103 protein-coding genes, 1 tRNA gene and 1 pseudogene (2 of these 105 cut by a window edge) are annotated in these 111,914 nt (G+C 62.9%); 53 read left to right on the top strand and 52 right to left on the bottom strand.

Going from position 1 to position 111,914, the window contains the following annotated elements; translation table 11 throughout:
* Positions 1-78: the end of a YajG family lipoprotein gene (locus WMW70_RS15375; protein WP_341438336.1), read on the top strand. It extends 504 nt beyond the left edge of the window; only the last 78 of its 582 coding nucleotides appear in the window; its start codon lies beyond the left edge, outside the window; the stop codon is at positions 76-78.
* A 77-nt stretch (positions 79-155) separates the two neighbouring features.
* On the opposite strand, the gene WMW70_RS15380 is transcribed toward WMW70_RS15375, so the two are convergent.
* Complete coding sequence (locus tag WMW70_RS15380) at positions 156-362, bottom strand: hypothetical protein (RefSeq protein ID WP_325503181.1); 207 nt, start codon at positions 360-362, stop codon at positions 156-158.
* A 259-nt stretch (positions 363-621) separates the two neighbouring features.
* On the opposite strand from WMW70_RS15380, the gene WMW70_RS15385 reads away from it, so the two are divergent.
* Positions 622-909 (top strand): hypothetical protein, encoded by a 288-nt coding sequence (locus WMW70_RS15385; RefSeq protein WP_341438337.1) that lies wholly within the window; start codon positions 622-624, stop codon positions 907-909.
* A gap of 45 nt (positions 910-954) precedes the next feature.
* On the opposite strand, the gene WMW70_RS15390 is transcribed toward WMW70_RS15385, so the two are convergent.
* The gene (locus WMW70_RS15390) at positions 955-2,118 is read right to left on the bottom strand and encodes a 1-acyl-sn-glycerol-3-phosphate acyltransferase (RefSeq protein WP_341438338.1); all 1,164 of its coding nucleotides are present in this window, start codon (positions 2,116-2,118) and stop codon (positions 955-957) included.
* A gap of 142 nt (positions 2,119-2,260) precedes the next feature.
* Between WMW70_RS15390 and WMW70_RS15395 the strand changes: the two genes are divergently transcribed.
* From WMW70_RS15395 to WMW70_RS15405, 3 genes are all read left to right on the top strand, one after another.
* Positions 2,261-2,443, top strand: coding sequence for a CPXCG motif-containing cysteine-rich protein (locus WMW70_RS15395; protein ID WP_341438339.1), 183 nt, complete (start codon positions 2,261-2,263; stop codon positions 2,441-2,443).
* Positions 2,443-2,703: a putative signal transducing protein gene (locus WMW70_RS15400; RefSeq protein WP_341438340.1), complete on the top strand. Its 261-nt coding sequence runs from the start codon at positions 2,443-2,445 to the stop codon at positions 2,701-2,703. Before WMW70_RS15395 ends, WMW70_RS15400 begins: the two co-directional genes overlap by 1 nt.
* A gap of 67 nt (positions 2,704-2,770) precedes the next feature.
* Positions 2,771-3,388 (top strand): SOS response-associated peptidase, encoded by a 618-nt coding sequence (locus tag WMW70_RS15405; protein WP_341438341.1) that lies wholly within the window; start codon positions 2,771-2,773, stop codon positions 3,386-3,388.
* A gap of 17 nt (positions 3,389-3,405) precedes the next feature.
* Here the strand turns inward: WMW70_RS15405 and WMW70_RS22145 are convergent, their stop codons facing one another.
* Both WMW70_RS22145 and WMW70_RS22150 read right to left on the bottom strand, forming a co-directional pair.
* Complete coding sequence (locus WMW70_RS22145) at positions 3,406-4,248, bottom strand: methyl-accepting chemotaxis protein (protein ID WP_445942154.1); 843 nt, start codon at positions 4,246-4,248, stop codon at positions 3,406-3,408.
* A gap of 15 nt (positions 4,249-4,263) precedes the next feature.
* A pseudogene (locus WMW70_RS22150) lies at positions 4,264-5,556 on the bottom strand (HAMP domain-containing protein); the annotation flags it as partial.
* A gap of 220 nt (positions 5,557-5,776) precedes the next feature.
* Between WMW70_RS22150 and WMW70_RS15415 the strand changes: the two are divergent.
* Positions 5,777-6,589 (top strand): M48 family metallopeptidase, encoded by an 813-nt coding sequence (locus WMW70_RS15415; protein WP_341438343.1) that lies wholly within the window; start codon positions 5,777-5,779, stop codon positions 6,587-6,589.
* A gap of 62 nt (positions 6,590-6,651) precedes the next feature.
* Here WMW70_RS15415 and WMW70_RS15420 read toward each other — a convergent pair whose 3' ends face one another.
* The 4 genes from WMW70_RS15420 to WMW70_RS15435 form a co-directional block, all read right to left on the bottom strand.
* Positions 6,652-7,095: an ester cyclase gene (locus WMW70_RS15420; protein ID WP_341438344.1), complete on the bottom strand. Its 444-nt coding sequence runs from the start codon at positions 7,093-7,095 to the stop codon at positions 6,652-6,654.
* 109 nt (positions 7,096-7,204) lie between these two features.
* Complete coding sequence (locus tag WMW70_RS15425; RefSeq protein WP_341438345.1) at positions 7,205-7,789, bottom strand: TMEM165/GDT1 family protein; 585 nt, start codon at positions 7,787-7,789, stop codon at positions 7,205-7,207.
* 238 nt (positions 7,790-8,027) lie between these two features.
* Positions 8,028-9,026, bottom strand: a complete 999-nt coding sequence (locus WMW70_RS15430; RefSeq protein WP_341438346.1) for a class I SAM-dependent methyltransferase — start codon at positions 9,024-9,026, stop codon at positions 8,028-8,030.
* A gap of 79 nt (positions 9,027-9,105) precedes the next feature.
* Complete coding sequence (locus WMW70_RS15435; RefSeq protein WP_341438347.1) at positions 9,106-10,071, bottom strand: 2-hydroxyacid dehydrogenase; 966 nt, start codon at positions 10,069-10,071, stop codon at positions 9,106-9,108.
* 82 nt (positions 10,072-10,153) lie between these two features.
* Between WMW70_RS15435 and WMW70_RS15440 the strand changes: the two genes are divergently transcribed.
* Positions 10,154-10,783 (top strand): LysE family translocator, encoded by a 630-nt coding sequence (locus tag WMW70_RS15440; protein WP_341438348.1) that lies wholly within the window; start codon positions 10,154-10,156, stop codon positions 10,781-10,783.
* Between the two features lie 62 nt (positions 10,784-10,845).
* On the opposite strand, the gene smpB is transcribed toward WMW70_RS15440, so the two are convergent.
* The gene (gene smpB, locus WMW70_RS15445) at positions 10,846-11,328 is read right to left on the bottom strand and encodes an SsrA-binding protein SmpB (protein WP_341438349.1); all 483 of its coding nucleotides are present in this window, start codon (positions 11,326-11,328) and stop codon (positions 10,846-10,848) included.
* A gap of 166 nt (positions 11,329-11,494) precedes the next feature.
* Between smpB and WMW70_RS15450 the strand changes: the two genes are divergently transcribed.
* The 3 genes from WMW70_RS15450 to WMW70_RS15460 are packed head-to-tail and all read left to right on the top strand — an operon-like array spanning position 11,495 to position 13,677.
* Entirely contained in the window at positions 11,495-12,898 is a 1,404-nt protein-coding gene (locus WMW70_RS15450) for a sodium-dependent transporter (protein ID WP_341438350.1), read from the top strand.
* 31 nt (positions 12,899-12,929) lie between these two features.
* The gene (locus WMW70_RS15455; protein ID WP_341438351.1) at positions 12,930-13,364 is read left to right on the top strand and encodes a type II toxin-antitoxin system RatA family toxin; all 435 of its coding nucleotides are present in this window, start codon (positions 12,930-12,932) and stop codon (positions 13,362-13,364) included.
* On the top strand, positions 13,357-13,677 hold the full coding sequence (locus WMW70_RS15460) for an RnfH family protein (RefSeq protein ID WP_341438352.1): 321 nt from the start codon (positions 13,357-13,359) through the stop codon (positions 13,675-13,677). Before WMW70_RS15455 ends, WMW70_RS15460 begins: the two co-directional genes overlap by 8 nt.
* Positions 13,678-13,737: 60 nt before the next feature.
* On the opposite strand, the gene WMW70_RS15465 is transcribed toward WMW70_RS15460, so the two are convergent.
* Entirely contained in the window at positions 13,738-14,256 is a 519-nt protein-coding gene (locus WMW70_RS15465) for an outer membrane protein assembly factor BamE (RefSeq protein WP_341438353.1), read from the bottom strand.
* A 97-nt stretch (positions 14,257-14,353) separates the two neighbouring features.
* Here WMW70_RS15465 and fur point away from each other — a divergent pair, with 97 nt between their 5' ends.
* Positions 14,354-14,758: a ferric iron uptake transcriptional regulator gene (gene fur, locus WMW70_RS15470; protein ID WP_325503147.1), complete on the top strand. Its 405-nt coding sequence runs from the start codon at positions 14,354-14,356 to the stop codon at positions 14,756-14,758.
* 62 nt (positions 14,759-14,820) lie between these two features.
* On the opposite strand, the gene recN is transcribed toward fur, so the two are convergent.
* Positions 14,821-16,494: a DNA repair protein RecN gene (recN, locus tag WMW70_RS15475; RefSeq protein WP_341438354.1), complete on the bottom strand. Its 1,674-nt coding sequence runs from the start codon at positions 16,492-16,494 to the stop codon at positions 14,821-14,823.
* 155 nt (positions 16,495-16,649) lie between these two features.
* Here recN and grpE point away from each other — a divergent pair, with 155 nt between their 5' ends.
* From grpE to WMW70_RS15515, 8 genes are all read left to right on the top strand, one after another.
* A complete protein-coding gene (gene grpE / locus WMW70_RS15480; protein WP_341438355.1) occupies positions 16,650-17,219 on the top strand; it encodes a nucleotide exchange factor GrpE in 570 nt (189 codons plus the stop codon).
* 99 nt (positions 17,220-17,318) lie between these two features.
* Entirely contained in the window at positions 17,319-19,235 is a 1,917-nt protein-coding gene (dnaK, locus tag WMW70_RS15485) for a molecular chaperone DnaK (protein WP_341438356.1), read from the top strand.
* Positions 19,236-19,357: 122 nt separating this feature from the next.
* Positions 19,358-20,485, top strand: coding sequence for a molecular chaperone DnaJ (gene dnaJ / locus WMW70_RS15490; protein WP_325503139.1), 1,128 nt, complete (start codon positions 19,358-19,360; stop codon positions 20,483-20,485).
* A 71-nt stretch (positions 20,486-20,556) separates the two neighbouring features.
* Positions 20,557-21,360, top strand: coding sequence for a 4-hydroxy-tetrahydrodipicolinate reductase (dapB, locus tag WMW70_RS15495; protein ID WP_341438357.1), 804 nt, complete (start codon positions 20,557-20,559; stop codon positions 21,358-21,360).
* Positions 21,361-21,583: 223 nt separating this feature from the next.
* Positions 21,584-22,732 carry a glutamine-hydrolyzing carbamoyl-phosphate synthase small subunit gene (gene carA, locus WMW70_RS15500; protein ID WP_341438358.1) on the top strand — a complete coding sequence of 383 codons (1,149 nt, stop codon included), beginning with the start codon at positions 21,584-21,586 and terminating at the stop codon, positions 22,730-22,732.
* Between the two features lie 36 nt (positions 22,733-22,768).
* Positions 22,769-25,990, top strand: coding sequence for a carbamoyl-phosphate synthase large subunit (gene carB / locus WMW70_RS15505; RefSeq protein WP_341438359.1), 3,222 nt, complete (start codon positions 22,769-22,771; stop codon positions 25,988-25,990).
* Positions 25,987-26,463: a transcription elongation factor GreA gene (greA, locus tag WMW70_RS15510; RefSeq protein WP_341438360.1), complete on the top strand. Its 477-nt coding sequence runs from the start codon at positions 25,987-25,989 to the stop codon at positions 26,461-26,463. Before carB ends, greA begins: the two co-directional genes overlap by 4 nt.
* Positions 26,435-26,917, top strand: a complete 483-nt coding sequence (locus WMW70_RS15515) for a DUF4149 domain-containing protein (RefSeq protein ID WP_341438361.1) — start codon at positions 26,435-26,437, stop codon at positions 26,915-26,917. Before greA ends, WMW70_RS15515 begins: the two co-directional genes overlap by 29 nt.
* A gap of 5 nt (positions 26,918-26,922) precedes the next feature.
* On the opposite strand, the gene WMW70_RS15520 is transcribed toward WMW70_RS15515, so the two are convergent.
* A complete protein-coding gene (locus tag WMW70_RS15520; protein ID WP_341438362.1) occupies positions 26,923-27,234 on the bottom strand; it encodes a YhbY family RNA-binding protein in 312 nt (103 codons plus the stop codon).
* A 103-nt stretch (positions 27,235-27,337) separates the two neighbouring features.
* Between WMW70_RS15520 and rlmE the strand changes: the two genes are divergently transcribed.
* The 16 genes from rlmE (at position 27,338) to WMW70_RS15600 (ending at position 43,620) form a co-directional block, all read left to right on the top strand.
* Positions 27,338-27,961: a 23S rRNA (uridine(2552)-2'-O)-methyltransferase RlmE gene (gene rlmE / locus WMW70_RS15525; protein WP_325503126.1), complete on the top strand. Its 624-nt coding sequence runs from the start codon at positions 27,338-27,340 to the stop codon at positions 27,959-27,961.
* 198 nt (positions 27,962-28,159) lie between these two features.
* Positions 28,160-30,076, top strand: a complete 1,917-nt coding sequence (ftsH, locus tag WMW70_RS15530) for an ATP-dependent zinc metalloprotease FtsH (protein ID WP_341438363.1) — start codon at positions 28,160-28,162, stop codon at positions 30,074-30,076.
* Between the two features lie 8 nt (positions 30,077-30,084).
* The gene (gene folP / locus WMW70_RS15535; RefSeq protein WP_341438364.1) at positions 30,085-30,936 is read left to right on the top strand and encodes a dihydropteroate synthase; all 852 of its coding nucleotides are present in this window, start codon (positions 30,085-30,087) and stop codon (positions 30,934-30,936) included.
* A gap of 20 nt (positions 30,937-30,956) precedes the next feature.
* A complete protein-coding gene (gene glmM / locus WMW70_RS15540; RefSeq protein ID WP_341438365.1) occupies positions 30,957-32,294 on the top strand; it encodes a phosphoglucosamine mutase in 1,338 nt (445 codons plus the stop codon).
* 65 nt (positions 32,295-32,359) lie between these two features.
* On the top strand, positions 32,360-33,115 hold the full coding sequence (gene tpiA, locus WMW70_RS15545) for a triose-phosphate isomerase (protein ID WP_341438366.1): 756 nt from the start codon (positions 32,360-32,362) through the stop codon (positions 33,113-33,115).
* 4 nt (positions 33,116-33,119) lie between these two features.
* Positions 33,120-33,503 (top strand): preprotein translocase subunit SecG, encoded by a 384-nt coding sequence (gene secG / locus WMW70_RS15550; RefSeq protein ID WP_341438367.1) that lies wholly within the window; start codon positions 33,120-33,122, stop codon positions 33,501-33,503.
* A 22-nt stretch (positions 33,504-33,525) separates the two neighbouring features.
* Positions 33,526-33,611: transfer RNA gene (locus WMW70_RS15555), tRNA-Leu, on the top strand.
* A 302-nt stretch (positions 33,612-33,913) separates the two neighbouring features.
* Positions 33,914-34,375 (top strand): ribosome maturation factor RimP, encoded by a 462-nt coding sequence (rimP, locus tag WMW70_RS15560; RefSeq protein WP_339461820.1) that lies wholly within the window; start codon positions 33,914-33,916, stop codon positions 34,373-34,375.
* A gap of 67 nt (positions 34,376-34,442) precedes the next feature.
* The gene (gene nusA / locus WMW70_RS15565; protein ID WP_339461636.1) at positions 34,443-35,924 is read left to right on the top strand and encodes a transcription termination factor NusA; all 1,482 of its coding nucleotides are present in this window, start codon (positions 34,443-34,445) and stop codon (positions 35,922-35,924) included.
* Between the two features lie 27 nt (positions 35,925-35,951).
* The gene (infB, locus tag WMW70_RS15570) at positions 35,952-38,453 is read left to right on the top strand and encodes a translation initiation factor IF-2 (RefSeq protein ID WP_341438368.1); all 2,502 of its coding nucleotides are present in this window, start codon (positions 35,952-35,954) and stop codon (positions 38,451-38,453) included.
* A gap of 119 nt (positions 38,454-38,572) precedes the next feature.
* A complete protein-coding gene (gene rbfA, locus WMW70_RS15575) occupies positions 38,573-38,977 on the top strand; it encodes a 30S ribosome-binding factor RbfA (protein ID WP_341438370.1) in 405 nt (134 codons plus the stop codon).
* Positions 38,978-38,981: 4 nt separating this feature from the next.
* The gene (gene truB, locus WMW70_RS15580) at positions 38,982-39,902 is read left to right on the top strand and encodes a tRNA pseudouridine(55) synthase TruB (RefSeq protein WP_341438371.1); all 921 of its coding nucleotides are present in this window, start codon (positions 38,982-38,984) and stop codon (positions 39,900-39,902) included.
* A gap of 182 nt (positions 39,903-40,084) precedes the next feature.
* Positions 40,085-40,354 (top strand): 30S ribosomal protein S15, encoded by a 270-nt coding sequence (gene rpsO / locus WMW70_RS15585; RefSeq protein ID WP_275961681.1) that lies wholly within the window; start codon positions 40,085-40,087, stop codon positions 40,352-40,354.
* 208 nt (positions 40,355-40,562) lie between these two features.
* Complete coding sequence (gene pnp, locus WMW70_RS15590; protein ID WP_341438372.1) at positions 40,563-42,668, top strand: polyribonucleotide nucleotidyltransferase; 2,106 nt, start codon at positions 40,563-40,565, stop codon at positions 42,666-42,668.
* Between the two features lie 326 nt (positions 42,669-42,994).
* Positions 42,995-43,363 (top strand): BON domain-containing protein, encoded by a 369-nt coding sequence (locus tag WMW70_RS15595; protein ID WP_341438373.1) that lies wholly within the window; start codon positions 42,995-42,997, stop codon positions 43,361-43,363.
* A gap of 59 nt (positions 43,364-43,422) precedes the next feature.
* Positions 43,423-43,620: a CsbD family protein gene (locus WMW70_RS15600; RefSeq protein ID WP_341438374.1), complete on the top strand. Its 198-nt coding sequence runs from the start codon at positions 43,423-43,425 to the stop codon at positions 43,618-43,620.
* Positions 43,621-43,693: 73 nt separating this feature from the next.
* Here the strand turns inward: WMW70_RS15600 and WMW70_RS15605 are convergent, their stop codons facing one another.
* From WMW70_RS15605 to WMW70_RS15630, 6 genes are all read right to left on the bottom strand, one after another.
* Positions 43,694-43,993, bottom strand: coding sequence for a DUF2845 domain-containing protein (locus tag WMW70_RS15605; protein WP_341438375.1), 300 nt, complete (start codon positions 43,991-43,993; stop codon positions 43,694-43,696).
* 35 nt (positions 43,994-44,028) lie between these two features.
* Positions 44,029-44,325, bottom strand: a complete 297-nt coding sequence (locus tag WMW70_RS15610) for a DUF2845 domain-containing protein (protein ID WP_341438376.1) — start codon at positions 44,323-44,325, stop codon at positions 44,029-44,031.
* Positions 44,326-44,336: 11 nt separating this feature from the next.
* A complete protein-coding gene (locus tag WMW70_RS15615) occupies positions 44,337-47,321 on the bottom strand; it encodes a DUF748 domain-containing protein (RefSeq protein WP_341438377.1) in 2,985 nt (994 codons plus the stop codon).
* A 102-nt stretch (positions 47,322-47,423) separates the two neighbouring features.
* On the bottom strand, positions 47,424-48,440 hold the full coding sequence (locus WMW70_RS15620; RefSeq protein WP_341438378.1) for a class I SAM-dependent rRNA methyltransferase: 1,017 nt from the start codon (positions 48,438-48,440) through the stop codon (positions 47,424-47,426).
* Positions 48,441-48,510: 70 nt separating this feature from the next.
* Positions 48,511-48,990 carry a GNAT family N-acetyltransferase gene (locus tag WMW70_RS15625; RefSeq protein WP_341438379.1) on the bottom strand — a complete coding sequence of 160 codons (480 nt, stop codon included), beginning with the start codon at positions 48,988-48,990 and terminating at the stop codon, positions 48,511-48,513.
* A 69-nt stretch (positions 48,991-49,059) separates the two neighbouring features.
* A complete protein-coding gene (locus WMW70_RS15630; RefSeq protein WP_341438380.1) occupies positions 49,060-49,713 on the bottom strand; it encodes a TetR/AcrR family transcriptional regulator in 654 nt (217 codons plus the stop codon).
* An 80-nt stretch (positions 49,714-49,793) separates the two neighbouring features.
* On the opposite strand from WMW70_RS15630, the gene WMW70_RS15635 reads away from it, so the two are divergent.
* A complete protein-coding gene (locus WMW70_RS15635) occupies positions 49,794-50,648 on the top strand; it encodes an oxygenase MpaB family protein (protein ID WP_341438381.1) in 855 nt (284 codons plus the stop codon).
* Between the two features lie 104 nt (positions 50,649-50,752).
* On the opposite strand, the gene WMW70_RS15640 is transcribed toward WMW70_RS15635, so the two are convergent.
* Entirely contained in the window at positions 50,753-51,844 is a 1,092-nt protein-coding gene (locus WMW70_RS15640; RefSeq protein ID WP_341438382.1) for a substrate-binding domain-containing protein, read from the bottom strand.
* A 183-nt stretch (positions 51,845-52,027) separates the two neighbouring features.
* On the opposite strand from WMW70_RS15640, the gene WMW70_RS15645 reads away from it, so the two are divergent.
* The 5 genes from WMW70_RS15645 to fdhD all read left to right on the top strand — a co-directional run bounded on the left by WMW70_RS15645 (position 52,028) and on the right by fdhD (position 58,260).
* Positions 52,028-52,522: a formate dehydrogenase subunit gamma gene (locus WMW70_RS15645; protein WP_341438383.1), complete on the top strand. Its 495-nt coding sequence runs from the start codon at positions 52,028-52,030 to the stop codon at positions 52,520-52,522.
* Entirely contained in the window at positions 52,519-54,090 is a 1,572-nt protein-coding gene (locus WMW70_RS15650; RefSeq protein WP_341438384.1) for a formate dehydrogenase beta subunit, read from the top strand. The genes WMW70_RS15645 and WMW70_RS15650 overlap by 4 nt, the downstream gene beginning before the upstream one ends.
* 15 nt (positions 54,091-54,105) lie before the next feature.
* A complete protein-coding gene (fdhF, locus tag WMW70_RS15655; protein ID WP_341438386.1) occupies positions 54,106-56,949 on the top strand; it encodes a formate dehydrogenase subunit alpha in 2,844 nt (947 codons plus the stop codon).
* Between the two features lie 207 nt (positions 56,950-57,156).
* On the top strand, positions 57,157-57,405 hold the full coding sequence (locus WMW70_RS15660; protein ID WP_341438387.1) for a formate dehydrogenase subunit delta: 249 nt from the start codon (positions 57,157-57,159) through the stop codon (positions 57,403-57,405).
* 30 nt (positions 57,406-57,435) lie between these two features.
* On the top strand, positions 57,436-58,260 hold the full coding sequence (fdhD, locus tag WMW70_RS15665; RefSeq protein ID WP_341438388.1) for a formate dehydrogenase accessory sulfurtransferase FdhD: 825 nt from the start codon (positions 57,436-57,438) through the stop codon (positions 58,258-58,260).
* Between the two features lie 134 nt (positions 58,261-58,394).
* On the opposite strand, the gene WMW70_RS15670 is transcribed toward fdhD, so the two are convergent.
* Positions 58,395-58,820, bottom strand: a complete 426-nt coding sequence (locus WMW70_RS15670) for a group II truncated hemoglobin (protein WP_341438389.1) — start codon at positions 58,818-58,820, stop codon at positions 58,395-58,397.
* Between the two features lie 369 nt (positions 58,821-59,189).
* On the opposite strand from WMW70_RS15670, the gene WMW70_RS15675 reads away from it, so the two are divergent.
* From WMW70_RS15675 to WMW70_RS15700, 6 genes are all read left to right on the top strand, one after another.
* Complete coding sequence (locus tag WMW70_RS15675; RefSeq protein WP_341438390.1) at positions 59,190-59,981, top strand: ABC transporter substrate-binding protein; 792 nt, start codon at positions 59,190-59,192, stop codon at positions 59,979-59,981.
* Between the two features lie 40 nt (positions 59,982-60,021).
* Positions 60,022-60,747, top strand: coding sequence for an ABC transporter permease (locus WMW70_RS15680; RefSeq protein ID WP_341438391.1), 726 nt, complete (start codon positions 60,022-60,024; stop codon positions 60,745-60,747).
* Entirely contained in the window at positions 60,744-61,487 is a 744-nt protein-coding gene (locus tag WMW70_RS15685) for an ABC transporter permease (RefSeq protein ID WP_341438392.1), read from the top strand. Before WMW70_RS15680 ends, WMW70_RS15685 begins: the two co-directional genes overlap by 4 nt.
* A complete protein-coding gene (locus WMW70_RS15690; RefSeq protein WP_341438393.1) occupies positions 61,484-62,263 on the top strand; it encodes an ATP-binding cassette domain-containing protein in 780 nt (259 codons plus the stop codon). The genes WMW70_RS15685 and WMW70_RS15690 overlap by 4 nt, the downstream gene beginning before the upstream one ends.
* An 81-nt stretch (positions 62,264-62,344) precedes the next feature.
* Positions 62,345-63,796, top strand: a complete 1,452-nt coding sequence (gene lysA, locus WMW70_RS15695) for a diaminopimelate decarboxylase (protein ID WP_341438394.1) — start codon at positions 62,345-62,347, stop codon at positions 63,794-63,796.
* Between the two features lie 159 nt (positions 63,797-63,955).
* Positions 63,956-64,906, top strand: a complete 951-nt coding sequence (locus WMW70_RS15700; RefSeq protein WP_341438395.1) for a LysR family transcriptional regulator — start codon at positions 63,956-63,958, stop codon at positions 64,904-64,906.
* 78 nt (positions 64,907-64,984) lie between these two features.
* Here WMW70_RS15700 and WMW70_RS15705 read toward each other — a convergent pair whose 3' ends face one another.
* From WMW70_RS15705 to yaaA, 17 genes are all read right to left on the bottom strand, one after another.
* Positions 64,985-65,845, bottom strand: coding sequence for a DMT family transporter (locus WMW70_RS15705; RefSeq protein WP_341438396.1), 861 nt, complete (start codon positions 65,843-65,845; stop codon positions 64,985-64,987).
* Between the two features lie 60 nt (positions 65,846-65,905).
* Positions 65,906-66,298, bottom strand: coding sequence for a hypothetical protein (locus tag WMW70_RS15710; RefSeq protein WP_341438397.1), 393 nt, complete (start codon positions 66,296-66,298; stop codon positions 65,906-65,908).
* 10 nt (positions 66,299-66,308) lie between these two features.
* A complete protein-coding gene (locus tag WMW70_RS15715; RefSeq protein WP_341438398.1) occupies positions 66,309-67,139 on the bottom strand; it encodes an SDR family oxidoreductase in 831 nt (276 codons plus the stop codon).
* A 34-nt stretch (positions 67,140-67,173) separates the two neighbouring features.
* Positions 67,174-67,638, bottom strand: coding sequence for a multidrug transporter (locus WMW70_RS15720; RefSeq protein WP_341438474.1), 465 nt, complete (start codon positions 67,636-67,638; stop codon positions 67,174-67,176).
* Positions 67,639-67,772: 134 nt separating this feature from the next.
* Positions 67,773-69,212, bottom strand: a complete 1,440-nt coding sequence (locus tag WMW70_RS15725; protein WP_341438399.1) for a mannose-1-phosphate guanylyltransferase/mannose-6-phosphate isomerase — start codon at positions 69,210-69,212, stop codon at positions 67,773-67,775.
* A gap of 175 nt (positions 69,213-69,387) precedes the next feature.
* Positions 69,388-70,035, bottom strand: a complete 648-nt coding sequence (locus tag WMW70_RS15730) for an alginate O-acetyltransferase AlgF (RefSeq protein WP_341438400.1) — start codon at positions 70,033-70,035, stop codon at positions 69,388-69,390.
* A gap of 76 nt (positions 70,036-70,111) precedes the next feature.
* Positions 70,112-71,251 carry an alginate O-acetyltransferase gene (locus WMW70_RS15735; protein WP_341438401.1) on the bottom strand — a complete coding sequence of 380 codons (1,140 nt, stop codon included), beginning with the start codon at positions 71,249-71,251 and terminating at the stop codon, positions 70,112-70,114.
* A 12-nt stretch (positions 71,252-71,263) separates the two neighbouring features.
* Positions 71,264-72,808, bottom strand: coding sequence for an MBOAT family O-acyltransferase (locus WMW70_RS15740; RefSeq protein WP_341438402.1), 1,545 nt, complete (start codon positions 72,806-72,808; stop codon positions 71,264-71,266).
* Positions 72,809-72,946: 138 nt separating this feature from the next.
* On the bottom strand, positions 72,947-74,041 hold the full coding sequence (locus WMW70_RS15745; protein WP_341438403.1) for a mannuronate-specific alginate lyase: 1,095 nt from the start codon (positions 74,039-74,041) through the stop codon (positions 72,947-72,949).
* Between the two features lie 7 nt (positions 74,042-74,048).
* Positions 74,049-75,497, bottom strand: coding sequence for an alginate O-acetyltransferase (locus WMW70_RS15750; protein WP_341438404.1), 1,449 nt, complete (start codon positions 75,495-75,497; stop codon positions 74,049-74,051).
* A gap of 15 nt (positions 75,498-75,512) precedes the next feature.
* Positions 75,513-77,114 (bottom strand): mannuronan 5-epimerase AlgG, encoded by a 1,602-nt coding sequence (algG, locus tag WMW70_RS15755; RefSeq protein WP_341438405.1) that lies wholly within the window; start codon positions 77,112-77,114, stop codon positions 75,513-75,515.
* A gap of 10 nt (positions 77,115-77,124) precedes the next feature.
* Positions 77,125-78,624: an alginate export family protein gene (locus WMW70_RS15760; RefSeq protein WP_341438475.1), complete on the bottom strand. Its 1,500-nt coding sequence runs from the start codon at positions 78,622-78,624 to the stop codon at positions 77,125-77,127.
* 14 nt (positions 78,625-78,638) lie between these two features.
* Positions 78,639-80,015, bottom strand: coding sequence for an alginate biosynthesis TPR repeat lipoprotein AlgK (algK, locus tag WMW70_RS15765; protein ID WP_341438406.1), 1,377 nt, complete (start codon positions 80,013-80,015; stop codon positions 78,639-78,641).
* Between the two features lie 13 nt (positions 80,016-80,028).
* The gene (locus tag WMW70_RS15770) at positions 80,029-81,195 is read right to left on the bottom strand and encodes a PilZ domain-containing protein (protein WP_341438407.1); all 1,167 of its coding nucleotides are present in this window, start codon (positions 81,193-81,195) and stop codon (positions 80,029-80,031) included.
* A gap of 43 nt (positions 81,196-81,238) precedes the next feature.
* The gene (gene alg8 / locus WMW70_RS15775; protein ID WP_341438408.1) at positions 81,239-82,729 is read right to left on the bottom strand and encodes a mannuronan synthase; all 1,491 of its coding nucleotides are present in this window, start codon (positions 82,727-82,729) and stop codon (positions 81,239-81,241) included.
* 114 nt (positions 82,730-82,843) lie between these two features.
* A complete protein-coding gene (gene algD, locus WMW70_RS15780) occupies positions 82,844-84,154 on the bottom strand; it encodes a GDP-mannose 6-dehydrogenase (RefSeq protein WP_341438409.1) in 1,311 nt (436 codons plus the stop codon).
* Positions 84,155-84,788: 634 nt separating this feature from the next.
* Positions 84,789-85,568, bottom strand: coding sequence for a peroxide stress protein YaaA (gene yaaA, locus WMW70_RS15785; protein WP_341438411.1), 780 nt, complete (start codon positions 85,566-85,568; stop codon positions 84,789-84,791).
* Positions 85,569-85,820: 252 nt separating this feature from the next.
* Between yaaA and dmeF the strand changes: the two genes are divergently transcribed.
* From dmeF to moaE, 5 genes are all read left to right on the top strand, one after another.
* Positions 85,821-86,786: a CDF family Co(II)/Ni(II) efflux transporter DmeF gene (dmeF, locus tag WMW70_RS15790; protein ID WP_341438412.1), complete on the top strand. Its 966-nt coding sequence runs from the start codon at positions 85,821-85,823 to the stop codon at positions 86,784-86,786.
* A 301-nt stretch (positions 86,787-87,087) separates the two neighbouring features.
* Entirely contained in the window at positions 87,088-88,479 is a 1,392-nt protein-coding gene (locus WMW70_RS15795) for a PhoH family protein (RefSeq protein ID WP_341438413.1), read from the top strand.
* Between the two features lie 137 nt (positions 88,480-88,616).
* On the top strand, positions 88,617-89,093 hold the full coding sequence (gene moaC, locus WMW70_RS15800) for a cyclic pyranopterin monophosphate synthase MoaC (protein WP_341438414.1): 477 nt from the start codon (positions 88,617-88,619) through the stop codon (positions 89,091-89,093).
* Positions 89,090-89,332 carry a MoaD/ThiS family protein gene (locus tag WMW70_RS15805; protein ID WP_341438415.1) on the top strand — a complete coding sequence of 81 codons (243 nt, stop codon included), beginning with the start codon at positions 89,090-89,092 and terminating at the stop codon, positions 89,330-89,332. Before moaC ends, WMW70_RS15805 begins: the two co-directional genes overlap by 4 nt.
* Positions 89,333-89,437: 105 nt before the next feature.
* A complete protein-coding gene (gene moaE / locus WMW70_RS15810; RefSeq protein ID WP_341438416.1) occupies positions 89,438-89,896 on the top strand; it encodes a molybdopterin synthase catalytic subunit MoaE in 459 nt (152 codons plus the stop codon).
* Here the strand turns inward: moaE and WMW70_RS15815 are convergent.
* From WMW70_RS15815 to WMW70_RS15840, 6 genes are all read right to left on the bottom strand, one after another.
* A complete protein-coding gene (locus WMW70_RS15815) occupies positions 89,888-93,127 on the bottom strand; it encodes an EAL domain-containing protein (RefSeq protein WP_341438417.1) in 3,240 nt (1,079 codons plus the stop codon). The two genes, moaE and WMW70_RS15815, sit on opposite strands and share 9 nt — an antisense overlap.
* Positions 93,120-93,581, bottom strand: coding sequence for a response regulator (locus WMW70_RS15820; protein ID WP_341438418.1), 462 nt, complete (start codon positions 93,579-93,581; stop codon positions 93,120-93,122). The genes WMW70_RS15815 and WMW70_RS15820 overlap by 8 nt, the downstream gene beginning before the upstream one ends.
* On the bottom strand, positions 93,578-97,348 hold the full coding sequence (locus WMW70_RS15825) for a PAS domain S-box protein (RefSeq protein WP_341438419.1): 3,771 nt from the start codon (positions 97,346-97,348) through the stop codon (positions 93,578-93,580). The genes WMW70_RS15820 and WMW70_RS15825 overlap by 4 nt, the downstream gene beginning before the upstream one ends.
* A 79-nt stretch (positions 97,349-97,427) precedes the next feature.
* Positions 97,428-97,979, bottom strand: a complete 552-nt coding sequence (locus WMW70_RS15830; RefSeq protein WP_341438420.1) for a response regulator — start codon at positions 97,977-97,979, stop codon at positions 97,428-97,430.
* Positions 97,979-99,328: an HD domain-containing phosphohydrolase gene (locus WMW70_RS15835; protein ID WP_341438421.1), complete on the bottom strand. Its 1,350-nt coding sequence runs from the start codon at positions 99,326-99,328 to the stop codon at positions 97,979-97,981. Before WMW70_RS15835 ends, WMW70_RS15830 begins: the two co-directional genes overlap by 1 nt.
* Entirely contained in the window at positions 99,325-100,608 is a 1,284-nt protein-coding gene (locus WMW70_RS15840) for an ATP-binding protein (protein WP_341438422.1), read from the bottom strand. The genes WMW70_RS15835 and WMW70_RS15840 overlap by 4 nt, the downstream gene beginning before the upstream one ends.
* 151 nt (positions 100,609-100,759) lie before the next feature.
* Between WMW70_RS15840 and WMW70_RS15845 the strand changes: the two genes are divergently transcribed.
* Entirely contained in the window at positions 100,760-101,464 is a 705-nt protein-coding gene (locus tag WMW70_RS15845; protein WP_341438423.1) for a DUF6901 family protein, read from the top strand.
* 105 nt (positions 101,465-101,569) lie between these two features.
* On the opposite strand, the gene WMW70_RS15850 is transcribed toward WMW70_RS15845, so the two are convergent.
* From WMW70_RS15850 to WMW70_RS15890, 9 genes are all read right to left on the bottom strand, one after another.
* Positions 101,570-102,739, bottom strand: a complete 1,170-nt coding sequence (locus tag WMW70_RS15850) for a GGDEF domain-containing protein (RefSeq protein WP_341438424.1) — start codon at positions 102,737-102,739, stop codon at positions 101,570-101,572.
* 354 nt (positions 102,740-103,093) lie between these two features.
* Positions 103,094-104,272 carry an acetyl-CoA C-acetyltransferase gene (locus WMW70_RS15855; RefSeq protein WP_341438425.1) on the bottom strand — a complete coding sequence of 393 codons (1,179 nt, stop codon included), beginning with the start codon at positions 104,270-104,272 and terminating at the stop codon, positions 103,094-103,096.
* Between the two features lie 103 nt (positions 104,273-104,375).
* On the bottom strand, positions 104,376-105,254 hold the full coding sequence (locus tag WMW70_RS15860; protein WP_341438426.1) for an oxygenase MpaB family protein: 879 nt from the start codon (positions 105,252-105,254) through the stop codon (positions 104,376-104,378).
* A gap of 134 nt (positions 105,255-105,388) precedes the next feature.
* Complete coding sequence (gene acs / locus WMW70_RS15865; RefSeq protein WP_341438427.1) at positions 105,389-107,326, bottom strand: acetate--CoA ligase; 1,938 nt, start codon at positions 107,324-107,326, stop codon at positions 105,389-105,391.
* 112 nt (positions 107,327-107,438) lie between these two features.
* Positions 107,439-109,103, bottom strand: coding sequence for a glucose-6-phosphate isomerase (gene pgi, locus WMW70_RS15870; protein WP_341438428.1), 1,665 nt, complete (start codon positions 109,101-109,103; stop codon positions 107,439-107,441).
* A 125-nt stretch (positions 109,104-109,228) separates the two neighbouring features.
* Positions 109,229-110,089, bottom strand: a complete 861-nt coding sequence (gene panC / locus WMW70_RS15875; RefSeq protein WP_341438429.1) for a pantoate--beta-alanine ligase — start codon at positions 110,087-110,089, stop codon at positions 109,229-109,231.
* Positions 110,086-110,886 carry a 3-methyl-2-oxobutanoate hydroxymethyltransferase gene (gene panB, locus WMW70_RS15880; protein WP_341438430.1) on the bottom strand — a complete coding sequence of 267 codons (801 nt, stop codon included), beginning with the start codon at positions 110,884-110,886 and terminating at the stop codon, positions 110,086-110,088. Before panB ends, panC begins: the two co-directional genes overlap by 4 nt.
* Before the next feature lie 300 nt (positions 110,887-111,186).
* The gene (gene folK, locus WMW70_RS15885) at positions 111,187-111,678 is read right to left on the bottom strand and encodes a 2-amino-4-hydroxy-6-hydroxymethyldihydropteridine diphosphokinase (protein WP_341438431.1); all 492 of its coding nucleotides are present in this window, start codon (positions 111,676-111,678) and stop codon (positions 111,187-111,189) included.
* A gap of 72 nt (positions 111,679-111,750) precedes the next feature.
* On the bottom strand, positions 111,751-111,914 hold the 3' end of the coding sequence (locus WMW70_RS15890) for a polynucleotide adenylyltransferase PcnB (RefSeq protein ID WP_341438432.1). 1,243 nt of this gene lie beyond the right edge of the window; only the last 164 of its 1,407 coding nucleotides appear in the window; its start codon lies off the right edge, out of view — the gene reads right to left on this strand; it ends in the stop codon at positions 111,751-111,753.

Below are 111,914 nucleotides of genomic sequence, written 5' to 3' on the forward strand. Positions count from 1 at the left end.
CTGATCAGCGACGTGCTCAGTGATGCCCTGACCCGCGCCTTCAAGGACCCGACCATCGGGCAAATGCTTCAGCAGTAAAGGCGGCGATTACGCCCATAAAAAACGCCCGGACTCGTCCGGGCGTTTTTTATGGGGCTGGGGCAACCCAGGCAGGCTCAGGCGGCCTGGCTGAAAAGCTCTGGCAGGCTGATGCCGGTCTGCTCGTCGATTTCCGGCAGGGCATAGTGCTCATGCCCGCCGAGGGCGCAATAAACCAGCCAGTTGTGGTCTTGCACATTAAAGGACAGTTCGTCGATGACGGCGTCCACTTCGTCCAGCGAGTCAATCAGGTAATCACGATCTTGGGGTTGAGCGTGCAGCATGGGCCTGTTCCTCCGTGGCGGGTTCTGTTCCGGCTCGGTGTAAGGTGCGCACAGAGCAAGTGTTAGACCATAGACCAGGCTTGTGACAATGTTTAGACCGGTTAGTCATGTTTCTTGCTGTTCGTCGGAAAGCAACCCTGGTGCAAGGCCCCTTAGGTAGACTCCGCGCCGTGTTTTGGCGGCCCGAGAACCTATTCGGGCGTGATGAATGTTCAGCTGCGGCCGATCGCCGCATCGCTGCAGGAAATTGAGGTCGATCATGTCTATGCAGACACTCTGGTCGTTATTTCTTGGTCAACCGGGGCAGATGCTCAATGGTCTGGCCCTGTTCTTCGGCCTGGCCGGTGCCTGGCTGCTGCTGGCGACCCGCATACGCGAGCAGCGGGCGATGGCGCGCCTGATCGCCGGCAGCGAGATGGATGATGTGGCCGGGCAGGCCTGCGTTTTCGATGAGCCGACGCTGCGTCTGAACCGCTTCTTCAACGGCTTCGGCTACGCGACCCTGGCCCTGGCGCTGCTGCTGTCCTGGGTCAGTACCGGTCTTTAACCCGCTAGCGCCAGCGCCCGGTGCAGGCGCTGGCTGTATGGCCTGCTAGAGCGGCAGGCCGGCCTTGATCCGATACTGGTTCCGCACCGGGTTGGCATATTGCAGGATCAGGAAGGGTTGCTGCTCGCTCGGGCAGTTACTCAGGCGCTTGTGCCATTCAGCCTGGGCCGCCGCCAGTTCGGCGGCTGAAAACAGTTGCGCGGCGTCGGGCACGTTCAGCTCGGGATCACGCTCGGCCCACATGGCGTAGGCCAGGTAGTGCACGGGAAACAGCCGGTAGCCGCTGAGGATCTGACGGTCCATCTCGGCGGCCAGTTGCTTGCTGTCTTCCAGTCCCTGGCTGACCACGCTGCCGAAGTGCACATGCACGCGCCCCTTGTAGCCAGTGATGCCGAGGGCGATGCTCTGGTCGTCTTCGCCCGCGGCCTTGCTGTAACTGCCGCTGCTGGCGCGGATAAACAGCTCACGGGCCTTGGCCTGGTCACAGGGATCGTATTCGTAGCTGATCGATACCGGGGTCAGGCGCAGGGAGCCGATTACCTCGGCGAAGGCTTCGCCCTTGCGGCTCATATGGAACATCTTGAGGATCGCCGAATCGGTACGGTCGTCGCCGTCCTTGGCTCGACCTTCGGCCTGGGCAATCCAGATGGATTCGTTGTCCGTGCGGATCGAGTGGTTGATATAGGCCGAGAGCAGTTGATAGGCCGCCAGCTTTTCCCGCCGGCCGCTGATCGAGCGGTGCACGATAAAGCTCTTGTTCAGGCGCATCAGGTCGCTGACGAAGGGCTTCTGCAGCAGGTTGTCGCCAATTGCGATGCGCGGAGTCGGCAGCCCGGCGTGGTACACCGCATAGTTGACGAACGCCGGGTCCATGACGATATCGCGGTGGTTGGCGAGGAACAGGTAGGCGCAGCCGGCCTGCAGGTGTTCGATGCCGGAGTAGGTCACGCCGTCGGTTGCGCGCTCGATGGTGCGGTCGACATAGGTTTCGATTCGGGCCTGCAGCGCGGCGACCGAATCGACATCGCGGAACTCAAGACGCAGGCGATAGGCTATAAGTGGTTTAAGCAGCCAGCCCAATGGAGCCGCCAGGCGCGGGAAGCGGAACTGGGTAAGGATGTCGAGAAACACATCGTCCGCCAGCAGGCGCGCCAGAACGGCGGGGACTTCGGCGTCGGCGTAAGGTCGGATGGCATCGAATTCGCCCATCATGCTCTCTTGTCGTGGTTGGCTGTGGAGGAGCCCAGGCAGCGCGCAGTTAAGTCGCGCATGGCTGCAAGCAATGCTGTTCGCCCGCTGTCGGGCCAGCTATAGACCGGCGATTATACGCCCAAGTCACACGGAGGCTGTGATGCTGGAAAGCCAGGATTATCAATGCCCTTACTGCGGTGAGCAGGTCGAGGCCATGCTGGATCTGTCGGCCGGGGATCAGGAGTACATCGAGGACTGCCCGGTGTGCTGCCGGCCCATCGTTTTTTCGCTGCACACCGATGGCGAAGACTGGACGCTGGATGTGCGCGGGGAGAATGACTGATGCAGCGCGTCTATGAACCGCAGGACCTGATGGAGGGCGAACTGCTGCTGAGCATGCTCGCCAGCGAGGGTATCGAGGCCTATCTGACGGGGCAGCATCTGGCCGGCGCGGTGGGCGAGCTGCCGGCGTGCGGCCTGCTCGGGGTGCTGGTCGAGGATGAGCAGGCGCAGAGCGCACAAGCCCTGATCGCCGCGTACAATGCCGCGCAACCCCTCCCCGGCGAAGAGCCGGAGAGTTTTCAGGGCACGCTGCTCTGCTGAGCGGCCGCTGCCGGTACGTTGCGCCGGCGCACCCAGCCCCTATCCTGACTTCCCCTAGAGTTGCCCCATGTGTGGACGCTTTGCCCTGTTCCGTTGGACGCCTGCCTTCGCGGCCATTCCCGGTTTCCCCGCTGACCAGTTACCGCACTGGAGCATTTCGCCCAATGCTCAGGTGTTGCTGCTGCGCAACGTCGACGGCGCGCGGCAGCTGGCGCGGGTGCGCTGGGGGCTGACGCCGCCCTGGCTGACCGATCTGAGCAAGACCCCGGCCCAGGCCCGGGCGGAAACCCTGGCGGATCAGCCGATGTTTCGCGAGGCCTTTCGCCTGCGTCGCGGCCTGTTGCCGGCCAACGGCTTCTACGAATGGCGTGGTTCGGCGCGCAAGCGCCCCTACTGGCTGACGGGGGAGGCGAGTCCGCTGTATTTCGCGGCCCTGTGGGAAGCCTATCCGGTGGACGGCTGCGTGTATCTGAGCGCGGCGGTGGTGACCCAGGCGGCGGCCAGTCAGCGCCGGCCGTTGATTCTGGATGAGGCGGACCAGGCAGCCTGGCTGGCCGCCGATACGCCGCACAGCGACCTGCTGGCGCTGCTGGCGCGGCCTCAGCCGCAACTGCGCGAGCGGGTGCTGGCCAATCTGGTCAATGATCCCAAACTCGATGGGCCGGAGTGCCTGACCCCGGCCTGATTCGCCTGCAGTGGCCCTTAAACCTTGAACTGGTTGATCAGGCGGCGCTGCTGCTCGGCCAGCTTGGTCAGTTCGGCGCTGGCCTGGCTGGCCTCATCTGCACCGCTGGCCACTTCGTTGGCCACCTGGCCGATATTGCTGACGTTGCGGTTGATGTCTTCGGCCACCGCGCTCTGCTCCTCGGCCGCGCTGGCGATCTGGGTGTTCATGTCGTTGATCACCGACACGGCCTGGGTAATTGATTGCAGCGCCGTGGCCGCCTGGTTGGCCTGCTGCACGCTGATCTCGGTCTTGCTTTGGCTGTCCTCCATCACCTTCACCACCTCACGGGTGCCGTGCTGCAGCTGCTGGATCATGCTCTGGATTTCTTCGGTGGCCTGCTGGGTTTTTTGCGCCAGGTTGCGCACCTCGTCGGCCACCACGGCAAAGCCACGGCCCTGTTCGCCGGCACGCGCGGCCTCGATGGCGGCGTTGAGTGCGAGCAGGTTGGTCTGCTCGGCGATACCGCGAATCGCCACCAGAATGGCGTTGATGTTTTCGCTGTCCTTGGCCAGGGTCTGCACCACGGTCACCGCGCGGCCGATTTCCTCGGCCAGGGCGGCAATCGCATCGGCGGTGTGCTGTACGGTCTGTCTGCCCTGATTGGCCGCCTGGTCCGCGTGATTGGCTGCTTCGGCCGCATGGGTGGCGTTGCGCGCCACATCCTGGGCGGTGGCGGTCATCTGGTGCACGGCGGTGGCGACCATCTCGATCTCCGAGAGCTGCTTCTGTACCCCCTGGTTGGTGCGGATGGCGATGTCTGCGGTGTGTTCGGATGAGTCGCTGACCTTCTGCACCGAGCCGACCACCTGGGTGATCATGCTTTGCAGCTTGCCCAGGAAGGTGTTGAAGCCCTTGGCGATATCGCCCAGTTCGTCCGCGCGGTCGACCTGCAGGCGTCGGGTGAGGTCGCCGTCGCCCTGGGCGATATCGTCGAGCATGGCCACCATGCGCTTCAGCGGCTGGGCAATGCCGCGACTGACCAGCCAGATCAGCAGCAGGCCAAGCGCGGCAATCAGCAGACCGACCAGGGTCATGTTCAGAGTGTCGGCCTGGCGCTGGGCACTCAGGTCGTTGTGCAACAGTTGCAGTTCGGCCATCACCGTATCGAGCGGCAGCACCAGCATCAGGGTCCAGCGCGCCGAGGTGTTGCCGACGGCGAAGGACAGAAACAGTTCGATATGGCTGTCGGCGGAATCGGTTGCATGGTCGGTGTCATAGATGATCTGCCCGGGAACCAGGCTCTTGAGGTTGTCCAGTTCGTTGGCGTCGAGCAGCTCGGTGGCCGGGCTGCCGAGTTTGTCGGGTGCCTGGGTCGAGGCGATCAGGCGGCCGTTGTTGGAGATCAGCGAGATCTCGCCGGCACCGTCATAGAGCTGGCGGTCGGCATTGACCAACAGCTCCTGGATAAAGTTGACCGCCAGATCGGCTCCGACCATGCCCATAAACTGCTCATCGACCAGGATCGGGCTGACGAAGGAGGCCAGCATCACTGTCTTGCCGCCCATTTCGTAAGGCGCAGGATCGGTCACGCAGGCCTGTTTATTGTCCCTCGGGCACAGGTAGTACTCGCCGGCGCGCACGCCGGTGGGCAGCAGTTTTTCATCTTCCAGATCATTCAGGCGGTCCAGGGCCAGGCTGCCATCGTCGTTGCGGTACCACCAGGGCACGAAACGCCCGGCGTCGGACATGCCCGGCTGCTGGCTGCCGGCATAGATGTCGTCGCTGTTGTCAAAGGCGTTGGGTTCCCAGCCGATGTAGGTGCTCAGCAGTTTGGGGTGCTGGACCAGGGTTTCGCGGGCCAGGTTGAGCATTTCCTCGCGGCTGACCGAGAGCAGGGCGCTTCCGTCGGCTCCGGTAACGCCCAGCAGGCGGTTGCTATTGGCCAGCTCGGCGGTAATCGCCAGCGGGTATTCCAGCTCGCGCTGGATCTGCAGGACCTGGGTCTGGGCCAGGGCGCTCAGGCGCTGCTCGATAAGCTGTTCGAGCAATCCCTGGGTGCGTGCCTGGGTCAGAGCCTGGGTGCGGTCGCTGGCATACAGGGCGTAGAAGATCAGGGCGGCGACTATGGCGAGGATGCAGGCTCCGGCCAGGGTGGCAATGGTGGTCTGGATCGAACGAAAGTTCATGGATACTCCACGCGTGAAAGCAAGGCCGGTAATGGCTTATCGGCCGGGGCGGAGATAATCCTTAATCGCCGTATGTATTTAGGTTTTATTGCCGTCTTATCTGCCCCGCGATAAGGGCCAGATAGATCCTATAGTTCGCTTGCCGGCATAGAGCAAGTTAGTGGTTGTTCGCCCGGGGGCGGCGGCCTAGGATGTAGCGGTTCTCTCAAGGAGTTTTACCATGGCCAAATTGTTATCCATTAGCGCTCTGAGCGCGGCCCTGTTGCTGGCAGGATGCCAGGCGGTGAATACCACCAGCGGTGGCGCTGTGGGGGTCGAACGCAAGCAGTACATGTTCAGCATGCTGTCGTCCCAGGAAGTTAATCAGATGTATGCCCAGTCCTATAAGCAGACGCTGGGTGAGGCATCGAGCAAGGGGGTGCTGGACAAGACCAGCCCGAATGCCAAGCGTCTTCAGGCGATCGCCAGTCGGCTGATCAAGCAGGCTCCGCGTTTCCGCCCCGATGCCGCGCAGTGGCAGTGGGAAGTCAATCTGATCAAGAGCCCCGAACTGAATGCCAACTGCGGGCCGGGCGGCAAGATCATCTTCTACAGCGGGATCATCGAGAAGCTGCAGCTCAGCGACGATGAAATCGCCGCGATCATGGGCCATGAAATGGCCCATGCCCTGCGCGAGCACAGCCGCGAGGCGATGTCCCGGGCCTATGGCGTGGCGCTGGCCAAGCAGGGCGCGGGTGCCTTGCTCGGCCTGGGCGAGGGCGGTATGGCCATGGCCGATACCGTGGCGCAGTACAGCCTGACCTTGCCCAACAGCCGGGGTAACGAGAACGAGGCCGATCTGCTGGGCTTGGAACTGGCGGCGCGTGCCGGCTACAACCCCAATGCGGCCGTCAGCCTGTGGCAGAAGATGGCGCGGGCTGGTGGCGGCGCACCGCCTGAGTTTATGAGTACTCACCCTTCGTCGGACCACCGGATCACGGCCTTGCAGGCCGCTATCCCCAAGGTGATGCCGCTCTACGAACAGGCGCGTTAAACCGACCGCAGTCGTAATAAAGCCCTCTGATGAGGGCTTTATTTTTTGTGCTTTACGTAGGCTTAGGGCAGGGCCTTGGCGGCAAAAGGCTGCGTGGCCAGACCGAGCTGCGAGCGGAAGCTCTCCATGTCGAACATGGTGCAGATTTCCTGGATTTCGTTGGCCGGGTTGAGGGTCCAGAAGGCCATGGCCGAGATGCTCAGGATCTTGTCGCTCGGTGGGTAACCCAGGGCGGGCTTCTGGATGGTGCCGATCAGGGTGCTCCAGGTGACCACCTTGTAGTCTTCGGCAATGCATTCCTCGATCACCACCTGCAGGTCGGGCATGGCGTGGCGGATGTCGAGCACCATCTCGATGAAGGCCGGGCTGCTGAGCGGGCGGCCGATAAAGGAGCTTTTGTAGAGAAAATCCCTGCTGTGCAGCTGTTCCGCCAAGGCCAGGCGGCCTTTGTTCCACGACAGATCGATATGGTGGCGTACCACCTTTTTCCGGTCATCCAGCGACATGTTTGTCTCCCTGACTGCTGGCTATGGTGAGCAACATTCGGCGCACTTTAGCAGCGTCAGGGGATATTCCGATTGGCCGAAACGCCAGTGAGGTGGCGTCAGGCTATTGTCATGCCAGGCCGCTAAAGACGAGTGCCTGATAGCCGGCATACAGGGCCAGGGCTGCAAAGGCTGCTGCGGCCAGGCGGCGAATCAGGGTCAGGGGTAGGCGTTCGGCGGCGAAGTTGCCGGCCAGTACCACTGGCACGTTGGCGACCAGCATGCCCAGGGTGGTGCCGAGTACCACCAGCAGGAAGTGCGGGTATTGCGCCGCCAGCATCACCGTGGCGACCTGGGTCTTGTCGCCCATCTCCGCAAGGAAGAAGGCAATCAGGGTGGTCAGGAACGGGCCGTAGCGCTTGAAGCTGGAGCTTTCGTCGTCATCCAGTTTGTCGGGAATCAGGGTCCACAGAGCCACCGCAACAAAGCTGGCGGCGAGCACCCAGCTCAGCGTGGCGGGGGAGAAGAAACCGGCGACCCAGTTGCCCATCGCACCGGCGAGGAAGTGGTTGGCCAGGGTGGCGACCACGATGCCGCTGATGATCGGCCAGGGTTTGCGAAAGCGCGCGGCCAAAAGCAGGGCGAGCAGTTGCGTCTTGTCGCCAATTTCGGCCAGGGCAACGATAAAGGTTGGAACAAACAGGGATTCGAGCATCAGGCTTTCCTAAAGGGGCGGGTTGACATGGCTATGACACGTACAGCCTTCCCGCCCCGGGTAAGGTGTGCGTGTCATAGGTCTGGTCAAACCGCAGGCCCCTCTGAGTGGGCCTTGGGTCGCACGCGCCATGCTCTGCGGAGCAAGTATGTTGACGGGTGCCGGGCGAGCTGGCGCTCGCGGGAGACTACTCCCCTAGGACGGGCGCATTCTGCCCGCTAGTTGGGTATTGGGCAAGTCAGTTTTTTACCGCGCGGTAGATGCGAAAGCCCTTGGCATCGGCCAGGGTCTGGCAGGGGCCGAGGTATTGCTCGATCAGCGGCGGGTATTTGAGGAAGCTGTTGGCCACCAGGCGCAGTTCGCCCTTGGCCTGCAGGTGCCGGCTGGCCTGGCGCAGCAGGTGTTCGGTGGCCTGGTAGTGGGTATGCACGCCCTGATGGAAGGGCGGGTTGCTGAGGATGGCGCTCAGACCCGTGGGGGCGGCATCGATGCCGTCGCCGCTGATCACCTCGGCCTGCAGGCCATTGGCGGCCAGGGTCAGGCGGCTGCTCTCGACGGCAAAGGCGTCGACATCCAGCAGGGTGATCTGGCTGTCCGGGTAGCGCCGTTTCAGGGTCGCGCCGAGCACCCCGGCTCCGCAGCCGAAGTCCAGCAGATGCCCGCTTGGCAGGTTGTCCAGATGCTCCAGCAGCAGGGCGCTGCCGACATCCAGGCGGCCGTGGCTGAAAACCCCGGGCAGGCTGATCACCGTCAGCGGCCCGTCGCTAAGCGGCAGTTGATAGCGTTGCGCCAGGCTGTGCAGATCGGGCACTGCCGGGGGCTGGGTCACCCGTACCTGCCAGAGCTGGCAATGGCGGGCGCTGTCGAGCTTGCGCGCCTGGCCGAAGGCGCTCAGGTGTTTGGCGGCGCGCTCGATACCGCCGCGTTTTTCGCCGACCAGAAACAGCTCGCGCCCGTCCAGGCGCGCCGCCAGGGCATTGAGCAGGTATTCGCTCAGTTCGCGGGATTTCGGCAGAAACAGCACGGCTGCCTGGAAGTCGCGCTCGCCAGGCTGGGTGCCGAAGTGGCAGCGCCCGGCAAAGCGCGTTTCCAGCAGGCTTTGTTCGCCGGCGTGCCAGCTCCAGCCATGGGCCTCGGGCAGCTGGCCGAGCAGGTCGTCGGCCGGCAGGCCGGCAAGCAATAGCGGGCCCTTGAACAGTTCAGCCTGGCGCAGCAGTACTTCGCTTCGCGGGTCCATGGGTGCTCCTCGAAAAAAGTCGCGTAGCTTAGGGTCTGTTGCCGTTTCAGCGCAAACCGCGTTGAAACGGCAACAGACCCTAGTTGACTACACGTATGGCTGCGCCGTTGAAGAATGCTAAAGCGTTTTCGCTTATCTGCGCGACGATGCGCTGGCGGGCCTCGCGGCTGCCCCAGGCGCTGTGCGGGGTGATGATCAGGCGCGGGATATCGGCGGCGAGCAGCGGGTTGTCGTCCTGCGGCGGCTCCTGGGTCAGCACGTCAGTGGCGGCACCTCCCAGATGGCCGGCGCGCAGGGCGTCGGCCAGGGCCTGTTCGTTGATCAGGCCGCCGCGGGCGGTATTGATGACAAACGCCGTGGCTTTCATCAGGCTGAGTTCGCGGGCACCGATCAGATTCAGGGTGTCGCGGTTTAGCGGGCAGTGCAGGGTCAGGGCATCGACCTGCGGCAGCAACTCATCCAGCGGCAAACGGTCTGCCCGTGGTGGGCGGCCCGGCAACTGACCGAGCAGCACGCGCATGCCGAAGGCTTCGGCCAGTCTGGCCACCGCGCTGCCCAGTTCGCCGTGGCCGAGCAGGCCGAGGGTCTTGCCATGCAGCTCGATGATCGGGTGGTCGAGCAGGCAGAACTGCGACGACTGCTGCCAGCGGCCGGCGCGCACATCCTGCTGGTAGTCGGGCAGGCGGGTGGCCAGGGCGAGCAACAGCATCAGGGTATGTTGCGCCACCGAAGGCGTGCCGTAGCCCTGGCAGTTGCACACGGCCACGCCGTGGGCGCGGGCGGCAGCCAGGTCGAAGGGGTTGGTGCCGGTGGCGGCGACCAGTACCAGCCTGAGGTCGGGGCAGGCGGCAAATACCTCGGCGTCGAGGGGCACCTTGTTGCTGATGGCCACCTGAGCGCCCTGCAGGCGTTCGATGGCCTCGGCCTTGCTGCTCTGTGGGTACAGCTGCAGCTCGGCAAAGCATTGTTCCAGGGCTGAAAGATCGAGGTCGCCCAAGTCGAGGGAGCTGTGGTCGAGAAATACCGCGCGGGGACTGTTGCTCATCAGCTGTATCTATCCTGCAGGTCGGGGCTGGGGGTAATGTGGCGAGCCTAGCAGAATCATTTCGACACGCGGAGTCGCCCCCATGTACTGGACTGAGTTTTTAGCTGTGGCCCTGATCCACCTGCTGGCGGTGGCCAGTCCAGGGCCGGATTTCGCCATTGTGGTGCGCGAAAGTGTCGCCCATGGGCGGCGTGCCGGCATCTTCAGTGCGATAGGCGTGGGCTGCGGGATCTTTATCCATGTGGCCTATTCACTGCTGGGCATCGGCCTGATCGTGTCGCAGTCGATCGTGCTGTTCAATGCCCTGAAGTGGCTGGCCGCTGCTTATCTGCTGTATATCGGCATCAAGGCGCTGCGCGCCAAGCCGGCCCGTCCAGATGAGGCCGAGCTGAGCCTGGGTGCGGGCGTGCGTTCGCCTCGCGCCGCCTTTGTCGCCGGCTTTGTGACCAATGGTCTGAACCCCAAGGCCACGCTGTTCTTCCTCTCGCTGTTTACCGTGGTGATCAACCCGCATACGCCGCTGCCGGTGCAGGCGGGCTACGGGGTTTATCTGGCCGTGGCGACCGCGCTGTGGTTCTGCATGGTCGCGCAACTGTTCAGTCACCAGCGAGTACGCGCCGGTTTCGCACGCATGGGGCACTGGTTCGACCGTTTGATGGGCACCGTGCTGGTGGGGCTGGGCGTCAAACTGGCTTTTACTGAGTTGCGCTAAGCGAGCCGCTGAAACAAAAACGCCCCGCATTTGCGGGGCGTTTTTTGTAGTACACAACCTGTTCAGTCGTCTTTGCCTTTGCTGCGCATAGCCCGCTGCACTTCGCGGTCGGCGTCGCGTTCCTTCTCGGTGTGGCGCTTGTCGAAGTCCTTCTTGCCCTTGGCCAGGGCGATCTCGCACTTGATCAAGTGCGCTTTCCAGTAAATCGACAACGCCACGCAGGCATAGCCCTTCTGCTGTACGGCACTGAACAGCTTGTCCAGTTCGCGTTTGTTCAGCAGCAGTTTGCGGGTGCGCGTCGGGTCGGCGATCACGTGGGTGCTGGCCGTCTTCAGGGGGGTGATGTGGCAGCCCATCAGCCAGGCTTCGCCGTCTTTAAGCAGCACGTAGCTGTCGACCAGCTGGGCCTTGCCGGCGCGCAGACTTTTCACTTCCCAGCCGGCCAGGACCAAGCCTGCCTCGAACCTGGATTCGACGAAGTAGTCGTGCATCGCCTTCTTGTTCTGGGCGATGGTGCCTTGCGGATGTTTCTTTTGTTTAGCCATAGGGCGCGCATTATAGGGAGTCAGTGGCGCGGGCGCCATGTGCTGAGCAGGGCAAAACGCGGGATTGCGCTCGTCATGGCTACTGGCTATTTCGGCTGCGCTTGAGCCATTCCGGGTAATCCCCGACAATGCGCGACCTTTTGCAAGCAGAGCGGGCTAGCCGAACATGGCGAACGACAAGGTCTCGATACACGGTGCCTGGGCCAGCCGGTGGGTTTTCATTCTTGCCGCGACCGGCTCGGCCGTCGGCCTGGGCAATATCTGGAAATTCCCCTACATGACCGGGATGTACGGCGGCGGTGCCTTCGTGGCCATGTACCTGCTGTGCATCGTGCTGGTCGGGGTGCCGATCATGCTGGCGGAAACCCTGATCGGTCGCCGTGGCCGGCAGAGCCCGGTCAACGCCATGAAGAGTCTGGCACTCGAAGCGGGTGCATCGAAGCACTGGTCGCTGGCGGCGCTGGTCGGGCTGGTGGCGGCCTTGCTGATTCTGTCCTTTTACAGTGTGGTGGCCGGCTGGTCGCTGGATTACATCTTCGGCATGGGCCGTGGTGATTTCCGCGGGATCAGCGCCGAGGGGGCGGGAGCCGCCTTCGGTGGTCTGACCAACGATCCCTGGCGGCTGACCCTGTGGCACAGCCTGTTTATGCTGGTGACCGCCATCGTTATCGGCAAGGGTGTGGTGGCCGGTCTGGAGCGCAGCCTGCGAATCATGATGCCGCTGCTGTTCGTGCTGTTGCTGGTGCTGCTCGGCTATAGCCTGACCACCGGGCATTTTATGCAGGGCTTTGATTTCCTCTTCCACTTCGACCCGAGCAAGGTGCAGGACGGTATTCTCGCGGCCATGGGCCATGCCTTCTTCACCCTCAGCGTCGGTGTGGGCTCGATCATGGTCTATGGCTCCTATATGCCGAAGAACGCCTCGATCGGCAGCACGGTCATCGCCGTTGGTCTGCTCGATACCCTGGTGGCCCTGACGGCCGGTCTGGCGCTGTTCCCCATCGTTTTTGCCGCAGGTCTGGAGCCGGGTGGCGGTCCTGGGTTGATGTTCGTGACCCTGCCCATCGCCTTCGGCACTATCGCCTTCGGTCAGATCATGGGCCTGGTGTTCTTCGTTCTGGTGGCGATAGCGGCCTGGAGTTCGTCGATCTCCATGCTCGAGCCGGCGGTGGCTTACTTTGTCGAGCGCAGCGGGCGCAGCCGGGCGCTGGTAACCAGTGTGCTGGCGCTGTTCTGCTGGGTAGTCGGTATGGGCACTGTGCTGTCGTTCAATATCGGTGCAGAGGCCAAGTTCTTCGTCTTTGCCGAGGACGGTTTCCACCTCTACCAGTGGGGTGTCGAAGGCGGGCGCAACTTCTTCGATAGCATCGATTACCTGACTAGCCGCATCCTGTTGCCCCTGGGCGGCCTGGCTTTTGCTCTGTTCGCCGGCTGGGCGATGAACCGCGAGGCGGTACGCGACGAGCTGGCGATCAAGAGTCCCCTGTTGTTCAATCTGCTCTACTGGCTGGTGCGCGTTGTCGCCCCTGTTGGCGTATTGATCGTCTTTATTGCGGAGTTGAGCAAGTGACAGCCTGCTACCTGAGTGAAACCATAGCGTTATGAGCACCCATATTCAGCGTTCGGCTTTACTGCCTTATCCGGCCCAGGCGCTTTTCGACCTGGTCAACGATGTCGCCAGCTATCCGCAGTTTCTGCCCTGGTGTTCGGCCAGCGAGGTGCTGGAGGTCAGCGAGACCCACATGCGCGCCAGCCTGGCGGTGGCCAAGGGCGGCCTGAGCCAGCGCTTTGTGACCGCCAACACGCTGGTGTCTGGCGAGCTGATCAGGCTGACCCTGGTCGAGGGACCGTTCACCCAGTTGCATGGGCATTGGGAATTCAAGGCCCTGGGTGACAAGGCCTGCAAGATCAGCCTGGATCTGACCTTCGATTATGCCGGCCCGCTGGTACGTGCGACCCTCGGACCGTTGTTCAATCAGGCGACCAACACCCTGGTCGATGCCTTCTGTCAAAGGGCCAAGCAGCTGTATGGATAAGCAGAGCATTGTGGTCGAAGTGGTCTATGCCCTGGCCGACAAGCAGAAGTTGCTGCGCCTGAGCCTGCCGCACGGCACCACGGTGCGCCAGGCAGCGCTGCAGTCGGGAATGCAGGCCCACTTCCCGGATCTGGATTTGCAGAACAGTCCGCTGGGTATCTTCGGCAAGGCGGTCGCCAAGCCCGATGAGCGTGTGCTGGAGGACGGCGAGCGGGTGGAGATCTATCGTCCGCTGATCGCCGATCCGAAAGAGGTGCGCAAACAACGCGCGGCCAAGGCGGCCAAAGCCAAGGCCGGCGACGAAGAGGCGTAGCGAGCGGTTTGCCGCGCACAAAAAAGCCCGGAAGTGTCCGGGCTTTTTTCTGTGTTGCCGTTACTGCGGGCTGGTTTCCAGCGGTTCCGGGGTCGGTACCGGGACGCTCTGCACGCTGTCGACTTCACGCTGGATCTGTTCCAGCAACGAACCGGGGGCCGGCTTGTCTTCGACTGCCGGACGCGGCGTGGCGGGTGCTGTGGTCACGCCGCTGTCTTCGCCGAGGATGGCCTGATCGCGGCTGACGCCGGGCATAAAGTCACCGGACAGGCCCACCAGCTGGTCATCGGCGCTGAAGTTGACGCTGATGCGTTCCTGCAGGCGCTGTCCGCCACCAGGCTGGATGCTGTACAGGTAGTCCCAGCGATTGGTGTGGAAGGTGTCGGTGAGCAGTGGGTTACCCATGATAAACCGCACTTGCCGGCGGGTCATTCCCGGGCGCAACTGGTCTATCATGTCTTGCGTTACGACATTGCCCTGTTGGATGTCGATTTTATAAACCCCGGGGAATGAACAACCGGCGAGTGCGAGTAGCCCTGTAAGGGTAAGGCTGGTCAGCAGGAGTTTGGTTTTTTGCATCGGTGGGCGACTTCCACTATCTTGGCTGGGCAATATAACCCCGGATCATACCCGCAATAAAGGAAGCTGCGAAGCCGCTTCCGTGAGAAAGCAGACCATGGTTGAAAATAGCGAACTACGCAAGGCTGGCCTGAAAGTGACCCTGCCACGGGTCAAGATTCTGCAAATGCTCGACTCCGCCGGTCAGCGTCACATGAGTGCAGAGGATGTTTACAAGGCACTGATGGAGGCGGGCGATGACGTGGGGCTGGCCACCGTCTATCGCGTGTTGACCCAGTTCGAGGCCGCGGGTCTGGTGGTGCGACACAACTTTGATGGCGGCCACGCCGTGTTCGAATTGGCCGACGGTGGTCATCACGATCATATGGTCTGTGTCGATTCGGGCGAGGTGATCGAGTTTTTCGATGTCGAGATCGAAAAACGTCAGAAAGAAATCGTCAAAGAGCACGGTTTCGAGCTGGTCGATCACAACCTTGTGCTCTATGTGCGCAAGAAAACCTGATTGACTGCTGCATGACAAAGGCGACCCTAGGGTCGCCTTTGTGCTTTCTGCGGTCTGTTCGATCAGGCCTGGACGCTACCAACCATCTGCCGCGCATGGGCCAGGGATTCTTCGGTGAGGTCGACGCCGCCGAGCATGCGGGCGATTTCCTCGACCCGCTGCGTGGCGCTTAGCTTGCTCACGGCGGTGCGGGTGGCGTCGCTGTCACGCGCCTTGTGTACGAACAGGTGCTGGTGTCCTTGCGCGGCGACTTGCGGCAAGTGGGTGACGGTCAGTACCTGGCCACGCTCGCCGAGGCGGCGCAGCAGCTGGCCGACCACTTCGGCGGTGGGGCCGCCGATGCCCACATCCACTTCGTCGAAGACCAGGGTGGGTACCCGCGAGGTTTGCGCGGTGATCACCTGAATCGCCAGGCTGATGCGCGACAGTTCACCGCCCGAGGCGACCTTGGCCAGGGCCTTCAACGGCTGGCCTGGGTTGGCGCTGACCAGGAATTCCAGCTGCTCCAGGCCGTTGGGGTGCGGCTCGTTGCTGGGGTTGGCGCTCAGCTTGATACTGAAACGCCCGCCGGGCATGCCCAGGTTCTGCATTTCCAGTTCCACCGCTGCGGCCAGTGCGCTGGCGGCCTTGTTGCGCAGTGCGCTGAGTTCCGTGGCCTTTTCCTGGTAATGACGCTCGAAGGCACCGAGCTCTTCGCTCAGGCGTTCGGCGGCCTGGTCGTCGGCGTTGAGGCTTTCCAGCTCTTCGAACAGTTGCTGCTGCATGGCGATCAGCTCACCGGGCTGAATACGGTGCTTGCGCGCCAGGGTGTAGATCGCGTCCAGGCGCTCTTCCATCTGTTGCAGGCGCTCGGGGTCGGCGTCGAAGTGGTCGAGAAAGCGGTTCAGCTCGCCGACCGCTTCTTCTACCTGGATCTGCGCGCTGGCCAGCAGGTTGGTGGCTTCGCTCAAGGCTCCGGGCTGGCCCTGGAAGGCACCGAGGCGATTAAGGCTGCTGGTTAGCGCCGAGAGTACGTTGCCGGCGTCATTCTCGCTGCATTGCTCAATCACCAGGCGACAGGCGCTGAGCAGGCTTTCGGCGTTGGTCAGGTTCTTGTGTTCCTGCTCCAGGTTGTCCAGCTCGTTCTCGCCGAGGGCCAGATTGTCGAGCTCTTCAAGCTGATAGCTGAGTAGTTGGTGGCGTGCGCGCTGCTCGTCGCCGATGCTGGAGATGCGTTGCAGTTCGCTCTTGGTCTGTTTCCAGCGTTGGGCGGCCAGTTGCACCTGGCGCGCCAGTTCCTGGCAGCCGGCGTATTCGTCGAGCAGACGGCGGTGGGTGTCGGCCTTGAGCAGCGACTGGTGTTCGTGCTGGTTGTGGATATCGATCAAGCGCTCGCCCAGGGCCTTGAGGTCACCCTGAGGGCAGGGCGCGCCATTGATATAGCCGCGCGAGCGGCCTTCGGCGGTGATCACGCGACGCAGGATGCACGGGCCGTCGTTGTCCAGATCGCGCTCGGCCAGCCAGGCGCGCGCTTCGGGAATGTCGCTCAGGTCGAAGCTGGCGAGAATATCCGCCTTGTCTGCGCCGGGGCGCACCACGCCGCTGTCGGCGCGGTCACCCAGACACAGGCCTAGGGCGTCGAGCATGATCGACTTGCCGGCACCGGTTTCGCCGCTGATCACGCTCATGCCGGCGTCCAGTTCCAGATCAAGATGTTCAACGATGGCGTAGTTGTGTACGGACAGGTGCACCAGCATGGTGAGGCCTCCCAGGTAATAGGTGTGGATATTTATACAGTGTTTGTCGGCCGACTGACAATCCGCCTTTGATCCTTGAAAGCCTGAAATTTGTCCCCATATAGCGGTCAGACACGTGGGTTTAGGTCCGCGTCGAATTTTTTGAGGAGAAACGCATGGCTGACGAACAGAACCAAGATATCCCGCTTCCTGACCCTGTTGTGGGTGCCGAAACGGCCTCTGGCGACGAGTTGGATGCGCGCATCCAGGTGCTGGAGGAAGAGCTGGCGCTCGCTCAGGACAAGGCCTTGCGCATGGCCGCCGATCTACAGAATGTGCGTCGTCGCGCCGAGCAGGATGTAGAAAAAGCGCACAAGTTCGCTCTGGAGAAATTTGCCAACGACCTGCTGCCGGTGATTGATAGCCTGGAGCGTGGTCTTGAACTGTCCAGTCCGGATGATGAGGCGATCAAGGCCGTACGTGAGGGCATGGAACTGACCCTCAAGCTGTTCAGTGACACCCTCAAGCGCCACCAGTTGGAAGCCATTGACCCGCACGGCGCGCCGTTCAACGCCGAACACCATCAGGCGATGGCGATGCAGGAAAGCACCAACGTCGAGCCTAACAGTGTGCTCAAGGTGTTCCAGAAGGGCTACATGCTCAATGGTCGCCTGTTGCGCCCGGCCATGGTGGTGGTCAGCAAGGCACCGGTACAAGCGCCACCATCGATTGATGAGCAGGCTTGAAATTCGCCGCGCTGCCCCCATTAAAGAGTCAAGCGTTTTAGTGCTACCGCTGCTGACAACGATCAGCGGCGGGATTATCAAAGCTTCGGGAGAGTGAAGATGGGCAAAATTATCGGTATCGACCTGGGGACCACCAACTCGTGCGTCTCGGTTCTGGAAAACGGCAAGGCCAAAGTTATTGAAAACGCTGAAGGCGCGCGCACCACGCCGTCGATCATCGCCTACGCCAACGATGGCGAGATCCTGGTCGGCCAGTCGGCCAAGCGTCAGGCAGTGACCAATCCGCACAACACCCTGTACGCGGTGAAGCGTCTGATCGGTCGTCGTTTTGACGAAGAAGTTGTGCAGAAAGACATCCAGATGGTCCCGTACAAGATCGTCAAAGCTGACAACAACGACGCCTGGGTTGAAGTGAACGGCCAGAAAATGGCACCGCCACAAATCTCGGCTGAAATCCTCAAGAAGATGAAGAAGACCGCCGAAGACTACCTCGGCGAGCCAGTGACCGAAGCGGTGATCACCGTGCCGGCCTACTTCAACGACAGCCAGCGTCAGGCCACCAAAGATGCCGGCCGTATCGCCGGTCTGGACGTCAAGCGCATCATCAACGAGCCCACCGCAGCCGCTCTGGCTTACGGTATGGACAAGGCCAAGGGCGATCACACCGTGATCGTGTATGACCTGGGTGGCGGTACCTTCGACGTTTCGGTAATTGAAATCGCCGAAGTCGATGGCGAGCACCAGTTCGAAGTGTTGGCCACCAACGGTGACACCTTCCTCGGCGGTGAAGACTTCGATATTCGTCTGATCGACTACCTCGTTGACGAATTCAAGAAAGAAAGCGGCATGAACCTCAAGGGTGACCCGCTGGCCATGCAGCGCCTGAAAGAAGCCGCTGAGAAGGCCAAGATCGAGCTGTCCTCGAGCCAGTCGACCGATGTCAACCTGCCGTATATCACTGCAGATGCCACCGGTCCTAAGCACCTGAACGTGAAGATTTCCCGCGCCAAGCTGGAATCGCTGGTTGAAGACCTGGTGCAGCGCACCATCGAGCCTTGCCGCATCGCCCTGAAAGATGCTGGTATCGACATCAGCAAGATCAACGACGTGATCCTGGTTGGTGGTCAGACCCGCATGCCGCTGGTACAGAAGCTGGTGACCGATTTCTTCGGCAAGGAAGCGCGTAAAGACGTCAACCCGGACGAAGCCGTGGCCATGGGTGCTGCCATTCAGGGCGCGGTGCTGGCTGGCGACGTCAAAGACGTGCTGCTGCTCGACGTTTCCCCGCTGACCCTGGGTATCGAAACCATGGGCGGCGTGATGACCGCGCTGATCGAGAAGAACACCACCATCCCGACCAAGAAGTCTCAGGTGTTCTCCACCGCCGACGACAACCAGGGTGCCGTGACCATTCACGTGCTGCAGGGCGAGCGCAAGCAGGCCGCGCAGAACAAATCCCTGGGCAAGTTCGACCTGGCCGAGATTCCGCCGGCACCGCGCGGCGTACCGCAGATCGAAGTGACCTTCGACATCGACGCCAACGGCATCCTGCATGTCGGTGCGAAAGACAAGGCCACCGGCAAGACTCAGTCCATCGTGATCAAGGCCAACTCGGGTCTGTCCGAGGAAGAGATCCAGCAGATGGTGCGCGATGCCGAGGTCAACGCCGAGGAAGACCGCAAGTTCGAAGAGCTGGCCACTGCGCGTAACCAGGGCGATCAGCTGGTGCACGCCAGCCGCAAGATGATCACCGAGGCTGGCGACAAGGTCACTGCTGACGAGAAGGCTGCCATCGAAACCGCATTGAGTGCGCTGGAAGTGGCGATCAAGGGCGACGACAAGGCCGAAATCGACGCCAAGATGGCCGCTCTGTCCGAAGCCACCACGCCGCTGGCGCAGAAGATGTACGCCGAACAGCCGCAGCCGGGTGCGCAAGCCCAGGGCGGTGAAGAAGCCAAGGACGCTGGGGACGACGTAGTCGACGCCGAGTTCGAAGAGGTCAAAGAAAACAAGTAAGCGCGAGCTTATGCCGCTCTGGCCGGGCGCGACGCGAGTCGCACCCGGCATGTTCCGCCGCGCGGGAGCTTGCTCCCGCGTTGGCGTGTCTGGAGCAGACGATTTGAAGGTATTGAAGACTTATGGCTAAACGTGACTATTACGAGGTGCTCGGTGTCGAGCGCGGTGCCAGTGAAGCGGAGCTGAAAAAGGCCTACCGCCGCCTGGCCATGAAGCATCACCCGGACCGTAATCCCGACGATAAAGCCTCGGAAGAGAAGTTCAAGGAAGCCAACGAGGCCTACGAAGTGCTCTCCGATGCCGGCAAGCGCTCGGCCTACGATCAGTACGGTCATGCGGGCGTCGATCCGCAGATGGGTGGCGGCGGTGGTGGTCCGGGTGGGGCGAACTTCTCGGATATCTTCGGCGATGTATTCAGCGATTTCTTCGGTGGCGGCGGTCGCGGTGGTCAGCGCGGTGGCGCGCAGCGCGGCAGCGACCTGCGCTACACCCTGGAGCTGGACCTGGAAGAAGCGGTGCGCGGCACTACTGTGACCATTCGCGTGCCGACCCTGGTGGGTTGCAAGACCTGCGACGGTTCCGGAGCGAAGAAGGGCACCAGTCCGGTGACCTGTACCACCTGTGGCGGTATCGGCCAGGTGCGTATGCAGCAGGGTTTCTTCTCGGTACAGCAGACCTGTCCGCGTTGCCATGGCAGTGGCCGGATGATTACCGACCCGTGCGGTTCCTGCCATGGTCATGGCCGGGTGGAAGAGCACAAGACCCTGTCGGTGAAGGTGCCTGCGGGCGTCGATACCGGTGATCGCATTCGCCTGTCAGGCGAAGGCGAGGCGGGTGCCATGGGTGGTCCGGCGGGCGATCTGTACGTGGTGGTGAATGTGCGCGAGCACGCGATCTTCCAGCGTGACGGCAAGCACCTGTACTGCGAAGTGCCGATCAGCTTCGCCGATGCGGCCCTGGGTGGCGAGCTGGAAGTGCCGACCCTGGATGGCCGGGTCAAGTTGAAGATTCCCGAAGGCACCCAGACCGGCAAGATGTTCCGTCTGCGCGGCAAGGGCGTAGCCCCGGTGCGCGGCGGCGGTGCCGGCGACCTGATGTGCAAGGTGGTGGTGGAAACCCCGGTGCACCTGGACAAGCGTCAGCGTGAACTGCTGGACGAGTTCCGCAAGTCCCTGGAGGGTGACAGCTCGCACTCGCCGAAGGCCAATGGCTGGTTCGAGGGCGTGAAGCGCTTCTTTGGCGACCTGTAAATTCCGCTGACAGGCTGCGCGGTCGCTGGGCGGCGGCTGCAGCCTGTGGCGACAGCTTGGAGCTGATAGCTATGCAACGTATCGCAGTAATGGGCGCCGCCGGGCGCATGGGCAAGACCCTGATCGAAGCGGTGCAGCAGGCCGATGGTGCGCAGCTGAGCGCGGCCATCGATCGTGCCGATAGCAGCCTGGTTGGTGCCGACGTCGGTGAACTGGTGGCGCAGGGCAAGATTGGCGTCAATCTGTCCGGTGATCTGAATGCGGTGCTCGATCAATTCGATGTGCTGATCGATTTCACCCATCCATCGGTCACCCTGAAGAACCTGGAAATCTGCCGCGCCGCCGGCAAGGCCATGATTATCGGCACCACCGGCTTTTCCCCGCAGGAAAAGCAGCTGCTGGCCGAGGCCGGCAAGCAGATTCCCATCGTGTTTGCCGCCAACTTCAGCGTCGGCGTCAATCTGTGTCTGAAGCTGCTCGACACCGCGGCGCGGGTGCTGGGCGATGACGTGGATATCGAAATCATCGAAGCGCACCACCGCCACAAGGTCGATGCGCCGTCCGGCACCGCTTTGCGCATGGGTGAAGTGGTAGCCAATGCCCTGGGGCGTGATCTGCAGAAAGTTGCGGTGTATGGCCGTGAGGGCCAGACCGGTGCCCGCGAGCGCGAGACCATAGGTTTCGCCACCGTGCGCGCGGGCGATGTGGTCGGCGATCACACTGTGCTGTTCGCCGCCGATGGCGAGCGGGTGGAAATCACCCACAAGGCATCGAGCCGCATGACCTTCGCCAAAGGCGCGGTGCGCGCGGCATTGTGGCTGCAAGGACGACAGCCTGGTCTGTACGACATGCAGGATGTGTTGGGTCTCACTTGACTGGGGCTTAATTAAGCGGTCTGTCAGGCCCCGGATGCCTTTTTGCGAGTTGCTCGCATCTTGCGGTGGACCAAAAAGGCATTTTTCTGTAAGCTTCCCGCTTTAGTGTGTCCACTAAAGTTGCGCAGAATGAATCAGATAAAAAAGCGGGGTGACGGTTGATACGTCATCCCGCTTTTTTACAATCTGCGTTTGCTTCACGTTTCGATCTTCGGAGGTTTTCTTGAGTAAGCCAGCCCTTAAACCTGCCATTTTGGCTCTTGCTGATGGCAGTATTTTTCGCGGCGAGGCCATCGGTGCCGATGGCCAGACTATTGGAGAGGTGGTTTTCAACACCGCCATGACCGGCTATCAGGAAATCCTTACCGATCCTTCCTATGCCCAGCAGATTGTTACCCTGACCTACCCGCACATCGGCAACACCGGCACCACGCCGGAAGACGCCGAGTCCAACCGGGTCTGGGCCGCCGGCCTGATCATTCGTGATCTGCCGCTGATCTCCAGCAACTGGCGCAACAAGCAGCCGCTGGATGAGTACCTCAAGGAAAACGGCACCGTCGCCATCGCCGGTATCGATACCCGTCGCCTGACCCGTATCCTGCGTGAGAAGGGTTCGCAGAACGGCTGCATTCTGGTCGGCGATGACGCCACCGAAGAGAAAGCCCTGGACCTGGCCCGTAGCTTCCCTGGCCTCAAGGGCATGGACCTGGCCAAGGTGGTCAGCTGCACCGAGCGCTACGAGTGGCGCTCCAGTGTGTGGAACCTGAAAGAGGACAGCCATCCGGAAATTCCAGCCAGTGAGCTGCCTTACCATGTGGTCGCTTACGACTACGGGGTCAAGCTGAACATCCTGCGCATGCTGGTCGAGCGCGGTTGCCGCGTCACTGTAGTGCCGGCGCAAACCCCGGCTAATGATGTGCTGGCGCTGAATCCCGATGGTGTGTTCCTGTCCAACGGTCCGGGTGATCCCGAGCCTTGCGACTACGCGATCCAGGCGATCAAGGACGTGCTGGAAACCGAAATTCCGGTATTCGGCATTTGCCTCGGCCACCAGCTGCTGGCCTTGGCCTCCGGTGCCAAGACCCTGAAAATGGGCCACGGTCACCACGGTGCCAACCACCCGGTGCAGGATCTGGACACGGGTGTGGTGATGATCACCAGCCAGAACCACGGTTTCGCCGTGGACGAGGCCAGCCTGCCGAGCAATGTGCGGGCGATTCACAAATCGCTGTTCGACGGTTCCCTGCAGGGTATCGAGCGTACCGACAAGGACGCCTTCAGCTTCCAGGGTCACCCCGAAGCGAGCCCCGGCCCAGCCGATGTGGCCCCGCTGTTCGACCGTTTTATCGAAGCCATGGCCAAGCGCCGCTAAACCTCGCCGACCGACCCAAGGATTCGAGTAACCGCTATGCCAAAACGTACAGATATCAAAAGCATCCTGATCCTCGGTGCCGGCCCGATCGTTATCGGCCAGGCCTGCGAGTTCGATTATTCCGGTGCGCAAGCCTGTAAGGCGCTGAAGGAAGAGGGTTACCGGGTCATCCTGGTCAACTCCAATCCGGCCACCATCATGACCGACCCGGCCATGGCCGACGCCACCTATATCGAACCGATCAAGTGGTCCACCGTGGCCAAGATCATCGAGAAGGAGCGCCCGGACGCCCTGCTGCCGACCATGGGCGGCCAGACCGCGCTGAACTGCGCGCTGGACCTGGAAAAGCACGGCGTACTGGAAAAGTTCGGTGTGGAAATGATCGGTGCCAACGCCGACACCATCGACAAGGCTGAAGACCGTTCGCGCTTCGACAAGGCGATGAAAGACATCGGCCTGGCCTGCCCTGTTTCCGGCATCGCGCACAATATGGAAGAAGCTTACGGCGTGCTGGAGAAGGTCGGCTTTCCCTGCATCATCCGTCCGTCCTTCACCATGGGCGGCACCGGCGGCGGTATCGCCTATAACCGCGAAGAGTTCGAAGAGATCTGCGCCCGCGGTATCGATCTGTCGCCGACCAGCGAACTGCTGATCGACGAATCGCTGATCGGCTGGAAGGAATACGAGATGGAGGTGGTCCGCGACAAGAAGGACAACTGCATCATCGTCTGCGCCATCGAAAACTTCGACCCGATGGGCGTGCACACCGGCGACTCGATCACCGTGGCTCCGGCGCAAACCCTGACCGACAAGGAATACCAGATCCTGCGTAACGCCTCCCTGGCGGTGCTGCGCGAGATCGGCGTGGAAACCGGCGGCTCCAACGTGCAGTTCGGCATCTGTCCGAACACTGGCCGTATGGTCGTGATTGAGATGAACCCGCGCGTATCGCGTTCCTCGGCCCTGGCCTCCAAGGCCACCGGCTTCCCGATCGCCAAGATCGCCGCCAAGCTGGCTGTGGGTTACACCCTCGACGAGCTGTCCAACGACATCACCGGTGGTCGCACCCCGGCCTCGTTCGAGCCGGCCATCGACTATGTCGTGACCAAGATTCCGCGTTTTGCCTTCGAGAAGTTCCCCAAGGCTGACGCCCGCCTGACTACTCAGATGAAGTCGGTCGGCGAAGTTATGGCCATCGGTCGTACCTTCCAGGAGTCCATGCAGAAAGCCCTGCGCGGTCTGGAAGTCGGTGTGTCCGGATTCGATCCGATTCTCGATCTGAGCGATCCGGAAGCCGAAAGCATTCTCAAACGCGAGCTGATTGTGCCGGGTGCCGACCGCATCTGGTATCTGGCCGACGCCTTCCGCGCCGGTAAGACGGTCGCGGAAATCTTCGAACTGACCAACATCGATGAATGGTTCCTGGTGCAGATCGAGGACCTGATCAAGGACGAAGAGCGGATCAAGACCCTGAGTCTGGCCAGCATCGACCGCGATCTGATGTACAAGCTCAAGCGCAAAGGCTTTTCCGATATCCGCCTGGCCAAGTTGCTCGGCGTCTCCGAGAAGAGCCTGCGCAGCCACCGCCATAAGCTGAAAGTGCTGCCGGTGTACAAGCGCGTCGACACCTGCGCTGCCGAATTCGCCAGCGACACCGCCTATATGTACTCGACCTACGAGGAAGAGTGCGAGGCCGCGCCGTCTAACCGCGACAAGATCATGATCCTCGGCGGCGGCCCCAACCGTATCGGCCAGGGCATCGAGTTCGACTACTGTTGCGTACACGCTGCACTGGCGCTGCGTGAAGATGGTTACGAGACCATCATGGTCAACTGCAACCCGGAAACCGTCTCCACCGACTACGACACCTCCGACCGCCTGTACTTCGAGCCGGTAACCCTGGAAGACGTGCTGGAAATCGTCCGCGTCGAACAGCCCAAAGGCGTGATCGTGCAGTACGGCGGTCAGACGCCGCTGAAGATCTGCCGCGCCCTGGAAGAAGCCGGCGTGCCGATTATCGGCACCTCGCCGGATGCCATCGACCGCGCCGAAGACCGCGAACGCTTCCAGCAGATGGTGCAGCGCCTGCACCTGCGTCAGCCGCCGAACTGCACTGCGCGTAGCGAAGAAGAGGCCCTGGCCGCGTCCAAGGTCATTGGTTATCCGCTGGTGGTGCGTCCGTCCTATGTACTGGGCGGCCGGGCGATGGAAATCGTCTACCAGGAAGAAGAGCTCAAGCGCTATATGCGCGAAGCGGTGAAGGTGTCGAACGACAGCCCGGTGCTGCTCGACCACTTCCTCAACTGCGCCATCGAAGTCGATATCGATGCCATCTGCGACGGCGAGACCGTGGTGATTGGCGCGATCATGCAGCACATCGAACAGGCTGGCGTGCACTCCGGTGACTCGGCCTGCTCGCTGCCGCCGTATTCGCTGCCGGCGCATATCCAGGACGAGATCCGTGATCAGGTCAAGAAAATGGCCCTGGAACTCGGCGTGGTCGGCCTGATGAACGTGCAGATGGCGGTGCAGGGCGAGGACATCTTCGTCATTGAGGTGAACCCCCGCGCCTCGCGTACCGTGCCGTTCGTCTCCAAGTGCATCGGCATTTCCCTGGCGATGCTCGGTGCCCGGGTCATGGCCGGCAAGACTCTGGCCGAAGTCGGTTTCACCGAGGAAATCATCCCCAACTTCTACAGCGTCAAGGAAGCGGTATTCCCCTTCGCCAAGTTCCCCGGCGTCGACCCGATCCTCGGCCCGGAAATGAAGTCCACCGGTGAAGTCATGGGTGTCGGTGACAGCTTCGGTGAAGCCTTTGCCAAGGCCCAGATGGGCGCTAGCGAAGTGCTGCCGAACGCTGGCGTTGCCTTTATCAGCGTGCGTGACGACGACAAGCCGCTGGTGGCTGACGTCGCTCGCGACCTGATCGAGCTGGGTTTTGAGGTGGTGGCAACCGCCGGTACTGCCAAGCTGATCGAGGCCGCCGGTTTGCCGGTGCGTCGGGTCAACAAGGTGACCGAAGGCCGTCCGCACGTGGTCGACATGATCAAGAATGACGAAGTTACCCTGATCATCAACACCACCGAAGGGCGTCAGTCTATCGCCGACTCCTACTCCATTCGTCGTAACGCTCTGCAGCACAAGATCTACTGCACCACCACCATTGCGGCGGGTCAGGCGATCTGTGAGGCGCTGAAATTCGGTCCAGAGAAGACCGTGCGCCGCCTGCAGGATCTGCATGCAGGACTCAAGGCATGACCAAATACCCAATGACCGTCCAGGGCGCACGCGCCCTGGAGGAAGAGCTTGCTCATCTGACCAAGGTGGTGCGCCCCAAGCTGAGCCAGGACATCGGCACGGCGCGCGAACTGGGCGACCTCAAGGAGAATGCCGAATATCACGCCGCGCGTGAGCAGCAGGGCATGGTCGAGGCGCGTATCCGCGATATCGAAGGCCGTCTGCAGAATGCCGTGGTGATTGATGTCACCAGCATCGAGCACACCGGCAAGGTGATCTTCGGCACTACGGTGGAGATCGCCAGCGTCGAAACCGACGAAAGCGTGACCTATCAGATCGTGGGTGAAGACGAGGCCGATATCAAACAGCGCAAGCTGTCGGTCGGCTCGCCCATTGCCCGTGCCCTGATCGGCAAGGAAGAGGGTGATGTGGTGGTGGTGAAGACGCCCAGCGGCACCGTCGAGTATGAGATCGTCGAGGTTCGTCATATCTAAGCCCGCTGCACGCGATGCCGGGGCGATTAGCTGGCTGCTGGCCCAGACCCTCTGGGTCGGCGGTCTCTGGTTGCTGCATTTTCTGCTGTTGCCGGCCATCGCCAAGACCGGGCTGGCCTCGCTGCTGGTCGAGGAGTTGAGCAATGCTCTGCGCCCGCTGTTGGTGGGGCTGACGGCGGCTTGTGCCGGTGTGCAGGTGCTGGTACTGGTGCGCGGTGAGGGGCTGGCGAGTCTGTGGCGGGATATGCGTGGGCAGTTATTGCTGGTGGTGGTGCTGATGGCTGCCAGCTATCTCGGCGCGCAGCGTCTTATGCCCGATGCGGCTGGGCTCTGGCTGATGTTCAGCTATCTGGTAATGGCGTTCTGCGGTTTGCTGCTGGTGTTGCAGCCTGTTCCGGGCAGTGCCGGTACCAAGCAGCATGCCTCCCGCAAGGGCAGGGGGCATGCCGCCTGAAGCTGTCAGCCGTGCTGGCGGTGGATATTCGACAGGTTCTTGTTCGGCTTGGGGTTCTTACGGTAAATCAGGGCCATCTTGCCGATAACCTGCACCAGTTCGCCCTTGCCGGCCTTGCACAGCTCGTTGATGGCGGCCAGGCGGGCTTCGCGCTCGACGATGCGCAGTTGCACTTTAATCAGTTCATGATCGCTCAGGGCGCGCTCCAGTTCGGCCAGCACGCCTTCGGTCAAACCATTGTCGGCCACGATCAATACGGGTTTCAGGTGGTGACCGATAGATTTGAATTGTTTCTTCTGCTCTTGAGTGAGCGGCATAATCTGATTCCTGCATTTAATCTGGTAAAAAACGGCGATCAGTTTACCCGAGCGCTCTCGGGGCCGCCCAGATATTCATGCTTTGTAAAGTTCGAGGTGTTGCGTGGCCCGTTCCAAGACCAGTCAAGGTTGGCTGAAAGAGCATTTCAACGACCCGTACGTGAAAATGGCGCAGAAGGACGGCTATCGTTCGCGCGCCAGCTATAAGCTGCTGGAGATCCAGGAGAAGGACCGCATCCTGCGGCCGGGCATCACCGTGGTCGATCTGGGCGCTGCGCCTGGCGGTTGGTCGCAGGTCACCAGTCGAGTGATCGGCGACAAGGGGCGGTTGATCGCCTCCGATATCCTGGAGATGGACAGCATTCCCGATGTCAATTTCATCCAGGGCGACTTTACCGACGATGCAGTGTTCGCACAGATCCTCGAGGCCATCGGTAATCAGCCGGTGGACCTTGTGATTTCCGATATGGCCCCCAATATGAGTGGGGTAAGGGAGTCGGATCAGCCGCGCGCGATGTACCTGTGTGAGCTGGCCCTGGATCTGTCGACCCGGGTATTGCGTCCGGGCGGGGATTTTCTGATCAAGATCTTCCAGGGTGAAGGTTTCGATCTGTATCACAAGCAGGTGCGGCAGCTGTTCGACAAGGTGCAGATGCGCAAACCCTTGTCCTCGCGCGACCGTTCTCGCGAGCAATATATGCTGGCGCGCGGGTTTCGCGGGCTTTGAGCGCCATGCAACCATGCGTTGTCAGGCCGGTCCAACCGGGTATGGCAAGGTGCTGCGAGTTGCATGCAAATAAAGGGTTACAGACGGCGTCTGCCAGGTGCGGGCGTTGTGTAGTAAGTTAGATCGGTACATAACTGGTCGTCATGCGAAGCACGCTTCGACACGAGGCCTGCTGCAGAGGGTAGCTAATTGAACGACATGGCAAAGAATCTGGTCCTGTGGCTGATCATCGCCGCCGTCTTGGTGACGGTGATGAACAATTTTTCCAGCCCGAGTGAGTCGAACAAACTCAACTACTCGGAGTTTATCCAGCAGGTCCAGGACGGCTCCGTCAAGCGAGTGACCGTCGACGGCTTTATTATCAGTGGCATCCGCGGCGATGGCTCCTCGTTCGAGACCGTGCGTCCGGCGATCCAGGACAATGGCCTGATCAAGGACCTGATCGACAACAATGTTGAAATCGTCGGCAAGCAGCCGGAGCAGCAGAGCATCTGGACTCAGCTGCTGGTCGCCAGCTTCCCGATCCTGGTGATCATCGCCGTATTCATGTTCTTTATGCGCCAGATGCAGGGCGGCGCAGGCGGCAAGGGCGGGCCGATGAGCTTCGGCAAGTCCAAGGCTCGCCTGCTCTCCGAGGATCAGGTCAAGACCACCTTCGCCGATGTTGCCGGCTGCGACGAGGCCAAGGAAGAAGTCAGCGAGCTGGTTGAGTTCCTCCGTGATCCGGGCAAGTTCCAGCGTCTCGGCGGACGTATCCCCCGTGGCGTGCTGATGGTCGGCTCGCCGGGTACCGGTAAGACCCTGCTGGCCAAGGCAGTTGCCGGCGAAGCCAAGGTGCCGTTCTTCACCATTTCCGGTTCGGATTTCGTGGAAATGTTCGTCGGTGTCGGTGCATCCCGTGTGCGCGATATGTTCGAACAGGCCAAGAAGCACGCGCCTTGCATCATCTTTATCGACGAAATCGATGCTGTGGGTCGCCATCGTGGCGCTGGCATGGGCGGTGGTCACGACGAGCGAGAGCAGACCCTCAACCAGTTGCTGGTGGAGATGGACGGCTTTGAAATGAATGATGGCATCATCGTTATCGCCGCCACCAACCGTCCTGATGTACTTGACCCTGCATTGCTGCGTCCGGGTCGTTTCGACCGCCAGGTGGTGGTGGGGCTGCCGGATATCCGCGGTCGCGAACAGATTCTCAAAGTGCATATGCGCAAGGTGCCGATGGGTGAAGACGTCGCGCCAGCAGTGATTGCACGCGGTACGCCAGGCTTCTCCGGTGCCGATCTGGCCAACCTGGTCAACGAAGCTTCCCTGTTTGCCGCCCGCGCCGGTAAGCGTGTAGTGGAAATGAAGGAATTCGAGCTGGCCAAAGACAAGATCATGATGGGTGCCGAGCGCAAGACCATGGTCATGTCGGACAAGGAAAAGCTCAACACCGCCTTCCACGAAGCCGGTCACGCCATCGTCGGCCGTCTGGTGCCGGAGCATGATCCGGTCTACAAGGTGTCGATCATTCCCCGCGGCCGCGCCCTGGGCGTGACCATGTTCCTGCCGGAAGAGGATCGCTACAGTCTGAGCAAGCGTGCCCTGACCAGTCAGATCTGCTCGCTGTTCGGCGGCCGTATCGCCGAGGAGATGACCCTGGGCTTCGATGGCGTCACCACTGGTGCCTCCAACGACATCATGCGCGCCACTCAGCTGGCCAAGAATATGGTCACCAAGTGGGGTTTGTCGGAAAAGCTTGGCCCGATGATGTATGCCGAAGAAGAGGGCGAAGTGTTCCTTGGGCGCAGCATGGGCAGCAATCAAAGCAATGTTTCTGCCGAAACCGCCAAGGTGATCGACCAGGAAGTACGCAGCATCATCGATGGCTGCTACAGCACGGCTCGTCGTCTGTTGGAAGAAAACCGCGACAAGCTGGATGCCATGGCGCAAGCGTTGATGAAGTACGAGACCATTGATGCCGAGCAGATCGAGGACATCATGAACGGCCTTGCGCCGCGCGAGCCCAAAGGCTGGCAGGGTGGCGACGATAATAACGGTACGCCCACTGCACCTGTTGAAGTCGCCGAGTCCGCAGAAAAACCAATTGGTGGCCCTGCCGCCGAGCACTAAGGTTCTACATGCCTGCTGTACCAACCCCTAACCGGCTGCCTTGTGGCAGCCGGTTTCTTGATTTAAGTCGCCCGCATGTGATGGGCATCCTTAATGTAACCCCCGACTCCTTCTCTGACGGCGGTCGTTTCAGTCAGCGCGACGCGGCTCTGCGCCATGCAGAGGCGATGCTGCGTGCCGGGGCGAGCCTGATTGATGTCGGTGGTGAGTCGACTCGTCCGGGTGCCCGTGCGGTTTCGCCGGTCGAAGAGCTGGAGCGGGTTGCGCCTGTGGTCGAGGCGATTGCCGCCGAGCTGGATGTGATCATCTCGGTGGACACCTCGACGCCGGCGGTGATGCGCGAAACTGCGCGTCTGGGTGCCGGGTTGATCAATGATGTGCGTTCGCTGCAGCGCGACGGTGCTCTGGATGCGGCGGCCGATAGTGGCCTGCCGGTGTGTCTGATGCATATGCGTGGCGAGCCGACCACCATGCAACAGAATCCTCAGTACGCGGATGTGCTGGCCGAGGTGCGTGATTTTCTTGCTGAGCGCATGGCTGCCTGTGCGACAGCCGGAATCGCCGTTGAGCGGTTGATCCTTGATCCGGGCTTTGGTTTCGCCAAGACCCTGGAGCACAATCTCAGTCTGTTCAAGCATATGGAAGCCTTGCATGGTCTTGGGCGGCCCCTGCTGGTCGGGGTTTCACGCAAAAGCATGATCGGCAAGGTGCTCGGGCATGAGGTCGGCGGGCGGCTGTATGGCAGCCTGGGCCTGGCTGCCCTGGCCATAACCAAGGGCGCGCATATCCTGCGGGTCCATGATGTGGCCGAAACTGTCGATGTGGTGCGCATGCTGGCCGCAGTTGAAGCGGCCGATTAAGTATTCAAGGAATCCGAGTCATGGCGAGAAAATATTTTGGTACCGATGGTATCCGTGGACGTGTTGGCGACTTTCCGATCACTCCGGACTTTATGCTCAAGCTGGGTTGGGCGGCGGGCATGGCCTTTCGCAAGCAGGGCAAGTGCCGCATTCTGATCGGCAAGGACACGCGGATTTCCGGCTATATGTTCGAGTCGGCACTTGAGGCCGGTCTGGCTGCTGCCGGGGCCGATGTTCAATTGCTCGGGCCCATGCCGACGCCGGCCATTGCCTATTTGACGCGTACCTTCCAGGCCGATGCCGGGATCGTTATCAGCGCCTCGCACAATCCACATGACGATAACGGCATCAAGTTCTTCTCCAGCCAGGGCACCAAACTGCCGGACGAGGTCGAGCTGATGATCGAGGAGTTGCTCGATCAGCCAATGACCGTGGTGGAGTCGGCACAGATCGGCAAGGCCTCGCGCATCAATGATGCGTCCGGGCGCTATATCGAGTTCTGCAAGAGCAGCGTGCCGAGCAATACCAGTTTCGCTGGGCTGAAGGTTGTTCTCGATTGTGCCCATGGCGCGGCCTACAAAGTCGCCCCCAGTGTTTTTCGCGAGCTGGGGGCCGAGGTGCATGTGCTGTCGGCGCAGCCGGACGGGCTGAATATCAATGCCGGTTGCGGCTCTACCCATATGGAGACGCTGCAGGCCGAGGTGGTGGCGCGTCAGGCGGATCTGGGTATTGCCTTCGATGGCGATGCCGATCGGGTGCTGATGGTCGATCACACCGGTACTCTGGTCGATGGCGATGAGCTGCTGTTTATCATCGCTCGGGATCTGCATGAGCGCGGCAAGCTGCATGGTGGTGTGGTCGGCACTCTGATGAGCAACCTGGGTATGGAGCTGGCTCTGGCCGAACTGGGCATTCCTTTTGTGCGGGCCAAGGTAGGCGATCGTTATGTAATTGCCGAGCTGCTGGCGCGCAACTGGCAGCTGGGCGGTGAGGGTTCGGGGCACCTGGTGTGCTTCCAGCACACCACCACGGGGGATGCGATTATCGCGGCGCTGCAGGTGCTGATGGCGCTCAAGCGCCGCGATCAGGGCCTGGGCGAGGCGCGCCAGGGCATGCAGAAGTGCCCCCAGGTGTTGGTCAATGTACGTTTCGCTGGTGGTGTCGATCCGCTTGAGCATGCTGCCGTGCAGGAAGCCAGTGCGCGGGTGACCGAGCAGATGGCGGGGCGCGGGCGGGTGCTGCTGCGCAAATCCGGCACTGAGCCGCTGGTGCGAGTCATGGTTGAAGGTGACGATGAAGGCCAGGTGCGCGGCTATGCCGATGAATTGGCTAAGGTTGTTGCGCAGGTATGTGCTTGATTCGGCTTGCCAGTCCTGAATCCGTTGGGTAACATCTGCGCCCTCTTTGACCGACGAGGTAAAGCATGCGTCGCCCAATGGTAGCTGGTAACTGGAAAATGCACGGTACCCGCGCCAGCGTCGCAGAGCTGATCAACGGTCTAGGTCGTCAGGTGTTGCCTGATGATGTCGAAATAGCAGTGTTTCCCTCCAGTGTGCACCTTGTTCAGGTGGGCACTGAGTTGGCAGGCAAGGCGGTTGTGCTAGGTGCGCAGGATTGTGCCATCGAGCCGCAGCAAGGAGCCTTGACCGGTGAGGTCGCCGCGGTCCAGTTGTTGGATGCGGGTTGCTCGCTGGTGTTGGTCGGGCACTCCGAGCGTCGCTCGCTGCTCGGCGAGTCTGACGAGGTTGTTACGCGCAAGTTTGCTGCGGCGCAGTCATGCGGCTTGACTCCGGTGTTGTGCGTGGGGGAGACCCTGGCGCAGCGTGAGGCAGGTGAAACGCTGGCGGTGGTGGCGAGGCAGCTGGCTGCCGTTGCGGACAAGTTGGGTGTGCAGGTGTTTGAGCGTGCCGTAATTGCCTATGAGCCGGTTTGGGCGATAGGTACCGGGTTGACGGCTTCGCCTGAGCAGGCCCAGGAAGTGCACGCGGCGATTCGCGGTCAGCTTGCGGCGCAAGATTCCGAGCTGGCTGGCAGGGTAAGAATTCTTTATGGCGGCAGTGTGAAGGCCGCCAGTGCTGCCGATTTGTTCGGTATGCCGGATATCGATGGGGGGCTTGTAGGTGGAGCCTCTCTGAATGCGGATGAGTTCGGTGCGATCTGTCGCGCCGCAGGAAGCTGACAAAATGCTGGAAACAGTCGTAGTAGTTTTTCATCTGCTGGGTGCGATCGGTGTGGTTGCGCTGGTTCTGTTGCAGCAGGGTAAGGGTGCCGATGCTGGCGCGTCTTTCGGTTCGGGTGCTTCCGCTACTGTTTTTGGTAGCCAAGGTTCCTCTACCTTTTTGAGTCGCGTTACTGCTATACTCGCCACCGCTTTTTTCATGACTAGCTTGGGCTTAGCTTACGTAGCTAAAGACAAAGCTAATGGTATGGCTCAGGTTGGTTTGCCTGATCCAGCAGTCCTGGAAGTTCAACAGGCCAAGCCGGCTGTTGAGGATGTACCGGTTCTGGAAGCCACTACGCCGGCTGTTGAAGCGGCGGATGTACCTCAGGCACCAGAGCAGCAGTAAGTAGTAGGCAACAAACGATTTTGCCGAGGTGGTGGAATTGGTAGACACGCTACCTTGAGGTGGTAGTGGCCATAGGCTGTAGGGGTTCGAGTCCCCTCCTCGGTACCAATTAAACAAGAAAGCCCGCTACATGCGGGCTTTCTTGTTGCTGGAGCTTCGGTTGACCCTTTGTAGGGTTCGGTCGTATACTTCGGCCCCAGCTTTGATGCGGGATAGAGCAACAAGGTCGCTCCTCGGGTGGTTTCCCGAAGATGGCTGGTTAAGTCCAGCCCCCCGCAATCAGAAGTAGCGGAGCCCCTTTTCAGGGGCTTTTTGCTAGCTGGGTGACAGCTTTGCCGGCCTTTAGAGGGCGGTTCGATGATGGGCGCTTCGCCCATTTTTTATTTGCACAGCATGCGCGAGGGGTTCAGGTGTCGAGCAAGCTAGAACAGTTGCAGGCCTTGGTGGCCCCGGTAGTCGAGGCTCTTGGCTATCAATGTTGGGGTGTCGAGTTCCTGTCGCAGGGGCGGCATTCCCTGCTGCGAATTTATATTGATAAACAGCCTGACGGCGTGGTGATCGAAGACTGTGAAATTGTCAGTCGGCAGATCAGCGGCGTCCTCGATGTCGAGGACCCGATCAGTGCCGAGTACACCCTTGAGGTGTCTTCGCCTGGTATGGATCGCCCCCTGTTCACGCTTGAACAGTTCGCCGCTCATGCGGGTGAGCAGGTAAAGATCAAGCTGCGCTCGCCTTTTGAAGGGAGACGCAACTTTCAGGGCCTTCTGCGTGGCGTGGAAGAACAGGATGTGGTGGTGCAGGTGGATGATCACGAATTCCTGTTGCCAGTCGACTTGATCGACAAGGCCAACATTATCCCCAGATTTGATTGAGACGCGGATTCCGCGAAAGCTGCGCGATTGTGCAGGATCCAATGGATTGCGAAAGGCGAGGCGTACGATGAGCAAAGAAGTACTGCTGGTTGTTGAGTCGGTGTCCAATGAAAAGGGCGTGCCGGCGAGTGTGATTTTTGAAGCGCTGGAACTGGCCCTGGCCACAGCGACCAAGAAGCGTTTTGAAGATGAAGTCGAGTTGCGGGTGGCGATCAATCGCCAGACTGGCAACTATGAAACTTTCCGCTGCTGGACAGTGGTAGAGGAAAGCGATTTCGACGACCCGGCCCACCAGGTCACCACCGACATGCCGCGGGCTGTTGAAGCCAACGCAAAAGTCGGTGATGTGCTGGAAGAGAAGATCGAGTCGATCGAATTCGGCCGTATCGCGGCACAAACCGCCAAGCAAGTCATCGTGCAGAAAGTCCGCGAGGCCGAGCGTGCGCAGGTGGTTGAAGCCTATCGCGAGCGTCTGGGGGAAATCATCTCCGGTACCGTGAAGAAAGTCACCCGCGACAGCGTGATCGTCGACCTGGGTAACAACGCCGAGGCGCTGTTGGCCCGTGAAGACATCATCTCCCGCGAGACTTTCCGCGTCGGTGTGCGTCTGCGTGCCCTGCTCAAGGAAATCCGCACCGAGAACCGCGGCCCGCAGCTGATCCTGTCGCGTACCGCGCCGGAAATGCTGATTGAGCTGTTCCGCATCGAAGTGCCGGAAATCGCCGAAGAACTGATCGAGGTCATGGGCGCGTCCCGTGATCCGGGTTCGCGCGCCAAGCTGGCCGTGCGTTCCAAAGACAAGCGTATCGACCCGCAGGGTGCCTGTATCGGCATGCGCGGTTCGCGCGTGCAGGCGGTCTCCGGTGAATTGGCGGGCGAGCGTGTAGACATCGTGCTGTGGGATGACAATCCCGCGCAGTTCGTGATCAACGCGATGTCGCCGGCTGAAGTGGCCGCCATTATTGTCGACGAAGATGCCCATGCCATGGACATCGCCGTTGGCGCAGACAACCTTGCTCAGGCCATTGGCCGCGGCGGTCAGAACGTGCGTCTGGCCAGTCAGTTGACTGGCTGGACCCTGAACGTGATGACCGAGGCGGACATCCAGGCCAAGCAGCAGGCGGAAACAGGCGACATCCTGCAGAACTTTATCGACGAGCTGGAAGTCGACGAAGAACTGGCCCAGGTGTTGGTCGAAGAGGGCTTCACCAGCCTTGAAGAAATTGCCTACGTACCGATGGAAGAAATGCTCAGCATCGATGGTTTTGACGAGGATATCGTCAGCGAGCTTCGCGCTCGTGCCAAAGATCGCCTGCTGACTAAAGCCATCGCCAACGAGGAAAAGCTGGCAGATGCCCACCCAGCCGAAGACTTGCTCTCGCTTGAGGGGATGGATAAGGCGCTTGCGCATGAACTGGCAGTGCGCGGCGTTATTAACCGCGAAGACCTGGCCGAGCAGTCGATTGACGACCTGCTCGACATCGACGGTATCGACGCTGAGCGTGCCGGCAAGTTGATCATGGCCGCCCGAGCCCATTGGTTCGAGTAAGTAGTTGCGGCCTGAGGAGAGAAATACATGACGCAAGTCACGGTTAAAGAACTGGCCCAAGTGGTCAATACGCCGGTTGAACGCCTGCTGCAGCAAATGAGTGAGGCAGGTTTGCCGCACAAGAGTGCTGAGCAAGCGGTGACCGACAGTGAGAAGCAGGCCCTGTTGGCCCATCTCAAGAGCAGCCACGGCGACAAGAAGGTCGAAGAGCCGCGCAAGATTACCTTGCAGCGCAAGACCACCAGCACCCTGCGGGTTGCCGGCAGCAAGACCATCAGTGTCGAAGTGCGCAAGAAGAAGACCTTCGTCAAGCGCAGCCCCGAAGAGATTGAAGCCGAGAAGCAACGTGAGCTCGCTGAGCAGCGCGCTGTGGCGGAAGCTGCACGCCTGAAGGCCGAAGAAGAAGCCAAACGTCGCGCCGCCGAAGAAGCTGCGCGCCCTGGCGCTGCACCTGAAGCGCCGGCCGCTGCCGCGCCGGCAGCTGCAGCACCGTCAGTTGCCGTAGAGCTGCCTGTGGTTACCGCGCCGGTTGTGGAAGAGCGCAAGAAGGACGAACCGCGTCGTCCGGACAAGCCGCGCAATGATGATGCCGACCGTCGTGGCGGCGAGCGCAAGACCACCCAGCATCGCCCGACCGTCAAGGAAAAGGCTCCTGCTCCACGGGTTGCTCCGCGCACCATCGACGAGGAAAGCGACAGCTTCCGTCGTGGTGGTCGTGGCAAGGCCAAGCTGAAGAAGCGTAATGCTCACGGCTTCCAGAGTCCGACTGGCCCGATCGTGCGTGAAGTGAAGATCGGCGAAACCATCACTGTGGGCGATCTGGCTCAGCAGATGTCGGTCAAAGCCGCTGAAATTATCAAGTTCATGTTCAAGCTGGGCACCCCTGCGACCATCAACCAGGTTCTGGATCAGGAAACTGCTCAGCTGGTTGCTGAGGAGCTGGGCCACAAGGTCACCCTGGTCAGCGACACGGCTCTGGAAGACTCTCTGGCCGAATCGCTGAAGTTCGAAGGCGAGACCTTTGCCCGTGCGCCGGTTGTTACCGTAATGGGTCACGTTGACCACGGTAAGACCTCGCTGCTCGACTATATCCGTCGCGCCAAGGTTGCTGCCGGCGAAGCCGGCGGCATCACCCAGCATATCGGTGCCTACCACGTAGAAACCGAGCGCGGCATGGTCACCTTCCTCGACACCCCGGGCCACGCCGCGTTTACCGCGATGCGTGCCCGTGGTGCCAAGGCGACCGATATCGTGATCCTGGTGGTTGCAGCGGATGACGGCGTGATGCCGCAGACCATTGAAGCCGTTCAGCATGCCAAGGCTGCTGGCGTTCCACTGGTTGTCGCGGTGAACAAGATCGACAAGCCGGGTGCCGACCTTGATCGCATTCGTAGCGAACTGTCGGTGCATGGCGTGACTTCGGAAGAGTGGGGCGGTGATACGCCGTTCGTACCTGTGTCGGCGAAAGTCGGTACCGGCGTCGACGAACTGCTCGAAGCCGTGCTGCTGCAGGCCGAGATCCTTGAACTGAAAGCCACGCCGTCGGCCCCGGGTCGGGGTGTGGTGGTGGAATCGCGTCTTGATAAAGGCCGTGGTCCAGTTGCCACCGTGCTGGTTCAGGACGGTACCCTGCGTCAAGGCGACATGGTGCTGATCGGTTCCAACTTCGGCCGTATCCGCGCCATGCTCGACGAGAACGGCAAGCCGATCAAAGAAGCTGGCCCGTCGATCCCCGTCGAGATTCTCGGCCTGGACGGCACTCCGGATGCTGGCGACGACATGAGCGTACTGGCTGACGAGAAGAAAGCCCGCGAAGTCGCGCTGTTCCGTCAGGGCAAGTTCCGCGAAGTGAAACTGGCCCGTGCTCACGCCGGCAAGCTGGAAAACATCTTCGAGAACATGGGTCAGGAAGAGAAGAAGACGCTCAACATCGTCCTCAAATCCGACGTCCGTGGTTCCCTGGAAGCGCTGCAAGGCTCGCTCAGCAGCCTGGGTAACGATGAAGTGCAGGTGCGTGTGGTCGGTGGCGGCGTCGGTGGTATCACCGAATCCGATGCCAACCTGGCGCTGGCCTCCAACGCTGTACTGTTCGGCTTCAACGTGCGGGCCGATGCCGGCGCGCGCAAGATCGTCGAGCAGGAAGGTCTGGATATGCGTTACTACAACGTGATCTACGACATCATCGATGACGTCAAGAAGGCCCTGACCGGCATGCTCGGCAGCGATGTACGGGAGAACATCCTGGGTATCGCCGAAGTGCGTGACGTGTTCCGTTCGCCGAAGTTCGGTGCGATTGCCGGTTGTATGGTGGTCGAGGGTACGGTTTACCGTAACCGTCCGATCCGCGTACTGCGCGACGACGTGGTGATCTTCGAAGGCGAGCTGGAATCCCTGCGTCGCTTCAAAGACGATGCCTCCGAAGTGCGTAACGGCATGGAGTGCGGTATCGGCGTGAAGAGCTACAACGACGTCAAGGTCGGCGACAAGATCGAAGTGTTCGAGAAAGTCCAAGTGGCTCGCAGCCTGTAACAGGCATATAGCAGCGAGTTGCAATATGCAGCGCCCGGCCCCGTTTATGCGTGGCCGGGCGTTTGCCGCTTTTAGGTCCGATGCTCCTAGCAGCGTCGTGGCGAGTGAAGGTAGTAGAAATGGCCAAAGAATTCAGCCGGGCCCAGCGCATCGGCGACCAGATACAGCGCGAACTGGCGCAGTTGATCCGCATGGAAATCAAGGATCCGCGTCTCGGCGGCCTGGTAACCGTGACCGCAGTGGAAGTCAGCCGCGACTCCAGCCACGCCAAGGTGTTCGTCACCATTATGGGCGGCGAGCCGGAAGAGGGTGTCGACCCCGTGGTGCAGAGCATCAAGGTGCTCAACGATGCCAGCGGTTTCCTGCGCATGCAGTTGGGCAAGGCGATGAAGCTGCGCAGCGTGCCCAACCTGCGTTTCCATTACGACGAAAGTGTAATTCGCGGTGCCCAGCTGTCGGCCCTGATCGAGCGTGCGGTCAGCGAAGACCGTCAGCACGATGATAAACCTGAGGCCAAGGAGTAAGCGCGTGGCCCAGGTCAAACGTATTCGCCGTGCCGTCGATGGCATCATCCTGCTGGATAAGCCCAAGGGCTTTAGCTCCAACGCCGCGCTGCAGAAGGTGCGCTGGTTGCTCAATGCCGAGAAGGCCGGCCACACCGGCAGCCTCGATCCCTTGGCCACTGGTGTATTGCCGCTGTGCTTCGGCGAGGCGACCAAGTTCTCCCAGTACCTGCTGGACGCCGACAAAGGTTATGAAACCCTGATGCAGCTGGGGGTGACCACCACCACCGCAGATGCCGAGGGTGAAGTGCTGGAGCGTCGCCCAGTGACCGTTGGTCGCGCCGATATCGAGGCTGTGCTGCCGCGTTTTCGCGGAGAAATCAGTCAGATACCGCCGATGTACTCGGCGCTCAAGCGTGACGGCCAACCACTTTACAAACTGGCCCGTGCAGGTGAGGTAGTGGAGCGCGAGCCGCGTTCTGTTACTATTGCGCGCCTGGAATTACTGGGCTGCGAGGCGGAGCAGGCGCGTCTGGCGGTCGACTGTAGCAAAGGCACCTATATCCGTACCCTGGTCGAAGATATCGGCCAGCTGCTCGGCTGCGGTGCCCACGTTGCAGAGCTGCGCAGAACCAAGGCGGGTCCCTTCGATCTGAGCCGCACCGTAACGCTCGAAGAGCTTGAGCGGGTGCATGGCGAAGGTGGCAATGAAGCGGTCGATCAGTTTCTGTTGCCTTCCGATAGCGGACTGCAACATTGGCCACTGCTGCAGTTCTCCGAGCACAGTTCGTTTTACTGGCTGCAAGGGCAGCCGGTACGCGCCCCGGAAGCGCCGAAGTTCGGCATGGTACGGGTGCAGGATCACAATGGTCGCTTTATCGGTATCGGTGAAGTGAGCGAAGACGGGCGCATTGCGCCGCGTCGTTTGATTTCGACCAAGGCCTAGCCTGGGTCGGTACAGGATTCGGTCGGTCTGACCGTCTCGGGCGTTCGAGAACCTGGTTCCCGAATACCCAAATCGAGGGTGGCTGTTAATAGGCACGGTCATACCTCACTTAAAAACACGGGAAGTGATTCCCGGCCTATTGCGACTGTTTCGGCAGTTGCCTAACTGAGAGGATTGCCCACATGGCACTCAGCGTTGAAGAAAAAGCCCAGATCGTGACTGACTACCAGCAAGCTGCTGGCGACACCGGTAGCCCGGAAGTGCAGGTTGCACTGCTGTCCGCCAACATCAACAAGCTGCAAGGCCACTTCAAGGCCAACGGTAAGGACCACCACTCGCGTCGTGGCCTGATCCGCATGGTTAACCAGCGTCGTAAGCTGCTGGATTACCTGAAGGGCAAGGATGTTAGTCGTTACAGCGCCCTGATCGGTCGCCTGGGTCTGCGTCGCTAAGCAATGCTTATGCGTAGCTGACTGCCGAAGCTGGAAGTGGGGTTATCCCTGCTTCCAGCTTTTGCGTTTCTGTTGCAGTTGTTTTGGCGCTATGTGGGTCCGATACCCCAGGCCGCCACAGAATTCAGTAGTACCTGTTGGCGCTGTTATCCGCGCAGCAGATGAATAAACCGCTTTCCCCAAGGGCAACAAAGAGAAGGAAAACACCGTGAACCCGGTAATCAAGAAGTTCCAGTTCGGTCAATCGACCGTAACCCTCGAGACTGGCCGTATCGCCCGTCAAGCCTCCGGCGCAGTGCTGGTCACCGTTGACGACGACGTCGCCGTACTGGTCGCCGTAACCGGTGCCAAGACCGCCGACCCAAGCAAAGGCTTTTTCCCGCTGTCCGTGCACTATCAGGAAAAAACCTACGCAGCCGGCAAGATCCCTGGCGGTTTCTTCAAGCGTGAAGCGCGTCCTTCCGAGAAAGAGACCCTGACCTCGCGCCTGATCGACCGTCCGATCCGTCCGCTGTTCCCGGAAGGTTTCCAGAATGAAGTGCAGGTTATCTGCACCGTGATCTCCACCAGCAAGAAGACCGATCCGGACATCGCTGCGATGATCGGTACCTCGGCTGCCCTGGCGATTTCCGGCATTCCGTTCAACGGCCCTATCGGTGCCGCGCGCGTAGCCTTCCACCCGGAAACCGGCTACCTGCTGAACCCGACTTATGAGCAGCAGAAAGCCTCCAGCCTGGACATGGTTGTAGCCGGTACCAAAGACGCCGTGCTGATGGTCGAATCCGAAGCCAAAGAGCTGACCGAAGACCAGATGCTGGGTGCCGTACTGTTCGCCCACGACGAGTTCCAGGTCGTGATCCAGGCCGTTACCGAGCTGGCCGCAGAAGCCGCCAAGCCGACCTGGGACTGGCAGCCGAAGCCGGAAAACACCGAACTGCTGGCCGCTATCCGTGGCGAGTTTGGCGAGGCGATCTCCCAGGCTTACACCATCACCGTCAAGCACGAGCGTTATGCCCGTCTGGGCGAGCTGCGCAATGAAATCGTTGCCAAGTTCGCAGGCGAAGAAGGCCAGCCGTCCGCTGGCGAAGTCAAAGACGCCTTCGGCGAAATCGAATACCGCACCGTGCGCGAGAACATCGTCAACGGCAAGCCGCGTATCGACGGCCGTGACACCCGTACCGTGCGCGGTCTGAACATCGAAGTCGGTGTGCTGGCCAAGACCCACGGTTCGGCGCTGTTTACCCGTGGCGAAACCCAGGCCCTGGTAGTTGCCACCCTCGGCACCGCCCGTGACGCGCAGCTGCTCGACACCCTGGAAGGTGAAAAGAAAGACCCCTTTATGCTGCACTACAACTTCCCGCCGTATTCGGTCGGTGAGTGTGGTCGCATGGGCGCTACCGGTCGCCGCGAAATCGGTCACGGCCGTCTCGCTCGCCGTTCCGTAGCTGCCATGCTGCCGAGCGCTGACGAGTTCCCGTACACCATTCGCGTGGTATCGGAAATCACCGAGTCCAACGGTTCCAGCTCCATGGCTTCGGTTTGCGGCGCTTCCCTGGCCCTGATGGACGCCGGTGTGCCGATGAAGGCACCGGTGGCCGGTATCGCCATGGGTCTGGTCAAGGAAGGCGAGAAGTTCGCCGTACTGACCGACATCCTTGGTGACGAAGACCACCTCGGCGACATGGACTTCAAGGTAGCTGGTACCGCCAAGGGCGTGACCGCGCTGCAGATGGACATCAAGATCCAGGGCATTACCGAAGAAATCATGGAGCAAGCGCTTGAGCAGGCTCTGGAAGCGCGCCTGAATATCCTCGGCCAGATGAACCAGGTGATTGCTCAGTCGCGCACCGAACTGTCGGCCAACGCACCGACCATGATTGCGATGAAGATCGACCAGGACAAGATTCGCGACGTGATCGGCAAAGGTGGCGCGACCATCCGTGCCATCTGCGAAGAGACCAAGGCTTCGATCGATATCGAAGACGACGGCACCATCAAGATCTTCGGCGAAACCAAGGAAGCGGCCGAGGCCGCGCGTCAGCGCGTCCTGGGCATCACCGCGGAAGCCGAGATCGGCAAGATCTACGTCGGCAAGGTTGAGCGCATCGTTGACTTCGGTGCCTTCGTCAACATCCTGCCGGGCAAGGACGGTCTGGTGCACATCTCGATGCTGAGCGACGCTCGGGTTGAGAAGGTCACCGACATCCTGAAAGAAGGTCAGGAAGTTGAAGTACTGGTACTGGACGTGGACAACCGCGGCCGTATCAAGCTGTCGATCAAGGATGTAGCTGCTGCCAAGGCGTCGGGCGTTTAATCGCCGCGTCGTTTAACAGCAAACAGAGGGCCCTTCGGGGCCCTCTTTTTTTGCCTGGAATATGCGGTGGGCGCGCGGTTACTCAGGCTATTGGGTCAATAAGCCATGCTGGCGATCTGCCGCAGGTCGGGCCGTGCAATATGCCTTGTTGCAAATGCCAAAGCATGCAGATTGCACGAAAGCGGGGTTTGGCTTTTATTTACAAGTAATTGATTTATATAGATTTAAATTATTTTTCTCGCTTGGCACAGGAGTTGCGACAGTCCTGTTGAAGCTGCAGCGTGGAATGGCTGCAGATGAATTCGAACGACACAGGAGCCCTACCCATGAAAAAGCCAATAAGCCATTTTGTTGTTGCCGCCGTTAGCGCGAGCGTCCTCAGTCTGTCCCTGGCTGGTGCTGCCTTCGCCGACAACAACTCCGCGCTGCAGCCGCTTCAAGTGGCAGAAACCAGCAGCATGGATCAGGCTGGGGAAGCGGTGACTGATACCTGGATCACCGGCAAGGTAAAGTCGACCTTTCTCGCCGAGTCCAGCCTGAGCGGTATGGACATCAAGGTTGAGACCAATAAGGGCGTGGTAGCGCTCTCTGGGGTTGTGGCCAGCGATGCCGAGCGTGAGCTGGCAATTGCCAAGGCTGGCGAGATCAAAGGCGTGACCGCAGTCTCCGCCGACGGCCTGCAAACCTCGCAATAAGGCAATGGATGCGCGCCGGACCGTGCGGTCCGGCGTTACTCAACGATGAGGACAGATAGATGAACTCCGACGTAATCAAAGGCAAGTGGAAGCAGATCAATGGCAGTATCAAGGAACGCTGGGGCAATCTGACCAACGACGATCTGGATGTCGCCGAAGGCCATAGCGAATACCTGGTCGGCAAGCTGCAGGAACGCTACGGCTGGACCAAGGAAAAGGCTCAGGACGAGCTGCGTGATTTCAGCAGCAAGCTGTAAGCGCAACCTGCACTAACAAGGCCCCGCCGGCTCTGCCCGCGGGGCCTTGGTGTGTCTGGGGGCAGGTGCGGATTTAGTTACCGCGCTTGCTGTCGATCTTGATCAGACGATTGCCTTCGAAACGCAGGTAGTAGTACATGCCGTTGCGCGGGCCGTAGGACCATTCTTCGACGCTGACTTCATTGCGAAAGCCATACTCGTCGATCACCTCGCGGTAACCGAGAAAGTCGCGGGCCAGGGGCTCGCCGCATTTGCTGCTGACTACGCTGGTGGAGTCTGTGGTACTGATCAGGCCATTGTCGCAACGCAGGGTCGAAGAGGCCTGGGCGCAGAAGGGCAGGAGTATCAGCACGGCGCTGAGCAGTCGTTTCATGGGTGATCCATATCCAGAGAGATGACCAACAGGGTTCAGTTGCTGCGTCTGCGCTCGATCGAGCGCAGCCGGTTACCCTCGAAGGTGAGGATGCTCAGCATGCCGTTGTCGGGGCCGTAGACCCATTCCTCGATCTTGTATTCGCGTCGCTCATAGGCCCCCAGGCTATAGCCGACCAGGTCGCGGAAGGCCGGTTCGCCACATTTCTGGTGCACCTCGAAGCTGCGGTCGCCGACGGAAACAAGCTGGCTGCCGCAGCGCAGGGTGTCGGCCAAGGCCGCAAATGGGGTGCAGAGCGCGAGCAGGGTCAGGATTGCCAGTGAGAGACGCATGGGGGCTTACCTTATTCGCTGTCCAGGTGCAGTGGCGTGGCTACGCGGCCATCGCTGTCTGCCTGGCCCAGACTAACATCGAGCAGGTAGATACGCTCGTCCGCCAGTCCGCCCTGATCGACCAGATAGTCCTTGATTGCCGCGGCTCGGGTCTGGGCCAGTTGGCGTTGCAGCAACTGGCTTTGTCCCCAGGATTGCACCACGGCCTCGCGCATTTTTGCCGCGCGTTCGTCGTCGTCCAGTTCCTTCCATTCGGCCGGCGGTTGCTGTTTCAGGCGGGCGCGGTAAATGCCTTCGAGCAGCGCGCCCTGTTCGTCCTCGGGTACCTGCAGCTGGCTGGTTTCCGCCGGTACCGCATCGCCCCGCCGTTGCAGGATGCGGTAGTAGATGTTCTGGTATTCGCGCTGCAGGCGCTGCTCGGCCAGGGGCAGGCCGTCGCTGCTCTGGGCGCTCATGCCTTCGACTTCCAGGCGCAGGGCCGGGCGCTCCTGCAGGGCGCTGGCCAGGGTTTTCAGGGCATTTTGCGCCTCTTCGTCCAGGGCACTGCTGCCCGGGGGGAAATGCACGGTGCTCAGGTCCATCTGCGAGCCGCCGCTGACCAGCCCGCCGATAAACTTGAAGGGAGCCTGGGCCGCGCGCAGTATCAGGTTGCGCAGGGTTTGCCAGACGATCGGCATCACGCTGAATTGCGGGCTATTCAGATCGCCGCTGACTGGCAGGTTGATGGCGATCTTGCCTTCGCTGTCCTTGAGCAGGGCCACCGCCAGACGAATGGGCAGATCCACCGCGCTGGGGCTGTCGACCTTTTCCCCGAGCTGCAGCTGTTCCACCACCACACTGTTTTCAGCCGTCAGCTGGCCCTTGCTGATCTGGTAATGCAGGTCCAGGTTGAGCCGTCCCTTGCGGATGCGATAGCCGGCGAACTTGCCGGAGTAGGGGGTCAGGGTGGTCAGCTCGACCTGCTTGAACTGGGTATGGATATCCAGGCTGTCGAGCGGATCGAAGGGGTTCAGCTTGCCCTTGATGCTGACGGGGGCATAACGGTCGATCTTGCCGGCGATATTCACGCTGGCGGGTTTCTGCGTCTGGCTGTCGAGGGTGCCGATACGTCCCTCGAGCTGCTGGATGGCGGTGGCGAAGTTGGGGGTCAGGCTGAAGTCGGCAAAATTGGCCGAGCCATCCTTGAAGGCGATCTCACCGATATGAATCGCCAGCGGCTTTTCCGTCGTATTGGCAGCGCTTTGGGCGGTGCTTTGCGGCGCGGCCGGTTGTGGGATGATCAGGTCGCTGACGTTGGTGGTGAGGTCTTCGTTGATGATAAAGCGCGCATAGGGCTGGTCCAGCTGCACCTTGTCGATGCTCAGGCTGGTGCCGTGCTGGTAGTTCAGGCCGAGCAGGTCGAGTTGTTGCCAGCGCAGGAAGTCGCGCTCCTTGAGGGTGTCCAGGCTATGCAGCTGGTTGACCTGGGCCTTGCCGCTGATGCTCAGAGCCAGGGGCTCGGTGCCGTTCAGCTGGACGTCGAGGTCGCTGCCGAGCAGGCCGCTGCGTAGTTCGATGCGCACAAAGGGGCTGAGGTAGGCCTGGGCCACCCGTAGGTCGATGGCGCTGCTGATGACATTCAGGCTGGCGGTGGTCGGGCTCAGCTGCACCTGGCCGCTGGCCTGCAGCTTGCCCTGCTTGCCGACGCCGGTATCCAGCTTGAGCTTGAAGGGCGAGGTGCCGAGGCTGTCGAAGTCCTGCAGGTCGAGGTTGAGCGGGCCGAGCTCGATGGCCACCGCCTGCTCCGGCACGCGGTCGGCCAGATGCACTTGGTAGCCGCGCAGTTGCGTATCGCGTAGCAGTACCTGCCAGGGTTTGCTCGGCGCTTCTGGCTGGCCGGCGCTGGCTGTTTGCAGAGCAGCCGATTGCTCCGCGGTGGTCGTGTCTTTCACCGGCTCGGATGCTGTCGCCGTTGTACCGCTCTCATTTGCTGCGGGTGCCGGTTTGGCCGGCTGGCTGGCCAGCAGCTTCTGCCAGTCGATCTGGCCATCGGCCTCGCGGGCGGCCCAGGTTTCCAGTTTCTGGCTACGAATCTTGCCGACGATGATCTGCTGTTTGACCAGGTCCACACTGGTTTCGCTGATATCCAGGCTTTCCAGGCGCAGCAGCGGTTTGTCTGCCGTGCTCTTGATGGCGAAGTTGCTCAGGCTGAGCTGGGTATTGTTCAGCTGTAACTCGGTGCCTTTGGCCAGGTTAAGGCTGTAGTCGCTGCTGAGGTTGAGGCTGCCGTCTTCCAGCACCAGGGGTACGGCATCGCGTACATAGGGCCAGATGACTTTCAACTTGCCGTCAGTGACTTTCAGGCTGCCGCTGGAACTGATCGGTACCAGGCTGAGGTTGCCGGTCCAGTCGATGCGCCCGCCTTTGGGGCCGGTGGCGACCAGGGTCATCTCGGCATTGTCGCCTTGCAGGGTGCTGAGGTTGAACAGCTCGAAACTGAGGTCGTCGTAGGTAAACTCGATCGGCTCGCTGGGGCGCAGGTCCTGAAAATGCACGTTGCCACCGCTCAGTTTGATCCGCGCGATACGCAGCGGAAACGGATCACTGGCCGGCTCTTCGGTCGCGGGTTGCTGGCTGGAGGGCAGTTTGAACAGCTGGGTCAGGTTGAGCCGACCGTCCTTGCCGAACAGCACTTCGCTGTGCGGCTTGTCCAGCTCGATATCGGCCAGGTGCAATACGCCGCTCCACAGGCTGTTGAGTTGCAGGTTGGCGTACAGGCGCTCGAAGGCAATCTGCTGCTGTTCGGCTTCGCCAATCTGCAGGCCCCAGAGGCTGAGTTCCAGGCTGAAGGGGTTGAGTTGCAGGCGTTGCAGCGTGGCGGGTACTTCGGCGTACTGGGCCAGTTGCTGGTTGACGATGCGCAGACCGATACCGGGCAAAATCAGAAAGCCCAGCAGGCCGTAGAGGGCAATGGCTATAGCGAGTGCGCTGGCTGCGCGCTTTAATCCTTTAAGCATGAGAACGTCATCTATCCCGACGAGAAATGCCTTGGAGTATGGCACGCGCATCGGGTTCCACAGAGGCCCTGGGCGGGATTTTCTATGCCTTTGCGGGGTCGATCAAAACTGCAGAATCAGGGTCTTCAGCGGCGGCTGGCCGTCCAGGGAGGGGAAGTCCGCCGCCGGTGCCAGCACCTGACAATCGCGCACCGGGCGGCCGAGCTTTTCCGCGCAACGCAGCACCTGGTCGCGCCAGTCGGCCATGGTGACCTTTGCCAGGTTATTGCAGCAGATCAGTACGCCATGCTCGGCGGTGGCAAGGATCGCCGGCTTGAGCAGGCTCTGGTAGTCGCGCAGCAGGTCGACGGTGCCGAAGGCGCTCTTGGCCCAGGCCGGCGGATCGAGCAGCACCAGGTCGAACTGGCGTTGTTCAAGGCGCGGGTAGTGCGGCAGCTTCTGCCCGCGCCGCGCATTGATCGGCAGGCCGGCCAGCTGGCGGATCGCCGGAAAATAGTCCGATTGAACAAACTGCATGGGTGCCAGCTCGGGGTTCAGTGCGCCATTCTCGCGGCCCACCGCCAGGTTGCCTTCGGCGAAGTCCAGATTGACCACCTCGCTGGCACCACCTGCGGCGGCGCTCAGGCCGACGCCGCAGGTGTAGGCGAACAGGTTGAGCACCGACTTGCCGGCACTGTGCGCCTTGACCCAGCCGCGGGCGTTGCGCAGGTCGAGAAACAGCAGTGGGTCTTGCCCTGCGTGGCGGCCGCGTACGCGGTAGTTGAGACCCCACTCATGGCCGATCAGGTCTGCCAGTGCCTCGGGTGCGGCCTGGTAGACCGGGTCGCTGCGGTCGACCCGCGAGTTGCCCTGGGAGCGGTCGTTATAGACCAGTAGCAGTTGCTCGCCGAGGCTGGCCTGGCATTGCTCTGCCAGCTGCAGCAGCTCATCGCGGCCAAGGCTCTGGTGAAAGCTCTGCACCAGCAATTGTCGGCCGTAGCGGTCGAGGGTCAGGCCGCCGGCACCTTCCTGGCTGCCGTGGAACAGGCGGTAGCAGTCGGTGCCCTGGCTGTGCAGCTCGGCGAGCAGGGGCTGGCGGTGGGCAAGGGCGGCGCGCAGCGCCTGGTCGAGAGCAGGCATGCGCGGCGACTCGGAAAAAGGAAGGCGCGCAGTTTAGCAAGAAAAGCGCCGGGGTTTGCCCGGCATAGTCTCAGCCCTCGGCGAAGCTGCGCAGCTCCTCGCCGGCCAGGCGATAGCGAATCCACTCGTCCTGGGGCTTGGCCCCCAGGCTCTGGTAGAACTGGATGGCCGGTTCGTTCCAGTCCAGTACGCTCCATTCCAGGCGCGCGCAGCCGCGGGTACAGGCCAGTTGTGCGAGATGGCGCAGCAGCTGCTTGCCGGCACCACCGCCGCGCTGTTCGGGGGCGATATACAGGTCTTCCAGATAAAGGCCCTGGCGGCCGAGCCAGGTCGAGTAGCTGAAGAAATACACCGCATAGCCAATCGGCACGCCGTCGCGGCTGCAGATCAGCGCATGGGCGGGTGAGCCATCGGCAAACAGGCTTTGCTCGATATCGGCGACGCTGGCCAGCACTTCGTGCGCGGCCTTCTCGTAGATCGCCAGGTCGGTGATAAAGGCATGGATCAGCGCGGCGTCGCTGGGTATGGCCGGGCGAATGTCAAAGGTCACGGAGTACTCCTGGATGGTCTGGTTTTCTCTTGGCTCGCGGCGTTTGCGCCGCCGAGCTTATGGTAGCGGTTACGCGGGGGGCCTCTGATCCTCGCTGGCGAGCTGCCCACTCGCCGGGCGCGGGCCTGCTGCAGAGGCCAGGTAGGCGGCCAGCATCTCGGTCAGGCTATCGATCAAGTCCTCTTCGCTCAGGGGCGGGTTATCCAGCGCCAGGTAACGCACCAGCGTCATCAGGGTGCCGTTGATGATCACGAACAATACCGGGATGGGGTTTTCGATGGGGTACTCGCGGACATGGCGCAGTAGATAGCGTCGGCACACCTCGGACAGGTGCTGTTCCAACCGATCAACCACGCGCAGAGTCTGCAGCTGCTGCCAGTGCCGCACCACCTCCAGATAGCGGCCATCGCCGCCGCGGATAAATGCGAGCATTTCGCCCAGCAGCATCTTCACCGCCGTTCTGACATCGGCTGCCAGCAGCTGCGTCATGCGCGCATCGATCAGGCGCGTCATGTCCAGCGCCATGCGTTCGAGCAGCCCCTCCAGCAGCTCCTGCTTGTTGGCAAAGTACTGGTACAGCGAGCCAATGCTCACGCCGGCCTCGGCCGCCACCCTGTTGGTGGTCAGGTTGGCCAGCCCCTGGCGTGCGATCACCCGGCCACTGGCCTCCAGGAGGATATCCACCATCTGTTGCGAGCGTTGTTGGCCGGGTCGCTTGCGCATGACTGCTCCATTGCGAATTTAATGCGAGCTAATACTCGCATTAACATCGGTGGCACACAATCGCATGGGAGCGACCGAGTATGCAGGCCACCTGTTCCATTCCAACCGAGCAGCAGCTACAACCCCTGGGGCCGGAGTCGCTGACGTGGCGATATTTCGGTGATCTGCGCGGGCTGCTGTTGATCAGCCGCGTCGGCCTGTTGCAGAACCTGCACCCGAGCCTCGCCGCTGGCGTGCAGGACCATTCCGACCTGTTCCTGAACCCCTGGAACCGCCTGTTCCGCTCCATTCCGCCGATTCTCGCGGTGGTCTATGGCGGCAAGCAGGCGACGGCGACCGGTCAGCAGATCCGCGACTGGCACCGCCAGATCAAGGGCGTGGACGGCCATGGGCAGCGCTATCACGCCCTCAGCCCGGAGCTCTTCTACTGGGCCCATGCCACCTTCTTCGAAGGGCAGATCGCCATGCAGGCCGTTTTCGGCACGCCTCTGGATCAGGCCACGCAGGAGCGCCTCTATCAGGAGTCGATCCAGTGGTATGCCCTCTACGGGTTGCCGATGGCGACGGTGCCGGCCGACTACGCGGCGTTCAGGGTCTACTGGCAAGGCATGCTCGATAACCGCCTGGAAATGACCGAAGTGGCCCGCTGGTTTCTCGCCGGCAACCCGAATCTACCGCCACCCTATCCCTGGATGCGCGGCCCGCTGTGGTGGGTGCTGCGGCCCATATTCGACCGTGGCGCACGCTGGCTGGCGGTGGGCACCTTGCCTGTGGACCTGCGTCAGCGCCTGGAGCTGCCGTGGACCGCGAAGGACCAGCGGCGTCTGACGCGCCTGGCCTTTGTTGTCCGGAACCTGTGGAAGGTGCTGCCACAACGCTGGCGCTATTTCCCCCAGGCGCACGCCGCGATGCGCAGGGCTCAAGGGCTGGGTTGAGGCGCAACGCAGCGAAGCCCGACGAGAGGTGCCACTGTCGGTTGGGCTTCGCTGCGCTCAACGCCAACCTACGGCTTGTCGCCTTGCAGCACGTGACTAAAAAACTACTCCAGCAGGCTCTCGCGGCTCCAGTGTTCCAGCGCCTGGCTCAGCGGTAGCACCTCGCCGGGGCGACTCAGGGCGTAGCCGGGCAACTGGCCGATGCGCGCCTGGAATTCCGGGTGTTGCAGCACCTCGAGCAGCGCGCCCATGGCCGGCAGCGCCAGGCTGTCCTGGTGGCAGAGCAGGCAGTAGTGCTCGCGGGCCATGGGGATAAAGGCCAGGCCGAACATCCGTGCCGCCGCCTCGACGCCAAAGCCGACATCGGCCATGCCGCTGGCGACATAGGCGGCCACTGCGGCGTGGGTGTATTCCTCGTTATGGAAGCCGTCGATCCCGGCGCTTTCGATCTGCGCCTGTTGCAGCAGGCTTTCCAGCAGCATGCGCGTGCCCGAGCCCTGTTCGCGGTTGACCAGGCGCAGGCCGCGGCGCTGCAGATCGGCCAGGCCGGTGATGCCCAGCGGGTTGCCGGGGGCGAGGATCAGGCCCTGGGTACGCACCACGAAGGTGATCACCCGGTGTTCGCTGCGCAGCCAGGGCTGGATGCGCGCCATGGCCAACGCGCCCAGCGGCCCGGCCGGCACGTGCAGGCCGGCCAGCTCGCAGTCCTGGCGCTGCAGCGAGAGCATCGCCTCGACCCCGCTGCGAAACTGCAGCTCCCACTGCCAGCGGTTGTCCTGTTCCAGCCATTCGCGCAGCGCCGCCACGGCGAAGCCATGGCTGGCATGGATGCGCAGGCCGGGGCGGGTTTCCTGTAGCGCACGGTTGAGTTCGACCTCCAGTTCGCCGGCGAGGTTGTCCAGTTGCGGGGTCAGGCGTGCGCGGATGCGTTGGTCGGCGCGCAGCAGTTTTTCCCCGAGGCTGGTGAGCTGCGCGCCCTTGCCGCGCTGCAGCTCTATCAGCGGGCTGCCGAAGAAGGCTTGCCACTTGCCCAGCAGGTTCCAGGCATGCCGGTAGGAATAGCCGCTGAGGGCGGCGGCGTCGGTCAGCTTGCCGCAGTCGTGGACGTTCTGCAGCAGGCTCATGCCCTGGGGGTCGAGGCTGCTGCCGTCGATCTGGTGAAAGCGCCAGCGTGGTTGGATTTCGATGCGGATCATATGCTCTCTGCTTCATATTTGATCGGGCGTAACCGCATGTTAGCTTGGTCTTCCGCGGTTTTCATGACCTGCAAATAAGAACTTAATTTCATATGTTGTGCGCCTGAGAGGTCGCTCAATCGCTCGCCGGATAGGTTCGGCGGTTATTGGTCGCCAGCCAGCACAACGGCCGGAGCCTCGAACATGGCCAAGCTTGCCCCGCACGCCGATTTACCCCAATACCAGGCCGTCACCCGTGAGGTGTTGGCGGCGCATCGCGACGAACCGGGTGCGCTACTGCCCATTCTTCATGACATCCAGGATCGCCTCGGCGCGGTGCCGCCCGAGGTGCTGGCGCTGATCGCCGAAGACCTCTGCCTATCGCGCGCCGAGGTGCATGGGGTGGTCAGCTTCTACCATGACTTCCGTGCCAGTCCGCCGGGCCGTGTGCACCTCAGGCTGTGCCAGGCCGAGGCCTGCCAGTCGATGGGTGCCAAGGCGCTGACCGCTGAGCTGCAGGAAAAACTCGGCCTGCAACTGGGCGAGACCCGCGCCGACGGCAGCCTGACCCTGGAGGCGGTGTACTGCCTGGGTAACTGCGCCTGTGCGCCGAGCGCTTTGCTCAATGGCGAGCTGCACGGCCGGGTCGATGTCGAGGATCTGCTGGACTTGGTTGAAGAACAGGAGGCGCGGCTATGAGTTCGCCAATCACCGTGTACGTGCCGCGTGACGCCAGCGCCCTGAGCCTGGGTGCCGACAAGGTGGCCCGGGCCATCGTCGCCGAGGCCGCTGCACGCAATATCGAGGTGCGCCTGGTGCGTAACGGTTCGCGCGGGCTGTTCTGGCTCGAACCGCTGGTCGAGGTCGCCACCCCGGCCGGGCGCGTGGCCTACGGCCCGGTCAAGGCCCGCGACGTCGGCGGCTTGTTCGACGCCGGTTTTCTCGACGGCGGCGAGCATTCGCTCGGCCTCGGCCTGACCGAAGAAATCGACTACCTCAAACGTCAGGAGCGCCTGACCTTCGCCCGCGCCGGGATCACCGATCCATTGTCGCTGGCTGACTATATCGAGCATGACGGTTACCGCGGCCTCAAGCGCGCGCTGCAAATCGGCTCCGAGGCGATCATCGCCGAAGTGCTCGACTCCGGCCTGCGCGGGCGCGGCGGCGCGGCCTTTCCCACCGGGATCAAGTGGCGCACCGTGGCCGGCTGCACGGCTGCGCAGAAGTACATCGTGTGCAACGCCGACGAGGGCGACTCGGGCACCTTCTCCGACCGCATGGTGATGGAGGACGACCCCTTTGTGCTGATCGAGGGCATGACCATCGCCGCCCTGGCCGTCGGCGCGACCGAGGGCTATATCTACCTGCGTTCGGAATACCCGCACGCCGAGGCCGCGCTCACCGCGACCATCGCCACGGCCTATGCCGAGGGCTACCTGGGCGACGACATCCTCGGCAGCGGTCAGCGCTTCCATCTGCACCTGCGCCGTGGTGCCGGTGCCTATGTCTGTGGTGAGGAAACCTCGCTGCTGGAAAGCCTCGAAGGCAAGCGCGGCGAAGTGCGGCCCAAGCCGCCGCTGCCGGCGATCGAGGGCCTGTTCGGCATGCCGACGGTGATCAACAACGTGATCTCGCTGGCCTCGGTGCCGATCATCCTCGACAAGGGCGGTGCCTACTACAAGGACTATGGCATGGGCCGCTCGCTCGGCACCCTGCCGATCCAGCTGACCGGCAACATCGCTCGCGGCGGTCTGATCGAGAAGGCCTTCGGCGTTACTCTGCGCGAGCTGCTCTACGACTACGGCGGCGGCTCGGCCACGGGGCGGCCGATTCGCGCGGTGCAGGTCGGCGGCCCGCTGGGTGCCTACCTGCCCGAGTCGCAGTTCGACACGCCGCTGGATTACGAGGCCTTCGCCGCCCTCGGCGCGGTGCTCGGCCACGGCGGCATCGTGGTGTTCGACGACACGGTCGACCTGGCCCATATGGCGCGCTATGCCATGGAGTTCTGCGCCATCGAATCCTGCGGCAAGTGCACGCCCTGCCGAATCGGCTCGACCCGCGGCGAAGAGCTGCTCGAGCAGATCATCGTCGCCCGTTCCGAAGGCCCGCAGCCGGGACGCATCGAACTGCTCAAGAGCCTGTGCGACACCATGCTCGGTGCCTCGCTCTGCGCCCTCGGCGGCATGACCCCTTATCCGGTGCTGAGCGCCCTCAATCACTTTCCCGAAGACTTCGGTGTGTCGCAAGACGCAGCCGAAGCCCGCTGAACCGGAGACATCGACATGGCCCTGTATCGTGAACTCGACTATGGCACCCCGGCTCGCAGCGGTGCTCCGGTAACGGTGGAAATCGACGGCAGCTCCATCACTGTGCCGGCCGGCACCTCGCTGATGCGCGCGGCCCAGAAGGCCGGCATCGCCGTGCCCAAGCTGTGCGCCAGCGACAGCCTGGAACCCTTTGGCTCGTGCCGCCTGTGCATGGTGGAGATCGAAGGCCGGCGCGGCTTCCCGGCCTCCTGCACCACTCCGGTAGAGCCGGGCATGAAGGTGCGCACGCAGAGCCCGAAACTCGCCGAGCTGCGCCGCGGCACCATGGAGCTGTATATCTCCGACCACCCGCTGGACTGCCTGACCTGTTCGGCCAACGGTAACTGCGAACTGCAGGACATGGCCGGCGTGGTCGGCCTGCGCGAGGTGCGCTACGACCCGGTGAAGACTCACCTGGCCGAGCCCAAGGACGAATCCAACCCCTATTTCAGCTTCGACCCGGCCAAGTGCATCGTCTGCAACCGCTGCGTGCGTGCCTGTGAAGAAGTGCAGGGCACCTTCGCCCTGACCATCAGCGGCCGCGGCTTCGATTCGCAGGTCAGTGCCGGGCAGAACGAGACCTTCCTCGACTCCGAGTGCGTGTCCTGCGGTGCCTGTGTCAATGCCTGTCCGACCGCCACGCTGATGGAAAAGTCGGTGATCGAGAAGGGCCAGGCCGAACGCAGCGTCACCACCACCTGCGCCTATTGCGGCGTCGGCTGTTCGTTCAAGGCCGAGATCAAAGGCAACGAAGTGGTGCGCATGGTGCCGAACAAGGACGGCCACGCCAACCACGGCCACGCCTGCGTCAAGGGCCGTTTCGCCTGGGGCTACGCCACCCACCCGGATCGCATCGCCGCGCCGATGATTCGCGAGAGCATCCATGAGCCCTGGCGCACGGTCAGCTGGGACGAGGCGATCAGCTATACCGCCCAGCGCTTCAAGGACATCCAGGCGCAGTACGGCCGTGGTTCGGTCGGCGGCCTGACCTCGTCGCGCTGCACCAACGAAGAGGCCTACCTGGTGCAGAAGCTGGTGCGCGCCGCCTTCGGCAACAACAACGTCGACACCTGCGCGCGGGTCTGCCATTCGCCGACCGGCTACGGTCTCAAGGTCACCCTCGGCGAATCCGCCGGGACCCAGGATTTCGACTCGGTGCTGGCCGCCGACGTGGTACTGGTGATCGGTGCCAACCCCACCGACGGTCACCCGGTATTCGGCTCGCAGCTCAAGCGGCGTCTGCGCGAGGGTGCCAAGCTGATCGTCGCCGACCCGCGCGGCATCGACTTGGTGCGCGGCCCGCACGTCAAGGCCGACCATCATCTGCAACTGCGTCCCGGCAGCAACGTTGCGCTACTCAACAGCCTGGCCCACGTCATCGTCAGCGAGAACCTGGTCGATGAGGCCTTCGTCGCCGAGCGCTGCGAGACCGAAGCCTTCGAACAATGGCGCGCCTTCGTCGCCGACCCGCGGCACAGCCCCGAGGCCATGCAAGAGCTGACCGGCGTGCCGGCCGCCAGTGTGCGCGCCGCAGCGCGGCTTTACGCCACCGGCGGTAACGCGGCGATCTACTACGGCCTGGGCGTGACCGAGCACAGCCAGGGTTCCTCGACCGTGATGGCGATCGCCAACCTGGCCATGGCCACCGGCAACATCGGCCGCGCCGGCGTCGGCGTCAACCCGCTGCGCGGACAGAACAACGTGCAGGGCTCCTGCGACATGGGTTCCTTCCCCCATGAGCTGCCCGGTTACCGTCACGTCTCCGATCCGCTGGCGCGGGCGCAGTTCGAACAATCCTGGGGCGTCAGCCTGCTCGACGAGCCGGGCCTGCGCATTCCCAACATGCTCGCCGCGGCCCATGCCGGCACCTTCAAGGGCATCTACATCCAGGGCGAGGACCCGGCGCAGTCCGATCCCGACACCCAGCACGTCACCGATGCGCTCAAGGCCATGGAGTGCGTGGTGGTGCAGGACCTGTTCCTCAACGAAACCGCCAAGTTCGCCCATGTGTTCCTGCCCGGCGCTTCGTTCTTGGAGAAGAACGGCACCTTCACCAATGCCGAGCGGCGCATCTCGCCGGTGCGCAAGGTGATGCCGGCGCTTGCCGGCAAGGAGGACTGGGAGGTGACGGTGGCGCTGTCCAACGCCCTCGGCTACCCGATGAACTACACGCACCCGTCGCAGATCATGGACGAGATCGCCAGCCTGACCCCGACTTTCACCGGCGTCAGCTACGCCAAGCTCGATCGCCTGGGCAGCATCCAGTGGCCATGCAACGATGCCGCGCCGGAAGGCACGCCGATCATGCACGAGGACGCCTTCGTGCGCGGCAAGGGCCGCTTTATGGTCACCGAGTACATCCCGACCGAGGAGCGCACCTCGCGCAAGCGCCCGCTGATCCTCACTACCGGGCGGATTCTTTCGCAGTACAACGTCGGCGCGCAGACCCGGCGCACCGCCAACGGTGCCTGGCATGCCGAGGACCGCCTGGAAATCCACCCGGTGGATGCCGAGGACCGTGGGATCAACGACGGCGACTGGGTGTCGATCAACAGCCGCGCCGGCGAGACGGCGATGCGCGCAACCATCACCGAGCGGGTGCAGCCGGGGATTGTCTACACCACCTTCCACCACCCGGAATCCGGTGCCAACGTGATCACCACCGACAACTCGGACTGGGCGACCAATTGCCCGGAATACAAGGTCACCGCGGTGCAGATCAGCAAGGTCGAGGCCCCGTCGCAATGGCAGAATGAGTTCCAGGCCTTCACCCACGAGCAGATCGACCTGCTGCCGCCGATCAAGGTGGTGCAGCTATGACCGAGATGCGGGGTGAATGCCAGGCAGCATGGGTATCGCTGCGCTCAACCCATCCTACGGGCTGTGCTCAGAGCTATTGTTTCGAGGGCTCTGGGTCGCCGGGTGCGGGCTCGTAGGGTGCGCCGTGCGCACCAGGCCCCCAGTCGTCAGCCGCACCCTATACAGGCCAGCTTACGCGGCATTCAGGTCAATCAGCGGAGCACGTCCATGGGCATAAACGCCACGCAACTTATAAAGATGGCCAACCAGATCGGTGCCTTCTTCGCCTCCCAGCCCGACCCGCAGCAGGCGCAGGACGACTTCGCCCAGCACCTCAAGCGCCAGTGGGACCCGCAGATGCGCAGCGCGCTCTGCGCCCACCTCGACGCCACCGAGGGTGAAGGGCTGAGCGCCTTCGTGCTCGAGGCGATGCGAACCCATCGCGAACAGTTCGAACCGCTGGCCCGGCCGGCTTAAGCGCATTTCATGGCCAGGGAGTCTTCGAGCATGCCGCCCAGCGCAGCCATCGTCATCACGGACGCAACCGAAGCGCAGGACGCCTATGCCTATGTCGAGCTGGATGACGTGGCGCTGCGCGGCAGCGCCATGCTGGCCGAGGAGTGCGCCCTGGCGATTGCCTACAACGGCATCAGTTATGCGGTTATGATGGTCTCGCCCTCGGCCGTGGAAGACTTCGTCATCGGTTTCAGTCTGAGCAGCGCGGTGGTCGATAGCATCGAGGAGATCTACGACGTGCGGGTGACGCGCAACGGCGACGCCCTCAACGCCGAGGTGCAGATCAGCAACCGCGCCTTCTGGGCGCTCAAGCAGCAGCGCCGGCAACTGGCCGGCACCAGCGGTTGCGGCCTGTGTGGCGTGGCGGCGCTGGAGCAGGCACTGCCGCAACTCACAGCGCTGCCACCCAGCCCCTTGCCGCCCGCCGCTCACCTGCGTGAGTTGCGCGCGCGCATCGCCAGCGTGCAGAGTTTGGCGCGCCACAGCGGTGCCCTGCATGCCGCGTTATTCGTCGACCAGGACGGCGAAATCGGTCTGTGCCGCGAGGATATCGGCCGGCACAACGCGCTGGACAAGCTGATCGGCGCACTGAGTCAGCAGGGTCGCAGCGCGCGCCAGGGCTTCGTGGTGATCACCAGTCGCTGCAGCCTGGAGCTGATTCACAAGGCGGTGCGCGGTGAATTCGCCACCCTGGTCAGCCTTTCGGCACCGACCAATCTCAGCGTGCGCTGGGCGCGCGAGCACCGGCTCAACCTGATCCACCTGCCGCACCACAGCGCGCCGCGGGTCTACAGCCCGGCAGCGGACGCCGAGTAGATCCTGGGCGCGCCTACGAAAGCCGTGCTGCGCAACGGGCGTCGAAATAGAGGTTCTACGGACTCGTATTGAGCTGCTGGCGCTGGTGCGCGCGGCGCACCCTACCGGGTGGCGTAGGCTTCGTACAGGGGTGGCTAGCGCTGCCCATGTCGATTGCCGCTGGCCTGGACGATACGCTGCGCCGGCACCCGCAACTGGCTCAGCAGGTACTCGGCAAAATCCGGCGTATAGGGCTGCAGGGCAATGGCCTGGGCCATGCAGCTGAGCCAGAGTTCGCTGAGGCGCTCGTCTATCGGCCACTGCGCATGGAAGGCGGGGATGGCGATGCTGCCGTACTTTTCCTGAAACAGCTTGGGCCCACCGAGCCAGCCGCTGAGAAAGCAGGCCAGCTTGTCGGCGGCCAGCTCCAGACTGTCGCCGTGCAGGCGGCGCAGGTCGGCGGCCTCGGGCTGCTTATCCATCAATCGATAGAAGTCGGCGACCAGACGCTGCAGGCCGGCGATGCCGCCAGCGGCCTGGTAAGAGGCATCGCCGATGCCGTAGGTAGGGGCAGGGGTCATTGCAGGCTTCCCGGGAAAAGACGCCATTGTAAGGGGCCATGGCTGCATGGGAATGCCCTTTACCCACGGCTGGGCATTTCCCGTAGGTGCCAGCTTGCTGCGGTCCGGCGTTTGGCGGTTCTTGGCAGATCAAAGCACGGCTTTCACCCGCAAAATCGCCCCGCCTCGGTGCGCGGCTGACCTTGTTTTGTGCGAAAAATACATAGCCCAGAGTTATGCATAACATAATAAATATACATTTGATAAATGCGAGGTGCGGGCGGATTCTTGGATCGCGGCGGTGACCTGTTGGTCATCCAGTGTCAGGTGAAGCGGGCTTGCGGGTGACGGCCGGCTTCACAGCGAACCCCGATTCCAGAGGAAAACAAGATGAATAAGACTCTCCGCTCCCTGCTGCTCTGCGCCAGCCTCGTTGCCCTGCCGTTCGCAGCCGCCCAGGCCGCCGAAGGCCCGACCCTGCGCCTGGCCACCGAGGGTGCCTACCCGCCGTTCAACTATTACACCGCCGACGGCCAGCTGGCCGGTTTCGATATCGAGATCGGCAAGGCCCTGTGCGAGCGCATGCAGGTCAAGTGCAGCCTGGTGGCCCAGGACTGGGACGGCATCATCCCGGCGCTGCTGGGGAACAAATACGATGTGGTGATTGCCTCCATGTTTATCACCGAGGAGCGCCGGCAGAAGGTCGCCTTCAGCGATCCCTACCAGAAATCGGCGATGACCTTTGTGGTGCCCAAGGATTCCGAACTCAGCGATTTCAGCCCGGCTGCCATGGCCGGCAAGACCATCGGTGCCCAGGGTGCGACCACCCAGGCCGATTACCTGATGGCGATGTTCCCCGACTCCGATGTGCGTCTGTATCCGACCCAGGATGCGGTCAATCTGGATCTGGCCTCCGGGCGCCTGGATGCCCAGGTCGGTGACATGATCCCGATGCTCGACTGGACCCAGAAATCCGAGGATGGCAGCTGCTGCCGTATGGCCGGCGCGCCGATCAGCGACCCGAAATATGTCGGCGAGGGCGTCGGCATGGCGCTGCGCAAGGAGGACGATGCGCTGCGGCAGCAACTCAATGAGGCGCTGGCCTCGATCATCGCCGACGGCACCTACCAGGCCATCAACGACAAGTTCTTCTCGGTGAATCTGCTGACTCTGGAGCAGTGAGCCAATAAAGCCCATCTGCTCAACGAGAAGAGGATCTGTTATGGACTGGCTCACCTACCTGAGCTTCGGTGACGCCGGCTGGGGCGACGAATTGCTGCAGGGCCTCGGGGTGACCCTGGCCCTGGCGCTGACGACCCTGCCGGTCGGCCTGCTGCTGGGCCTGCTGGTGGCGGCGCTGGCGCTGTTCGGTGCGCGCCCGGCGCGCGTCCTGGCCCTGGCTTTCAGCACCACATTGCGCGGCCTGCCCGAGCTGCTCACCCTGTTTATCATCTACCACGGCGTGGGTATGGGCCTGAACGCTCTGCTGCGCTGGTACGACCCGACGGCCGGCTATCTGGAACTGAGCCCCTTTATCGCCGGGGTGCTGGCCCTGAGCCTGGTCTTCGCCGCCTATTCCAGCGAAGTCTGGCGTGGTGCCTGGCAGGCCCTGGACGGCGGCCAGCGTGAGGCGGGGCAGGCCATGGGCCTGCGCCGGCTGACCATCTTCCGCGTGATCGAGCTGCCGCAACTGCTGCGTCTGGCCCTGCCGGGGCTGGGCAACCTGTGGATCAACCTGCTCAAGGACACCGCCCTGGTCTCGGTGATCGCCTTGAGCGACCTGATGCGCATGGCCAATATCGCCGTGGGCACCACCAAGAAGCCCTTTCTGTTCTTCCTGGTGGTGTGCCTGGCCTACTGGCTGGTGTGCCTGTTCTGCGAGTGCCTGCTGGCGCGCATGGAGCGCCGCGCCAACCGCGGTTACCGCACGGGAGGGCAGGCAGCATGATGGAACTCCTCACACGCTTCTCCGGCCAGCTGTTGGCCGGTGCCGGCCTGACCCTGCAGCTCACCGCCATCGCCGCGCTGCTGGCCTGCGCCCTGGCGTTGCCCCTGGCCATCGCCCGCTGCAGCGAAGGGGGCCTGCTGCGCTGGCCGATTCGCCTGTTCGTCTCGTTCTTTCGCGGCACGCCGCTGCTGGCCCAGTTATTTCTGGTCTATTACGGCTCGGGCCAGTTCCGCGCCGAACTGAGCCAGCTGGGGCTGTGGTGGTTCTTCCGCGATCCCTACTACTGCGCGCTGCTGACTTTCGTCCTCAACTCCACGGCCTATCAGATCGAGATCCTCCGCGGCGGCCTGCGCGCCGTGCCCTATGGGCAGATCGAGGCGGGCGTGGCCATGGGCCTGTCGCGCTTCAACCAGTACCGCATGATCATCCTGCCGAATGCCTACCGCATCGCCTTTCCGGCCCTGGGCAACGAGATCATCCTGCTGCTCAAAGGCAGCGCGGTGGTCAGCGTGATCACTCTGTTCGATGTGATGGGGCAGACCCGGCGCATCTTCTCGCAGACCTTCGACCTGTCCGTGTACCTCTGGGCAGCGCTGCTCTACCTGCTGATGACCAGCGCCTTCGTCTGGCTCTGGCACCGCCTGGAGCTGTGCCTGACTCGCCACCAGCGTGTACGCCAGGCTCCATCCACTGCCACTTCACTCGCCGCAAAGCGGGTATCCGCCGGAGTGTCGCCATGACCGCCAGCATCCCCCAGACCACCGCCCTGCAGGTGGAGAACCTGTACAAATCCTTCGCCGGTATCGAGGTGCTCAAGGGCGTCTCGTTGACCGCCGAGAAGCACGACGTGATCAGCATCATCGGCTCCAGCGGCTCGGGTAAAAGCACCTTGCTGCGCTGCATGAACCTGCTGGAGTTTCCCGACAGTGGCCGCCTGCGCGTGCATGGCGAGGAGCTGGAGCTGGGCACCAACCGCCGTGGCGTGCGCTCGCGGCGCTTCCAGCGGCAGATCGAGCGGGTGCGCGCACGCCTGGCCATGGTCTTCCAGTCGTTCAACCTGTGGTCGCACATGACCGTGCTCGAGAACGTGATGCTCGGCCCCTGCCTGGTGCTCAAACGCAACCGCATCGATGTGGAGGCCCAGGCGAAGAAGCTGCTGGCCCGGGTCGGCATGCTGGAAAAGTGCCAGATGTACCCCGACTGCCTGTCCGGCGGGCAGAAGCAGCGGGTGGCCATCGCCCGCGCCCTGGCCATGGACCCGGAAGTGATGCTGTTCGACGAGCCGACCTCGGCCCTGGACCCGGAACTGGTGGGCGAGGTGCTGCTGGTGATCCGCGAGCTGGCCGAGGAGGGCCGCACCATGATCATGGTCACCCACGAAATGCGCTTCGCCCGCGAGGTGTCGTCCAAGGTGGTGTACCTGCACCAGGGCTGCATCGAGGAGCAGGGCAGCCCCGATCAGCTGTTCAACGCCCCGCAATCGGACAACCTGCGCCGCCTGCTGGCGACGACGTAGGGTGCGCCGTGCGCACCACCAATGACACCGCAATAACCCAATAACGCAACGGTGCGCACGGCGCACCCTACGGTGAAACCTATGAGCCAAGTCGTCTCCCTGTACCCCTGGAATCGAGCGCAGCACCTTGAAAGCGCCCATAACCAGCTGCTGATCGACGGGGTCAGGGCCATTGAGCTGGTCGAGCGCTATGGCTCGCCGCTGTTCGTCTATTCGGAAAGCCAGCTGCGGGAAAATGCCCGGGATATCCTGGACAACTTCCGCCGCGTGCATGCCAAGACCCGGGTCTGCTTCGCCAGCAAGGCCTGCGCCAACCTGGCGGTGCTCAAGGTATTCAAGGACTGTGGCCTGGATCTGGAGGTCAACTCTGGCGGCGAGTTCTACAAGGCGCAGATCGCCGGCTTCGTCCCGGCGCAGATGGTGTTCAACGGCGTGGCCAAGCAGGTCGGCGAGTTGCGCGAGGTGATTGCCGCCGGGATCAAGGCGATCAATGTCGACTCGCTGTCGGAGCTGGCGCGCATCCTCGCGGTGGCCAGCGAACTGGGCCGGCAGGCGCGGGTCAGCCTGCGCATCATTCCGGAGATCCAGGGCGGTGCCGCCGCCGGCTGGCAGACCGGCACCTCGACCTCCAAATTCGGCATGACCGCCGCCGAGCAGAGTGATGCCATCGAGCTGATCCTGGCCCATGCGGATGCGCTCAGGCTGGTGGGCGTGCATGCCCATATCGGCACCCAGATCACCGATATTGCGGTGTACCAGGCCGAGGCCAACTTCCTCATCGACTATGTGCGTCAGGTCGCCGAGCGCCTGCCTTACCCGCTTGAGCATCTGAACCTGGGCGGCGGCTTCCCGAAGAACTACAGCAGCGCCGAGGCCAACTTCGACACGGTGGCCGCGCACTACCGCGCCAATTACCGCACCACGGTGGACTTCGCCCTGCTTGCCGAACACCTGATCAAGCCGGTGTCACAGGCCCTGGGTGAGCAGATCGAACTGATAGTCGAACCGGGGCGCAGCATGGTCAGCGACACGGCCATCCTGCTGACCCGTATCGAGGCCCACAAGCAGCGCCAAGGCCGCCCGGTGTTCTACCTGGACGCCGGCTACAGCGTCCTGTTCGACCTGTATAACGGTTGGTACTTCCATATGCTCAACGCCTCCCGCGCCGATGATCGCGACACCCAGCACTGCCGCATGGCCGGCCCGCTGTGTGACAGCAGCGACACCTACTACGACATCGAAGGCGAGGGCGCTGTGGCGGACCTGATCGCCGAGGAGCCGGCGCTGGCCCAGCATCGCGCGGTGCTGGAGCAGGTGCTGGTGCACCAGCCGAATCTGCGCGAATTGCCGGCGGCCACCGCCATGGGCGATGTGATAGCCCTGCTGGACGTGGGTGCCTACGCCCTGGAGATGATGAGCCAGTACTGCGGCCGCCAGTCCGCCGCCGCGGTGCTGGTGGACCTGCAGCAGGGCAGTCGGCTGATCCGCCGCCGTGGCGAGTACCGCGATCTGCTGGCCCATGATCTGGACTGAGCTGGTGGGCGTTGTGCGCACCAGCCAGTTGCTTGCCGGTGCGCACGGCGCACCCTACTCAGCCCAGTGGCCTTATAGCCTTGCGCTAGGGGCTGTGAGCGGTGCACTGTTGCTCCCGAAGTGGCCGGGATGACGGCCTGCCTGGGAGAACCACCGATCATGCTGTCGCCCCGCGAGCGCCTGCTGCGCAACCTGGACTGGAACCTGCTGTACACCTTTCTGGTCATCGTCGAGGAAAGCAGCATCACCGGCGCGGCGCGCAAGCTGTCGCTGAGCCAGCCCAGCGTCAGCAATGCCTTGAAGCGTCTGGAAGAACACCTGGGCATGCGCCTGATCCAGCGCAAGAAGGGCATGTTCTCCCTGACCGAGCAGGGCTTGCGAGTCTACGAGTACATTTCCTCGGCCGGCAGCATCATCGACAAGATGGCCGAGCAATACGCCGGCGAGGCCGGCGCGGTGCTCGGCGAGCTGCATATCCAGGTCGCCAGCCATGTCAGCTGCCAACCCTTCGATGACAGCCTGACGCAGTTCCACCGCCTCTATCCCAATGTGCTGATCAGCCTCAGCTCCCAGCCCAGCGCCGACATCGTCGACGCCGTGGCCAGAGACAGCCTGCATATCGGCATCAGCAACAAGAAGACCGCCCAGACCGGCCTGCACTTCGACCTGATTGGCTACGAGCAGATGGCCTTCTACTGCGGCCCGCGCCACCCGCTGTTCGGCCGCGACAACCTGACCGCCGCAGACCTGCGCGGCCTGGCCTATGTCTCCTTCGAGAGCGATCAGCCCGGCGAGGGCCTCAGCGCGGTCAACTCGGTGCGCACCCAGCAGCAGTTCTGGGGCCGCCTGGTGGCGGTGTCGCCCAACGAGGAGGAAGTGCGCCGGCTGATCCTCGCCGGCCTCGGCTTCGGAGCCCTCACCGTCGAGGGGGCCAAGCCCTTTGTGGCGCAGAAGCTGCTGTTCCAGCTGCCACCCTACGACGAGCTGCCGGTCAACGAGGTGTACCTGGTCACCCCGGAAAACCAGCTACTGACGGATGTGGAGCAGCTTTTTATCGGCCTGCTGCGCGAGGCCACGGTGGCGGCGGTGCGGGCGCGCTACTTCAAGTAGGCAGCACCGCACACAGCGGTAAAGCACAAGGTCCCCCAGCTTGCTGGAACAAGGCCGCTGGGCCGCCTGGCGACTGCGTTAGCGGCTGGCTGGCCTGGCCCGTGGCCCCGTCAGGATTACCAGGGCGATGCCGCCGAGTATGGCCAGGGAGGCCAGGAGCAGGCGCAGGCTGAGGGGCTCGGCGAGCAGGACCACGCCGCCCAGGGCGGCGATCACCGGTACGCTGAGCTGCACGCTGGCGGCGGTGCTGGCTTTCAAGGCCGGCAGGGCGCTGTACCAGACGGCATAACCCAGCCCGGAGGCCAGCGCGCCCGAGGCCATGGCGTAGCCAATTCCGGCTGTGTGTTGCAGGGAGATATCGCCGAGCATCACGGCGCTCAGCACCAGGGCAATGGGCACCGCCCGGAGAAAATTGCCGGCGGTGACCTGCAGCGGATCGCCTGCGCCTTTGCCGCGCAGCGAGTAGATACCCCAGGCCACTCCCGCGCCCAGCATTAGCGCCGAGGCCAGTGGCGGTGGGGCGGAGAGACCCGGTAGAAGCAGGCCGACAAGCCCGCCAATGGCCAGCAACAAGCCACCGAGCTGGGGCAGCCGCAGGCGTTCGCCCCGGTACAGGCCGTATCCGATCATCGTGCTCTGCACCGCGCCAAACAGCAGCAGGGCACCGGTGGCCGTCGACAGCTCGATGTAGGCGAAGGAAAACCCGGCGGCGTAGGCAAACAGGGCCAGCGCCGATAGCCAGTTGCCCTTGCCAATCGCGCTGCCCGCGCGGATGCGCACGATCAGCCAGAGCACCACGGCTCCGGCGATCAGGCGAATGCTGGTAAAGCTGGCGGCATCGATGCTGCCGTCGGCAAGCGCTGCCCGGCACAGCAGGGAGTTGGCGGCGAAGGCGATCAAGGCGAGCGCGGTCATGCTGAAAAGGCGGGTGTGGGACATGGGCTTTCCTGGAACTGCGGTTAGATCTGTGGCGCGCTTCGGTTCGCTCGGGCGATGTCGTTACTCTCCGCGCTTGCCGAAACCCTTGATAAAAAACAGCCAGGCCAAGAGCGGGTAGCAGAAGTAGTGCAGCCCGAAGATCAGCAGCCCCATGGGGCCGGGCTCGTCCTTGAGCATCATCATGCCCAGCAGGCCGAGGTAGAGCAGGGCCAGGATGCCGCCGTAGAGCCACAGCAGGCGACGGCTCTCACTGCGCTGGGGCGGGCGGCGGTTGCGCCAGGCGAACCACAGGTACATGCCGCCGGCAACGGCAGCGGCCACAACCAGGGTGCTGAGCACGCCGCCGAGTTTGACGAAGGTGCGCAGCAGCAGGTTGAGCAGGATAACCGCGGCCACGCCGCCGATAGCCAGGTGGGTGACCGGGACGCTATTGGGGGTGGTGGGCTCGCTCATCAATGTGCTCCTACAGACTGCGATCAAGACCGAAGCGTTTCTTCAGCACCTTCTCCAGCAACGCCTTGGGCACCAGGGCGGCCATTAGCGGCATGCTACGGCTGCCATTGCCCAGGCGCAGCAGGCGCGGGCGGTTCTTCTGCTGCACCGCGGCCAGCAGGTTGCGGGCGAAGTGGCTGGTGGGGGTGGGGTTGTCCTGGGAGGCGTTGGCTCGGGCGCGAATGCCGTCGCGGATCGGCCACCAGGGCGAGGCTTGATCGATCAGCTGTTCGGCCTGCTGGCTGGCGTTGGCCCCGAAGCTGGAGGCGATCGCCCCGGGCTGCACTTCCATCACCTCGATCGAGAAGGGGGCCAGCTCCAGGCGCAGGGCATCGGTCAGGGCATGCACGGCGGCCTTGGAGGCGCAGTAGGCGCCGGCGAAGGGGGTCACCAGCACGCCGGAGACGCTGCCGATATTTACCACCAACCCCTTGTTCCGGCGCAGCAGGGGGAACAGCGCGCGGGTCACGCCGATCAGCGCGAACACGTTGGTCTCGAACTGCTTGCGCATGGCCTCGACGCCGCCATCGAGCAGCGGGCCCATGGCCCCGTAGCCGGCGTTGTTGATCAGCACGTCGAGGCCGCCGACCTCAGTCTTCAGGCGTTCGGCCAACTGGCCCAGGGCCAGGCCATCGTTGACGTCCAGCTGCACGGCGTGAAAGCCGGCGGCGCTCAGGGCGGCCAGGTCTTCGGCTTTGCGTGCCGTGGCCCAGACCTGATATCCGGCCTGCTGGAATGCCTCGGCCAAGGCGCGACCAATGCCGCTGGAACATCCGGTGATCAGGGCGACGGGCTGGGTCATGCAGGCATCCTTGTTCTGTTGTGGGATTTGAATATCAGCGGCTGAAGCTGCCGTGCAGCCGCTCGGCGCGAAACTCCAGGGTACTGGCACGGTAGCCGCTGCGCAGGGTTGGCACAGGCAGACAGCTTTGCCACTCGGCACCGGGCAGCAGTTCGCCGGGGCCGCTGTAGCGCGGGGTTTCATACAGGCGCTCGGCCAGGTTGACGCTGTCGCCGGGGCGGTAGGCGGCGACCTGCCAATGCAGCTCCAGCAGGGCGGCTTCACTGCCGTTCTTCAGGTTCAGGGCCAGCGGGCGATCCGCCGGGCAGCGGTCCGGGGCGTAGTCGAGGCGTAATTCGAGGTGGGCCAGGTGGCGGGTCTCGCGGGCTTCCTGCCAGAGCACCCAGCTGGCGACCAGGCCCAGACCGAGCAGGGCCGCCAGGGACACCGGCATGGCTTTGCTCGGGTAGCGGATCAACAGGATCAGCCAGCTCAGGACCAGTATTGCGCCAATCAGCATGGTGGCAGCCTTGGTAGACAAACAGAGCCTTATCCTACACAAGGTTGCCGCGACATGCGCCCGCCCGGAAACAGCAACGCCGGCCCCTGCAGTGGCAGGGGCCGGCGTCTGTTTACCGCGGGTTGAACGGCGACTTAGCGGGCGACCACGCTCAGTGCTGTGGCCTTGCTGCGGCCGTAGACATCCTCGAGACGTTCGATGTCGTCTTCACCGAGGTAGCTGCCGGACTGCACTTCGATGATCTCCAGAGGGATCTTGCCCGGGTTGCTCAGGCGGTGCACCGAGGTCATGGGGATGTAGGTGGACTGGTTTTCGGTGAGCAGAAACACCTTGTTGTCGCAGGTCACCTCGGCGGTGCCGGAGACCACGATCCAGTGTTCGGCGCGGTGGTGGTGCATCTGCAGGGACAGGGTGGCCCCGGGTTTGACCGAGATGCGCTTGACCTGAAAACGCCCGCCCATGTCCACCGAGTCGTAGGAACCCCAAGGCCGGTAGACCTCGCAATGGTTCTGGGTTTCGCTGCGGCCCTGGGCATCGAGTTGTTTGACCACGGTCTTGACGTCCTGCACGTGGTCGCGGTGGGCGATCATCATGGCGTCCTTGGTTTCCACCACCACGATGTCGTCCAGGCCGATCACCGAGACCAGCTTGCCGTTACCGTGTACCAGGCAGTTGCGGCTGTTGTGCACCATGACATCGCCCTTGGTGACGTTGCCGTTGCTGTCCTTGGCGTGCACGTCCCAGATCGACGACCAGCTGCCGACATCGTTCCAGCCGGCATTGAGCGGCACCAGGCAGGCGCGGCTGGTCTTTTCCATCACGGCATAGTCGATGGAGTTATCCGGGCAGCACTCGAAGGTGGCTGCATCGATCAGCACCACGTCGTCTTCGATCGTGCTGCGCTCCAGGGCCAGCAGGCAGGTGTCGTAGATATCCGGTTCGTGCTGCTTGAGCTCCTCCAGGTAGCGGCTGGCACGGAACAGGAACATGCCGCTGTTCCAGAAGTAATCGCCGGATTCGACGAAGGCGCGGGCGCGCTCCTCATCAGGTTTCTCGACGAAGCTCTGCACCCGTACCACGCCCCGCGGCAGGCTGTCGTCGGCCATGGAGCGGATATAGCCATAGCCGGTTTCCGGGCGGCTGGCGGGAATACCGAAGAGCACCATCTCGCCGTGCTCGGCGGCCTTCTGGGCCAATTGCAGGGCCGCCTCGAAGGCCGCCTGGTCTTCCAGTACATGGTCGGCGGGGAGGATCAGCAGCAGCTCGTCTCGGCCTTCGGCGAGCAGCTTCAGGGCGGCGATGGCCACCGCCGGCGCGGTGTTGCGACCGAAGGGTTCGAGCAGGGTCGCCTGAGTTTCCAGCTTCTGCTCCTTGAGCTGCTCCTGGACGATAAAGCGGTGTTCCTGGTTGCACACCAGCAGTGGCGGCTGCATGCCGGGCAGGCGCAGGCGCTTGATGGTCTGCTGGAACAGGGTGTCGTCGCCGGTCAGGGCGAGGAACTGCTTGGGAAACTGCTTGCGCGACAGCGGCCAGAGGCGCGAGCCGCTGCCACCGGAAAGAATTACTGGAATCATCTCTGTTACTCCTAAGCATCTATGCATTGGGTTGGGCCTGCCCCGCACGCTTGTGCGGCGGCCCGCTGCCCAGGCTGAAACCAGCGCTGGGGGACCACTCCAGAGCGCCTTCTCGCTGCTCAAGGCGCTATTTACCTATCGGTCTATTGCCGATCTTTAGTCTTGTCTGTGGGTGTTATTCGTTGCGGGCCGGGCGCTTGACCCAGACCGGGGAAAGCTTTCCGGCGGTGCCGGTGATGTACAGGCAGACCACTTCGCCGCGGGCCAGGGTGACGGGCTTGAGATCGCTGATCTTCTGGTCGCCGTCGTACAGCGCCAGGCTGACCTTGACCGGATTGACTTCGCGCTGGCCGTTATCGTTCGGGCCGACCGCCTCGACGACCGCGGCCTTGCCGTCGGCGGTTTTCAGGCTGAGGGCGCGGTCGCTCAGGTTCTGCACCCGCAGCAGGGCCTTCTGCTTGTTGTTGAAGGCGGCTTCCTCCACCAGCTTGGGCGTGCTGCCCGGCTGGTTGACCAGGGTGTAGAAGCGATTGGCGTCCAGTTTCACCGGCAGGGTGCTGCTGCCGACCTGGGCGCTGTAGCTGCCCGGCGGCATGTAGCTGAAGTCGCTGGAGCCCAGGGGGGCGATATCGCGCAGGTCGGTGTTGCCAACGCTGACGCTGACTTCGCTATTGCTGGCGTTATAGGCGCGCACGAAGGACGAGCCCTTGGGCGCGCTGGGCGCGTAGAGCGCGCCGTCGCCGGCCTGGGCCTGGAGGCTGCCGAAGCCCAGAGCGAGGGCGCAGGCGTAGAGGGTCCAGCTGTATTTGGTGGGTCTGTTCATAAGTAGAGCTCCATGTGATTGAACAAAATGATCGGTCGATCGGGTGTGCGTTCAAGCCGCCTCAGGGCAGGCCGATTCAGTGGCTGTGGCTGCTGGCCAGACGTTGTTTGTTGCTGCTTTTCAGCGTGGCGATCCAGGCCGGGTCGAAGCCTTCCAGGTCATTGGCCATCGGCAGATAGCGCTCGGGGAATTCCCAGATCACCAGCTGCGGCGGGCTGTTCTTGAATTCCTCGCTCTGCAGGTACTTGAGCATCGGCACGATTGGCCCCTGGCCGTCCTCGGCGTGGTTGCTCAGGTCCCGTTGCAGGTGCTGGCGCAGCGCGCCGGCGAAGTTCCAGGCCGGGTTGGCGCTGTAGCTGGTGCCGACCAGGGCCACCGGCAGCTCGACATCGCCGAGCAGCCCGGCGGCGTCGTCCTGCGGCTGGGCGGGGTGGGTCTCCCGTTGCTGCAACTGGTCAGCGTCGGGCAGCAGCTGGCTGAACAGCGGGTCGAGGGGCAGGAAGCTGCTCAGGTCGCCCTGGTAGGCCGCCTGCCCGGTGGCTTCGGTGACGAAGACCTGCGGTTCGCCATCCAGCTTCACGGCCGCCTGCACGCCCTGGCTCAGATGCTGGGCGGCAATCTCGGCCCCCAGCGGGGTCCAGTGGGTATCGGTACGCAGGAACAGTTGGCCGCGCTCCTTCCCCGCCTGCAGCGGCTGCAGCAGATCGGGTGCGGCGATATCGGCGCGGCGCAGCGCGCGGTGGAAGCGCTGGTAGAGGTCCTGACGCAGCGGGCTGATCGAGTGCTCGCCGATATTTTCCGGATACAGGCGCGCCTTGGCCGGTACCACCGCCAGTACCAGCAGCACATCGCGTTGCGCCAGGTGCGCCTGCACGCCGCGGATCAGCGCCAGGTTGTCGTGCAACTGCTGCTGGCCGTCGGCCACGGGCTTGAACTCTTCATCGGAGTACAGCCAGTCGCGTTCGCCGATCAGCACGCCGGGCCGGCCGGCGTTGAACAGCAGGTAGTCCAGGGCGGCCCAGACGTTGGTACCGACCGTCTTGAGCGGGAAGTGCTTGTCGTAATGACTCTCGAAGGTCTTCGCCAGGCCGCCGTCGAGCAGGCTGAACTGCTTGGGCAACTGGTAGCTCAGCACGCCGGCCAGGGAGCCGAGCGAGAGCAGGCCCAGCACGCCGATAAACAGGGCGACGTAGAGTTTGCGTAAGGGACGCGTCATGCTCGGCCTCATTCAGAATTGGAAATAAAGAAAGGGTGAGTAGCTCTGCGCCGAGAGCTTCATCAGCGAGGCGCAGAACAGCAGCAGCAACGCAGCACGCACCAGATAGCGCGGCATGGCGGCGTTCCAGGTGGCGCGTTGCACCACGACACCGCCGCTGCCAACCACCAGCCCCTGGTCATCACCCGGCACGGCCTTGACCATGCGCGACAGATCGGTCGCTGGCCCATCGGCGCGGGCATCCAGCGCCTTGTGGCGGTAGAACTGGCGCAGGCCGCAAAAGGCCATGACCGCATAGGCCAGGATCAGGGTGGCAATCTGCAGGTCGCTGATGCTGGCGCTGTTGAGTTCGCTGAGCTGCCAGCCCTGGCTGCTGAAGATCGCCGGGCTGAACATGGCGCTGTACATGCGCCAGGCGATGTCCAGATTCTCTGCGCGGAAGATCACCCAGCCGAGCATCACCAGCAGGAAGGTGAACAGCCATTTCAGCGGGTTGATCACCTTGGGCGCGGCATTCACGCCACAGGCGCGCTCGATGGCCAGCCAGGTGCCGTGCCATGCGCCCCAGATCAGGAAGGTCCAGTTGGCCCCGTGCCACAGGCCACCCAGCAACATGGTCAGGAACAGATTGCGGTAGGTGTTGAAGGTGCCGCCGCGGTTACCGCCCAGGGGCACATACAGGTAGTCGCGCAGCCAGGTGGACAGGCTGATATGCCAGCGCCGCCAGAACTCGGTGATGGACTGGCTGATATAGGGCTGGTTGAAGTTCTCCATAAAGCGGAAGCCCATCATCAGGCCCAGGCCGATGGCCATGTCGCTGTAGCCGGAGAAGTCGAAATACAGCTGCGCGGTATAGGCGATCATGCCCAGCCAGGCGTCGCCGGTGCTGGGGTCTTGCAGGGCGAAGATGTGGTCGACCAGCGGAGCCAGGCTGTCGGCGATAAACACCTTCTTGACGAAGCCCTGCATAAAGCGTGTCGCCCCTTCGCTGAACTTGTCGAGGCTGTGGGTGCGGTCGGTGAACTGGTCGGCCAGGTCCTTGTAGCGCAGCACGGGCCCGGCAATCAGCTGGGGGAACAGAGCGATAAAGGCGGCGAAGTTGATCAGGTTTTCCGTGGGTTTGGTGTCACCGCGGTACACATCGATCAGGTAGCTGAGCGACTGGAAGATATAGAAGGAAATACCGATCGGCAGGATCACATTGGTCAGCAGGAACGGCTCCAGGCCGGCCGCCTCCATCACCTTGTTGATGTTCTCCACACCGAAGTTGGCGTACTTGAAGTAGCCCAGGGTCGCCAGGTTGCCGACCACGCCCCACAGCACCCAGCGCTGCGCCGCTTTGCTGCGTACGCCGGCGCGATAGATGCGCAGGCCGAAGCCGTAGTTCCACAGGGTGACGGCGATGAACAGGAGGAGAAAGTCCACCCGCCACCAGGCGTAGAAGGCGTAGCTACCGATCAGGATCAGCAGGTTGCGATAGCGATTGCTGCTCAGGTAGTACAGGCCGAGAAAGATCGGCAGGAACAAGAACAGGAATACGTTGGATGAAAACACCATCCGTAGATCTCCGGTGAGTAGCAACTCTTTCGGGGCTCATAAGCCCCCCCTTTCCCCCCCGCGAGCGGGGAGGGTCTTGCAGTGTTCGTGGGCTGGATTTGCAGGCACCCGCAAGCGGGCGCGGCCGAGCAGCCGGTCTCAGCTATCGCCGTCCTTCAGCGGGTCGAATACCCGGGTCACGTCGCCGCCCAGGCGGAAGGTCTTGAACGGGCCCATCTGCTCCCTGAGTTCTTCGGTGTCGGCCGAGCAGGCATAAAGCGTGCAGTAGGGGGCCAGCCAGGAGTATTTGTTGTCCTTTTTCAGGTCTTCCATGTCCTGCTTTTCGCCGGCTCTGCTGGCGAAATCGTCGGGGTCATTCACCCCGTCCAGTACCCGCTCGGCCAGGCGCTTGAGCGCGCCCTGGTTTTCCGAACGCAGGTCGACGGCGTTGGCCTGGGCGAAGCTGGCGATCATCGTCAGCGGCGGCAGGGCGTAGTTGTGGTAGGCCAGAGCGCGCTGCTTGCGCTTGATTTCGTTGGGCAGAAAACCCTGCTCATCGACCTGGCCCGCGGCCACGCGGAACTGCTCGACAGACCAGTCGAACAGGTCGCGGCGGTCGATGGCCACGGCGGCCGCCATCACCGACCAGGCGGTCCAGTAGGAGTGGTTGTTGATCTTTTTCAGCGGCAGGTCGCTCCAGTCTTTCACCGCCTGATCGGCCAGTTTGGCGAACCAGGATTCGATCACCTGGACTTGCTGCGGGTAGGCAGCCAACGGCTTGGATTCGGAGAATTTCAGCTGCAGGTAGGCACCGGCCAGGCTGCCCAGCGCCCATTTGCGCATCGACTTGCCGGTATGGTTGTAGTCGGTGGAGAGCAGGGCATCGGCCTCGGCCCAGCTGCTCAGCCAGTCCATGGCGCACGCCAGCTGCTCTGGCTGGCCGTCGCGCAGGTAGTGCATGACCTGCTTGTTGAAGTCCTTTTCCAGGCGGGTGATGCCGGAGGTCTGCTGACGAAAGGCCTTTTCCGCCTTGTGGTTCAGCGTCGCGCGGGCCTTGTCAGAGCCCTCGTATTTGCTGGTGAATTGCAGCGTGCCGGTGTAGGGCTTGGGTGCGCCGAGGCAGGCCTTCGGCGCGCCCTCGCGGGTTTCCACCGGCGCGTAGTAGCCCTGCGGCGGGCGCAGGGCTGCCTGGCTGGCGGAGGCCAATAGCAGGGCTCCGAGCAGGCAGGGCAGGGTCAGTGTGCGCATCGGCATAGGTGCCTCATGAGTCGGTTGCGGTGTGTGCGGCGAGCTTGGCCGGGGCGGAGAAATCGTTGCGGCGGCACACTCGTGCCTCCACTTCGAGCGGTTCGCCGCTAGCCTCCGGGCCCATGATTTCCAGAGCGAAGAAATTCAGCTCGGCCCAGTCGCCCTCGTCGCGCAGTTCGAAAGCGAAGCGGCCATTGGTGTCGGAGGTATTGGGCTTCTCCAGCTTGACCTTTTCGCGGCGCCCGCTGAGGTACCAGAGGGTTGCCTTGAGGGTTTTCACCGAGGGGTCGCTGAAGCGGATGTCCACCTGGTGGCGCTTGCTCGGCAAGTCCAGCAGCTGCCCCTTGCCGTTGACCAACACTTCGTTGGCCCCGGGGCGCAGGGTGGTTTTGCTCGAGAGCAGGGCTTTTTTGCCTTCGCAGCCGTTGTCCAGCATGGCCATCATCTGCCGGTGGATCTTGGCCGAGGCCAGGTCGTAGAGCGGGGAGAACTCCCAGATCAGGATCTTCGGCGGGTTGTTCTGGAACTCCTCGCTGCCCAGGTATTCCAGCATCGAGCCTTCCAGACCGCTGCCGGGAAAGGCAACGTTGAGCACATCGGCACCGATATGCTCTTCGAGGAAACCACCGAAGTTGTAGTTGGGGCCGCTGTGGCTGGTACCCACCAGGGTGATCTGCGGCGGTGTGCTGTCGCCGAACAGCTCATCGCTGCCGCTCTCGGCCTTGGGCTCGGTGGCGAACTGGTCGATGTACTGCGGCGCATAGGTGGTGCCGCAGAGCTGGCTGGCGACCTTCTGCATGGTGCCGGTCTTGCCCATCAGGCCGATGCGCTGGCTGACGAATTCCTTCTTCTCGATGGTCTCGAACGCCGGGATGCGCTTGACCGTCTCGGCCACCAGATGCGCCGTGCGCTCGGCTCCGTAGGGCGTCCAGTGCTGGTCGCGGCGGAAATAGAAGGGATGCTCTTGCTGCTCGTCTGCCAGCGGCGAGAGGTCGGGTACGCTGAGGCCGACCTGCTCGAAGCGGGCCAGGGCCTGGCGGTAGTTGCGTAGCGCCAGGTCGTAGTTGAAGCGGCCGCGGTCTTCGGGCTTGAGCTTGCTGCGGTTGACCAGGCCCCGGGTCGGTTGATAGACCATTACCAGTTCCACGCCGCGGCTCTTGAAGGCGTCGCGCAGCTGCTTGAGCATGCGGTAACCCTCGGCGGTGGTGCCGAACTCGGTGCGCAGGTCTTCCTCGGTGCGGAACAGCCAGGCGTCCTGCGCATCAATCAGGGTGGTGAAATTCTTCATGTAGTTGGTGGTGTAGCGGCTGGCGTCATGGGCCGCCGGGCACAGGGAGCAGCAGTCCTCCACCTGATACTGCGGAGCCTTGCTCCGCTCTTCGGCCTGCAGCCCTGCGGCGGCCAGGCAGGTGGCCAGCGCCAGAGGGCTGAGGCCAATCCATTTGTTATCACGCACTTTCATAGAAACAGCCTCGAATTAGTTGTGCAGGTCGACCTGTTTTTCGACCGGATCGATCAGCACGGCCAGCTTGCGTCGCACCATCAGGTCGAGGATTTCCTCCTGCTTTTCGCCGAGGATCCCGGTGAAGCTGATGCCGCTGCTTTTGCTCGGCGCGAGTAGCTCCACGCGGTACAGCTCAACCGACAGCGGCGAGTCGATGGACAGAGGGCTGGAGCCGTTGGCGGCGAGCTTGCCGCCGACCAGGATCAACGAGACTGCGGCGTCGAAGGGGTCGAGTTCGATGTCGCGGTCGGTGTCGGAGAGGTCCTTGATATGGCCGTATACGCCGGTCAGGCCGTTGGCCGCCGAGATGTTCTCGTACAGGCGGATATTGGTGCTGTTGCGCAGGCGAATGCCGTGGCGGGCGTTGTTCAGCACCTTGTTGCCCCACAGCAGATTGTCCGAGCTTTCGTAGATGGTGATGCCGTCGGACTGGTTCTGGTACACCTCGTTGTAGGCCACCAGGTTGCGCACGCTGTTACGGTCGAGGACGATGCCCGAGAGCTTGTTGTCGTAGCTCTTGTTGTTGATGATCCAGCTGTCGTCGACCTCGCGGGAGATGATGATGCCGTGCTTTTTCTTGGTCCCGAACACGCTGTTCTCGGCGATGATCAGGCCGTGGGAACGGTCGTGGGGGTCGATGCCGTAGACGATGTTGTCGCGGTAGGTGTTGCCCTTGATCACCACGTTCTCGGCTTCGTAGCAGTAGAAACCGTACCAGTGGTCGACGAACTCCGAGTCAATCAGCCAACCGGTGGGTTCCGCACGCTTGAGCCGGGCCTGCATGCCCGGGGTGTACTGGGTGATGGAGACGCCGTAGGACTTGCTGTTGCTGTAGCCCAGGCTGGTGAACACGCTGCCGGAGACGTACAGCTCGCTGCCGCCCCAGGACACCACAAACGGACGGAACTCGCTGCCACTGCGAAAGCTGGCCGGGCCGTTGTCCGCTTCGCGCCAGGCCGTGAGCTTGGTGTCGGTGAAGAACAGCTGGCCGTCGTTGACCATAAAGCTGCCGCGCTCCTGGGACAGGCGCAGGTCCTTGGTGTCCTTGCCCACATGCAGGGTCGCGCCCTGGGCCACCACGATCGGCAGGCGCGCCAGGTAGACGCCCGGCTTGACCTCGCTGAACTGGCTGTCGGGCAGGGCCTTGGCGATGTCCTGCGGGGTGACGTAGCCACCCTCGATAAAGATCGCGTGGGGCATGCCGTTCTGCCGTTTGACCCATTCGCGCAGGCGCTCGTTGCCGCCGACGAAGTCCTTCAGCGCGTCCTGCTGCAGCATGCGCCGCACTACCACCTTGCCGCCGGGGCTGCGCTTGATCTTGGCCTCCACGGCCGCCGCGGTGTAGCCGCTGAGGTCGGGCAGGGTGGGCTCTTCCAGGTGCAGCTGTTCGATGGGGGCGCTGGTGACCGTGTAGTTGCTGGTTTTCTTCAGTGCCCGGGTCGCCGCCTTGGCGCTTTCCGGGGTCGTTGCCGCTTGCACCCAGGGGGCTGCCAGCTGCAGCGCGCCAAGCAGAATACTGCTGCACAGCAGGCCCGCTGCGCAGCTTTGTTTGAGTGTGCCTGGTCGTTGCGTCATGGCGTTGTCCTCAGAATTTCCAGATAACGTCGACGAAAGCGCGATGCATCAGCGAATCGGTATCGTTGCCATAGGCATCGCCGGGCTTGAATACGCCACCGCGAAAACGCACCAGCGCCGACGGCTCGTCGATCGCCTCGCTCATTGCGGCGGGCAGCAGGCCCTGCTTGAAGTACTTGGTGACCACCAGATCCAGTTCCTGGCCGAGGTCTTTCTCGCCATTCACCAGGGCCACCTGGGAGGCCGGAACGTTGTCCGAGAGCGGGTCGTCGAAACGTGCATTGATCCCGCTGCGGCCGATCTGCTGGCGGTCATCGACCCGCCAGAACTTGTGGTAGACCAGGCTGGCGTCATAGTCATCGGCCAGCTGCCAGCTGCCGAACAGGCTGGCCGACTGCAGGTTGCTCAGCTCGCCACGGAAGACTTCACCGAAACGGTGAACCCGAGAGCGCGTGCCGGTGAAGGACGAACGGTTGCTTTGCAGGCCGGTCTGGCGGTAGTTGCCCGTGCCGTTGCCGTCTTCATCACCGCTGCCACTGCCGCGGGCGTAGGCCGCGCCGACTTGCCAGCTGGGGTCCAGGCGAAAGCGCAGGCCCAGGTCGGTGCCCCAGGCGCTGACGCTGTCGCTGTGCTTGCCGGTGGCAACTTCCTGGCCGTTGACCCGTTCACGGGTGAGGTCTTCGCGGTCGCCGGTCAGCGAGGTGAGGCTGGCCCAGTAATTGACCGGCTTCTGGTTGCGGAAGTTGTAGGCATCGCTGTGGGCCTGCACGCCGAGCCAGGTCAGCTCGCCGGTGGCGCGCTTGTCCAGGGTGTCGAGGGTTTGGCCTGGGCTGGCCAGCTTGCCGTCATCACGCGAGTGATGGGCGCTGAGGCCGAGCCAGTGGCCGGGCCGCCATTGGGCTGCGACATCGCCGAACAGGTGCAGGCGGTCCTCGTCTTCCGGAGCCAGTTCGTCGAGGTCGGTGCGGTACTCGCTGAAGCGTTGCGCCACCCCGAGGCCGGCGCGTAGCAGGCTGGTGTCGAAGGTCCAGTTGAGCGCTTCGATATTGGTGTCGCGCCATTGCCCGTCATCGTTGTGCAGGCGTTGCAGGCCCAGGCGCAGGTGCTCGCCGGGGTAGTCGGTGAGGCCGGCGTAGTCGACCCAGAATTCGCGCATGGCCAGGTAGTTCTTGTCCCGCTCGCGGCTGTCGTCCTGGGAGTCGCTGCTCAGCTCGGGGTCGGACGACTCCAGGGTATCGGTCTCGATGATGTCGCTGGCGACCACAGCCTGGCCCATGGCGTAGGCGCTCCAGTCACCGCGCTGGCCGTAGAGCCAGGGGCGCACGTCGACACCGATACCGTTGACGTCGCCACCGTCGCGGGTGCCGAGGTCGCGGTCATCTTCCGATTGCACGGTGATCTTGACGTCGACCCCGAAGTTTTCGTCGCTCATCTGCACCGCCCATACCGAGCTGGCGGAGAGTAATGAGGCGCTCAGGCCCAGGCCTGCGCTGATCCTGTTGAGTTTCATCGCGTAGTCCTTGTTCATTGGTTGTGCGCCTGCAGTGCGCTTGTCGCTTGCCAGGCGTTGCCGCGGGCCTCGTGCTCCTCGCGCAGCAGTTGTTCGGCCTGGCTGCGTTGGGCCGGCTCTAGCTGCTGGGCGATCTGCTGGGCCAGTGCGCTGGCTTGTGGGGTGTTCTTGGGAAGTGCCAGCTGGCTGAAGACGAAGGCGTTGACCAGGTCGGGGCGCACGCCCTTGCCCTGGGAATACATCTTCGCCAGGGCGAAATCGGCGTTGATCTGGCCGTTACGGGCGGCGCTGAGCAAATGATCCAGGGCCTGCTGCGGATAGACCTCGCCGAGGTAGCCGCGCAGGTAGAGCTGGCCGAGGAAGTAGTTGGCGCTGGGTTCGCTGGGCGCGGCCTTGCGCAGATGCTCTTCGGCCTTGTGTGGGTCCTGTGGTACCAGCTTGCCTTCGTAGTACAGGCGTCCGAGCAGCAGTTCGGCCCGCGGCAGCGCTGCGGCGCGGCCTTTGTCGATGTAGCCCATCAGGGTGTCGATGTCGCCCAGGCCCGGATAGTCATAGAGCAGGCGAGCCAGGCTGACCCAGGCGGCCGGGTAGGTCGGGGCGATGGCTTCTAGCAGTTCCTGGGCCTTGCTTTCGTCCGGGGTACCCAGTTCGGCGTCGGCCAGCACCAGGGCGACGGCATCCACCCGCTGGGGGGCCACGGCCGCGCTGCGGTAACCGGCCATCAGGCGCTGCAGCAGGGCCTTCTGTTTATCGGCCTTGCCCTGCTTCTGGTACACGGTGGCCAGCTCGACATAGCAGACATCGGTCTCGGCGATCAGGCCCTGGCAGATCTGCTCGATCTCATCGAGGTGCTGGTCGTAGTTGCCCTGGCTGCGATAGACCAGAATCTGGGCCAGATCGGCCTGGGTATGGCCTTGCTGACGCCAGGTGGAGATACGCTGTTGTACGTTCATGGCGGGAAAGTCCTGTGGGTACTGCAGGTAGAGCATGACCAGCGGCAACAGGCTGCCCGGCTCACCTGCGGTAAAGGCGTCATTCAGCAACTCGGCCGCCTCCTGGCGCTCGGCCTGGCTGGTGTTGGCCTTGCGAGCGAGCAACTTGCCCAGACGCGCCTTGGCTCGCGGCGACTCGTCCAGGGCCAGGCGGTAGGTGCGCTCGGCCTTTTCCAGGTCTTGCGCGGTGCCGCCGGCCACCTGCAGGTCGGCCAGACCGATCTGGGCGTTGACGTAGCCCAGTTCAGCCAACTGGCGGTAGTTGCGCTCGGCGGTGCTGGTGTCGCCGCGCTTCAGCGCTTCGGCGGCCAGACGCTCGTCCGGCAGCCCGGCGCAACCGGCCAGGCTCACCGCCAGGGCGAGCGCCAGCAGGGGCGTGGCATGTGTGATGGTGGCCATTGCTGCGTCCTCCTCAGAGACCTGCCGCCAGGGCTTTGTCGATCACCCAGTCGAACGATGGACCGCGGTCGAGGATGACCTCTACCGGCTGGCCGGCGAGGCTGCTGTCGAGGCGCTGCTCCGGTTCGATAAGCACGCGGATATCTGCCGACAGGCCGCCGTCATGCAGGCTGCTGCTGACGATCTTGCCGTAGCGCGGGCTGTCTTCGCCGGCAACCCAGAAGCTGGCGCGGCTACCCGGGCGAGCCTGGGCGAAGTTGCGGAAGGGGAAGCTGGCCAGCACGGTAGCCTTGGTGTTCTGCGGTACCAGTTCGAAGATCACGTCACCCTTGTTGGCGAACTGGCCGTCGGCCACCAGCTGACGCGCCACCTTGCAGTCGCAGGGGCTGGTCAGGGTGCCTTTCATCTGTTTGCCGAACAGCGTTTCGATATTCTCCGGGGTCATCTGCTCGTCGGTCAGGTGGCCCTTGAGCATCTCCAGCATGCTGGCGGAGAAGGTGGCGATGGGCGCGCCTTTCTCGACCATGGCGTTCGGGCCGAGCAGGCTCTGCACCATGCCCTCACGCGGCATGGTCACCTGCAGGCTGGGTATGTTGACCTGCGCCGACTGGGCGTGGGTGACGAAGTAGATGCCGTAGACCGACTTGAAGATAAAACCGAAGGCGGCCAGGCCGACGAGGAAGATCGCCAGGCTGAAGGTCACGGCCTTGAGCCGGCCGAATACGCCCATACCGGAGCCGCCCGCGCCGTTCTTGCGCGCTTTGGTGAAGTTCTCCCGTTGCAGGGTGCTCAGCAGGTCGCCAGCGCTGACCAGTTCGCCGCCCAGGTAGGCGCTGATCAGGTAGCGCAGGGTGGCCTGCTCGCGTGGCTTGAGGTTATGGAACTGACAGCCGATGCGGGCGCTTTCGCTATCCACCGAGCGCACCTGGAACTCGATGTCGATACCCAGGTTGAGGCTGTCGAGCTTGAACTGCAGACGACCCTTGTAGAAGTCGCCGACCTGAATCGGCTGCTTGCTGTCGGCGAAGCTGAAGCCGCCAGCCGAAATATCGCTGATCGGTTGCTCGATACGTTCGCGGTTCTTGTTCAGGTAGTGCAGCACGGCCGGGATCTTGACCCGCGCATGCTGGCGCTGGGCTTCTGATTCATGGACCACATTGACGTTGACGGCTGTATTCATGGTTGCAAATTCCTGTTCAAAAAGGGTTCCGGCCGGGGTCCGCTCATACCAACGCCAGAAGCGTGGCGATAAAGAGGCTGGCAGCAGCAAAAGTCATGGAGCGCGAGGACCAGGTGTTGAACCAGCGCTGGAAGCTCAACAGGCCGCGGTCGAGTTTGGTCGGCTGGCGGGTCCAGGACTGCCGGTCGAGACGGAAGAACACGTAGATCTTCACCATCGCGCCGACGATCTGGTTGTAATAGAGAATGACCGGGTAGGCCGGGCCGATACGGTGGCCGGTGACGCTGAGCAGCAGGGTCAGTGCCAGGCGGGTCAGGCCAATCCACAGCAGGTAGGCGATAAAGATGCCGGGGCCGTACTTGAGGCTGGCGATGATCGCCACGCTGAGGCCGAGCAGGCTGGTCCACATCGATACCCGCTGGTCGAACAGCACCAGGCTGGTAAACCAGCCGAGACGCTTGCGACCCAGACCCAGGGCGCGGGCGTTCTGCCGCAGGTTGTTGCCATACCAGCGGAACATCAGCTTGCGGCTGGCCTTGAGAAAACTCTTCTCCGGTGGGTGCTCGACCGTATTGATCGCTGCATCCGGCACGTAGAAGGTGTCATAGCCCAGGCTCATCAGGCTGAACCAGCTGGACTTGTCGTCGCCAGTGAGAAACTGGAAACGTCCCAGGCGCCAGTGCTCCAGGTGATCGCTTTCCACATCGGCGATAAAGGCCGGGTTGGTGACCACCTCGGCGCGAAATACCGACATGCGACCGGTCATGGTCAGCACGCGCTTGTTCAGCGCCATCGAGCACATATTGAGATGGCGCTGGGCGAAGCGCAGCTTGTGCCACTCGCTCATGATGTAGCCGCCGCGCACTTCGCACAGCTCGTTGGTGGTCAGGCCGCCGACATTGGGGAACAGCTTGAACCAGGGCACTGTCTTGCGTACCACGCCCTCGTCGAGCACGGTATCGCCATCAACCACCGCGACCACAGCATTCTTGTCCGGCATCTGCCGGGAGATGGCACGAAAGCCGTAGGCCAGGCCATCCCGCTTGCCGGTGCCGGGAATGCGCACGAAGTCCAGAGTGACCTGCGCAGGCGGGTTCATCCGCGCCCAGAGGTTTTTCACCAGCAGTTCATCGGACAGCTCGACGATGGAGCACACCACCGTAGTCGGGAAACCGCAGTCGATCGCCTCGCGAATCACCGAGCGGTACACCTGGGCGGTGGTCAACGCGTCGATGCGGAAACTGGTGACCAGCAGAAACACGTGGGACGGGTCGGCGTCCTTGCCGAGTTTTTTCACCTTGCGCCGGTAGTAGGGGTACACCACATAGAGAAACAGGGTGCCGCGCACGAAGTGCACCGCGCCCATGGAGTAACGCCAGATGCCGACAGCGCCGATCAGCAGGAGGTAGTCGCGCGACTCGGGGTCGAACACGCTCCTGGGCAGGGCCAGCGCGAGCAGCATCAGCAGGGATAGGTAGAACAGCCAACCCGCCGCCTCGAGGAGGACGGTCTTTAGCGTGTTTGTCTGTTGCATATGCGTATCCATCATGTGCGCCGGAAGAATCCTGGGCCGGGCTGCTCGCGCGCCCAGGGTTCGGCCTCGCGGGCTGAACGGCGGGTGAACGCACCCACCGATCGCCTGCGGGATTTACCAGCAGATACCTTCGGAGCCAGCACGCGACGCCGTCGGCATAAAGCCGATCAGGTCGACCACATGCTTGCCGGCGAGGGCCTGCTGGGCGAGGGGCGCGAAGCGCTCGTCGGCATTGCCCAGGACGATGATCTCGGCGTTCTCGACCACTGCATCGAAGTCGCTGTTGAGCAGCGAGGACACGTGGGGAATCTTCGATTCGATGTAGTCCTTGTTGGCCCCGTAGACGCGGGCATATTCGACGTTGCTGTCGTAGATGCTCAGCTCAAAGCCCTTGCCGATCAGCATCTCGGCCAGTTCCACCAGCGGGCTTTCGCGCAGGTCGTCGGTGCCGGCCTTGAAACTCAGACCGAGCAGAGCGACCTTGCGCTTGTCGTAGCTGGCGATGATGTCGTAGGCGTTCTGCACCTGGACGCCGTTGCTGCGCATCAGCGAGCCGATCATCGGCGCGTCGACATCCAGGCTGCTGGCGCGATAGGACAGGGCGCGCACGTCTTTCGGCAGGCATGAGCCGCCGAAGGCGAAGCCCGGCTTCATGTAGTACTTGGACAGGTTGAGCTTGTGGTCCTGGCAGATCACGTCCATCACTTCGCGGCCATCGACGCCGACGGCCTTGGCGATGTTGCCGATCTCGTTGGCGAAGGTGACCTTGGCCGCATGCCAGACGTTGCAGGTGTACTTGATCATCTCGGCGACATCGATGTCCTTGCGGATGATCGGCGCGTCGAGCTCGCGGTAGATGCTTTCCAGCAAGTCACCGGAGGCGGTGTCGAGTTCGCCGATCACGGTCATGGGCGGGAAATCGTAGTCCTTGATCGCGGTGCTTTCGCGCAGGAACTCGGGGTTTACCGCCACGCCGAAGTCGACGCCGGCTTTCTTGCCCGAGCAGTCTTCGAGGATCGGAATCACCACGTTTTTCACGGTGCCCGGCAGCACGGTGCTGCGTACCACTACGGTGTGGCGCTCGGGCTTGTTGCGCATGGCAAAGCCGATTTCGCGGCACACGCCTTCGATGTAATCGAGCTCCAGGTCGCCGTTCTTCTTGCTCGGCGTACCGACGCAGATAAACGACACCTCGGTGTCGCGGATCGCGTCGGCCACATCGGTGGTGCCGCGCAGGTGGCCGGAGTTCAGACCCTGCTGCAGTAATACTTCCAGACCGGGTTCGACTATGGGCGATTTGCCACTGTTGATCAGGTCGATTTTATGCGCGGAGATATCCACGCCGACCACGTCATGACCGCGCGCCGATAAACAACCGGCACATACGGCACCGACATAACCCAAACCAAAGATACTGATTCGCATCGTATTACCTCGTCCATTTAGTACGTAATTAATGAGTGGCTTTTGGCCAACACTGTTCGTTTAACTCAGTGCGATAAGCAGACTGAATTAATTTAGGCATTAGGAGTTTGCGACAGTCGAAAATGGCTGCCGGAGAAGGGCTTATAAAATAAAACATGCCCCGTTTAACTTTTGAGCTGCTGGTCTGCTAGGCTCTGGCTCAAGGCTTCTAGTGATTCTTTTGGTCGGCGCAAGTTCTCCTGTCGTCGCTCAGCAACTTTTCTTTGGGTATAACTATCCAGCGGACATGCGTCCGGCTATTAAGGGCAGTTTTGGTTCATGTAGAAAGTTACATGAAGAAATATGTTGCGTGGTTAAGAGTGCGGGATTTTTCCTATAGTTCCTACCGTTCGTCCACTTTTGTTAATTGTGTGCACTGTTGAAGTGATGGCCACTGATTGCACGCTGATGGCAATTTATAAGCAATTTATAGTCAGGCTATTAAGCGCCTTGCGCGGTGTATAAAGCGGGCAGAAAGTTCAGTTTTATTAACGCGCGATAGTTGCCCCGCCGGCGAGGGGGAGGCAGATGTGCGCAATGCGGGGGTTGGCGGGCCGGGGGACGGCCCGCTGGAGGGAAGAAAAGGGGGGCGGAATCAGTCTTGCGGGTGATCGCGCAGGAACACCAGCTTGTCGGCTTGCGAGTGTTCGGCCGAGAAGCGGTAACCCTCATAGGCGAAGTCCTTGAGGCCTTCGGCTGTGCGCAGGCGCTCCTTGATCACATAGCGTGCCATCAGGCCACGGGCCTTCTTGGCGTAGAAACTGATGATCTTGTACTGACCGTTCTTCAGGTCCTTGAACTCGGTGTCGATAATCCGCGCATTCAGCGCCTTGCGTTTCACCGCGCCGAAGTACTCGGTGGAGGCCAGGTTGAGCAGCAGCTGATCGCCCTGGGCGGCCAGGGCCTCATTGAGCCAGCCGCTGATGCGCTCACCCCAGAAATCGTAGAGGTTGTTGCCGCGCGGGTTGGCCAACTTGGTACCCATCTCCAGGCGATAGGGCTGCATCAGGTCGAGGGGGCGCAGCACGCCATAAAGACCGGAGAGCATGCGCAGATGGTCCTGGGCAAAGTCGAAATCGGCTTCGCTGAAATCTTCGGCGTTGAGCCCGGTGTAGACATCGCCCTTGAACGCCAGCAGCGCCTGCTTGGCGTTGGACGGATTGAACGGCCGCTCCCAGCTGCCGAAGCGCGCGGCATTGAGACCGGCGAGCTTGTCCGACAGGTGCATCAGCTCGGCGATCTGCGCCGGGCTGAAGTCGCGCAACTGGTTGATCAGGTCCTGGGCGTGGTCGAGGTGTTCGGGCTGGGTAAAACGCGGGGTCGCCGGCGGCGTGTCGTAATCGAGGGTCTTGGCCGGCGAAATCACCATCAACATAGGGTCTGCTCCTGAAAGTCTGCGGCGATTCTAACAGGCCGTTGAAAAACTACCTGCGCGGGCCCTTTTATTGAACAGATAGAGTCAGTTGATCGTTCCTCGGGGTAGGGTGGAGATGGCGAAGCCTTGTCCACCATGGAGCCGGCGCGGCATACAAGGCTTCGCCATGTACGCCCTACACACTGACCCGCTTGACCCAGGGGCGGCCCCGGGGTTGTAGTTTGCCCGGGTCAACCCTCTCAAGGAGCTGCCATGACCGCCTGTAACCATTCGCGCTGGGAGCCTTCCCACGACTACCGCCCCCTGGAAACCACGGCCGAGCGCCAGGCCTGGCGGGTGGCGGCGCTGACCGGGGCGACCATGCTGGTGGAGATTGTCGCCGGCTACGCCTTCAACTCCATGGCCCTGCTCGCCGATGGCTGGCATATGGCCTCGCATATGCTCGCCATCGGCCTGACCGCCCTGGCCTACCTGCTGGCGCGGCGCTATGCCGATGACCCGCGCTTCGCCTTCGGTACCTGGAAGGTCGAGGTGCTGGCCGGCTTTGCCAGTTCGCTGATGCTGCTGGCTGTGGTGGTCATGCTGGCCTTCGAGTCGCTGTGGCGCTTGTGGCAGCCTCAGACGATCGCCTTCGACATGGCCCTGTGGGTGGCGGTGGTCGGCCTGCTGGTCAACCTGGCGTCGGCCTGGCTGCTGCGCGATCAGCATGAACATACACACGAACACAGTCATGCCGATCATGACCATACGCACAAGCATGGCGCGGCCGGCAAGGACCTCAATCGCCACGCCGCCTTTGTCCATGTGCTGGCCGATGCCCTGACCTCGGTGGCCGCCATCGTCGCGCTGCTGGGTGGGCTGTTGTTCGGCTGGAGCTGGCTCGATCCGCTGATGGGGGTGATCGGTGCCGTGATCATCGCGGTGTGGGCCAAGGGCCTGCTGCTGGAAACCGCCAAGGTGCTGCTCGACCGCGAGATGGACAGCCCTGTTGTCGAACGGGTACGCAGGGCCTTGGCCCAGGAGGCGGACACCGAACTGGCGGATCTGCACCTGTGGCGCGTCGGCCGGAGTCAATTCGCCTGCATCGTCAGCGTGGTGACCCATGGCGCGGCCACGGCGGATCGCTACAAGGTGCGGCTGGCGGGAATCAGCGAGCTGGTGCATGTGACCGTGGAGGTCAATTGCTGCAGCACTGGGGCGGCTGCGGGGGAGGAGTGAAGCAAAATTTCCGACGGCGCTGGCGGCGGTCGGACTTCCGACTTTAACGGCGGCCGGGCAGTGCGCCAAGCGCTATTTGTCGCGCCGACAAATAAACCTGTAAATGCTCAAAAAAACGTTTTTCTGTCATCTGAATTAGAGTAATTAAAAGGCAAGACCGCCGAACCCTGCAGACAGGTGGCGGCCATTGGCCCTCACCTTACTTGCAGCCTTCTCAGCCTCGGCACTGAGGAGTCGACGGCCCCTCCGCGGCGCAGCCTCGCCCCTGCGTTGCTTGGCTACTACAAGAAGGTGACCGAGTATGGATGACCACGGACGCTCCGAACCCACCGCCCCAACCCTGTACGCCCTCGACACCAATGTGCTGATCCACGACCCCAACGCGCTGCTGAATTTTCAGGAGCACCATGTCGCTATTCCGATGACCGTACTGGAGGAGCTGGACAAGCTGAAGACCGGCAAGCAGGGCGTAGCCGCCGAATGTCGCCAGGCCATTCGCCTGATCGACAAGATCCTCGGTGTGGCGACCCCGGAAGAAGTGGAGCTGGGCGTGCCAATCCAGCGCGAAAAGAGCGGGCCCTGCGGTTACCTGTCGATCCTGATGAGCAAGAGTGCCTCGCCCATCACCTGGCTACCGGAAGACCTCAACGACAACAAGATCATCAATCAGCTGGTGGAGCTGAAGGCGCGCCGTCCGGGGCTCAACGTGGTGCTGGTGACCAAGGACATCAACATGCGCCTGAAGGCGCGGGCCTGCGGCATCGACTCGGAGGACTACCACACCGACCAGCTGGTCGACGACGTGTCCTTGCTGTCGCAGGGTTACCACAACATGGACGGCTCTTTCTGGGACCGCGTGAACAAGGTGGAAACCCGCCAGGACCACGGCCGTACCTGGCACCGCGTGCAGCTCACCGACAACCTGCCGGCGGTGCACGTCAACGAGTTTATCCTCGACGAGCAGGGCTTTGTCGGCTGGATCAAGGGCATCAAACACGGCGAACTGCTGATTCTCGACATGCATCAGGAACCCTTGATGCACCAGGAGGCCTGGGGCCTGCGCCCCAGGGATGTCTACCAGTCACTGGCGCTGTTTGCCCTGCTTGACCCGGACATCCACCTGGTCAACCTGTCCGGCGCGGCCGGCTCCGGTAAAACCATCCTGGCCCTGGCGGCGGCCATCGAACAGACCATGGTCAGCAAGCGTTATCGCAGAATCATTGCCACCCGCAGCGTGCAGGGGCTGGATCAAGAGATCGGCTTTCTGCCCGGCACCGAGGCCGAGAAGATGGAGCCCTGGCTCGGCGCGATCACCGACAACCTCGAAGCCCTGCATATGGACGACGAGAACACCCACGGCAGCGTCGACTACATCCTGCAAAAGGTGCCGCTGCAGTTCAAATCCCTCAACTACATCCGTGGCCGTAGCTTCCAGCAGAGCCTGATTCTGATCGACGAATGCCAGAACCTTACCCCGCACCAGATGAAAACCATCATCACCCGTGCCGGCAACGGCTCCAAGGTGGTCTGCCTGGGTAACCTGGCGCAGATCGATACCCCCTACCTGTCGGCCCCCAGCTCGGGCCTGACCTATCTGACGGAGCGCTTCAAGGACTTCGAACATGGCGTGCATATCACCCTGCAGGGTGTGCCACGCTCGATCCTCGCCGAGTACGCGGAAACCCATATGTAGCAATCCCCGCCAGCGTCCTGACTACGCCGCCCTTATCGGGCGGCGTAGTCGTTTTTAGCGTGGCCGGTGGTCATTGCCAGGTGCTAGAAGTTGACCGGCGGGTTTACAATCGGGCCATCCCTTTCTGGAGTTCGCCCGTGCTTACCCATCTCGATGCCCAGGGCCATGCCCATATGGTCGATGTCACCGACAAGGCCAATACCTTCCGCGAAGCCAGTGCCGAAGCCCGGGTGCGCATGCGCCCGCAGACCCTGCAGATGATCGTCCAGGGCGAACACCCCAAGGGTGATGTATTTGCCGTGGCGCGGATCGCCGGGATCCAGGCAGCGAAGAAAACCAGCGATCTGATTCCGCTGTGCCATCCGCTGATGTTGACCGGGGTCAAGGTCGAGTTGACGGCCGAAGGCGAGGATGCCGTGCATATCCGCGCCACCTGCAAACTGGCCGGCCAGACCGGGGTGGAAATGGAAGCCCTGACCGCCGCCAGCGTCGCCGCCCTGACCATCTACGATATGTGCAAGGCGGTGGACCGCGGCATGGTGATCGAGCAGGTGCGCCTGCTGGAGAAACTCGGCGGCAAGAGCGGCCACTACAAGCTGGAGGAGCAGGCATGATTCGCGTGCAGTATTTCGCCCGTTACCGCGAGGCCCTGGGCCTGGATGGCGAGCAGCTCAGTGGCGAGTTCACCAGCCTTGATCAGCTGCGCCAGCACCTGCTGGCCCGCGGCGGGGTGTGGGATGTACTGGCCGAGCAGAACCTGATGTGTGCGCGCAATCAGGAACTCTGCAGCCTGGATGAGCCCTTGGCGGCAGGCGATGAAGTGGCGTTCTTCCCCACTGTGACCGGCGGTTGAGCGTCTGTTCTTGTCGCGGCTAAAGCCCATTCCACAGTGGGTAGGAGGCGATACCCCTGCCGCCAGTTAAACCCACCCTACGCCCCTCCCACAGAGAGCATCTGCATGAGCATTCGCGTCCAGTCACAACCCTTCGATCCGGGCACTGAACTCAATGCCCTGCACGCCGCCAACCTGGGCATCGGTGCGGTGGTCAGCTTTGTCGGCTATGTGCGCGATTTCAACGAGGGCCGCGAAGTGGGCGGCATGTTTCTCGAGCACTTTCCCGGCATGACCGAGAAGGCCCTGGGCAAGATCGCCGAGGAGGCCGCACAGCGCTGGCCGCTGCTGGGTATCGAGGTCATTCACCGCATCGGCCGCCTGGAACCGGGTGAGCCAATCGTCTTCGTCGGCACCACCAGCGCCCACCGGCAGGCGGCATTCGACGCCTGCAACTTCGTTATGGACTACCTCAAGACCCGTGCGCCGTTCTGGAAGAAGGAAGACACCGCCGAAGGCCCGCGCTGGGTCGAGGGGCGCTGCAGCGACCAGGCGGCGGCCGAGCGCTGGAAAACTTCAGAGTGAGGGCAGCCTGGGTGCACGGATGCCGTGTGCCTTGTCCTTGCTCTGACGGTACTCGCGAAAGGCCTCGGCAATGATCTGGCGCAGCTGTTCGTCGTCCCAGGGTTTGGTCAGGAAGCGGTAAATGGCTCCCTGGTTGATCGCGTCGGTGACCGATTTCAGGTCGGTATAACCCGAGAGCACGATGCGTATGGTGTCCGGGTGCAGGTCCTTGACCCGGCTGAAGAACTCGGTGCCGCTCATCTCCGGCATGCGCTGGTCGGAGAGGATCACCTGCACGTCGTGCTTGGCCAGCAGCTCGAAGGCGTCCTGGGCGCGGGTTGTCATCAGGATCTTGTAGCCGTCGCGGCGCAGCAGGCGGGCCAGGGCGCGCAGGATATTTTCCTCGTCATCGAGCAGCAGCAGGGTCTGTGCCGGCTCACTGCCGCTGAGCTGCTGCATGCTCGGGGTCTGGGTCAGTATGCGTTCGCGGAGAAACACCTCAAGCTCGGCGAAGGGCATGGGTTTGGCGAAGTAGTAGCCCTGAAACAGGTCGCAGTGGCTCTTCTTCAGAAAGGCGAACTGCGGCTCGGTTTCCACGCCTTCGGCGATCACCTTGAGGCGCAGGTGGTGGGCCATGGAAATGATGCCCTGGGTGATAGCCGCGTCGTGCTGGTCGCTGATGATTTCCTCGACGAAGGAGCGGTCGATCTTGACCTTGTCGATGGGTAGACGCTTGAGGTAGTTGAGGCTGGAGAAGCCGGTGCCGAAGTCGTCGATGGCGATCTTCACCCCGAGCTTTTTCAGCTGGTGCAGGGTGCTGATCGCCTGCTCGGCATGGTTGAGCAGCACCCCTTCGGTGATCTCCAGCTCCAGCCGTTCGGCATTGAGCTGGTGCTTGTGCAGCACCGCCTGGATGGCTTCGACGAAGTTGCTGCGCTGGAAGTGGACCGAGGAGATATTCACCGCCACCGTCGGCCCGCTCATGCCTTGGTCGCAGAGCTGGCGCATCTGCCGGCAGGCGGTGTCCAGCACCCAGACGCTGAGGGGAATGATCTGCCCGGTGTCTTCGGCCACGGGGATAAACAGGGTCGGTGGAATAAAGCCTTTCTCGGGGTGATTCCAGCGCAGCAGGGCCTCAACCCCGACCACGCGGCCGGTGCGGCCATCGATCTGCGGCTGGTAGTAGAGGTCGAAGGCCTGGCTGTCCAGGGCCTTCTGCAGTTCGTTGCGCAGGGTTACGCGTTCGCCGACCCGCTGATTGAGGTCGTTGGTGTACCACTGGTAATTGTTGCGGCCCTCCTGCTTGGCCTTGTACATGGCCAGGTCGGCCTGCTGGATCAGGTGCGCGGGCTGCGCCAGCAGGCCGTCGCTGAGGGTGATGCCGATACTGGCGGTGATATGCAGTTCGATACCGCCCACCGGATAGGGGCGGGCGATGTCGCTGAGCAGGCGCTCGGCCACCAGCAGTACATCCTCCTCGCGGGCCAGGTCCGGCAGCAGCACCAGAAATTCGTCGCCGCCCATGCGTGCCACGGTATCGCCGGGGCGCACCTGGGCGCACATGCGCCGGGCCACTTCGATGAGGATCTGGTCGCCGGAATGGTGGCCGATCGAGTCGTTGATCGGCTTGAAACCGTCCAGGTCGATAAACATCACCGCCAGACTGCGCTGGTAGCGCTGGGAGATCTGGCAGCCCTGGCGCAGGCGGTCTTCCAGCAGGGCGCGGTTGGGCAGCCCGGTGAGCACGTCATGGCTGGCGTTGAAGCTCAGCTCGGCCTGGTAGCGGCGCTCTTCGCTGATGTCGTTCTGCACACCGATAAAGTGGCTGACCTGGCCGTGCTCGTCGAGTACCGGGGAAATATACAGATCGTTCCAGAACGGGTTGCCGTCCTTGCGGTAGTTGCGCAGCACCACATGCACTTCCAGCAACTGCTGCAGGTGGTGGCGGATCAGGGCGAGCGCCGGCTGGTCACGCTCGTCCGCCTGCAGGAAGCGGCAGTTGCGCCCCAGCACTTCGGCCTCGCTGTAGCCGGTGATGCGCTCGAAGGCCGGGTTGACGTAGATGATCGGGTGATCGGGAGCCCGGGCGTCGGTGATGATTACGCCGTTGAAGCTCGACTCCAGGCCGCGCTTGAGCAGGCGCAGCTGTTTTTCCGCCTCCTTGCGTTCGCTGATATCGCGCAGCGACAGCAGGCGTACCTGGCTACCTTCCCAGTCGGTTTCCGAGAGGTGGACTTCCACTTCCAGGGTCTCGCCGGCCGGGGTTGGCAGGTGCCATTCGAAGAGCTCACCGGCGCTCAGGGGCAGGTCGAAGACCTGGGCTTGCAACTGCGCCTGGTCGGCCCTGAACAGCCGCTCGGCCGCCGGATTGGCGTAACACAGCTGGCCCTGTTCATCGACCACCAGCAGGGCGTCGCGGGTGTCGTTGAGCAGCTTGCGGAAGGACTGCTCGCGGCGGGCGGCCTGCTGATGAGCCTTGTGCTTTTCCGTGACGTCGATGGCCAGCACCAGGTAACAGGGCTGCTTGTCGAACTCGAAATCATGCACCAGCACTTCGGCATACAGCTCACGGCCGGACTTGTGCAGGTAGGTCCAGACCCCGGCCTGGGGATCGGCACTTGGGGCGTCGCACAATCTGGCGTTGTAGTAGTCGAGAAAGCGCTGCTGCTCGTCCTGGCTGCGGATATCCAGCACGCTCATGTTCTTGAATTCGGCCTGGGAGTAGCCGAGCAGGCGAGTGGCGGCAAGATTAGTGGCCTGGAAGCACAGGGTTTTCTTGTCGAACACCCACATGGCTTCGGGGTTGGCTTCGAACAGCAGGCGATAGCGGTGTTCGCTATCGGCCAGTTCGGCACTGGCCAGGCTGCGGTCGATGGCGTAGCGAATGCTGCGCAGCAGTTGCCGGTTGTCGAACTGGCCCTTGACCAGGTAATCGGCTGCGCCCAGCTCGATGGCGCTGGCATCCAGGTGCGAATCGCCCTGGCCGGTGAGCAGGATGATGGGCTTGACCACGCCCTGCTGCAGGGCGTTGTCGATCAGCTCCAGGCCGGAGTCCGCGCCCAGGCGGTAATCCACCAGGTAGAGGTCATGTTCCTCGCGCAGCACCAGCTCCAGGCCCTGCTCGAAGGTGTTGCACCATTCCAGCTCGATCGGGATGTCGGGGTTCTGCCGCAGGATGTCGCGGGTGATGATGAAGTCGTCCTCATCGTCGTCGATGAGCAGCAGTTTCCAGCCTGGAGCGGTTCTAATCATTGCGGGGGCCATCCATGGGCAGCTCGACGATCTCCAGCCAGTAGCGAGCAAGATTTCTCACCACCTCAAGCAGGCCGCTGAAGCTGGCTGGCTTGGTGATAAAGGAGTTCACGCCTATAGCGTAGCTGCGCAGGATATCTTCGTCGGCCGAGGAGGTGCTGAGGATCACCACGGGGATGCTGCGCAGCAGGCTGTCGCCCTTGATCGCCAGCAGCGCTTCGCGGCCGTCCATGCGCGGCATATTCAGGTCGAGCAGGATCAGCCCCGGCAGCGGGTAGCGCACTTCATCCACGTAGGGCGGGCGGCGCTTGAGGTAGTTCATCAGCTCTTCGCCGTCATGGACGAAATGCAGGGGGTTTGCGATGCAGCACTCCCTGAAGGCCTCGCGGGTCATCATGCAGTCGTCCTGATCATCGTCGGCGATCAGGATCTGCACCAGTGGGGTGGTGGTCATTGGCTGGCCCTGTCTAGAGTGGGAAAGGTGATCCGGAATACGCTGCCCTGGCCGGGGACGCTACTGGCGGTAATACGTGCACCGTGGCGTTCGGCGATCTTCTTGACGATGGCCAGACCGATCCCGGTGCCGGCATAGGTCTCGCGGCCATGCAGGCGCTGGAAGGGATTGAAGATGCGGTCGAGGTACTTCTCGTCGAAGCCGATGCCGTTGTCGGCGATGCACAGGGTCCAGTGCGCGGCGTCCTCGGCCTCCACATACAGGCGGAGCAGCGGGCGGTTGCCGGGGACCTGGAATTTCAGGGCATTGCTCAGCAGGTTCTGCAGCAGCTGGCGCAGCTGGCTGGGGTCGCCCAGCACCCTGGGCAGTGGCGGGTATTCGATGCGCGCCTGGCTCTGTTCGATGGCGGTTTCCATGTCCCCGAGTACCTCGACGAGCACCTGGTTGAGGTCCAGGGGCTGCAGCGGCTGGCCGCGGGTATTGACCCGCGAATAGTTGAGCAGGTCGATTATCAGTGCCTGCATGCGCGCCGCGGCCGTGGTCATGCGCTGCAGGTAGTCGCGGCTTTCGTCATCCAGCGCCGCGCTGCGGCTGACCAGGCGCTCGGAGAAGGCCTGGATCTTGCGCAAGGGCTCTTGCAGGTCGTGGGAGGCGACGAAGGCGAACTCCTGCAGCTCCTTGTTGCTGCGTTCCAGTTCGAGCAGGGTCGCCTGCAGCTCCTGCTGGGTCTGGCGGCGTTCGCTGATGTTCTGGAAGTACACCGCCAGGCCCTCCTCGGAGGGGTAGACATGCAGCTCGAACCAACTGCCTAGGGGTGCGTAGAAGCTCTCGAAGTGGCAGGTCTGGCCGCTGCTCACAGCCTGGCGGTAATGCTCGCCGATCTCGCTGTCGTAGGAGCCGGTGAGGGCCAGCCACAGCTGCTGGCCGAGCAGGTCGGGGGCGCTGGCCTGCAACAGCCGTTCGGCTTCGGGATTGACGTAGGTAAAGCGCCAGTCGCTGTCGAGCGTGTAGAAGGCATCGCTGATGCTTTCCAGGGTGTTGCGCAGGCGCTCGGCCAGGGCCTGGGCCTCGGCCAGTGCCTGTTTGTAGCCGCTGACGTTCTTGGCGATACCGAATACCCCAACTATCTGCCCATCGACCATGATCGGCAGGTTGGTCACGTCCAGGGTCAGGGGCCTGTGTTGGCGGTCCTGCAGGCGCGTCTCATAGTGCTGCGGGGTGCCGGTGCTGGCCGCCCTGAGGTGCTCGCGGATCTGCACCTGCTGGTCGCTGGTGATCAGCTCGGTGAAGTGCTTGTCGATGATCTCGGCTTCGCTGAGTCCCAGTAACTGCTGGCCGGCATCATTGATGCTGAGAAAGTGGCCGTGCAGGTCGAAGGAGAATACCGGGTCCGGGTTGAACGCGAACAACGAGCGAAAGCGCTGCTGGCTCTCCTGCAGATGGCGACGGTCGGCCGCCCGGACGATGCCGATGGCCGCCAGTTGCGCGGCGGTGGCCAGAAGCTGGATCTGTTCGTCGTCCGGTGCCTGGGGATGGCGGTAATAGACGCCGAAGGTCCCCAGGCCCTTGCCGTCGTGGGAAATCAGCGGAAACGACCAGCAGGCCTTGAGGCCATGGGTCAGGGCCAGTTCGCGGTAGTCCTGCCAGAGCGGATCGCTGCGGATGTCCTCGCTGATCACCAGTTTCAGCAGGAAGGCCGCCGTGCCGCAGCTGCCGACGCTGGGGCCGATAGCCAGACCGTCGATGGCCTGGTTATAGGCCGGCGGCAGGTTGGGGGCCGCCCCGGTGTGCAGGTGCCGGCCACTGGCGTCGAGCAGCAGCACCGAGCACAGGGCCCCGGGTTGCTGGGCCTCGATCATCAGGCAGAGGGCTTCGAGGGTTTCGCCCAGGGGCCGGTCGTTGGAAATCATGCTGAGGATCTCCCGCTGGCTTTCGGCGTAGGCCTCGTTCACGACCAGGGGGGTGATGTCATGGGCGACGGCAAACAGGGTCTGCTCCTGCTCGGACCAGTCGACCGTCCAGAGGATATGCAGGACGCGTCCATCCTGGTGCCGGCAGCGGTTGCGCAGGGTGTGGCTGGCGAGTGCCTGCATGCCGGCCACTATCTCCTCCTGGGTCTGCTGGCGGTCTTCGGCCAGTACCAGGTCGATAAAGGCCTGGCCGATCAGGCTCTGGGCCGGGTAGCCGAAGAGTTTCTCGCAGGATGGGCTGAGTTCGTGGAAGCGTCCCTGGCGGTCGATTGAGCAAAACACGTCGTGGGTGAACTGCATGATCCGCTGGTTGAGGTTCTGCGTGCGCAGCTGCAGGGTCAGGCTCTGCTGCAGGTCCTGGTTGGTGCTTTGCAGCTGCTGCGAGCGCTCGGTGGCCAGCCAGGCCAGACGCTGGCTGAGCAGCAGGAAGAAACTCAGGGCCAGGCCGAACAGCAGGGTCAGGGTGGCCAGGTGGGTGGCGGCGTTCAGCGCCAGGGGATTGTGCAGGTAGGCGCTCAGCTGCCAGGTCTGCCCTTGGGGCAGCAGCAGGCTGCGCTGGCTGACCGGGGTGGCGTAGTGGGTGGGGCCGTCGGTCGAGTCGTACAGCAGCCGGTCGCCTTCGTGGGCGTGCACGACAAAGCCATTCAGGTCGCTGCCCAGCAGGCTGTCCAGCACGGCGCTGACGTTGAGGCTGGCAACCAGTAACAGCGGCGGCTGACCGGGCAACTGCAGGGGGCTGGCGAGCAGCGCATTGCGTGCGCGGGCAGCCCCGTAGTCGCGGGTCGAGCTGATTTGCGCACGGCTGCCAGCGCCTACCTGCTGCAGCCAGCTGCGCTGTTGGGCATCGGCGACAAATTGCTGCAGCCAGGCAGCATGGGCCGGTTGGCGGGCTTCGAGCAGGCTCGGGGCGAGGTCTTGATCGAGCAGCGCCAGCAGCTCCAGGTTGGGGAAATCACGCAGGTAGCTGTGCGCTTCCTGCTGCCAGAGACGGGGGCTGGGCATGCGCTCGACGATCAGCCAGCGATCGGCCATGCGCTGTATCAGCGCCAGGTGGTTGTGCAGTTCCTGCGTGGTGGCGTTTTCTATCTTCGCGAGCAGCAGATCGCCTTCGCGATTGATGTTTTGAATCGCCTGCATGCTCAGCAGATACCAGCTGCTGCAGGCGAGCAGGGTACCGATGACGCCGGCGGTCAGGGTGCGTGGGTCGAGCAGGCCATGTTCTGCGCGCGGGCGCAGGCTCAGGGCAATGATGCTCAGGCCCAGGCACAGAGCAAAAAGGTTGGCCACATGGGTCGAACCGTGTTTGAAGCCCAGGCGGACAATGCCGAGCGTCGGCCAGCTGTCGGCCAGCTGCGAGAGTATGGCCAGGATCATCAGTGCGCCGCCGACCAGACAGGCCGCACGCCTGGCCGCCCTTGCGCCGCCACTCAGGTACAGCGCCAGGGTGGCCAGCAGCATGCTCAGGGCCAGGCCGCTGCGCATGCGCAGAAAGCCGCTGAGCCAGGACTGGCCGATATCCGCACCGCCTGCCAGCAGATTGTGCAGCAGGCTGTAGAGGGTCAGCACGATCAGCAGTGCGGCCAGCAGGTTGCGTGCCTGCGTGGCCTGTCGGGTCGCGGCAAGAATCAGGCCGCCCATCAGCACCGACATCAGGGCGCTGTCGGGCAACAGCACCACGTTATGGCGAGTCGGTTGTTCGAGTAGCAGGTAACCGATCAGGCTGATCGCGCCCATGCCGAGCATGGCAAATGCCAGTATGTGCAGGTAGGCGGCAACGATCAGGTGGCGGGTATGCATTGTTACTCCTTCAACTCCGGGCAAACCCGCTTGGGCCCGTGCGCTTACCTGTTTCTGCAGGTGCTATGCGCGGCGTCCGCTAGTTGTTGTGTTCGCTTTCGTCCGGCTCGTCGAGGTCGAGCAGGACCACGCCCTGGGCATCGCGCCTGACTCGGGTGATGCCCGGGTGTTCGTGCTCCAGACGCTGCAGTTCCTGTTCCTGGCGCTCGATGGCCGATTGCTGGCTGCGTACCTGGGCCAGCAGGCGCTGGTTTTCGAAGCGCAGCAGGTAGAGGTCGATGGCCGACTTGATCGCGGCTTCGAGTTCGTAGTCGTCCCAGGGCTTGGAGAGGAAGCGGTAGATCTCCGCCCGGTTGATCGCCTGCATCATCGACTGGCGATCGCCGTGGGCGCTGAGCATCATGCGGATGGCATGGGGCTGGCGCTGCTTGGCGAACTGCAGGTAGGTGATGCCGTCCAGATTGGGCATCTGGTAGTCGGAAATGATCACCGCGAATTCGTGTTCGCAGAGCGCCTCCAGTGCCGTCTGGCCATCGCTGAAACTGTGCACTTCCCAGCGATGCGGGCGCAGCACCCGCTGCAGGGCGCTGAGGATATGCGGGTCGTCATCGAGCAGTTGGATCTTGATCATCAGGGCTCTCCGTCGGGTGTCGCCGCTGTGTCTTCGGGCTTGCGCACGAACAGGGTGTAATGCCCGCCCTCGGAGGCTTCGAAGGCGATCAGCTTGTCGATCAGGGCGCGGGTCAGGGGCTTGCCCTGGTTGAGCAGAAGCATGCCGTTCTCCGCGTGGAGGTTGCGCGCCAGGATCATGCCCGGCTCCAGGCGGCGGCTATCCAGGGCGAGAATGCTGGCGTCGGCCAGGGCCAGGTCGGGAGCCAGGGTGGTGCACAGGGCCACGAAGTGTTCGCACAGCTGTGGGTCGTAGAGTCGCCCGGCGTATTTCTGCATCAGCAGCAGGGCTTCATCGCGGTTTAGCCGGCGCTCCAGAACCAGGCCGCGCTGCAGTTCGATAAAGTCCACCGCCAGCTTGAGAATGCGCGAGCCGAGAGGGATCGCCGTGCCGGCCAGACGGTCCGGGTAGCCCTGGCCATCCCAGCGTTCCTGGTGATGGCGGATCAGGCGGCCGGCATCCTGTACCGGCTCCAGGGTCATCAGCAGGCTTTCGCCGACCACCGGGTATTGCCGATAGCGCGCCCGCTCTTCCTTGTACAGCAGGTCGGCGGGGCGCTGCAGCAGCTGGTCGTCCCAGGCCAGTTTGCCGATGTTGTACATGGCCGCGGCCATGGCCAGGTCGTTGCTGCTGCTCTCGTCGAGTTGGCGGAAGTCGGCAAAGGCCTTGACCAGGGCAATCACCTGGGTGTTGGTCTGTTGCTCCTTGCCCAGACGCTGGCCGACCAGGTTGGCGAACACTTCGGTGGCGGTGACATAGCTCCTGCGCAGCTCGGCGTAGGCCAGGTCGAGCATATCGGCGGTCTGTTCCAGCTCGGCGGTGCGGTCGCGCACGCGCTGCTCAAGGCTGGCGTTGAGTTCCTGCAGGCGCTGGTTCTGCTCGCGGGTCAGGTCTTCCAGGCGCAGCCGTTCGCGCTCGGAGTGCTGAAAGGCCAGGGCCTGGCGGATGATCAGGCGCAGCTCGTTATCGTCCCAGGGTTTGCTGATATAGCGGTAGATCTGCCCTTCGTTGATCGCCTTGACCGTGGTGGTCAGGTCGGCATAACCGGTCAGCAGGATGCGCAGGCAGTTCGGCCAGCGCTGCTGCACCTGGGCCAGCAGCGCCGCACCGTCCATGCCGGGCATGCGTGCATCGGAAATCACCAGGTCGATAGGCTGCTCGGCGAACAGCTGCAGGGCTGCTTCGCCGCTGTTGCAGGTCAGCAGCTTGTAGGGTTCGCTGCGCAGCACCCGGCGCAGGCTGTTGAGGATGTTCTCTTCGTCGTCGACCAGCAGCAGGGTGGCCAGCGCCGAATTCTCGGCTGCATTCATGGCTGTGGGGCGTCCGCTGGTGGTCTGGCATTGGCCTGGCGCAGCGGCAGGTTGATGCGAAAGCGGGTGCCGACATCCGGCTCGCTGTGCACCTCGATGCTGCCGCTGTGTTTCTGCACGATGTTGTACGACAGCGCCAGGCCCAGGCCCGTGCCTTTGCCTACCGGTTTGGTGGTGAAGAAGGGTTCGAAGATGCGGTTGAGCAGTTTGGGATCGATGCCCTTGCCGTTGTCTTCGACCTCGATCCAGGCCCAGTCGCTATCGCAGCCGGTGCGCAGGGTGATGCGGCCGAACTGCTCGATGGCGTGGGCCGCATTGACCAGCAGGTTCATCACCACCTGGTTGATCTGCGACAGGATGCACTCGACCTCGGGCAGTTTGCCGTACTCCTTGATCACCTCGGCCTTGTACTTGAGTTCGTTGTTGACCACGTTGAGGGTGGTATCCAGACCACGGTGCAGGTCGGCCGGGCGGAATTCGTCTTCCTCGATATGGGAGAAGTCCTTGAGCGCGCTGATGATCCGGGTGACCCGGTCGATGCCGTCTTCCGACTCGTTGATCAGGGCCGCCACATCGCCGCGGATATAGTCGTACTCCAGCTGGCGCTTGAGCTGACGCAGCTCATCGAGGTCGCCGGCCGCATCCACCGCATCGGCGATCTTCAGCAGGTCGCGGACATAGCCGTCGAGTGTCTTGAGGTTGGAAAACACATAGCCGATGGGGTTGTTGATCTCATGGGCTACCCCGGCGGCCAGTTGGCCGATGGCCGCCATCTTTTCCGATTGCAGCAGCTGGCTATTGGCGGTTTCCAGCTTGCGCAGCAGCTGGTCCTGTTCGGCCTGCTTGCTGCCCAGGGCCTTGAGCGCGGCCCGCAGCTGCTCGTTGCCCTGGGCCACGGCGCTGGTGTCATACACCACCAGGCCAAAGTGCAAGATGCCATCCGGGGTGACGAAGGGGAACAGCAGGGTACTCTGCAGGGCCAGCAGGTTGGACTCGTTGCCTGCGGTCTGCAGCTGCAAAGGCGGCATTTCCAGCCAGTGGTTGTAGACATGCCGGCCCCTGTCGCGGGCCAGTTCGATGCTGCGGTTGAAGTCGGCCGAGCCGGCCTCCGGGAAAACTTCGATCAGCGCCCGCCCGCAGGCCTGTTCGAGGGGGATAGCACAGCGCTCGGCGACAAAGTTATTCCAGTACTGAATCCGCAGATCTGTATCCAGCACGATTATCCCAAGGTGGATATTGCGGATCAGGGCACCGAGCAGTTGAGCTGTGAATCCTTCCATAGCAAGCTCCTAATAGCGGCATGACTGGACTCTTGGGCTAGAGTATTAGTCGAATCACCTCATGTAGCCAGAATTGAGACGCCATAAATATGGCATTTACAACCGAGTGCTACCATCTGTGTTGTTTAGCCAATTTAAGTCAGGTTAGACCATGCCTCATGCCGAGAGTGAAAGACTGATTGCCTACCGTTTCACCTTCGCAGATGGGCAAACGCTGGAGCACAGCGTCGATCTGCAGGGGGAGTCCGCTTCGGCCGGCGCGGCGGCCTGGGCTCGCCTGGATTTTCAGCAGTGCCCGCATTGCCCCCTGTCCGTCAAGGATAGTGCGCTCTGCCCCTTCGCCGCGGCCCTGCAGCAACCGGTCAGCATGCTGGCCAGCCATGCCTCGTTCGAGCCGGTGGAGGTGTTGGTGCGTTGGCGCGACCGGGAAATCCGCCAGCACACCACCTTGCAGCGTGCGGCCGGTTCGCTGCTGGGGGCCATTGGCGCTGCCAGCGGTTGCCCGCATACCCGGCTGCTGAAGGCCATGGCCTGGTTTCATCAGCCATTTAGCGGCAGCGACGAGACCCTGTTCCGGGTGTTGGGCAGCTACCTGCTGGGCCAGTACCTGCGCACTCAGCATGGTTTGACCGCAGACTGGGATCTGGAGGGGCTGCGCACGGTCTATCGCAACCTGCGTCAGGTCAATCTGGGCATGGCCCAGCGTCTGCGCTGCGCCGCCGAGGAGGACTCCAGCATCAATGGCCTGATCCTTCTCGACCTGCTGGCCGCCGACACCCTGTACAGCCTCGACCGTTACGACGGTGAGCTGGACCGCTTCTTCGCCGAGTACCTGGAAGACCCTGAGGGCGGCTGAGTGCGGTAGGCAGGGGCGCAGTACTACGGGCGTGAGCCAAAGGTGCTCATGGCGCGCTACCTAACCCACCAGGAGAAATTTCGGGCTGTATCGCTGCTGGGCTGGTTAGTCCAGCAGGGCCCCTACCACCCGGTTACGGCCATTGTGCTTGGCCTGGTACAGCGCGCGGTCGCTGGCGGCGTACAGGCGTTCATAGCTGCACGCCTGGCCGACCGGGACAGCCACCAGGCCGATGCTGACGGTCAGCGCCAGTTCCTGGCCCTCGAACTGGCGCAGTTGCTGTTCCACGCTCTGGCGCAGCAGCTCGGCGATCTGCAGACCCTGCTGTAGATCGCACTCGGGCAGCAGCAGGACAAACTCCTCACCACCAATACGCGCCAGGCTGTCGCTGGCCCGCACCTGGCTGGCCAGCAGGGTGGCGGTCTGACGGATCACCCGGTCGCCGAGCGGATGACCGTGCTGGTCGTTGATCTGCTTGAAGTGATCGAGATCGAGCATCAGCAGGCACATCGGCTGCTGGTTGCGTTCGGCGCGCAGCAGTTCGTGGGCGACGATCTCACCGAAGGCGCGGCGGTTAAGCAGGCCGCTCAGCGGGTCGTGTTCGGCCAGGTAGCTGAGACGAGCGTTCTGTTGTTCCAGCAACTGTTGCTGGGCTTCCAGGCGTTGTTGCTGGGTGTGGGTCTGTACGAAGTGGTGCCACTGCGACCAAGCCAGGGCCATGGCAATGGCGCAGATGGACAGGCCGTTGACCCGGTTGCTGAGCAGCAGGGCGGGGTCGCTCTGGGTTTGCCCGATGGCCCAGATAAACAGGCCCAGGGTCGTTGAAAATAGCAGCAGGGCGGATAGCGGGCGATGCAAAAACACCAGCGCCACCAGGGTGCAACCTACCAGCAGCGGGGTGATATTGCTGGTCACCAGTTGGTCGATGCTGCTGATCAGCGCGGCAAAACCCAGGGTGCCAAGGATGCCGACAGTGATGCAGGCCCGGCGCAGCCGCACCAGGTGCGGGTGGCGATTGAGCCACCAGGTGGCCAGGGCCAGCAGGGCGAAAAACAGCAGCATGGCGGCATGGGCGAAGATGATGCCCTGCACCCACAGCGCCTCGTTGGCTGACTGCGCCGGGCGGCCCCAGAACATCCAGATATGCAGCAGGTTGACCGGCGGTGCGATGGGCGCAGCCAGCTTCAGGCGGTGCAGATTCTGTTCCAGCTGCAGGGAGCTCCATTGCCGCTGAGTTCGTTGCAGGGCCTGCCAGTCGATACCGCCAATACGCAATGCGTGTGCTCCGCTTTACTCAGGTGTAGGGCCGCATCGGCGCTCCAGGATGGCGCTTAAGTTACAGTGCTTTTACCACCAAGGCGATGCGACCAGAGTCTGTATGCCGCCAGGCAGTGGGCGAAGGGGCCTGCTCCTTAGGGTGTGCCGTGCGCACCAGCGTCGGCTGCAGCGTTTGACGGCCCTACCCATTGCGGCCTCAGGCAGAGTCACTCTTGCAGAATCGCCCCCTGCCACAGGTAACTGATCAAGGAAAACGCCGGTTCCCGTTATTTCCGAGAACCGGCGTTTAGCTATCAGGGCTTCTTTTCCAGTGTCCGCTGGCGCAGCCAATGCGGGCAATGGGCGTGTAGCCTAGCGTTCGATGGCCAGCGCCACGCCCTGACCGCCGCCGATGCACAGGGTGGCCAGGCCCTTCCTGGCGTCGCGCTTGATCATCTCGTGCAGCAGGGTCACCAGAATCCGGCAGCCGGAGCCGCCGATCGGGTGGCCGAGGGCGATGGCACCGCCGTTGACGTTGACCTTGCTGGCGTCCCAGCCCAGTTCCTGGCCCACGGCCAGGGCCTGGGCGGCGAAGGCCTCGTTGGCTTCGATCAGGTCCAGCTCGTCGAGCTGCCAGCCGGCCTTGGTCAGGCAGCGCCGGGTGGCGCTGACCGGGCCGATGCCCATGATCGCCGGGTCGACGCCGGCGTTGGCGTAAGCAGCGATTTTCGCCAATACCGGCAGGCCGAGGGCCTCGGCTTTGGCGGCGCTCATCAGCAGCACCGCGGCGGCCCCGTCGTTGAGGCTGGAGGCGTTGCCGGCGGTGACGCTGCCGTCCTTCTTGAATGCGGGCTTCAGCTTGCCTAACGACTCGGCGGTGGTGCCGGCGCGGGGTTGTTCGTCGGTGGCGAAGGCGATGGGATCGCCCTTGCGCTGGGGGATCAGGATCGGAGTGATTTCATCGACGAAGCGCCCGGCTTCGATGGCGGCGCAGGCCTTCTGCTGCGAGGCCGCGGCGAAGGCATCCTGGGCTTCACGGCTGATACCGTACTTGTCCACCAGATTCTCGGCCGTGATGCCCATGTGGTAGTCGTTGAAGGCGTCCCACAGGCCGTCGACGATCATCGTGTCGAGCATCTGCGCGTGGCCCATGCGCAGACCGGTGCGGGCCTTGGGCAGGACATAGGGCGACAGGCTCATGTTCTCCATGCCGCCGGCGATCATCACCTCGGCATCGCCGCAGCGGATCGCCTGGGCGGCCAGATGCAGGGCCTTGAGGCCCGAGCCGCAGACCTTGTTCAGGGTCAGGGCCGGCACGGCGTGGGGCAGGCCGGCGAGAATCGCCGCCTGGCGCGCCGGGTTCTGCCCGCTGCCTGCGGTGAGTACCTGGCCGAGTATCACTTCGTCGACCTGCGCACCGTCCAGGCCGGTTTGCGCCAGCAGCTGACGGATCACCGCCGCGCCCAGTTCGGGGGCGGGGATGCTCGCCAGCGAACCCTGGAAGCTGCCGGTGGCGGTACGGGTAGCGGCGACTATGACGACGTCTTGCATAGGGCGATCCTCATCTGGGGCGCGGCGGGCCGCGAAAGGCCGCTATGTTGGCACAGAGACTTTGCCTGCGGCCAGCACGCGAACTGACCGGTCAGCCGCCTGCTCAGCCGCCTGACGGCAGCTGCAGGCGCTTGCGCGCGCGGTGGATGGCACCGCTGCGCACGGCCCAGCGCAGCAGCGGGGCCAGGCTGTGGACGCCGCCCCGAATCAGGCGGCTGCGCAGCGGGCTGATCTGCTGGCCGAGCATCTCCTGCGCCCAATCCGGCAGCAGGTCGATACCGGCCTGCAGCAACAGCCTGGCCGCTGGTGCGGCGAGGGCGCTGGGGGCAGGGGCACCCCGCAGGATGCGCAGAATTTCCAGGGAGCGCTCATCGCAGAGCAGCTCCGGGCGCACAGCCGTCAGGTAGGCAGCGACCTCGGCCCGTGAGCGCGGCACCTCGGTCGCACCCAGGCGTTCGGCGATCAGGGCGATTTCCCCGTAGTAACGATCCTGATCCGCGCCGGACAGCTGTGGGTTGCGGTAGCGCAGATGGGCCTGGAGAAAACTGTACACCTCGGCCACATGCACCCAGGTCAGCAGTTTCGGGTCGCTGGCGGCATAGGCGCGGCCATCCGGAGCGGTGCCGCTGACCTTGAGGTGGATGGTCTTGACCCGCTCCATCAGCCAGTCGGCGTCGGCGCGCGCGCCGTAGGTGGTGCCGGAAATAAACTGTCCGGTGCGGCGCAGGCGGCCGAGCAGGTCTTCACGGAAATTCGAGTGGTCCCACACGCCAGCCAATGCCAGCGGATGCAGGGCTTGCAGGAGCAGGGCGCTGATGCCGCCGATCAGCATGCTGGTGAAGTCGCCGTGCACCTGCCAGCTCACCGAATCCGGGCCGAACAGGCCAGGGTCGCCCTGAGGCTTTTCGAAGTCGATCTGGCCGAGGGCGATGCCGCTGAGGCTCAGTACCTGGCTTTCGATCCGGCGGCGAAGAAATTCCATGGGGGGCAGAAACTCGGCAAATGGGTAGGTTGGGGCGGGCGGCGTTGCGCTGAGCGCAGCGAAGCCCAACGAGCGGAATGCCAGGCGATGTTGCCGTCCAGTCAAGCCACTCGTCGGGCGTCGGTGCTAGCGGCCTACCGGTTCAGCCGCTGCTCGATCAGGCTGTCCACTACGCTGGGGTCGGCCAGGGTCGAGATATCGCCAAGGGTATCCAGCTCGTTGCAGGCGATCTTGCGCAGGATACGCCGCATGATCTTGCCCGAGCGGGTCTTGGGCAGGCCCGGTGCCCACTGAATCAGCTCGGGTCTGGCGAAGCCGCCAATCTCCTTGCCGACCAGGGCCAGCAGCTCTTTCTTCAGCGCCTCGTTGACCTCCACGCCGTTCATCGGGGTGACAAAGGCATAGATGCCCTGGCCCTTAAGGTCATGGGGGTAGCCGACCACCGCCGCTTCGGCGACCGCGTCGTGCAGCACCAGGGCGCTTTCCACTTCGGCGGTGCCGATGCGGTGGCCGGAGACGTTGATCACGTCGTCGACCCGCCCGGTGATCCAGTAGTAACCGTCCTCGTCGCGGCGCGCGCCGTCGCCGCTGAAGTAGTAGCCGGGGTAGGGCTTGAGGTAGGTGTCGATCATCCGTTGATGATCGCCGTAGACGCTGCGGATCTGGCTCGGCCAGCTGTCCTTGATCGCCAGCACGCCTGAACCTGGGCCGTCGATTTCCTTGCCCTGTTCATCCAGCAGCACCGGCTGTACGCCGAAGAACGGGCGGGTCGCCGAGCCGGGTTTGAGGTCGGTGGCACCGGGCAGCGGGGTGATCAGGATTGCACCCGTCTCGGTCTGCCACCAGGTGTCGACGATGGGGCAGCGGCGTTCGCCGACCACGTTGTAATACCACTCCCAGGCTTCCGGGTTGATCGGTTCGCCCACCGAGCCGAGCAGGCGCAGGCTGGCCCGCGAGGTGCTCTTGACCGGGCCTTCGCCTTCGCGCATCAGGGCGCGCAGGGCGGTGGGGGCGGTGTAGAAGATATTCACCTGATGCTTGTCGATCACCTGCCAGAAGCGTGAGGCGTCCGGGTAGTTCGGCACGCCTTCGAACACCAGGCTGGTGGCCCCGTTGGCCAGCGGACCGTAGACGATATAGCTGTGGCCGGTGACCCAGCCGACATCGGCGGTGCACCAGTAGATATCGCCTTCGTGGTAGTCGAACACGTACTTGTGGGTCATGGCGGCCATCAGCAGATAGCCGCCGGTGCTGTGCAGCACACCCTTGGGTTTACCGGTGGAGCCCGAGGTGTAGAGGATAAACAGCGGGTCCTCGGCGTCCATGGGTTCGGCCGGGCAGTCGCTGGAGGCTTCGTGCAGGGCCTTGTGGTACCAGATATCGCGGCCTTCGACCCAGTCGATCTCGCCCTGGGTGCGCTCGACCACCACCACCGTGGACACTGCCGGGCAGCTCTGCAGGGCCTTGTCGACGTTGCTCTTGAGCGCCACGTACTTGCCGCCGCGCACGCCTTCATCGGCGGTAATCACCGTGCGGCAGTCGGCATCCAGAATGCGGTCGCGCAGGGCGTCCGGGGAGAAGCCGCCGAATACCACCGAATGCACCGCGCCGATGCGCGTGCAGGCCAGCATGGCGTAGGTGGCCTCGGGGATCATCGGCATATAGATGCACACCCGATCGCCTTTTTTCACCCCACGGCTTTTCAGCACGTTGGCCAGGCGGCAGACATGGCTGTGCAGCTTGTTGTAGGTAATATTGGCCGATTCGCTGGGGTTGTCGCCTTCCCAGATCAGGGCGATCTGCTCGCCGCGGGTGGGCAGATGACGGTCGATGCAGTTGTAGCTGACATTCAGTTGCCCGCCCTTGAACCAGCTGCCCTGGCCGCTGAGCAGATCACCTTGCTGGATGCTGTCCCAGGGTTTGAACCAGTCGAGAAAGCTCTTCGCCTGCTCGGCCCAGAAGATATCCGGCTGCTCCACCGACTGGCGGTACAGGCGCTGGTAATCGTCGTCGTTGAGATGGGCGCGCTGGCGCATGGCGGCGGTGACGGGATGGCGGGTGATCTCGAACATGGCGGGTCCTTGTTGTTGTGTTCCGCGATACCCCCAAGGGTGCACCCAAGCGGGTGCTTGGTTCAAGTGCCAGTGCCGTGACCCGCCAAGGTCCGGCACCGGAGTGCAGCCGTCAGCCGCGATGACGCTCGCGGAAGTGGCGGATCAGTCCCTGGGTCGAGGCGTCGCTGGCCGGTTCGTCGAGCTGGCCGATGAGGCGCTGGTAGACACCCTTGCCCAGCTCCTTGCCCAGTTCCACGCCCCACTGGTCGAAGGCGTTGATGCCCCAGATGGCGCTCTGCACGAAGACCTTGTGCTCGTACAGGGCGATCAGTGCCCCCAGGTTATAAGGGGCCACGCGGGTCAGCACGAGGATATTGCTCGGGCGGTTGCCGGGAATTTCCTTGTGTGGGGCCAGGCGCTGCACTTCGGCCTCGTCGAGGCCCTTGGCGCGCAGCTCGGCCTCGGCCTCGGCGCGGGTCTTGCCGTGCATCAGGGCCTGGGCCTGGGACAGGCAGTTGGCGAACAGCCACTGGTGGTGATCGGCCAGGGGACTGAAGCTGTTGACCGGGACGATAAAGTCGGCCGGGATCAGCTGGGTGCCCTGGTGCAGCAGCTGGTGGTAGGCGTGCTGGCCGTTGCAGCCGACCCCGCCCCAGATCACCGGGCCGGTATTGAAGTCCACCGGGCTGCCGTCCTGGCGCACGCTCTTGCCGTTGGACTCCATGTCCAGCTGCTGCAGGTGCTTGGTGAAATTGCGCAGGTAATGGTCGTAGGGCAGGATCGCCTGGCTCTTGGCGTCCCAGAAATTGCCGTACCAGATGCCCAGCAGGGCCATCAGCACCGGCATGTTCTGCGCCAGCGGGGCCTGGGCGAAATGCTGATCCATGGCATAGGCCCCGGCCAGCAGCTCCTTGAAGTTGGAAATGCCGATGGCCAGGGCGATGGGCAGACCGATGGCCGACCACAGGGAGTAACGGCCGCCCACCCAGTCCCACATGGGGAAGATGTTCTCGGCCTTGATGCCGAACTCAATGGCGGCCTGCTGGTTGCTGGTGACCGCGATAAAGTGCTTGTGCAGCTCGGCTTCCGGGCCGCCCATGGCCAGGTACCAGTCGCGCGCCGCCAGGGTGTTCTTCAGGGTTTCGAGGGTGCCGAAGGACTTGGACGAGACGATAAACAGGGTGGTTTCCGGATTCAGCCGGGCGGTCAGATCACGGAATTCGCTGCCGTCGATATTGGCCAGGTAATGGCAGCGCACGCCGCGTTGGGTAAAGGGGCGCAGCGCCTCGGAAACCAGCTGCGGGCCTAGGAAGGAGCCGCCGATGCCGATATTCACCACCTCGGTGATGGGTTTTTCGCTATAGCCGCGCCACAGGCCGCTGTGGATGCGGCTGACCAGCTCGGTCATCTGGTTGAGGACCCGGTGCACCTGCGGGATCAGATCGACCCCATCCAGCTCCAGGCGCTTGCCGATGGGGCTGCGCAGGGCTGTGTGCAGGGCCGCGCGGCCTTCCGAGGCATTGACCCGCTCGCCATTGAACTGGGCCTTGATCGATTCGCTCAGGCCGGCCTGTTCGGCCAGCTGCACCAGCAGTTCCAGGGTCTTTTCGTTGGCCAGGTTCTTCGAGTAATCCAGCAGCAGGCCGCAGCTGCTCAGGGAAAAATGGTCAAAGCGTTGTGGGTCGTTGGCAAAGGCCTCGCGCATGCTGAAGTCGTTCATCTGCTCGCGGTGCTGGCGCAGCGCCTGCCAGGCGGGCAGCTGAGTGACGTCATGCGGTTGCTGGTAATAGGCCATTGGCGGTGGATTCCTTGTCGTGGTCTGTCGCGAAATGCAAAAGGCCCGGAACAATCCGGGCCTCGAGTGTAACTGGCTGGGGCGGGTGGCAGGCAACCGTCAGGCGTGCGGATTGCCCGCCGGACTCAGGCGCTGGGTTCCAGCTCGAGTGCCAGGTTGTCGATCAGCCGGGTGCTGCCGATAAAGGCCGCGACCAGAATCACCAGCTGGCGATCCTCGGCGCTGGCCGGGCGCAGGCTGTTCGACTCGCGGATTTCCAGGTAGTCGGGGCGGAAGCCGGCCGCGCTCTGCAGTTGCTGGGCCTGGGCGATCAGCCTGGGGTAGTCCCGCTCGCCAGCCTGGATGGCGCTGGCGATCTGTTCCAGGCTGCGATATAGGGTGGGGGCCGCGGCACGCTGTTCGGCGTTGAGGTAACCGTTGCGCGACGACAGCGCCAGGCCATCCTCGGCGCGTACCGTGGGCTCGCCGATGATCTGGATCGGCATATTCAGGTCGCGCACCAGGGTGCGGATCACCGCCAGTTGCTGGAAGTCCTTCTGGCCGAACACCGCCAGGTCCGGCTGGACCATATTGAACAGCTTGGTCACCACCGTGGCCACGCCTTCGAAATGCCCGGGGCGGCTGGCCCCGCACAGGCCTTCGGAGACACCGGCAACGCTGACCCGGGTCTGGCCTTCCAGGCCGTGGGGGTACATCTCCTCGACATCCGGGGTAAACAGCAGGTTGCAGCCGGCTTCGAAGAGTTTTTCCTGGTCGGCGACCAGGGTCCGCGGGTACTTGTCCAGATCTTCGCTGGGGCCGAACTGCAGCGGGTTGACGAAGATGCTGGCAACCACGAAATCGGCGCGCTGGGCGGCTTTGGCCACCAGGGCGGCATGGCCTGCGTGCAGGTTGCCCATGGTCGGCACGAAACCTATCTGTTTGCCCTCACTGCGGGCCTGGGCAATGGCGGCGCGCAACTCGCGCACGCTTTTAACTGTGTTCATGCAGAAAACCCGTGTTCGGCTGCTGGAAAACTCTGGTCCTTGACCGCTTTGACATAGGCGCTGAGGGCATGCTGGATGCTGCTCTGGCCGGCCATGAAATTCTTCACGAACTTGGGCGTGCGGCCGCTCAGGGACAGCCCGAGCATATCGTGCAGTACCAGCACCTGGCCGTCGGTTGCGCCGCCGGCACCGATGCCGATCACCGGAATCTTCACCGCCTGGCTGATTTCCGCGGCCAGCTCGCTGGGTACGCATTCGAGCAGCAGCATGGCCGCGCCGGCCTGCTCCAGGGCCATGGCATCGGCGCGCATCTGCCGTGCCTGGGCTTCCTGGCGCCCCTGGACCTTGTAACCACCGAGGATATTCACCGCCTGTGGCGTCAGCCCCAGGTGCGCGCACACTGGCACGCCGCGCTCGGCCAGCTGGCGAATCGGTTCGGCCAGCCAGGCCGCGCCTTCGAGCTTGACCATATGGGCACCGGCCTGCATCAGTGCGGCGCAGTTGTTCAGGGCCTGCTCAGTGGTGGCATAGGCCATAAAGGGCAGGTCGGCGAGGATCAGTGCACCCCGATTGCCGCGTTTGACGCAGGCGGTGTGGTAGGCCATATCGCTCACGCTGACCGGCAGGGTGCTGTCATGGCCCTGCAGGACCATACCCAGGGAGTCGCCCACCAGCAGTACATCGACCCCGGCCTCACAGGCTGCCTGGGCGAAGGTGGCGTCATAGCAGGTCAACATGGCGATTTTCTCGCCGCTCTGCTTGAGGCTGTGCAGGGTGGTCAGGGTTACATCAGGCATGAAAACTGTCCTCACTCAGGCGTTCAGTCGGCAGTCGTACTGCCTCAAGTTGGCCTGCATTGGCCTCGAATTGCACCGGTGCGGGGCAACGGGACGCCTATAGTCCTGATGGGGCGGCTGGAAGTCAATTGCAGGTGTTACCGGCCTGTTACTGGCGTTACCGCCAATAAAGCACGTCGAGGGCCGGGGCTAGAGTGCTGGTGCGGGTCGTAGGATAGGTGAGAGCCCATCGATTGACCGCTGGGGTGTCACCCAGCCGGATGGGTGTCGTTGCGCTCAACCTGCGCGACCCGCCCCATCCTACGCAGGCTCAGGCAGCCGCTCGAGGCCTTCGAAGGGGCAAGCGGCGAGCAGCTCGTCAAGGCCGCGGCCGTCCGGCATGCGCAGCTGCGGGGCGATTTCCGCCAGGGGGTAGAGGACGAAGGCGCGGGCATGCATATGGTAGTGGGGTACGGTCAGGCGCGGTTCAGCCAGCCGATGTTCGCCGAACAGCAGGATATCCAGATCCAGGGTGCGCGGGCCCCAGCGTTCGGCCTTGCGCATGCGGCCCTGCTCCAGTTCGATGCGTTGCAGGGCGTCGAGCAGTTCCAGGGGCGCGAGTTCGGTGTCCAGTGCGGCCACGGCATTGACGTAGCGCGGCTGGTCAGCCGGGCCCAGCGGGTCGCTTGCATAAAAAGAAGACTGCGTCGCCAGGCTCGTCTGCGGCAGGGCTGCGAGCGCCGCCAGGGCGCTGCGCAGTTGTGCGAGTGGATCGGCCAGGTTGCTGCCCAGGCCGATATAGACCCGTTCCATTAGCGTGAAAGTCGCGTAGACGGGCACGCCACACGGGCTTTTATGATTCGACAGGTCACTTGTGCGGCCTCGTCATTCGCCAGTGCTGGGGCTGCTGCCGTCGGCGGCCGGACTGCGTTTGCGCTTGCTACCGCTGCGCTTGCGCTTGCGCGGTGCGCCGGGGCCGTCGTCCTTGCTGCTGAGGTCGCGGATCATGCCGCGGCGCTCGCTGTCGCTGGCGTCCTGGTAGAGGGTCC

The sequence above is a fragment of the Pseudomonas sp. XK-1 genome, assembly GCF_038069885.1.
In the GTDB taxonomy this organism is placed as follows: Bacteria; Pseudomonadota; Gammaproteobacteria; order Pseudomonadales; family Pseudomonadaceae; genus Aquipseudomonas.

What these genes read in the sequence shown, in the direction of transcription:
- WMW70_RS15735 (WP_341438401.1), bottom strand. Translation starts at nt 71,251, where the DNA reads ATGACGCGTCCCTTACGCAAACTCTACGTCGCCCTGTTTATCGGCGTG.
- algG (WP_341438405.1), bottom strand. Translation starts at nt 77,114, where the DNA reads ATGACGCAACGACCAGGCACACTCAAACAAAGCTGCGCAGCGGGCCTG.
- dnaK (WP_341438356.1), top strand. Translation starts at nt 17,319, where the DNA reads ATGGGCAAAATTATCGGTATCGACCTGGGGACCACCAACTCGTGCGTC.
- ftsH (WP_341438363.1), top strand. Translation starts at nt 28,160, where the DNA reads ATGGCAAAGAATCTGGTCCTGTGGCTGATCATCGCCGCCGTCTTGGTG.
- lysA (WP_341438394.1), top strand. Translation starts at nt 62,345, where the DNA reads ATGAGCCAAGTCGTCTCCCTGTACCCCTGGAATCGAGCGCAGCACCTT.
- WMW70_RS15610 (WP_341438376.1), bottom strand. Translation starts at nt 44,325, where the DNA reads ATGCGTCTCTCACTGGCAATCCTGACCCTGCTCGCGCTCTGCACCCCA.
- dmeF (WP_341438412.1), top strand. Translation starts at nt 85,821, where the DNA reads ATGACCGCCTGTAACCATTCGCGCTGGGAGCCTTCCCACGACTACCGC.
- WMW70_RS15860 (WP_341438426.1), bottom strand. Translation starts at nt 105,254, where the DNA reads ATGGAATTTCTTCGCCGCCGGATCGAAAGCCAGGTACTGAGCCTCAGC.
- dnaJ (WP_325503139.1), top strand. Translation starts at nt 19,358, where the DNA reads ATGGCTAAACGTGACTATTACGAGGTGCTCGGTGTCGAGCGCGGTGCC.
- WMW70_RS15660 (WP_341438387.1), top strand. Translation starts at nt 57,157, where the DNA reads ATGGGCATAAACGCCACGCAACTTATAAAGATGGCCAACCAGATCGGT.
- WMW70_RS15455 (WP_341438351.1), top strand. Translation starts at nt 12,930, where the DNA reads ATGAGCACCCATATTCAGCGTTCGGCTTTACTGCCTTATCCGGCCCAG.
- alg8 (WP_341438408.1), bottom strand. Translation starts at nt 82,729, where the DNA reads ATGCAACAGACAAACACGCTAAAGACCGTCCTCCTCGAGGCGGCGGGT.
- WMW70_RS15425 (WP_341438345.1), bottom strand. Translation starts at nt 7,789, where the DNA reads ATGCTCGAATCCCTGTTTGTTCCAACCTTTATCGTTGCCCTGGCCGAA.
- folK (WP_341438431.1), bottom strand. Translation starts at nt 111,678, where the DNA reads ATGGAACGGGTCTATATCGGCCTGGGCAGCAACCTGGCCGATCCACTC.
- WMW70_RS15395 (WP_341438339.1), top strand. Translation starts at nt 2,261, where the DNA reads ATGCTGGAAAGCCAGGATTATCAATGCCCTTACTGCGGTGAGCAGGTC.
- WMW70_RS15845 (WP_341438423.1), top strand. Translation starts at nt 100,760, where the DNA reads ATGCCTCATGCCGAGAGTGAAAGACTGATTGCCTACCGTTTCACCTTC.
- pgi (WP_341438428.1), bottom strand. Translation starts at nt 109,103, where the DNA reads ATGGCCTATTACCAGCAACCGCATGACGTCACTCAGCTGCCCGCCTGG.
- WMW70_RS15630 (WP_341438380.1), bottom strand. Translation starts at nt 49,713, where the DNA reads ATGCGCAAGCGACCCGGCCAACAACGCTCGCAACAGATGGTGGATATC.
- glmM (WP_341438365.1), top strand. Translation starts at nt 30,957, where the DNA reads ATGGCGAGAAAATATTTTGGTACCGATGGTATCCGTGGACGTGTTGGC.
- acs (WP_341438427.1), bottom strand. Translation starts at nt 107,326, where the DNA reads ATGTTCGAGATCACCCGCCATCCCGTCACCGCCGCCATGCGCCAGCGC.
- WMW70_RS15605 (WP_341438375.1), bottom strand. Translation starts at nt 43,993, where the DNA reads ATGAAACGACTGCTCAGCGCCGTGCTGATACTCCTGCCCTTCTGCGCC.
- WMW70_RS15820 (WP_341438418.1), bottom strand. Translation starts at nt 93,581, where the DNA reads ATGACCACCACCCCACTGGTGCAGATCCTGATCGCCGACGATGATCAG.
- WMW70_RS15725 (WP_341438399.1), bottom strand. Translation starts at nt 69,212, where the DNA reads ATGATTCCAGTAATTCTTTCCGGTGGCAGCGGCTCGCGCCTCTGGCCG.
- fdhF (WP_341438386.1), top strand. Translation starts at nt 54,106, where the DNA reads ATGGCCCTGTATCGTGAACTCGACTATGGCACCCCGGCTCGCAGCGGT.
- WMW70_RS15730 (WP_341438400.1), bottom strand. Translation starts at nt 70,035, where the DNA reads ATGAACAGACCCACCAAATACAGCTGGACCCTCTACGCCTGCGCCCTC.
- WMW70_RS15620 (WP_341438378.1), bottom strand. Translation starts at nt 48,440, where the DNA reads ATGCCTGCTCTCGACCAGGCGCTGCGCGCCGCCCTTGCCCACCGCCAG.
- greA (WP_341438360.1), top strand. Translation starts at nt 25,987, where the DNA reads ATGACCAAATACCCAATGACCGTCCAGGGCGCACGCGCCCTGGAGGAA.
- WMW70_RS15690 (WP_341438393.1), top strand. Translation starts at nt 61,484, where the DNA reads ATGACCGCCAGCATCCCCCAGACCACCGCCCTGCAGGTGGAGAACCTG.
- WMW70_RS15705 (WP_341438396.1), bottom strand. Translation starts at nt 65,845, where the DNA reads ATGTCCCACACCCGCCTTTTCAGCATGACCGCGCTCGCCTTGATCGCC.
- smpB (WP_341438349.1), bottom strand. Translation starts at nt 11,328, where the DNA reads ATGGCTAAACAAAAGAAACATCCGCAAGGCACCATCGCCCAGAACAAG.
- WMW70_RS15825 (WP_341438419.1), bottom strand. Translation starts at nt 97,348, where the DNA reads ATGCATACCCGCCACCTGATCGTTGCCGCCTACCTGCACATACTGGCA.
- WMW70_RS15430 (WP_341438346.1), bottom strand. Translation starts at nt 9,026, where the DNA reads ATGGACCCGCGAAGCGAAGTACTGCTGCGCCAGGCTGAACTGTTCAAG.
- infB (WP_341438368.1), top strand. Translation starts at nt 35,952, where the DNA reads ATGACGCAAGTCACGGTTAAAGAACTGGCCCAAGTGGTCAATACGCCG.
- WMW70_RS15855 (WP_341438425.1), bottom strand. Translation starts at nt 104,272, where the DNA reads ATGCAAGACGTCGTCATAGTCGCCGCTACCCGTACCGCCACCGGCAGC.
- WMW70_RS15405 (WP_341438341.1), top strand. Translation starts at nt 2,771, where the DNA reads ATGTGTGGACGCTTTGCCCTGTTCCGTTGGACGCCTGCCTTCGCGGCC.
- rpsO (WP_275961681.1), top strand. Translation starts at nt 40,085, where the DNA reads ATGGCACTCAGCGTTGAAGAAAAAGCCCAGATCGTGACTGACTACCAG.
- moaE (WP_341438416.1), top strand. Translation starts at nt 89,438, where the DNA reads ATGAGCATTCGCGTCCAGTCACAACCCTTCGATCCGGGCACTGAACTC.
- WMW70_RS15435 (WP_341438347.1), bottom strand. Translation starts at nt 10,071, where the DNA reads ATGAGCAACAGTCCCCGCGCGGTATTTCTCGACCACAGCTCCCTCGAC.
- rbfA (WP_341438370.1), top strand. Translation starts at nt 38,573, where the DNA reads ATGGCCAAAGAATTCAGCCGGGCCCAGCGCATCGGCGACCAGATACAG.
- WMW70_RS15710 (WP_341438397.1), bottom strand. Translation starts at nt 66,298, where the DNA reads ATGAGCGAGCCCACCACCCCCAATAGCGTCCCGGTCACCCACCTGGCT.
- WMW70_RS15380 (WP_325503181.1), bottom strand. Translation starts at nt 362, where the DNA reads ATGCTGCACGCTCAACCCCAAGATCGTGATTACCTGATTGACTCGCTG.
- WMW70_RS15760 (WP_341438475.1), bottom strand. Translation starts at nt 78,624, where the DNA reads ATGAAACTCAACAGGATCAGCGCAGGCCTGGGCCTGAGCGCCTCATTA.
- WMW70_RS15650 (WP_341438384.1), top strand. Translation starts at nt 52,519, where the DNA reads ATGAGTTCGCCAATCACCGTGTACGTGCCGCGTGACGCCAGCGCCCTG.
- WMW70_RS15460 (WP_341438352.1), top strand. Translation starts at nt 13,357, where the DNA reads ATGGATAAGCAGAGCATTGTGGTCGAAGTGGTCTATGCCCTGGCCGAC.
- WMW70_RS15740 (WP_341438402.1), bottom strand. Translation starts at nt 72,808, where the DNA reads ATGGTGTTTTCATCCAACGTATTCCTGTTCTTGTTCCTGCCGATCTTT.
- WMW70_RS15680 (WP_341438391.1), top strand. Translation starts at nt 60,022, where the DNA reads ATGGACTGGCTCACCTACCTGAGCTTCGGTGACGCCGGCTGGGGCGAC.
- fur (WP_325503147.1), top strand. Translation starts at nt 14,354, where the DNA reads ATGGTTGAAAATAGCGAACTACGCAAGGCTGGCCTGAAAGTGACCCTG.
- WMW70_RS15420 (WP_341438344.1), bottom strand. Translation starts at nt 7,095, where the DNA reads ATGTCGCTGGATGACCGGAAAAAGGTGGTACGCCACCATATCGATCTG.
- WMW70_RS15700 (WP_341438395.1), top strand. Translation starts at nt 63,956, where the DNA reads ATGCTGTCGCCCCGCGAGCGCCTGCTGCGCAACCTGGACTGGAACCTG.
- WMW70_RS15415 (WP_341438343.1), top strand. Translation starts at nt 5,777, where the DNA reads ATGGCCAAATTGTTATCCATTAGCGCTCTGAGCGCGGCCCTGTTGCTG.
- folP (WP_341438364.1), top strand. Translation starts at nt 30,085, where the DNA reads ATGCCTGCTGTACCAACCCCTAACCGGCTGCCTTGTGGCAGCCGGTTT.
- tpiA (WP_341438366.1), top strand. Translation starts at nt 32,360, where the DNA reads ATGCGTCGCCCAATGGTAGCTGGTAACTGGAAAATGCACGGTACCCGC.
- WMW70_RS15635 (WP_341438381.1), top strand. Translation starts at nt 49,794, where the DNA reads ATGCAGGCCACCTGTTCCATTCCAACCGAGCAGCAGCTACAACCCCTG.
- WMW70_RS22145 (WP_445942154.1), bottom strand. Translation starts at nt 4,248, where the DNA reads ATGATCACCCAGGTGGTCGGCTCGGTGCAGAAGGTCAGCGACTCATCC.
- WMW70_RS15835 (WP_341438421.1), bottom strand. Translation starts at nt 99,328, where the DNA reads ATGAATGCAGCCGAGAATTCGGCGCTGGCCACCCTGCTGCTGGTCGAC.
- WMW70_RS15615 (WP_341438377.1), bottom strand. Translation starts at nt 47,321, where the DNA reads ATGCTTAAAGGATTAAAGCGCGCAGCCAGCGCACTCGCTATAGCCATT.
- panB (WP_341438430.1), bottom strand. Translation starts at nt 110,886, where the DNA reads ATGCCTGATGTAACCCTGACCACCCTGCACAGCCTCAAGCAGAGCGGC.
- WMW70_RS15450 (WP_341438350.1), top strand. Translation starts at nt 11,495, where the DNA reads ATGGCGAACGACAAGGTCTCGATACACGGTGCCTGGGCCAGCCGGTGG.
- WMW70_RS15440 (WP_341438348.1), top strand. Translation starts at nt 10,154, where the DNA reads ATGTACTGGACTGAGTTTTTAGCTGTGGCCCTGATCCACCTGCTGGCG.
- WMW70_RS15745 (WP_341438403.1), bottom strand. Translation starts at nt 74,041, where the DNA reads ATGCCGATGCGCACACTGACCCTGCCCTGCCTGCTCGGAGCCCTGCTA.
- WMW70_RS15515 (WP_341438361.1), top strand. Translation starts at nt 26,435, where the DNA reads ATGAGATCGTCGAGGTTCGTCATATCTAAGCCCGCTGCACGCGATGCC.
- WMW70_RS15750 (WP_341438404.1), bottom strand. Translation starts at nt 75,497, where the DNA reads ATGAAAGTGCGTGATAACAAATGGATTGGCCTCAGCCCTCTGGCGCTG.
- WMW70_RS15400 (WP_341438340.1), top strand. Translation starts at nt 2,443, where the DNA reads ATGCAGCGCGTCTATGAACCGCAGGACCTGATGGAGGGCGAACTGCTG.
- WMW70_RS15385 (WP_341438337.1), top strand. Translation starts at nt 622, where the DNA reads ATGTCTATGCAGACACTCTGGTCGTTATTTCTTGGTCAACCGGGGCAG.
- recN (WP_341438354.1), bottom strand. Translation starts at nt 16,494, where the DNA reads ATGCTGGTGCACCTGTCCGTACACAACTACGCCATCGTTGAACATCTT.
- WMW70_RS15830 (WP_341438420.1), bottom strand. Translation starts at nt 97,979, where the DNA reads ATGATCAAGATCCAACTGCTCGATGACGACCCGCATATCCTCAGCGCC.
- WMW70_RS15645 (WP_341438383.1), top strand. Translation starts at nt 52,028, where the DNA reads ATGGCCAAGCTTGCCCCGCACGCCGATTTACCCCAATACCAGGCCGTC.
- WMW70_RS15840 (WP_341438422.1), bottom strand. Translation starts at nt 100,608, where the DNA reads ATGGAAGGATTCACAGCTCAACTGCTCGGTGCCCTGATCCGCAATATC.
- WMW70_RS15720 (WP_341438474.1), bottom strand. Translation starts at nt 67,638, where the DNA reads ATGCTGATTGGCGCAATACTGGTCCTGAGCTGGCTGATCCTGTTGATC.
- panC (WP_341438429.1), bottom strand. Translation starts at nt 110,089, where the DNA reads ATGAACACAGTTAAAAGCGTGCGCGAGTTGCGCGCCGCCATTGCCCAG.
- WMW70_RS15715 (WP_341438398.1), bottom strand. Translation starts at nt 67,139, where the DNA reads ATGACCCAGCCCGTCGCCCTGATCACCGGATGTTCCAGCGGCATTGGT.
- WMW70_RS15600 (WP_341438374.1), top strand. Translation starts at nt 43,423, where the DNA reads ATGAACTCCGACGTAATCAAAGGCAAGTGGAAGCAGATCAATGGCAGT.
- WMW70_RS15520 (WP_341438362.1), bottom strand. Translation starts at nt 27,234, where the DNA reads ATGCCGCTCACTCAAGAGCAGAAGAAACAATTCAAATCTATCGGTCAC.
- algK (WP_341438406.1), bottom strand. Translation starts at nt 80,015, where the DNA reads ATGGCCACCATCACACATGCCACGCCCCTGCTGGCGCTCGCCCTGGCG.
- WMW70_RS15770 (WP_341438407.1), bottom strand. Translation starts at nt 81,195, where the DNA reads ATGAATACAGCCGTCAACGTCAATGTGGTCCATGAATCAGAAGCCCAG.
- WMW70_RS15640 (WP_341438382.1), bottom strand. Translation starts at nt 51,844, where the DNA reads ATGATCCGCATCGAAATCCAACCACGCTGGCGCTTTCACCAGATCGAC.
- WMW70_RS15815 (WP_341438417.1), bottom strand. Translation starts at nt 93,127, where the DNA reads ATGATTAGAACCGCTCCAGGCTGGAAACTGCTGCTCATCGACGACGAT.
- algD (WP_341438409.1), bottom strand. Translation starts at nt 84,154, where the DNA reads ATGCGAATCAGTATCTTTGGTTTGGGTTATGTCGGTGCCGTATGTGCC.
- WMW70_RS15390 (WP_341438338.1), bottom strand. Translation starts at nt 2,118, where the DNA reads ATGGGCGAATTCGATGCCATCCGACCTTACGCCGACGCCGAAGTCCCC.
- WMW70_RS15670 (WP_341438389.1), bottom strand. Translation starts at nt 58,820, where the DNA reads ATGACCCCTGCCCCTACCTACGGCATCGGCGATGCCTCTTACCAGGCC.
- yaaA (WP_341438411.1), bottom strand. Translation starts at nt 85,568, where the DNA reads ATGTTGATGGTGATTTCGCCGGCCAAGACCCTCGATTACGACACGCCG.
- WMW70_RS15795 (WP_341438413.1), top strand. Translation starts at nt 87,088, where the DNA reads ATGGATGACCACGGACGCTCCGAACCCACCGCCCCAACCCTGTACGCC.
- WMW70_RS15595 (WP_341438373.1), top strand. Translation starts at nt 42,995, where the DNA reads ATGAAAAAGCCAATAAGCCATTTTGTTGTTGCCGCCGTTAGCGCGAGC.
- dapB (WP_341438357.1), top strand. Translation starts at nt 20,557, where the DNA reads ATGCAACGTATCGCAGTAATGGGCGCCGCCGGGCGCATGGGCAAGACC.
- WMW70_RS15805 (WP_341438415.1), top strand. Translation starts at nt 89,090, where the DNA reads ATGATTCGCGTGCAGTATTTCGCCCGTTACCGCGAGGCCCTGGGCCTG.
- WMW70_RS15675 (WP_341438390.1), top strand. Translation starts at nt 59,190, where the DNA reads ATGAATAAGACTCTCCGCTCCCTGCTGCTCTGCGCCAGCCTCGTTGCC.
- fdhD (WP_341438388.1), top strand. Translation starts at nt 57,436, where the DNA reads ATGCCGCCCAGCGCAGCCATCGTCATCACGGACGCAACCGAAGCGCAG.
- WMW70_RS15685 (WP_341438392.1), top strand. Translation starts at nt 60,744, where the DNA reads ATGATGGAACTCCTCACACGCTTCTCCGGCCAGCTGTTGGCCGGTGCC.
- secG (WP_341438367.1), top strand. Translation starts at nt 33,120, where the DNA reads ATGCTGGAAACAGTCGTAGTAGTTTTTCATCTGCTGGGTGCGATCGGT.
- nusA (WP_339461636.1), top strand. Translation starts at nt 34,443, where the DNA reads ATGAGCAAAGAAGTACTGCTGGTTGTTGAGTCGGTGTCCAATGAAAAG.
- WMW70_RS15465 (WP_341438353.1), bottom strand. Translation starts at nt 14,256, where the DNA reads ATGCAAAAAACCAAACTCCTGCTGACCAGCCTTACCCTTACAGGGCTA.
- grpE (WP_341438355.1), top strand. Translation starts at nt 16,650, where the DNA reads ATGGCTGACGAACAGAACCAAGATATCCCGCTTCCTGACCCTGTTGTG.
- carB (WP_341438359.1), top strand. Translation starts at nt 22,769, where the DNA reads ATGCCAAAACGTACAGATATCAAAAGCATCCTGATCCTCGGTGCCGGC.